Source organism: Pantoea sp. GbtcB22 (genome assembly GCF_019091025.1).
GTDB classification, from domain to species: domain Bacteria; phylum Pseudomonadota; class Gammaproteobacteria; order Enterobacterales; family Enterobacteriaceae; genus Pantoea; species Pantoea leporis.
This window is the reverse complement of record NZ_JAGXKB010000001.1, coordinates 1,418,485-1,533,258: the sequence shown is the minus strand read 5'-3', so window position 1 is coordinate 1,533,258 and position 114,774 is coordinate 1,418,485. Positions and strand designations below refer to the sequence as shown.

Annotated in this window: 105 protein-coding genes, 1 tRNA gene, 1 other RNA gene, 2 pseudogenes and 1 other annotated feature (1 of these 110 only partly in view); of the genes and pseudogenes, 46 read left to right on the top strand and 63 right to left on the bottom strand. The window is 54.6% G+C overall.

Features of this window, described 5'->3' with window-relative positions; genetic code table 11:
* Positions 1-123: 123 nt before the first annotated feature.
* The 4 genes from KVT28_RS07235 to xseB all read right to left on the bottom strand — a co-directional run bounded on the left by KVT28_RS07235 (position 124) and on the right by xseB (position 4,216).
* A complete protein-coding gene (locus KVT28_RS07235; RefSeq protein ID WP_217547393.1) occupies positions 124-1,098 on the bottom strand; it encodes an aldo/keto reductase in 975 nt (324 codons plus the stop codon).
* 91 nt (positions 1,099-1,189) lie between these two features.
* Positions 1,190-3,055 (bottom strand): 1-deoxy-D-xylulose-5-phosphate synthase, encoded by a 1,866-nt coding sequence (gene dxs / locus KVT28_RS07230; protein WP_101762438.1) that lies wholly within the window; start codon positions 3,053-3,055, stop codon positions 1,190-1,192.
* Positions 3,056-3,074: 19 nt separating this feature from the next.
* Positions 3,075-3,974, bottom strand: a complete 900-nt coding sequence (gene ispA, locus KVT28_RS07225) for a (2E,6E)-farnesyl diphosphate synthase (RefSeq protein ID WP_217547391.1) — start codon at positions 3,972-3,974, stop codon at positions 3,075-3,077.
* The gene (xseB, locus tag KVT28_RS07220; protein ID WP_217547389.1) at positions 3,974-4,216 is read right to left on the bottom strand and encodes an exodeoxyribonuclease VII small subunit; all 243 of its coding nucleotides are present in this window, start codon (positions 4,214-4,216) and stop codon (positions 3,974-3,976) included. Before xseB ends, ispA begins: the two co-directional genes overlap by 1 nt.
* A 237-nt stretch (positions 4,217-4,453) precedes the next feature.
* On the opposite strand from xseB, the gene thiI reads away from it, so the two are divergent.
* Complete coding sequence (gene thiI / locus KVT28_RS07215; protein WP_110867750.1) at positions 4,454-5,902, top strand: tRNA uracil 4-sulfurtransferase ThiI; 1,449 nt, start codon at positions 4,454-4,456, stop codon at positions 5,900-5,902.
* Positions 5,903-6,016: 114 nt separating this feature from the next.
* On the opposite strand, the gene yajL is transcribed toward thiI, so the two are convergent.
* Entirely contained in the window at positions 6,017-6,625 is a 609-nt protein-coding gene (gene yajL, locus KVT28_RS07210; protein WP_217547386.1) for a protein deglycase YajL, read from the bottom strand.
* Positions 6,579-7,499, bottom strand: coding sequence for a 2-dehydropantoate 2-reductase (panE, locus tag KVT28_RS07205; RefSeq protein WP_217547384.1), 921 nt, complete (start codon positions 7,497-7,499; stop codon positions 6,579-6,581). Before panE ends, yajL begins: the two co-directional genes overlap by 47 nt.
* Before the next feature lie 125 nt (positions 7,500-7,624).
* Between panE and KVT28_RS07200 the strand changes: the two genes are divergently transcribed.
* Complete coding sequence (locus KVT28_RS07200) at positions 7,625-8,116, top strand: YajQ family cyclic di-GMP-binding protein (protein ID WP_101762432.1); 492 nt, start codon at positions 7,625-7,627, stop codon at positions 8,114-8,116.
* Here KVT28_RS07200 and KVT28_RS07195 read toward each other — a convergent pair.
* The gene (locus KVT28_RS07195; protein ID WP_217547382.1) at positions 8,113-9,885 is read right to left on the bottom strand and encodes a sigma-54-dependent Fis family transcriptional regulator; all 1,773 of its coding nucleotides are present in this window, start codon (positions 9,883-9,885) and stop codon (positions 8,113-8,115) included. The genes KVT28_RS07200 and KVT28_RS07195 overlap by 4 nt on opposite strands.
* Before the next feature lie 275 nt (positions 9,886-10,160).
* On the opposite strand from KVT28_RS07195, the gene KVT28_RS07190 reads away from it, so the two are divergent.
* Positions 10,161-11,681 (top strand): aldehyde dehydrogenase family protein, encoded by a 1,521-nt coding sequence (locus KVT28_RS07190; RefSeq protein WP_192414023.1) that lies wholly within the window; start codon positions 10,161-10,163, stop codon positions 11,679-11,681.
* A gap of 36 nt (positions 11,682-11,717) precedes the next feature.
* Positions 11,718-12,752, top strand: a complete 1,035-nt coding sequence (gene adhP, locus KVT28_RS07185) for an alcohol dehydrogenase AdhP (RefSeq protein WP_217547567.1) — start codon at positions 11,718-11,720, stop codon at positions 12,750-12,752.
* Between the two features lie 33 nt (positions 12,753-12,785).
* On the opposite strand, the gene KVT28_RS07180 is transcribed toward adhP, so the two are convergent.
* The 8 genes from KVT28_RS07180 to KVT28_RS07145 form a co-directional block, all read right to left on the bottom strand.
* Positions 12,786-14,150, bottom strand: coding sequence for an MFS transporter (locus tag KVT28_RS07180; protein ID WP_192236709.1), 1,365 nt, complete (start codon positions 14,148-14,150; stop codon positions 12,786-12,788).
* Positions 14,151-14,280: 130 nt separating this feature from the next.
* Positions 14,281-15,168, bottom strand: coding sequence for a heme o synthase (cyoE, locus tag KVT28_RS07175; protein WP_008103945.1), 888 nt, complete (start codon positions 15,166-15,168; stop codon positions 14,281-14,283).
* Between the two features lie 11 nt (positions 15,169-15,179).
* Positions 15,180-15,509: a cytochrome o ubiquinol oxidase subunit IV gene (locus tag KVT28_RS07170; protein ID WP_007886986.1), complete on the bottom strand. Its 330-nt coding sequence runs from the start codon at positions 15,507-15,509 to the stop codon at positions 15,180-15,182.
* Positions 15,509-16,123 carry a cytochrome o ubiquinol oxidase subunit III gene (locus KVT28_RS07165; RefSeq protein WP_007886985.1) on the bottom strand — a complete coding sequence of 205 codons (615 nt, stop codon included), beginning with the start codon at positions 16,121-16,123 and terminating at the stop codon, positions 15,509-15,511. Before KVT28_RS07165 ends, KVT28_RS07170 begins: the two co-directional genes overlap by 1 nt.
* Positions 16,123-18,105, bottom strand: a complete 1,983-nt coding sequence (gene cyoB, locus KVT28_RS07160; RefSeq protein WP_101762427.1) for a cytochrome o ubiquinol oxidase subunit I — start codon at positions 18,103-18,105, stop codon at positions 16,123-16,125. The genes KVT28_RS07165 and cyoB overlap by 1 nt, the downstream gene beginning before the upstream one ends.
* Positions 18,106-18,109: 4 nt before the next feature.
* Positions 18,110-19,036, bottom strand: a complete 927-nt coding sequence (cyoA, locus tag KVT28_RS07155) for a cytochrome o ubiquinol oxidase subunit II (protein WP_101762426.1) — start codon at positions 19,034-19,036, stop codon at positions 18,110-18,112.
* A 434-nt stretch (positions 19,037-19,470) separates the two neighbouring features.
* The gene (gene ampG / locus KVT28_RS07150; RefSeq protein WP_217547381.1) at positions 19,471-20,958 is read right to left on the bottom strand and encodes a muropeptide MFS transporter AmpG; all 1,488 of its coding nucleotides are present in this window, start codon (positions 20,956-20,958) and stop codon (positions 19,471-19,473) included.
* 54 nt (positions 20,959-21,012) lie between these two features.
* Complete coding sequence (locus KVT28_RS07145) at positions 21,013-21,591, bottom strand: lipoprotein (protein WP_007886975.1); 579 nt, start codon at positions 21,589-21,591, stop codon at positions 21,013-21,015.
* Between the two features lie 267 nt (positions 21,592-21,858).
* Here KVT28_RS07145 and bolA point away from each other — a divergent pair, with 267 nt between their 5' ends.
* The 9 genes from bolA (at position 21,859) to KVT28_RS07100 (ending at position 32,249) form a co-directional block, all read left to right on the top strand.
* Positions 21,859-22,173 carry a transcriptional regulator BolA gene (gene bolA, locus KVT28_RS07140; protein ID WP_008103937.1) on the top strand — a complete coding sequence of 105 codons (315 nt, stop codon included), beginning with the start codon at positions 21,859-21,861 and terminating at the stop codon, positions 22,171-22,173.
* A 302-nt stretch (positions 22,174-22,475) separates the two neighbouring features.
* A complete protein-coding gene (gene tig / locus KVT28_RS07135) occupies positions 22,476-23,780 on the top strand; it encodes a trigger factor (RefSeq protein WP_008103935.1) in 1,305 nt (434 codons plus the stop codon).
* A 335-nt stretch (positions 23,781-24,115) separates the two neighbouring features.
* Positions 24,116-24,739, top strand: coding sequence for an ATP-dependent Clp endopeptidase proteolytic subunit ClpP (clpP, locus tag KVT28_RS07130; RefSeq protein ID WP_007886971.1), 624 nt, complete (start codon positions 24,116-24,118; stop codon positions 24,737-24,739).
* Between the two features lie 129 nt (positions 24,740-24,868).
* Complete coding sequence (gene clpX, locus KVT28_RS07125; protein ID WP_008103932.1) at positions 24,869-26,140, top strand: ATP-dependent protease ATP-binding subunit ClpX; 1,272 nt, start codon at positions 24,869-24,871, stop codon at positions 26,138-26,140.
* A gap of 188 nt (positions 26,141-26,328) precedes the next feature.
* The gene (gene lon, locus KVT28_RS07120) at positions 26,329-28,683 is read left to right on the top strand and encodes an endopeptidase La (RefSeq protein ID WP_101762422.1); all 2,355 of its coding nucleotides are present in this window, start codon (positions 26,329-26,331) and stop codon (positions 28,681-28,683) included.
* 213 nt (positions 28,684-28,896) lie between these two features.
* Complete coding sequence (gene hupB / locus KVT28_RS07115; RefSeq protein ID WP_036648244.1) at positions 28,897-29,169, top strand: nucleoid-associated protein HU-beta; 273 nt, start codon at positions 28,897-28,899, stop codon at positions 29,167-29,169.
* Between the two features lie 237 nt (positions 29,170-29,406).
* Complete coding sequence (gene ppiD / locus KVT28_RS07110) at positions 29,407-31,275, top strand: peptidylprolyl isomerase (protein WP_110867834.1); 1,869 nt, start codon at positions 29,407-29,409, stop codon at positions 31,273-31,275.
* A gap of 140 nt (positions 31,276-31,415) precedes the next feature.
* On the top strand, positions 31,416-31,739 hold the full coding sequence (locus KVT28_RS07105) for a ComEA family DNA-binding protein (RefSeq protein WP_101762421.1): 324 nt from the start codon (positions 31,416-31,418) through the stop codon (positions 31,737-31,739).
* A 102-nt stretch (positions 31,740-31,841) separates the two neighbouring features.
* Positions 31,842-32,249 (top strand): thioesterase family protein, encoded by a 408-nt coding sequence (locus tag KVT28_RS07100; RefSeq protein WP_137385275.1) that lies wholly within the window; start codon positions 31,842-31,844, stop codon positions 32,247-32,249.
* A 37-nt stretch (positions 32,250-32,286) separates the two neighbouring features.
* Here KVT28_RS07100 and queC read toward each other — a convergent pair whose 3' ends face one another.
* Positions 32,287-32,982, bottom strand: a complete 696-nt coding sequence (gene queC / locus KVT28_RS07095) for a 7-cyano-7-deazaguanine synthase QueC (RefSeq protein WP_101762419.1) — start codon at positions 32,980-32,982, stop codon at positions 32,287-32,289.
* Positions 32,983-33,008: 26 nt separating this feature from the next.
* On the bottom strand, positions 33,009-34,724 hold the full coding sequence (locus KVT28_RS07090; protein WP_217547379.1) for an SgrR family transcriptional regulator: 1,716 nt from the start codon (positions 34,722-34,724) through the stop codon (positions 33,009-33,011).
* Between the two features lie 93 nt (positions 34,725-34,817).
* On the opposite strand from KVT28_RS07090, the gene cof reads away from it, so the two are divergent.
* Positions 34,818-35,639, top strand: a complete 822-nt coding sequence (cof, locus tag KVT28_RS07085) for an HMP-PP phosphatase (protein ID WP_110867739.1) — start codon at positions 34,818-34,820, stop codon at positions 35,637-35,639.
* 34 nt (positions 35,640-35,673) lie between these two features.
* On the opposite strand, the gene KVT28_RS07080 is transcribed toward cof, so the two are convergent.
* On the bottom strand, positions 35,674-36,708 hold the full coding sequence (locus KVT28_RS07080; protein ID WP_217547376.1) for a PLP-dependent cysteine synthase family protein: 1,035 nt from the start codon (positions 36,706-36,708) through the stop codon (positions 35,674-35,676).
* Positions 36,709-36,823: 115 nt separating this feature from the next.
* Here KVT28_RS07080 and KVT28_RS07075 point away from each other — a divergent pair, with 115 nt between their 5' ends.
* The 5 genes from KVT28_RS07075 (at position 36,824) to amtB (ending at position 42,767) form a co-directional block, all read left to right on the top strand.
* Positions 36,824-37,285 (top strand): Lrp/AsnC family transcriptional regulator, encoded by a 462-nt coding sequence (locus tag KVT28_RS07075; protein ID WP_137385279.1) that lies wholly within the window; start codon positions 36,824-36,826, stop codon positions 37,283-37,285.
* A 23-nt stretch (positions 37,286-37,308) separates the two neighbouring features.
* Positions 37,309-39,078 carry a SmdA family multidrug ABC transporter permease/ATP-binding protein gene (locus KVT28_RS07070; protein WP_137385280.1) on the top strand — a complete coding sequence of 590 codons (1,770 nt, stop codon included), beginning with the start codon at positions 37,309-37,311 and terminating at the stop codon, positions 39,076-39,078.
* Positions 39,071-40,846 (top strand): SmdB family multidrug efflux ABC transporter permease/ATP-binding protein, encoded by a 1,776-nt coding sequence (locus tag KVT28_RS07065; protein ID WP_217547374.1) that lies wholly within the window; start codon positions 39,071-39,073, stop codon positions 40,844-40,846. Before KVT28_RS07070 ends, KVT28_RS07065 begins: the two co-directional genes overlap by 8 nt.
* A 259-nt stretch (positions 40,847-41,105) precedes the next feature.
* Positions 41,106-41,444: a P-II family nitrogen regulator gene (glnK, locus tag KVT28_RS07060; RefSeq protein WP_007886947.1), complete on the top strand. Its 339-nt coding sequence runs from the start codon at positions 41,106-41,108 to the stop codon at positions 41,442-41,444.
* Positions 41,445-41,477: 33 nt separating this feature from the next.
* Positions 41,478-42,767 (top strand): ammonium transporter AmtB, encoded by a 1,290-nt coding sequence (gene amtB, locus KVT28_RS07055; RefSeq protein WP_101762414.1) that lies wholly within the window; start codon positions 41,478-41,480, stop codon positions 42,765-42,767.
* Positions 42,768-42,841: 74 nt separating this feature from the next.
* Here the strand turns inward: amtB and tesB are convergent, their stop codons facing one another.
* The gene (gene tesB, locus KVT28_RS07050) at positions 42,842-43,705 is read right to left on the bottom strand and encodes an acyl-CoA thioesterase II (protein WP_101762413.1); all 864 of its coding nucleotides are present in this window, start codon (positions 43,703-43,705) and stop codon (positions 42,842-42,844) included.
* Positions 43,706-43,910: 205 nt separating this feature from the next.
* Here tesB and KVT28_RS07045 point away from each other — a divergent pair, with 205 nt between their 5' ends.
* Positions 43,911-44,468 (top strand): YbaY family lipoprotein, encoded by a 558-nt coding sequence (locus KVT28_RS07045; protein WP_110867736.1) that lies wholly within the window; start codon positions 43,911-43,913, stop codon positions 44,466-44,468.
* A gap of 173 nt (positions 44,469-44,641) precedes the next feature.
* On the opposite strand, the gene KVT28_RS07040 is transcribed toward KVT28_RS07045, so the two are convergent.
* Positions 44,642-44,953, bottom strand: coding sequence for an MGMT family protein (locus tag KVT28_RS07040; RefSeq protein WP_008103902.1), 312 nt, complete (start codon positions 44,951-44,953; stop codon positions 44,642-44,644).
* A gap of 177 nt (positions 44,954-45,130) precedes the next feature.
* On the opposite strand from KVT28_RS07040, the gene ffs reads away from it, so the two are divergent.
* An RNA gene (gene ffs / locus KVT28_RS07035) (signal recognition particle sRNA small type) lies at positions 45,131-45,227 on the top strand.
* A gap of 129 nt (positions 45,228-45,356) precedes the next feature.
* Here ffs and KVT28_RS07030 read toward each other — a convergent pair.
* From KVT28_RS07030 to KVT28_RS07020, 3 genes are all read right to left on the bottom strand, one after another.
* Positions 45,357-45,575 carry an HHA domain-containing protein gene (locus tag KVT28_RS07030; RefSeq protein ID WP_007886938.1) on the bottom strand — a complete coding sequence of 73 codons (219 nt, stop codon included), beginning with the start codon at positions 45,573-45,575 and terminating at the stop codon, positions 45,357-45,359.
* Positions 45,576-45,599: 24 nt separating this feature from the next.
* Entirely contained in the window at positions 45,600-45,977 is a 378-nt protein-coding gene (gene tomB, locus KVT28_RS07025; protein WP_007886936.1) for an Hha toxicity modulator TomB, read from the bottom strand.
* Positions 45,978-46,124: 147 nt separating this feature from the next.
* A complete protein-coding gene (locus KVT28_RS07020; RefSeq protein WP_101762410.1) occupies positions 46,125-46,478 on the bottom strand; it encodes a hypothetical protein in 354 nt (117 codons plus the stop codon).
* Positions 46,479-46,818: 340 nt separating this feature from the next.
* Here KVT28_RS07020 and KVT28_RS07015 point away from each other — a divergent pair, with 340 nt between their 5' ends.
* Genes KVT28_RS07015 through KVT28_RS07005 form a run of 3 tightly spaced genes read left to right on the top strand, consistent with a single transcriptional unit; the run spans position 46,819 to position 49,212 of the window.
* Complete coding sequence (locus tag KVT28_RS07015; RefSeq protein ID WP_101762409.1) at positions 46,819-47,475, top strand: metal ABC transporter ATP-binding protein; 657 nt, start codon at positions 46,819-46,821, stop codon at positions 47,473-47,475.
* Positions 47,472-48,311 (top strand): metal ABC transporter permease, encoded by an 840-nt coding sequence (locus KVT28_RS07010; RefSeq protein WP_101762408.1) that lies wholly within the window; start codon positions 47,472-47,474, stop codon positions 48,309-48,311. The genes KVT28_RS07015 and KVT28_RS07010 overlap by 4 nt, the downstream gene beginning before the upstream one ends.
* A gap of 22 nt (positions 48,312-48,333) precedes the next feature.
* Positions 48,334-49,212: a metal ABC transporter substrate-binding protein gene (locus KVT28_RS07005; protein WP_110867733.1), complete on the top strand. Its 879-nt coding sequence runs from the start codon at positions 48,334-48,336 to the stop codon at positions 49,210-49,212.
* A 44-nt stretch (positions 49,213-49,256) separates the two neighbouring features.
* Here the strand turns inward: KVT28_RS07005 and ykgO are convergent, their stop codons facing one another.
* The 4 genes from ykgO to KVT28_RS06985 form a co-directional block, all read right to left on the bottom strand.
* Complete coding sequence (ykgO, locus tag KVT28_RS07000; protein WP_137385285.1) at positions 49,257-49,397, bottom strand: type B 50S ribosomal protein L36; 141 nt, start codon at positions 49,395-49,397, stop codon at positions 49,257-49,259.
* A gap of 15 nt (positions 49,398-49,412) precedes the next feature.
* On the bottom strand, positions 49,413-49,670 hold the full coding sequence (locus tag KVT28_RS06995) for a type B 50S ribosomal protein L31 (RefSeq protein WP_101762406.1): 258 nt from the start codon (positions 49,668-49,670) through the stop codon (positions 49,413-49,415).
* A 149-nt stretch (positions 49,671-49,819) separates the two neighbouring features.
* On the bottom strand, positions 49,820-52,969 hold the full coding sequence (locus tag KVT28_RS06990; RefSeq protein WP_101762405.1) for a multidrug efflux RND transporter permease subunit AcrB: 3,150 nt from the start codon (positions 52,967-52,969) through the stop codon (positions 49,820-49,822).
* 16 nt (positions 52,970-52,985) lie between these two features.
* On the bottom strand, positions 52,986-54,176 hold the full coding sequence (locus tag KVT28_RS06985) for an efflux RND transporter periplasmic adaptor subunit (RefSeq protein WP_101762404.1): 1,191 nt from the start codon (positions 54,174-54,176) through the stop codon (positions 52,986-52,988).
* Between the two features lie 142 nt (positions 54,177-54,318).
* Between KVT28_RS06985 and acrR the strand changes: the two genes are divergently transcribed.
* Positions 54,319-54,957 carry a multidrug efflux transporter transcriptional repressor AcrR gene (gene acrR / locus KVT28_RS06980; protein ID WP_101762403.1) on the top strand — a complete coding sequence of 213 codons (639 nt, stop codon included), beginning with the start codon at positions 54,319-54,321 and terminating at the stop codon, positions 54,955-54,957.
* Here the strand turns inward: acrR and rsmS are convergent.
* From rsmS to priC, 3 genes are read right to left on the bottom strand one after another with little or no spacing between them, the layout of a single operon-like run.
* Complete coding sequence (rsmS, locus tag KVT28_RS06975) at positions 54,944-55,102, bottom strand: pleiotropic regulatory protein RsmS (protein WP_101762402.1); 159 nt, start codon at positions 55,100-55,102, stop codon at positions 54,944-54,946. The two genes, acrR and rsmS, sit on opposite strands and share 14 nt — an antisense overlap.
* Before the next feature lie 8 nt (positions 55,103-55,110).
* Complete coding sequence (locus tag KVT28_RS06970; protein WP_101762401.1) at positions 55,111-55,356, bottom strand: GlsB/YeaQ/YmgE family stress response membrane protein; 246 nt, start codon at positions 55,354-55,356, stop codon at positions 55,111-55,113.
* 52 nt (positions 55,357-55,408) lie between these two features.
* Complete coding sequence (priC, locus tag KVT28_RS06965) at positions 55,409-55,921, bottom strand: primosomal replication protein PriC (protein WP_101762400.1); 513 nt, start codon at positions 55,919-55,921, stop codon at positions 55,409-55,411.
* Positions 55,922-55,979: 58 nt separating this feature from the next.
* Here priC and KVT28_RS06960 point away from each other — a divergent pair, with 58 nt between their 5' ends.
* From KVT28_RS06960 to htpG, 6 genes are all read left to right on the top strand, one after another.
* A complete protein-coding gene (locus KVT28_RS06960; RefSeq protein ID WP_101762399.1) occupies positions 55,980-56,363 on the top strand; it encodes a DUF454 family protein in 384 nt (127 codons plus the stop codon).
* Between the two features lie 149 nt (positions 56,364-56,512).
* A complete protein-coding gene (gene apt / locus KVT28_RS06955) occupies positions 56,513-57,064 on the top strand; it encodes an adenine phosphoribosyltransferase (RefSeq protein WP_008103878.1) in 552 nt (183 codons plus the stop codon).
* Positions 57,065-57,215: 151 nt separating this feature from the next.
* The gene (gene dnaX, locus KVT28_RS06950; protein ID WP_217547371.1) at positions 57,216-59,195 is read left to right on the top strand and encodes a DNA polymerase III subunit gamma/tau; all 1,980 of its coding nucleotides are present in this window, start codon (positions 57,216-57,218) and stop codon (positions 59,193-59,195) included.
* Positions 58,537-58,598, top strand: a sequence feature (DnaX frameshifting element). Its footprint overlaps the gene before it by 62 nt.
* A 50-nt stretch (positions 59,196-59,245) precedes the next feature.
* Positions 59,246-59,575 carry a YbaB/EbfC family nucleoid-associated protein gene (locus KVT28_RS06945; RefSeq protein ID WP_008103874.1) on the top strand — a complete coding sequence of 110 codons (330 nt, stop codon included), beginning with the start codon at positions 59,246-59,248 and terminating at the stop codon, positions 59,573-59,575.
* A complete protein-coding gene (gene recR, locus KVT28_RS06940) occupies positions 59,575-60,180 on the top strand; it encodes a recombination mediator RecR (protein WP_008103873.1) in 606 nt (201 codons plus the stop codon). Before KVT28_RS06945 ends, recR begins: the two co-directional genes overlap by 1 nt.
* Positions 60,181-60,279: 99 nt before the next feature.
* Positions 60,280-62,154: a molecular chaperone HtpG gene (htpG, locus tag KVT28_RS06935; RefSeq protein ID WP_217547368.1), complete on the top strand. Its 1,875-nt coding sequence runs from the start codon at positions 60,280-60,282 to the stop codon at positions 62,152-62,154.
* Positions 62,155-62,207: 53 nt separating this feature from the next.
* Here the strand turns inward: htpG and KVT28_RS06930 are convergent, their stop codons facing one another.
* Positions 62,208-63,077 (bottom strand): LysR substrate-binding domain-containing protein, encoded by an 870-nt coding sequence (locus tag KVT28_RS06930; RefSeq protein WP_101762395.1) that lies wholly within the window; start codon positions 63,075-63,077, stop codon positions 62,208-62,210.
* 188 nt (positions 63,078-63,265) lie between these two features.
* On the opposite strand from KVT28_RS06930, the gene KVT28_RS06925 reads away from it, so the two are divergent.
* The 4 genes from KVT28_RS06925 to KVT28_RS06910 all read left to right on the top strand — a co-directional run bounded on the left by KVT28_RS06925 (position 63,266) and on the right by KVT28_RS06910 (position 67,333).
* Positions 63,266-64,096 carry a DUF6024 family protein gene (locus KVT28_RS06925; protein ID WP_217547366.1) on the top strand — a complete coding sequence of 277 codons (831 nt, stop codon included), beginning with the start codon at positions 63,266-63,268 and terminating at the stop codon, positions 64,094-64,096.
* Positions 64,097-64,247: 151 nt separating this feature from the next.
* Complete coding sequence (gene adk / locus KVT28_RS06920) at positions 64,248-64,892, top strand: adenylate kinase (protein ID WP_008103865.1); 645 nt, start codon at positions 64,248-64,250, stop codon at positions 64,890-64,892.
* A gap of 121 nt (positions 64,893-65,013) precedes the next feature.
* Complete coding sequence (hemH, locus tag KVT28_RS06915) at positions 65,014-65,973, top strand: ferrochelatase (protein ID WP_137385293.1); 960 nt, start codon at positions 65,014-65,016, stop codon at positions 65,971-65,973.
* Between the two features lie 58 nt (positions 65,974-66,031).
* On the top strand, positions 66,032-67,333 hold the full coding sequence (locus tag KVT28_RS06910; RefSeq protein ID WP_101762392.1) for an inosine/guanosine kinase: 1,302 nt from the start codon (positions 66,032-66,034) through the stop codon (positions 67,331-67,333).
* Between the two features lie 197 nt (positions 67,334-67,530).
* Here the strand turns inward: KVT28_RS06910 and ybaL are convergent, their stop codons facing one another.
* Complete coding sequence (ybaL, locus tag KVT28_RS06905) at positions 67,531-69,219, bottom strand: YbaL family putative K(+) efflux transporter (RefSeq protein ID WP_101762391.1); 1,689 nt, start codon at positions 69,217-69,219, stop codon at positions 67,531-67,533.
* A gap of 459 nt (positions 69,220-69,678) precedes the next feature.
* Here ybaL and ushA point away from each other — a divergent pair, with 459 nt between their 5' ends.
* Positions 69,679-71,430, top strand: a complete 1,752-nt coding sequence (gene ushA / locus KVT28_RS06900) for a bifunctional UDP-sugar hydrolase/5'-nucleotidase UshA (RefSeq protein ID WP_217547364.1) — start codon at positions 69,679-69,681, stop codon at positions 71,428-71,430.
* 50 nt (positions 71,431-71,480) lie between these two features.
* Here the strand turns inward: ushA and KVT28_RS06895 are convergent, their stop codons facing one another.
* A complete protein-coding gene (locus KVT28_RS06895; protein WP_101762389.1) occupies positions 71,481-71,912 on the bottom strand; it encodes a multidrug/biocide efflux PACE transporter in 432 nt (143 codons plus the stop codon).
* Positions 71,913-72,002: 90 nt separating this feature from the next.
* Here KVT28_RS06895 and KVT28_RS06890 point away from each other — a divergent pair, with 90 nt between their 5' ends.
* Entirely contained in the window at positions 72,003-72,872 is an 870-nt protein-coding gene (locus KVT28_RS06890) for a LysR family transcriptional regulator (protein WP_101762388.1), read from the top strand.
* Here KVT28_RS06890 and ybaK read toward each other — a convergent pair.
* From ybaK to copA, 3 genes are all read right to left on the bottom strand, one after another.
* Positions 72,869-73,348: a Cys-tRNA(Pro)/Cys-tRNA(Cys) deacylase YbaK gene (gene ybaK, locus KVT28_RS06885; RefSeq protein WP_101762387.1), complete on the bottom strand. Its 480-nt coding sequence runs from the start codon at positions 73,346-73,348 to the stop codon at positions 72,869-72,871. The two genes, KVT28_RS06890 and ybaK, sit on opposite strands and share 4 nt — an antisense overlap.
* A gap of 261 nt (positions 73,349-73,609) precedes the next feature.
* Positions 73,610-74,410, bottom strand: coding sequence for a TraB/GumN family protein (locus KVT28_RS06880; protein WP_101762386.1), 801 nt, complete (start codon positions 74,408-74,410; stop codon positions 73,610-73,612).
* Positions 74,411-74,478: 68 nt separating this feature from the next.
* On the bottom strand, positions 74,479-76,998 hold the full coding sequence (copA, locus tag KVT28_RS06875) for a copper-exporting P-type ATPase CopA (protein WP_217547361.1): 2,520 nt from the start codon (positions 76,996-76,998) through the stop codon (positions 74,479-74,481).
* A gap of 96 nt (positions 76,999-77,094) precedes the next feature.
* On the opposite strand from copA, the gene cueR reads away from it, so the two are divergent.
* Entirely contained in the window at positions 77,095-77,511 is a 417-nt protein-coding gene (gene cueR, locus KVT28_RS06870; protein WP_101762384.1) for a Cu(I)-responsive transcriptional regulator, read from the top strand.
* Here the strand turns inward: cueR and KVT28_RS06865 are convergent.
* The 5 genes from KVT28_RS06865 to tesA all read right to left on the bottom strand — a co-directional run bounded on the left by KVT28_RS06865 (position 77,487) and on the right by tesA (position 81,288).
* Positions 77,487-77,945, bottom strand: coding sequence for an NfeD family protein (locus KVT28_RS06865; RefSeq protein ID WP_101762557.1), 459 nt, complete (start codon positions 77,943-77,945; stop codon positions 77,487-77,489). The two genes, cueR and KVT28_RS06865, sit on opposite strands and share 25 nt — an antisense overlap.
* Entirely contained in the window at positions 77,945-78,859 is a 915-nt protein-coding gene (locus KVT28_RS06860) for an SPFH domain-containing protein (protein WP_101762383.1), read from the bottom strand. The genes KVT28_RS06865 and KVT28_RS06860 overlap by 1 nt, the downstream gene beginning before the upstream one ends.
* Positions 78,860-78,922: 63 nt before the next feature.
* Positions 78,923-79,777, bottom strand: coding sequence for a co-chaperone YbbN (locus KVT28_RS06855; protein ID WP_101762382.1), 855 nt, complete (start codon positions 79,775-79,777; stop codon positions 78,923-78,925).
* A 79-nt stretch (positions 79,778-79,856) separates the two neighbouring features.
* Positions 79,857-80,630, bottom strand: a complete 774-nt coding sequence (locus tag KVT28_RS06850; protein WP_217547359.1) for an SDR family oxidoreductase — start codon at positions 80,628-80,630, stop codon at positions 79,857-79,859.
* A gap of 31 nt (positions 80,631-80,661) precedes the next feature.
* Positions 80,662-81,288 (bottom strand): multifunctional acyl-CoA thioesterase I/protease I/lysophospholipase L1, encoded by a 627-nt coding sequence (gene tesA, locus KVT28_RS06845; protein WP_176971305.1) that lies wholly within the window; start codon positions 81,286-81,288, stop codon positions 80,662-80,664.
* Here tesA and ybbA point away from each other — a divergent pair.
* The 3 genes from ybbA (at position 81,256) to KVT28_RS06830 (ending at position 85,182) form a co-directional block, all read left to right on the top strand.
* Positions 81,256-81,942 (top strand): putative ABC transporter ATP-binding protein YbbA, encoded by a 687-nt coding sequence (gene ybbA / locus KVT28_RS06840; RefSeq protein ID WP_217547357.1) that lies wholly within the window; start codon positions 81,256-81,258, stop codon positions 81,940-81,942. The genes tesA and ybbA overlap by 33 nt on opposite strands.
* Positions 81,939-84,356 (top strand): putative ABC transporter permease subunit YbbP, encoded by a 2,418-nt coding sequence (ybbP, locus tag KVT28_RS06835; protein ID WP_217547355.1) that lies wholly within the window; start codon positions 81,939-81,941, stop codon positions 84,354-84,356. Before ybbA ends, ybbP begins: the two co-directional genes overlap by 4 nt.
* Before the next feature lie 82 nt (positions 84,357-84,438).
* On the top strand, positions 84,439-85,182 hold the full coding sequence (locus KVT28_RS06830; protein ID WP_101762377.1) for a class I SAM-dependent methyltransferase: 744 nt from the start codon (positions 84,439-84,441) through the stop codon (positions 85,180-85,182).
* Positions 85,183-85,351: 169 nt separating this feature from the next.
* On the opposite strand, the gene purK is transcribed toward KVT28_RS06830, so the two are convergent.
* The 4 genes from purK to ppiB form a co-directional block, all read right to left on the bottom strand.
* The gene (gene purK, locus KVT28_RS06825) at positions 85,352-86,416 is read right to left on the bottom strand and encodes a 5-(carboxyamino)imidazole ribonucleotide synthase (protein WP_217547353.1); all 1,065 of its coding nucleotides are present in this window, start codon (positions 86,414-86,416) and stop codon (positions 85,352-85,354) included.
* A complete protein-coding gene (gene purE / locus KVT28_RS06820; protein ID WP_101763309.1) occupies positions 86,413-86,922 on the bottom strand; it encodes a 5-(carboxyamino)imidazole ribonucleotide mutase in 510 nt (169 codons plus the stop codon). The genes purK and purE overlap by 4 nt, the downstream gene beginning before the upstream one ends.
* Positions 86,923-87,053: 131 nt before the next feature.
* On the bottom strand, positions 87,054-87,770 hold the full coding sequence (locus tag KVT28_RS06815) for a UDP-2,3-diacylglucosamine diphosphatase (RefSeq protein WP_217547350.1): 717 nt from the start codon (positions 87,768-87,770) through the stop codon (positions 87,054-87,056).
* Positions 87,770-88,264, bottom strand: a complete 495-nt coding sequence (ppiB, locus tag KVT28_RS06810) for a peptidylprolyl isomerase B (RefSeq protein ID WP_008103818.1) — start codon at positions 88,262-88,264, stop codon at positions 87,770-87,772. Before ppiB ends, KVT28_RS06815 begins: the two co-directional genes overlap by 1 nt.
* Positions 88,265-88,635: 371 nt before the next feature.
* Here ppiB and cysS point away from each other — a divergent pair, with 371 nt between their 5' ends.
* Positions 88,636-90,021 carry a cysteine--tRNA ligase gene (gene cysS / locus KVT28_RS06805; protein ID WP_217547348.1) on the top strand — a complete coding sequence of 462 codons (1,386 nt, stop codon included), beginning with the start codon at positions 88,636-88,638 and terminating at the stop codon, positions 90,019-90,021.
* Positions 90,022-90,054: 33 nt separating this feature from the next.
* The gene (locus KVT28_RS06800; RefSeq protein WP_217547345.1) at positions 90,055-91,161 is read left to right on the top strand and encodes an AAA family ATPase; all 1,107 of its coding nucleotides are present in this window, start codon (positions 90,055-90,057) and stop codon (positions 91,159-91,161) included.
* A 25-nt stretch (positions 91,162-91,186) separates the two neighbouring features.
* Here the strand turns inward: KVT28_RS06800 and ybcJ are convergent, their stop codons facing one another.
* Positions 91,187-91,399, bottom strand: a complete 213-nt coding sequence (ybcJ, locus tag KVT28_RS06795; RefSeq protein ID WP_007890771.1) for a ribosome-associated protein YbcJ — start codon at positions 91,397-91,399, stop codon at positions 91,187-91,189.
* Positions 91,399-92,265: a bifunctional methylenetetrahydrofolate dehydrogenase/methenyltetrahydrofolate cyclohydrolase FolD gene (folD, locus tag KVT28_RS06790; protein ID WP_036648219.1), complete on the bottom strand. Its 867-nt coding sequence runs from the start codon at positions 92,263-92,265 to the stop codon at positions 91,399-91,401. The genes ybcJ and folD overlap by 1 nt, the downstream gene beginning before the upstream one ends.
* 175 nt (positions 92,266-92,440) lie before the next feature.
* Between folD and KVT28_RS06785 the strand changes: the two genes are divergently transcribed.
* Both KVT28_RS06785 and KVT28_RS06780 read left to right on the top strand, forming a co-directional pair.
* A complete protein-coding gene (locus KVT28_RS06785; RefSeq protein ID WP_217547342.1) occupies positions 92,441-92,944 on the top strand; it encodes a DUF1198 family protein in 504 nt (167 codons plus the stop codon).
* A gap of 95 nt (positions 92,945-93,039) precedes the next feature.
* Positions 93,040-93,116: transfer RNA gene (locus KVT28_RS06780), tRNA-Arg, on the top strand.
* Between the two features lie 118 nt (positions 93,117-93,234).
* On the opposite strand, the gene KVT28_RS06775 is transcribed toward KVT28_RS06780, so the two are convergent.
* From KVT28_RS06775 to KVT28_RS06765, 3 genes are read right to left on the bottom strand one after another with little or no spacing between them, the layout of a single operon-like run.
* The gene (locus KVT28_RS06775; protein ID WP_217547340.1) at positions 93,235-96,450 is read right to left on the bottom strand and encodes a type I restriction endonuclease subunit R; all 3,216 of its coding nucleotides are present in this window, start codon (positions 96,448-96,450) and stop codon (positions 93,235-93,237) included.
* A 16-nt stretch (positions 96,451-96,466) separates the two neighbouring features.
* Positions 96,467-97,741, bottom strand: coding sequence for a restriction endonuclease subunit S (locus KVT28_RS06770; protein ID WP_217547337.1), 1,275 nt, complete (start codon positions 97,739-97,741; stop codon positions 96,467-96,469).
* A 1-nt stretch (position 97,742) separates the two neighbouring features.
* Positions 97,743-100,334, bottom strand: a complete 2,592-nt coding sequence (locus KVT28_RS06765) for a type I restriction-modification system subunit M (protein WP_217547335.1) — start codon at positions 100,332-100,334, stop codon at positions 97,743-97,745.
* A 202-nt stretch (positions 100,335-100,536) separates the two neighbouring features.
* Between KVT28_RS06765 and KVT28_RS06760 the strand changes: the two are divergent.
* Positions 100,537-100,626, top strand: a pseudogene (locus KVT28_RS06760) (transposase); the annotation flags it as partial.
* Positions 100,627-100,746: 120 nt separating this feature from the next.
* On the opposite strand, the pseudogene tssG reads toward KVT28_RS06760, so the two are convergent.
* The 13 genes and pseudogenes from tssG to KVT28_RS06695 form a co-directional block, all read right to left on the bottom strand.
* A pseudogene (gene tssG, locus KVT28_RS06755) lies at positions 100,747-101,640 on the bottom strand (type VI secretion system baseplate subunit TssG); the annotation flags it as partial.
* Positions 101,637-103,421 (bottom strand): type VI secretion system baseplate subunit TssF, encoded by a 1,785-nt coding sequence (gene tssF / locus KVT28_RS06750; protein ID WP_217547332.1) that lies wholly within the window; start codon positions 103,419-103,421, stop codon positions 101,637-101,639. The gene tssF and the pseudogene tssG, both read right to left, overlap by 4 nt.
* 7 nt (positions 103,422-103,428) lie before the next feature.
* Positions 103,429-103,830, bottom strand: coding sequence for a hypothetical protein (locus KVT28_RS06745; RefSeq protein WP_217547330.1), 402 nt, complete (start codon positions 103,828-103,830; stop codon positions 103,429-103,431).
* A complete protein-coding gene (locus KVT28_RS06740; RefSeq protein ID WP_217547327.1) occupies positions 103,815-105,134 on the bottom strand; it encodes a phosphatase PAP2/dual specificity phosphatase family protein in 1,320 nt (439 codons plus the stop codon). The genes KVT28_RS06745 and KVT28_RS06740 overlap by 16 nt, the downstream gene beginning before the upstream one ends.
* Before the next feature lies 1 nt (position 105,135).
* Positions 105,136-106,890 carry a bifunctional alpha/beta hydrolase/class I SAM-dependent methyltransferase gene (locus tag KVT28_RS06735; protein ID WP_217547325.1) on the bottom strand — a complete coding sequence of 585 codons (1,755 nt, stop codon included), beginning with the start codon at positions 106,888-106,890 and terminating at the stop codon, positions 105,136-105,138.
* Positions 106,887-107,519 carry a lysophospholipid acyltransferase family protein gene (locus KVT28_RS06730; RefSeq protein ID WP_217547323.1) on the bottom strand — a complete coding sequence of 211 codons (633 nt, stop codon included), beginning with the start codon at positions 107,517-107,519 and terminating at the stop codon, positions 106,887-106,889. Before KVT28_RS06730 ends, KVT28_RS06735 begins: the two co-directional genes overlap by 4 nt.
* Before the next feature lie 9 nt (positions 107,520-107,528).
* Complete coding sequence (locus KVT28_RS06725; protein ID WP_217547320.1) at positions 107,529-108,458, bottom strand: phosphatidate cytidylyltransferase; 930 nt, start codon at positions 108,456-108,458, stop codon at positions 107,529-107,531.
* Positions 108,451-109,053 carry a CDP-alcohol phosphatidyltransferase family protein gene (locus KVT28_RS06720; protein ID WP_217547318.1) on the bottom strand — a complete coding sequence of 201 codons (603 nt, stop codon included), beginning with the start codon at positions 109,051-109,053 and terminating at the stop codon, positions 108,451-108,453. The genes KVT28_RS06725 and KVT28_RS06720 overlap by 8 nt, the downstream gene beginning before the upstream one ends.
* Before the next feature lie 29 nt (positions 109,054-109,082).
* Positions 109,083-109,604 (bottom strand): type VI secretion system lipoprotein TssJ, encoded by a 522-nt coding sequence (tssJ, locus tag KVT28_RS06715; RefSeq protein WP_217547315.1) that lies wholly within the window; start codon positions 109,602-109,604, stop codon positions 109,083-109,085.
* Entirely contained in the window at positions 109,601-112,936 is a 3,336-nt protein-coding gene (locus KVT28_RS06710) for an ImcF-related family protein (protein WP_217547312.1), read from the bottom strand. Before KVT28_RS06710 ends, tssJ begins: the two co-directional genes overlap by 4 nt.
* Entirely contained in the window at positions 112,917-114,053 is a 1,137-nt protein-coding gene (locus KVT28_RS06705; protein ID WP_217547310.1) for a hypothetical protein, read from the bottom strand. The genes KVT28_RS06710 and KVT28_RS06705 overlap by 20 nt, the downstream gene beginning before the upstream one ends.
* The gene (locus KVT28_RS06700; RefSeq protein WP_217547308.1) at positions 114,050-114,313 is read right to left on the bottom strand and encodes a PAAR domain-containing protein; all 264 of its coding nucleotides are present in this window, start codon (positions 114,311-114,313) and stop codon (positions 114,050-114,052) included. The genes KVT28_RS06705 and KVT28_RS06700 overlap by 4 nt, the downstream gene beginning before the upstream one ends.
* On the bottom strand, positions 114,310-114,774 hold the 3' end of the coding sequence (locus tag KVT28_RS06695; RefSeq protein ID WP_217547306.1) for a DUF2235 domain-containing protein. 1,848 nt of this gene lie beyond the right edge of the window; only the last 465 of its 2,313 coding nucleotides appear in the window; the start codon falls outside the window, past its right edge — the gene reads right to left on this strand; it ends in the stop codon at positions 114,310-114,312. The genes KVT28_RS06700 and KVT28_RS06695 overlap by 4 nt, the downstream gene beginning before the upstream one ends.

Below are 114,774 nucleotides of genomic sequence, written 5' to 3'. Positions count from 1 at the left end.
AATTAGGTAGGGACTGCTCGTTCTGCTCCAACAAGTGAGAGAAGGAACGATTAGGTGGGTACTGCACGTTCTGCTCCCTCGCCCGCTTGCGGGAGAGGGCTGGGGTGAGGGGAATGGTCTACCTTACTCAAACCCTACCACCGGATGCGGTTGATATACCGTTTCCAGCTCGGCAATCTCATTCTCACTTAATTCAACATCCACCGCTTTCACCAGCTCGGCGAACTGTTGCTCGCGCGAAGCGCCAATGATCGGCGCGGTGACCGCCGGTTTATGTAATAGCCACGCCAGCGCCACCTGCGCGCGCGTCACGCCTTTATCGGCGGCTACATTAGCCAGACGCTCGGCAATTGCCGCATCGTTCTCTTCGGTGCCGGTATACAGCTTCTCCATCACATTATCCGATACCGAACGTGCGGTGGTTTCGCCCCATGGACGCGTGAGTTTACCGCGCGCCAGCGGGCTCCACGGCAGCACCGCGATCCCTTCGCGCTGACACAGCGGATGCATGTCATTCTCTTCCTCACGCTGAATCAGGTTGTACTGATCCTGCATGCTGACAAAGCGCGCCCAGTTATTTTGCTTTTGCAGTTCCAGCGCCTGAGCAAACTGCGATGCGTGCATTGATGATGCGCCGATGTAACGCGCCTTGCCGGATTTCACCACTTCATGCAGCGCTTCCAGCGTCTCTTCAATCGGCGTGGCGTAATCCCAGCGGTGAATCTGCAGCAGATCGACATATTCCATACCAAGGCGCGTCAGGCTGTCATCAATCGATTGCAGGATATTCTGACGCGACAAGCCTTGTGACAGATTACTCAGCGGGAAATAGACCTTGGTGGCGACCACAACCTGATCGCGGCGGGCAAAATCTTTCAGCGCCCGGCCCACGATCTCTTCGCTGCTGCCATCGGAATAGCTGTTAGCGGTATCGAAGAAGTTGATGCCGGCCTCCAGCGCCTGCTTGATCAACGGTCGGCTGCTCTCTTCAGGCAGCGTCCACGCGTGATTGCCGCGCGTGGGATCGCCGTAAGTCATGCAGCCTAAACAGAGACGTGAAACCTGTAAGTCGGTTTGGCATAGGGGAATAATTTTCATCTATTTGGGCTCCTGCTCTTATGCTTGAGGGAAATCGTTCCCTAAGCATAGCAGCAGGCTCGCTCACCGGGCGGTGAGCGAGTCGGGCAGATTACTGGGCGAGCCAGTCAGTGATTTGCTGCTGAATACCGGCGGCATCCAGCTGATAATCCTGACGTACTTCTTCCTGCGTACCTTGCGGGATGAACTCATCCGGCAGGCCGAGGTTGAGCACTGGCACGCGCAAGCGTTTTGCCATCACGTACTCGTTGACACCGCTGCCGGCGCCGCCTTTGATGGCGCCTTCTTCCAGCGTAACCAGCGAATCGTGGCTGGCCGCCAGCTCGGCAATCAGTGCTTCATCGAGTGGCTTCACAAAACGCATATCCACCAGCGTGGCATTCAGCGCTTCCGCAGCGGCAGCGGCTTCTGGCAGCAAAGTACCGAAGTTAAGGATCGCCAGCTTTTCGCCGCGACGCTTCACTATACCTTTGCCCAGCGGCAAGCTCGCCAGCGGTTCCAGCGTTGCGCCGGTGCCGGTACCGCGCGGGTAACGCACCGCACTTGGGCCATCCTGATAGTGATATCCGGTATAAAGCATCAGACGACATTCGTTTTCATCGCTTGGCGTCATGATCACCATCTCTGGCACGCAGCGTAAGAACGCGATATCAAATGCGCCCTGATGAGTTTGACCATCCGCGCCGACAATACCGCCGCGATCGATAGCAAACAGCACCGGCAATTTCTGGATGGCGACATCGTGGATCAGCTGATCGTAGGCGCGCTGCAGGAAGGTCGAGTAGATCGCCACAACCGGTTTGTAACCACCAATCGCCATACCCGCCGCGAACGTTACCGCGTGCTGCTCGGCAATCGCCACATCAAAATATTGCTGCGGATAGTCGCGTGAGTAACTCACCATGCCCGAACCTTCGCGCATCGCTGGCGTGACCGCCATCAGGCGCGGATCGTCAGCCGCCATTTCGCTCAGCCAGTTGCCGAAAATCTTCGAGTAGCTTGGCAAGCCCGGCACGCTTTTCGGCAGCGCCAGGCTGGCGGGATCGAACTTCGGTACCGCATGCCAGGTAATCGGATCTTCTTCCGCCGGGGCATAACCTTTGCCCTTTTTGGTCATGATGTGCAGGAACTGCGGACCTTTCAGATCGCGCATGTTCTTCAGCGTGCTCACCAGCGTCAGCACGTCGTGACCATCTACCGGGCCGATGTAGTTAAAGCCCAGCTCTTCAAACAGCGTACCCGGCACCACCATGCCTTTCAGGTGCTCTTCTGTGCGCTTCACCAGCTCTTTAATCGGCGGCAAACCGCCCAATACACGCTTGCCGCCTTCGCGCAGGCGTGAATAGGTTTTCCCGGAGAGAATCTGTGCCAGGCGATTGTTGAGTGCACCCACGTTCTCGGAGATCGACATCTCGTTGTCGTTGAGGATCACCAGCATATCCGGCTTGATGTCACCGGCGTGGTTCATGGCTTCAAACGCCATGCCAGCGGTTATCGCGCCATCGCCAATAATACAGGCGGTGCGGCGGCCTTTGCCTTCACGTTCGGCGGCAACAGCCATGCCGAGCCCGGCGCTGATCGAGGTGGAGGAGTGACCTACGCTCAGCACGTCGTACTCACTCTCACCGCGCCACGGGAACGGATGCAGGCCATTTTTCTGGCGGATGGTGCCGATACGATCGCGGCGTCCGGTCAGAATTTTGTGCGGATAGGCCTGATGTCCCACGTCCCACACCAGATGATCAAAGGGGGTGTTATAAACATAATGCAGCGCCACTGTTAGCTCGACGACGCCCAGACCCGATGCAAAGTGGCCGGAAGATCGGCTCACGCTATCCAGCAGATACTGACGCAGTTCGTCACACAGCTCCGGAAGTTTTTCTTTCGGTAATAAACGTAATTCCTGAACCGTGTTGGCTAACGCCAGTGTCGGGTATTTTGCAATATCAAAACTCATCAGAGACTCATTATGAAAGTTATTTATCGCGTTCAATTATGAAGCTTGCCAGCGCTTGTAAGGCGAGTGTGTTGTAAGACTGTGCCGCCAGAATATCGAGCGCGCCGAGCGCCTCTTGATAAAGATCCCAGGCTTTACTGCGGGCATTTTCCAGCCCCATCAATGAAGGATAGGTGCTTTTACCCAATGCCTGATCCGCGCCCTGTGTTTTTCCTAACACGGCGGTATCGCCGACCACATCGAGGATGTCATCCTGCACCTGAAACGCCAGTCCGATGGCATTGGCGTAGGTATCCAGTAGCGGCATCGCGGCGCGGCCACGATCGCCGGCGGCTAATGCGCCAAGACGTACCGCGGCGCGAATTAACGCGCCGGTTTTATGGCGGTGAATCTGTTCCAGCTGCGCCAGACCGATGCTTTTGCCTTCCGCTGCCAAATCCAGTGCCTGACCGCCGCACATGCCTGCCACGCCGCTGGCCTGCGCCAGTTCGGAAATCATCGCAATACGCGCGTCGGCGCTGACGCCAGGCATCGACTGGTCGGCCAGAATCGAAAAGGCCAAAGTTTGCAGAGCATCGCCGGCGAGAATCGCCGTGTCTTCACCATATTTAATATGGCAGGTTGGCTGCCCGCGGCGTAACGCATCGTCGTCCATCGCCGGCAGATCGTCATGAATCAGGGAATAAGCATGGATGCATTCCACGGCCGCAGCCGGCACATCGAGGCTGGCGGCATCGGCCTTCAGCATTTCGCCTGTTGCGTACACCAGAAAGGGACGCAGACGCTTACCGCCTAATAATGCCCCATACTCCATGGCATTCACCAGAGGAGAACTCTGAAAAGGAAGTGGATCTATTAAGCGCGTCAATGCCTGATTAACGCGTTGATGGTAAGCGCTCAGCAGTTTAGCAAAATCCATTACTCATTTTCCGGGGTAAAAGGGGCGAGGGCGGCATCTTTCTCATCGCTAAGCAGAATTTGCACACGCTGCTCTGCCTGCTGCAGGGTTTGCTGACCGGTACGTGCCAATTGTACGCCGCGTTCAAATTCGTTCAGCGCCTGCTCTAACGGCAGCTCGCCACTTTCCAGGCGGGTAACAATCTGTTCCAGCTGCTCTAATGCGCTTTCAAAACTGGCAGGCGCTTCGGCTTTTTTCGGCATAATCAGTGTCGACTCACAGGTTAGGAGATCATCTTGCAATCGGTCATGGTAGCTGACGAGGATTAATTAGCAAAATAATGAATGTGATGAAGGTTGCTTAAAGCAGTCACCCGGCAAAGGTGATATACTTTTGCGCCTCGGATGCGGGGGCTCCTGAATTAACCCGCAATTATATGATTTTAACAGTTAAGTGCCGATGCTTTTAGCACTTATTTGTCCAAACGAACCCCTGTCGCCATGAAGTTTATCGTCAAGCTGTTTCCAGAAATCACCATCAAAAGTCAGTCGGTACGTCTGCGCTTTATCAAAATTCTCTCCAGTAGCATTCGTAATATTCTGCGCACCGTGGATGAAGAGATTAAAGTCGTGCGCCATTGGGACCACATTGAAGTGCGTTCTAAGAATGAGTCGCTGCGCGAGACCCTTGTCACCGAACTGACGCGCATTCCGGGCATTCACCATGTGCTGGCGGTGGAAGATCGCGCCTACACCGATATGCACGACATCTTCGAGCAGACGCTGGTGCTGAACCGCGAGCGTCTGGAAGGCAAAAGCTTCTGCGTGCGCGTCAAGCGTCGCGGCAAGCACAGCTTCAGCTCGCAGGACGTGGAACGCTACGTTGGCGGCGGCCTTAACCAACACATCGCCAGCGCGCGCGTGCAGCTCAATCGTCCGGAAGAAACGGTGAATCTGGAGATCGACGACGATCGCCTGTTGCTGATCACCGCACGCTATGAAGGCTTAGGCGGATTCCCGATTGGTACCCAGGAAGATGTTCTGTCACTGATTTCCGGTGGTTTCGATTCTGGCGTCTCGAGCTACATGCTGATGCGTCGCGGCTGCCGCGTGCATTACTGCTTCTTCAACCTTGGCGGTGCGGCACACGAGATTGGCGTGCGCCAGGTTGCACACTACCTGTGGCAGCGCTTTGGTCGCTCACACCGCGTACGTTTCGTAGCGATCAACTTCGAGCCGGTAGTCGGTGAGATTCTGGAGAAAGTGGACGACGGCCAAATGGGCGTGGTGCTGAAGCGTATGATGGTGCGTGCGGCGTCAATGGTGGCGGAACGTTACGGCGTGCAGGCGCTGGTGACCGGCGAAGCGCTGGGCCAGGTTTCCAGCCAGACGCTGACCAACCTGCGTTTGATCGATAACGCCTCCGATACGCTGATTCTTCGTCCGCTGATCTCCCATGACAAAGAGCACATCATTGATGTGGCGCGTAAGATCGGCACCGAAGATTTTGCCCGCACCATGCCAGAATATTGCGGCGTGATTTCGAAAAGCCCAACCGTTAAAGCGGTGAAGGGCAAGATTGAAGCGGAAGAGCAAAACTTCGATTTCGAGATCCTTCATCGCGTGGTGCAGGAAGCCAGCAACGTCGATATCCGTGAAATCGCCGAGCAGACGGAGGAAGAAGTGGTGGAAGTTGAAACCGTTGACTCCTTCATCAGCAACGACGTGGTGCTGGATATCCGTTCGGCCGATGAGCAGGAGGCGAATCCGCTGATCGTCGAAGGCGTTGAAGTAAAAACTCTGGCGTTCTACAAACTCAGCACCCAGTTTGGCGACCTGGACCAGAGTAAAACCTGGCTGCTGTATTGCGATCGCGGTGTGATGAGTCGCTTGCAGGCGCTCTATCTGCATGAGCAGGGCTTCAAAAACGTGAAGGTTTATCGTCCATAAGCGATAAACCGTAGCGGCGCGATGAATCACGCGTATTTCATGCGGCATCAGCGTTGCAGTGAAATGCGCAATTAATTGCGCCGCTACAATCATGTGCAGCTTGTTGTAACAACGTTACCGCTCTTCAAACTCCTGATAATTATAAATCCCTGCTGCTAACACCAGCTGTGAAGCCACTTCACGCGCGGTCTCTTTATTCACCAGCAAATCAATCAGCTTCAACGCAAAATCCATTGCGGTGCCCGGTCCCTGGCTGGTCAGCAGATTAACGCGCGGATCCCACACCACGCGGCGCTCCATCCATTTGCTGTCGGGAATGGTGTCACGCAGGCCGGGAAAACCGGTCATATTGCCGACGGGAAACAGATTGTGCGCGACCAAAACCGTGCCCGGCGCGGCACAAATCGCCGCCACAATCTTGCTGGAGAGATGGAACTGGCGCACGGTTTCCACCAGCAGCGGGCTGTCGCGGAAGGTCTGCGCGCCTTTCAAACCGCCGGGCAGCACAATCGCGTCGTAGTCGTTATCCGCCACCTCTACCAAATGCGCATCCGCCAGCAGACGCACGCCGCGCGAACAGACGATCTCACGCGTGCCATCGCTCTCCACGCTGGCGGTGGTGACGCTTAATCCGCCGCGTACCAGCAAATCGATAGTGGTGACCGCTTCGGTCTCTTCACTTCCATGTGCCAGGCAAACCAGAACCGATGCGTTCGCGCTCATAGTGGGACTCCTTACGTTTAATCAGATCGTACAAACGGGTGTTTTCCGGCAGTGAAATGCCCTGCGCGCGGGCGCGACGCAACAGGTAGCCGGTGATGTAATCAATTTCGGTCAGACGCTGCGCACGCACATCCTGCAACATTGATGAGGTATTGGCGGCGGTGCTCTCGATCACGTCGTAAATGATGTCGCGCAGATTATCCACCGCCATGTGCTGGCCTTCGCGCTCCATCACCCAGGCGATCTCTTCGCACAGCAGCGCGACTTGTTCCGGCCAGGCGCGCAGCGCCCCGTTCTGGCAATCGTGCTCAACGGTCATCGGATTGATCACGCAGTTGATTGCCAGCTTGCGCCAGCTGGCGGCGGCGATGTTGTCATGCCAGGCCACATCCGGCAGCGCCTGATGCAGAATATCGGCGATATCGCTCAGTGCGGCGCTCTCACGATTAGCAGGGCCGATATGGGTGATGCCGTGCGCAATATGCTTAATCACCGTGCCGTCGCGCATTGCCGCGTGCGTGGTGATGCCGCGCAACAGCGGCTGACGCAAATCTTTCAGCTCTTCCAACGTTCCCATGCCGTTATGCAGCAGCAGAATTGGCGCGTGCGTCGGCAGCACGCTTTGCAGATTTTTCACCGCAGGTGAAACCTGGGGCGCTTTGAGCGTCACCAGTAACAGCTGGCTTTCGGCGAGGAACAGCGGATCATTGGCAATAAAGGTGTGATTGCTCACATGGCCTTGCGGATCGACTACGTTGGCTGAGCAATAGGGCTGCGGTACACGTAACCAGCCCTGCACCTCATGTCCCTGACGGGCGAGAGCGGCGAGCCAAATTTGACCTAAGGCGCCACACCCCAACACGGTAATTTTCATTTTGCCTCCCGTGGGCGGGTTCCTGTTTTCACGTTACGGGTAAGTATAGCTTTCCGCGTATCGTGTTTTATTAGCGCCACAAGACGCGTATTATGCATGTCACTTTAGTATCAGGAGAAGAAAAGATGCCATCTTTCGATATCGTTTCCGAAGTCGAATTGTCGGAAGTGCGAAATGCCGTGGAGAATGCGAACCGCGAGATCTCAACTCGTTTCGATTTCCGTAACGTGAGTGCAACCATTGAGCTCAACGAAAAGAATGAGACCATCAAACTCAGCAGCGAATCTGATTTCCAGGTCAAGCAGCTGGTGGATATTCTGCGCGAAAAGCTGCTGAAGCGTGGCATTGAAGGCGCAGCGATTGAAGTGCCAGAAGAGATCGTGCACAGCGGTAAAAGCTGGTCGGTGGAAGCCAAGCTGAAGAAAGGTATCGAAAGCGATATCGCGAAAAAGCTGGTGAAGCTGATTAAAGACAGCAAGCTGAAAGTGCAGACGCAGATTCAGGGTGAAGAACTGCGCGTAACCGGTAAGTCACGCGACGACCTGCAAGGTGCGATGGCGCTGGTGCGCGGTGGCAACCTCGGTCAGCCTTTCCAGTTCAAAAACTTCCGCGACTAATCGCGTTTGTCGCGCGCCGCACGACGATAAAGCGTGCTGCGCGCGACGCCTAAGGCTTCCGCCGTTTTACTGATATTACCATTGAAGCGCTGCAGCGTTTCGCTGATCAACCGCCTATCATGACTCTGCCGATCGGACTGTGGCTGCACCGCCGCACGCCGATACTCTGCCGGTAAATGGACCTCTGTCACTTCTTCACCTTCATCCGCCAGTGCCAACAGCACGCGTAACAAGCTGCGCAATTGCCGCACGTTACCCGGCCACGGCAGCTGCGCCAGAGCCGTCAACAGCGCAGGTGAGAGCTGAATATCGCGATCCGCGCCGCCCAGCTCCAGCCATAATCGACGGATAAAACCTTCCACATCCGGCCAGGCGCGGAGCGGCGGAATGGTCATCGAGAATTCCTGCAGGCGATAGAGCAAATCTTCGCGGAATTCGCCTTCGGCCACGCGCTGTGCCAAATCGCGGTGCGTGGCGCTGATCACCGCGAAATTCACCGGCCAGCTGCGGCTGGATCCGAGCGGCGCCACCTCTTTCTCCTGCAACACGCGTAGCAAGCGGGTTTGTAGTGCCAGCGGCATATCGCCAATTTCATCAAGGAACAGCACGCCGCCATCCGCTTCACGGATTTTGCCGATGTAACCATTCTTGCTCGCGCCGGTGAACGCGCCGGGTTGATAGCCAAACAGCTCAGATTCAATCAGCGCTTCGGGGATGGCCGCGCAGTTAATGGCAACGAATTTGCCTTCGCGCCAGCGGCTTTGCTGATGCAGTGCGCGGCTGACATACTCTTTGCCGCTGCCGGTTTCGCCGTGAATGCACAGTGAAACGCCGGCATTGAGCAGTCGCACCATCTTCTCGCCATTGCGCCCCAGTGAGAAAGGCAGCTCGCTGGCGGGTTCACTCGGCGTGGCAAAATGGCTGCGCTGCGGCGCTCGCAGGCGAAAATAGTAGCGCTGCGTGGCGTAATCGAGCGGAGCGGGAATGCTGTTGGCGTGCTGCTGCTGTTGCGGGAACAGTTGTTGAAAGGTCACGCTGCCGAGTTGCCCGACGCTCAGCGCCAGTTCGCGCATCGCCAGACGATTGGCGGCGGTCAGGACGTTATCCGAGAACACCAGCAGCAGTTCATCGCTGGTATCGATGCCCTGCGGCTGCAGATGCAGGCTCATCAACCATTGCTGCGGATGCAGGCTCTGCTTCACCCACAAATATTCGATCTGTTTCGCCGCCGCTTTCACCCAGCTAAAGGTCTGCGGATGCGGGAAGTGCGCCGGGCCGGAAATATCCAGCACGCCAGCAATCTGACCGTTGGGCATTTGCAGCGGCATCGCCGCACAGTACAAACCTTGATTGAGCGTCAGGAAGTGCTGATGACCTTGAATCTCGCAGCCATCATCAATCGCCAGCGCGGTGCCAATCGCATTGGTGCCACGCCCGCATTCACTCCATAAATTACCCGGCGCCAGCGCATAACGTTGGGCTTTTTCCAGCGAGGGCATATCGCCAAAGGTATTGAGCACCAAACCGGTGGCATCCGACAAAATCACCACCGATTGCTTCTCGGCCAGCTTCTGCGCCAGCTGTTTGATCACCGGCTGCGCGAATTGCTGCAGCCCGGCATTGCTGGCAAGCACATCGGCCAGTTCACCCTGACGAACACGCGGAAAATCATCGGCGGTGCGATCGAGACCATACAGCTGGCTACGGAACCAGGAGTCGCTTAATAGCGGATTGGCGTTAACGGCAGACGCGGATGGATGTCCCTGCATTGATGACCTCATGCCCAAGCGAAAGTGTTGCGACATTGTAGCGGGTCGGTTTCTGTACTGTTGCGATACGCAACACAGATGGTGAACTTTTCTGCACAACATAGCCAGGTCATGTTGTGCGGCGGCTCTTAACTTAATGATGATATTGGTTTTTTAATGAAATATCGTCTGATGAAAAAAGCTGGCACGCCCGCTGCAATAGCTCCTCTGACAGCACGTTTTCTGGAAGGCGACTGAGCCTTCAGAATATCTGACCCTACATAAAGGAGTTTGCGATGCGTTATGCACATCCCGGTACGCCCGGCGCTTTGGTTTCATTCCAGGCGATTTACGGCAACTACATTGCGGGCAAATTCGTCGAGCCGCTCAGCGGCCAATACTTCACTAACACCTCGCCAGTGAATGGCAGCGATATCGCGCAGTTCCCGCGTTCGGATGCGCGCGATATCGATTTAGCGTTGGATGCGGCGCATCAGGCGGCCGATGCCTGGGGAAAAACCAGCGTGCAGCATCGCGCCAACATCCTGTTGCAGGTGGCGGATCGCATTGAGGCCAATCTCGAAAAACTGGCGGTAGCGGAGAGCTGGGATAACGGTAAACCGATTCGCGAAACCCTGAACGCCGATCTTCCGCTGGCGGTGGATCACTTCCGTTACTTCGCCGGTTGCCTGCGTGCGCAAGAGGGCAGCACCGCGGAGATTGATGAAACCACCGTGGCATATCACTTTCATGAACCGCTCGGCGTGGTTGGGCAAATCATTCCGTGGAACTTCCCGCTGTTAATGGCGGCGTGGAAACTGGCGCCAGCGCTGGCGGCGGGCAACTGTGTCGTGCTGAAACCGGCGGAACAGACGCCGCTGGGCATTACGCTGCTGATGGAGATGATTGGCGATCTGTTCCCGGCTGGCGTGTTGAATGTGGTGCAGGGCTTTGGTCGTGAAGCGGGTGAAGCGCTGGCGACCAGCAAACGCATCGCCAAAATCGCTTTCACCGGTTCAACGCCGGTGGGGCGCCACATTATGGCCTGCGCTGCTGAAAACATCATTCCCTGCACCGTCGAGCTGGGCGGCAAGTCGCCGAATATCTACTTCGCTGATGTGATGGATGGTGAGGACGAGTTTATTGAGAAGGCGGTGGAAGGGTTAGTACTCGGTTTCTTCAATCAGGGTGAAGTCTGTACCTGTCCATCGCGCGCCTTGATTCATGAATCGATCTATCAACCCTTTATGGATCGCGTGATGGCCAAGGTGGCGAACATCCGTCGCGGCGATCCGCTCGATAGCGACACCATGATTGGTGCGCAGGCTTCACGCCAGCAATTCGATAAAATCCTGTCGTATATCAACATCGCACGCGACGAAGGCGGGCAGATTCTCACCGGTGGCGATCGCGCCAGCATGGCCACCGAGCTGAATGATGGATTCTACATTCAGCCGACCTTAATCAAAGGAACCAACCAGATGCGCTGTTTCCAGGAGGAGATTTTTGGGCCGGTGATTGGTGTTACCACCTTTAAGGATGAGGCAGAAGCGCTCGCCATCGCCAACGAAACCCAGTTCGGTCTTGGTGCGGGCGTGTGGACGCGCGATACCAATCTGGCTTATCGCATGGGACGCGGCATCAAAGCCGGGCGCGTCTGGACCAACTGTTATCACATCTATCCCGCTCACGCGGCATTCGGCGGTTACAAGCAGTCGGGTGTAGGCCGTGAGACGCACAAAATGGCGCTCAGCGCCTATCAACAAACCAAAAATCTGCTGGTTAGCTATGGCACCGCGCCTTTGGGCCTGTTCTAAGTCCGCATCCGTTCAAATGGAGAGTGAAAGATGAATATGCAAATCAAAACCACCATGAAAGCCGCTGTTGTGAAGGCTTTTGGTGAACCGTTAGTGATTGAGCAGGTGCCGGTGCCGCAGGTCGGGCCGGGGCAGATTTTAGTGAAAATTGCGGCTACCGGCGTGTGCCATACCGATCTTCACGCGGCCGAAGGCGACTGGCCGATTAAACCCATTCCGCCGTTTATTCCGGGCCACGAAGGTGTGGGCCAGGTTGTGGCGCTCGGCGAGGGCGTTAAGCACCTGAAAATGGGCGATCGCGTCGGTGTGCCATGGCTCTATTCGGCGTGCGGTCACTGCGAACACTGTCTCGATAGCTGGGAAACGCTGTGTCTGTCGCAGCAAAATGCCGGTTACTCAGTGAATGGCAGCTTCGCGGAATACTGCCTCGCCGATGCCAACTATGTCGGCATCATTCCGGATAACGTCGATTACAACGAAATCGCGCCAATCCTCTGTGCCGGCGTCACCGTGTATAAAGGGCTGAAAATGACCGACACCAAACCCGGCGATTGGGTGGTGATTTCCGGTATTGGCGGTTTAGGGCATATGGCGGTGCAGTACGCGGTTGCCATGGGTCTGAACGTGGCGGCGGTGGATATTGATGATGAGAAACTGGCGTTCGCTAAACGTCTCGGTGCCAGCGTGGTGGCGAATGCGAAAAATGTCGATCCGGCCAAGGTGTTCCAGGAGAGTTTTGGCGGTGCGCATGGCGTGCTGGTCACGGCGGTTTCACCAAAAGCGTTCGAACAGGCGATTGGTACGCTGCGTCGTGGCGGCACCATGGTGCTGAACGGATTGCCGCCGGGCAAATTCGATCTGTCGATTTTCGATATGGTGTTGGACGGCATTACGGTGCGCGGTTCCATCGTCGGGACGCGCAAAGATCTGCAGGAAGCGCTGGATTTCGCCGGTCGTCACAAGGTGAAAGCCACCGTAGCGGTAGAACCGCTGACTAACATCAACGATATCTTCGCGCGGATGCACGCTGGCAAGATTGAAGGGCGCATCGTGGTGGATATGTCGCTGTAACAAAAAGCCCGACGCGATGGTCGGGCTGGTCATTTAGCAGCTGGCGAGCAGCGCTTCGAGTTCGACGCGGCTCGTCACTTTACTGTCGATTTTGATGTAAGCACTTTTCTCTTCTGGCACGATAAACACCGACGCCACGCCGGGCTGCGCTTTCAAACGCTTCTCCAGATTCGGCACCGCCAGCACCGCATCGCTGAGCATAATGCGCAGGCTGCTGACGTAAGGCGGTTCCTGCATCGACATCGCCACAAACAGCCAGGCAGCCGCGACAATCGCACCGACCAGGAACACGGTTTGGGCATCAACATGACCATAGATCCATCCGCCCATGCTGCCGCCAATCGCCACACCAATGAACTGGCTGGTGGAGTAGATGCCCATCGCGGTGCCTTTGTAGCCCGGCGGCGACTCTTTGCTGATCAGTGATGGCAGAATCGCTTCCATCAGGTTGAAGGCGAGGAAGAACAGCTGCACGCCAATAACCAGCGTCCAGAAGTGGCCTGCCGCGCCCCACAATACGATTTCTGCAATGATGATGATCGCCACGCAGCCGACAAACACGCGCTTCATGCGGCGCTTCACTTCGGCATAGATAATGAAAGGCACCACGGCAACAAAGGCCACCAACATCGTCACCAGATAGACTTTCCAGTGCTCGGCCGCCGGTAAACCGGCTTGTTCAAACTGTCCCGGCAGCGCCACGAAGCTCGACATCAGCAGAATGTGCAGGCAGAGAATGCCGATATTCAGTTTTAACAGTTTTGGATTGGTCAATACCGCGCGGATACTGCCTTTCACCATCCCGGATTCGCGGTTCAATACGTGGTTTGGTGCGTTCGGCACCACTAATAAGGTGATGACGATGCCCAGCGTCGCGAGGATGGCGATCATCCAGAACAGCGCGTGCAAGCCGAGTGCGTGGGTGACAATCGGGCCAACTACCATCGCAATAGCAAAAGTGACGCCAAAGCTGATGCCGATAAACGCCATCGCCTTAGTGCGGTTTTGTTCACGGGTTAAATCTGACAGCAACGCCATTACCGCGGCGGCAATCGCGCCGGAGCCTTGTAACGCGCGGCCTAAAATCACGCCCCAAATGGTGTCGGAGGTGGCGGCGATAACGCTGCCGAAAACGAACAGCAGCAGCCCGCCAACGATCAGCGGCTTTCGGCCGACGCGATCGGAGAGCAGACCAAAAGGAATCTGGAAGATGGCTTGTGCCAAACCATAGATACCGATTGCGAACCCAATCAGTGTTTCACTGGCGCCCTGTAACGCCATGCCGTACGTGGTGAGTACCGGCAAGACCATAAACATTCCCAGCATGCGCAGGGAAAAAACGGTACCTAAACCCCATGTAGCACGAAGCTCTACTGGCGTCATTTTATTGTCGTTCATGTTTACCTCAAAATTATACTGCGCCCATTTTAGGCAGCAGGGCAGGGCGGGTAAAACATTTGTTCTTAAGCAGTGGTAACAAAAAGAAAGGGCGCGAAATTCGCGCCCTTTCTGGTTTTGCGGAGCTGAATTACCAGACGTAAGTCAGTAAATCCTTCGACGCTGGCGTCATGAAATCAACGGACATCATTACGCTCAGAGCGGTGATAGCGACAATCGAGAACACAAACAGTTTACGTGCCCAAACTTTATCGTTTGAGGTTTTGTAACCTGAAAGCGCCATGCCGAGCCACCACACGCTAACGGCCGCAGCCACCACCAGATATTTGTAGCCCGCGTAACCGCCAAGGGTCAGCATCAGTGTGGCAATCATGAACGCCAGGATATATAGCGTAATATGATTTTTTGCCACCGAAATGCCTTTCACCACTGGCAGAACCGGGATGTTGGCAGCCTGGTAATCTTTAAAGCGGAAGATGGCAATCGCATAGGAGTGCGGCATCTGCCACAGGCTAAAGATAGCCAGTAAAATCAACGCGCCAGCATCAAACTGGTTGGTCACTGCGCAGTAGCCAATCACCGGCGGCGCAGCGCCAGAGAGACTACCAATCAGCGTGCCGTAGACAGAGTTACGCTTCATATAGAGGCTATAAACGCCTACGTAAACCACGAAGCCCATCACCGCCAGCCACATGGCCAGCGGGTTAGCGCCGAAATACAGCAACGCAAAGCCAGCAATACCCAATGCGGTTGCATAAACCAGGCTTACTTTCGCCGAGATCAGGCCTTTGACCAGAACACGGTTCCGCGTTCTCTCCATTTTGATGTCGATATCGCGGTCAATCACGTTGTTGAAAACACAACCTGATGCGACAACCAGCGATACGCCAACCAGCGAGGCGAGAAACAGGGTGTAATCAATGCTGCCTTTCGAAGCCAGCAGGAATCCACCGATCACAGAAATTAAATTGCCGAAAATAATTCCTGGTTTTGTTACTTGCAGGTATTGCTTAATCATTACGCGACTCTTTAGTGGGCCATCATGTTGTAGTTGAGGTTCCACATAATCCACAGTGAGCCTACGACAACAATCAAGATGATGAGTGCTGAGAAGACAATGGCCACCATGTTCCAGCCACCTTCTGATTTGCTGTCTAAGTGCAGGAAGTAGACCAGGTGAACCAGCACCTGAACTACCGCACACACCAGAACCACACCCAGAATAGTGCCGTGTGAAGCGCCGCCATCCATGACCATCCAGAACGGAATACCGGTCAGGATGATAGAGAGGACGAAGCCGATCATGTAAGACTTCACGCTACCGTGAGAAGCGCCATGTTCGTTAACAGAATGACTCATTACATGGCTCCCATCAGGTAGACAACGGTGAATACGCAGATCCAAACCACATCCAGGAAGTGCCAGAACAAGCTCAGGCACATGATACGGGTGCGGTTGGTTGCAGTCAGACCACGTTTAGAAATCTGGAACATCATCACTGCCATCCAGATCAGGCCAGAGGTCACGTGCAGACCGTGCGTGCCGACCAGCGTAAAGAACGCTGACAGGAAGCCGCTGCGATCAGGACCGAAGCCTTCTTTGATCAGGTGATGGAATTCATAGATTTCCATGCCGATAAAGCCAGCACCGAACAGGAAGGTCAACGCTAACCAGCTGATGACCGAGCCCTTGTTCTGGTTGTTCATCGCAATCACTGCCATACCATAGGTAATGGAGCTGAGCAGCAGCAGCGCGGTTTCGACCAGAACGAACGGCAGTTCGAAGATGTCTTTACCTGCCGGGCCACCGGCAGTGTTATTGACCATAACTGCATAGGTCGCAAACAGGGTTGCGAAGATAATGCAGTCACTCATCAGGTAGATCCAGAAGCCAAAGACTTTATTGGCTCCTGCATCGTGATGCCCATGCTCCGCATGGGCGTCGTGGTGGTGTTTTGCAGTTTCAGTTGACATTATTTCAGACCTGCTTTGCTGATTTCGTCAAAGTGCTTCTTCTCGATCTGCTCGACTTCAGCAACCGGTACGTAGTAATCCACGTCTTCATCGAAGCTCTTCACAATCCAGGTGATGATGGTGCCCACGAAGGTGAGGCCAGCCAGCCACCAGATATGCCAGATCATGGCGAAACCGAATACAGTCATCAGAGCCGCGATAACAACAGCTGCGCCACTGTTTTTCGGCATATGAATTTCTTCATATTTTTCTGGCTGCTTGTACGCTTCGCCTTTCTCTTTCATTTCCCAGAACGCATCGCGCTCATGGATATGCGGGATAACAGCAAAGTTGTAGAACGGCGGCGGTGAAGAGGTTGCCCACTCCAGCGTACGTCCACCCCACGGGTCACCGGTCAGATCACGGTTCTGGTCGCGGTCACGCACAGAAACGTAGAACTGGGTAACCTGGCACAGGATACCGCAAGCGATCAGCGCCGCACCGCCTGCTGCAACCACCAGCAGTGAGTGGAACTGAGGATCGATATCCTGGCTGATACGACGCGTCATGCCCATGAAGCCCAGCGCATACAGCGGCATGAATGCCACGAAGAAGCCGATGATCCAGAACCAGAACGCGCGGATACCCCATTTTTCATTCAGCGTGAAGCCGAACGCTTTCGGGAACCAGTAGGTCACGCCAGCCATACAACCGAACACCACACCACCGATAATCACGTTATGGAAGTGCGCGATCAGGAACAGGCTGTTGTGCAGAATGAAGTCCGCACCTGGAACCGCCAGCAGAACACCTGTCATACCACCAATAGAGAAGGTAACCAGGAAGCCGATGGTCCACAGCATCGCTGAGTGGAACTCAACGCGACCCTGATACATGGTGAACAGCCAGTTGAAGATTTTCACGCCGGTCGGGATAGCGATGATCATCGTCATGATACCGAAGAAGGCGTTTACGTTCGCGCCCGCACCCATGGTGAAGAAGTGGTGCAGCCAAACAATGAACGACAGAACGGTAATCGCGATGGTCGCCCACACCAGAGAGGTGTAACCGAACAGACGCTTTTTAGAGAAGGTCGCCGTGACTTCAGCGAAGACACCAAACACCGGCAGAACCAGGATGTACACTTCCGGGTGACCCCAGACCCAAATCAGGTTGACGTACATCATCATGTTACCGCCCATTTCATTGGTGAAGAAATGGAAGCCAAGGTAACGGTCAAGCGTCAACAGTGCCAGCGTAACGGTCAGTACCGGGAACGCAGCGATGATCAGGACGTTAGTACACAGTGATGCCCAGGTGAATACCGGCATTTTGAACAGGTCCATGCCCGGCGCACGCATCTTCAGAATGGTAACGAAGAAGTTGATACCGGTCAGTGTCGTACCGATACCGGACAGCTGGAGACTCCAGATCCAGTAATCGACCCCGACGCCAGGACTGTACTCCGCACCCGAAAGCGGCGGATAAGCCAACCAGCCGGTCTGTGCGAACTCGCCCACACCCAGAGAGATGTTCACCAGGATCACACCGATCGCGGTAAACCAGAAGCTCAGGTTGTTCAGGAACGGGAAGGCAACGTCACGAGCACCGATTTGCAGCGGTACCGCGATGTTCATCAGACCTACCACGAACGGCATCGCCACGAAGAAGATCATGATCACGCCGTGAGCGGTGAAGATCTGGTCGTAGTGGTGCGGCGGTAGTATGCCGGCTTCCCCAGCGGAAGCCATCACTTGTTGGGTACGCATCATTACCGCATCGGCAAAGCCGCGCAGCAACATGACGAAAGCCATGATGATGTACATGATACCCAGTTTTTTGTGGTCAATGGAGGTGAACCATTCTGACCACAGGTACTGCCACTTACCAAAGTAGGTAATCGCAGCAACCAGCGCCAGACCACCTAAGATGATAGCGGCGACCGTAACCACGATAATGGGTTCGTGGTATGGCACTGCATCCAGTGTTAATTTTCCGAACATCGTATTATTCCTCGGCTCCCGCGGAAGCGGCGTGACTCATGTCCATGCCTTTATGTTCTGGCATGTCCATCTTCCCGTGGCTCATCATGAACTTATCAATCACTTGCTTGAACAGTTCTGGATTTGCCGTTGAGAAATATTCCACCGGGTGATTTTCGCTTGGCGTAGCCAGTTTCTCGAAATCATCCATGGTGTTCAGCGCGTTAGGTGCCGCTTTAACTTTGGCAACCCACTGCTGGAATTCCGCATCGTCTTTAGTTGCAATGGCTTTGAACTTCATGCCAGAGAAACCACGACCACTGAAGTTCGCAGAGATACCGTCAAATGTTCCTGGCTCGTTGGCGATCAGATGCAATTTGGTCTGCATACCGGCCATCGCATAAATCTGGCTGCCGAGAGTAGGAATAAAGAAGGAGTTCATCACGGAGTTGGAGGTGATCTTGAAGTTCACCGGAGTGTTTGCCGGGAAGGCAATCTGGTTGACGGTTGCAATACCCTGTTCCGGGTAAATGAACAGCCATTTCCAGTCCAGTGCCACTACGTCGATCTCAACCGGTTTAACGTCAGAAACCAGCGGTTTGCTCGGCTCCAGCGCGTGGGTTGATTTCCAGGTCAAAACGCCGAGGAAGATAATGATCAGGATCGGAATGGTCCAGACCACGGCTTCCACTTTGTTTGAGTGTGACCAGTTAGGGCTATAAGTTGCGTTAGTATTGGTTGCCCGATATTTCCAGGCAAAGAATACTGCCATGAAGACTGCCGGGATAACTACGATCATCATCAAGCCGAAAGCTGTCAGAATCAACGAACGTTGCTCCAGTGCAATCTGTCCTTTGGGATTTAACAACGCACTATCGCAGCCACTGAGTAATACAGCGCCTGCAATTAATGACAAAATCCCCAAACTTTTATTGTATTTACTGAGTCTCATTTAACGACCTCAATGACAAAGGGCTCTATTGTCGTTTAAGTGTGCGCGCATTTTACGGGAAGGTTTATGCAGTGTAAACCAGCTTAAGGATGTGTCAGAAGGCTGTTGACACCTTTTGCTAAGGGTGTCACAGATGTTACGCAGGGTGACAAATTATTAACTGCGACAAGCAGTTGGCATCAATATAACAAAAACCAATGGTAGAAACCGCAGAAAAATCAGGGAAAGTATAAACCGTACTCTTAATACTCATTTATTTAACATTTCTGCATCATTTCGGCGATGACTTTTATACAAAGTAATTGCGCACCGGATTTAAATATTCACTCGCAGTTGTTAATTTAATGTTTCTAATTCGCTTTAAAAAAAATGCTATTGGGAAAATGAGCAACTGATATTTTTACCCCATTATTTCGTTATGAAAATTGGCTTACTCAACCCAGATTTTCCCGCGCCGCTTTTTTTAATGCCAAACTATCCAAAATAACACCGAGTGCGACCGCCAACAGCGCAAATGCCATGCCGGCTTCAAACATTGGCGTAAGTAGCGCATCAATCTGCACAACGCCGCTGGCGTTAAGGGCTAAGGCCAGTAACCACAAGGCCAGTAAGCCGCAGCCGATGCTAAACAGACGCACCGTCCAGCGGTAACCTTGCGGCCACAAGCTGCGCATCACAAACTCTCCGCTTTGCTGCATGCTATGCAAAGTGCCGCGACACAGCCATAACAGCAGTAATCCCGGTACGCCAGCAAACACGGTGAAAGCATAGAAGGTGGGCCAGCCCCACATTTCGACCAGCCAACCGGCGGCGGGACCGACGTAAACGCGGCCCACGGCGGAGAGGGCAGAGAGCAGTGCGAACTGCGTCGCCGAGAAGGATTTGTTGCACAATGTCATCAGCAACGCGACAAAGGCCGCGGTGCCCATGCCGCCGCACAGGTTTTCAATGAAGACCGCGCTGGCCATGCTCCACAAGTGCGGTGGCGTTACCGCCAGCAACCAGTAAGCAAAATTCGACACCGCTTGCAGCACGCCAAAAATCATCAGGGCGCGGAACAAACTCAGGCGCTGCATCAGCACGCCGCCATACAGCGCACCAATAATGGTGGCCAACAAACCCAGCGTTTTGTTCACCAGACCGACATCGCCCGCGCTAAAGCCGACGCCGCGAATCAGGAAGGTGGTGGTGAGCGAGGCGGCAAATGCATCGCCAAGCTTGTAAAGGATAATTAGCGTGATCAGCAGCCAGGCATTGTTACGCTGGAAGAAGTCTTTCAGCGGGAATGTCACGGCCTGGCGTAGCGAGTGCGGTTCGCGCGCTGGCGCCACCGGTTCTTTCGCCAGCAACGTGGCGATCAGGCCCGGCACCATCAGCAACGCCATTAGCCAGTAAGTGGCTTGCCAGCCGAGGTAGCGATCCGCAATCCACAGCGCCAGTCCGCCTGAAATCAACATCGCCAGACGATAGCCCAGCACGGTGATTGCCGCGCCGCTGCCGCGCTCCTCCGGCGGCAGCACATCGGTTTTCCAGGCATCAAACACGATATCCTGTGAAGCCGAACAGAAGGCAACCAGCACCGCCAGCGCGGCCAGCAGCGTTAAGTCACGCGAAGGCTGCATAAAGCCCATCGCAATAATGCCGCCAATCAGCGCCAACTGCGTGACCAGCAGCCAGCCGCGACGGCGGCCAAGAAACGGTGGCGTATAGCGATCCATCATCGGCGACCACAGGAACTTAAACACGTAAGCCTGACCGACAAGGGAGAAGAAACCGATGGTTTTCAGGTCAACATTCTCTACCGTCATCCACGCTTGTAATGTTCCGGCGGTTAACGCCAGCGGTAAGCCTGAGGCAAAACCCAGCAGCAGCAATACCGCCGCATTACGTTGGGTAAAAATTCGCAGATAGTGAGATGTCATAGCCAACCTGAAATGAAGCCCGGCTGAGAGTCGCCGGGCAAAATACTGCGGAAATTAGCGGGCGTTCTGCTTAATGAAGTTGTGAACGCTGGTGTCCTGCGCCATATCAGCAATCACGTCACTCAGGGTTGAGTTAACCGCGTTGGTGATCTTCGCGTTGGTGGCGGTAAACGCGCCTTCTACGCTGTAAGTCTGGCGATAGTTTTTCACCTGCTTGTTACCGTTTTTCGCGGTGGCGATGATGGAGATATCCGCCTTGGTGGTAATGCTGTAGCGCACGTTGCCTTGGGTCACATCCGCATACAGACCATTCACCACGATCTGCAGATCAACGGCACCGCTTGGGCCGATCATGTAGCCGCGTGACGTCATCTGCTTCTCTAACACTTCCTGCAGCAGGAAACGCAGGTCGCGTGATGGTGTCAGCGTGATCAACTGACCATCGCGGTTTACTTTGGCCAGCGCCTGATCGGAACGTTGATCGGCACCGTTAACGCTGATGGTGACGCCCATCAGGCTTGGATCTTGCTGCGGTAATTGAATCTTCGGTTGAATATCCAATGTGGTGTTGTTGCTGGCACAGCCGGCCAAAATAAAAGCAGCCAGCAGAGGGAATAACAGTTTTTTCAACATACTCATTCTCGTTAGCATATGGGTTGGTTTGCAAAACTGCGGCCATCATAGCATTGCGCAGCGGTGAAAAAAGCCCCGGGCCAATGGAAATTGATTGTAAAGGCTTTTTTCGGACAGGATGAAACGCCAGCCAGTTGACCTGAGAGATAAGCAAGTTACTATGCGCAGCGCTGGCGGATTTATTTACGGCCAACCTGCGGAAGCGGTGAAAAACCTACTAATATTTAAACAGATGGGCACAGCGCTCGCCGGAAAGGAGTGTTAATCATGATTCGCGAACAAATAGAAGAAAAGTTGCGTAACGCTTTCGAGCCTGCACATCTTGAAGTGCATGATGAAAGCTACCGTCATAACGTGCCCGCCGGTTCTGAAAGTCACTTTAAAGTGGTGATTGTCAGCGATCGATTTACCGGTCAGCGCTTTCTGCAACGTCATCGCGCTATTTATGGCGAACTGGCAACCGAATTAGCGGGCAGCGTACACGCGCTGGCACTGCATACCTACACGCAAAAAGAGTGGGATGGATTACAGGATACGGTTTTGGCCTCGCCGAATTGTCGCGGCGCGGGAACGCTCGCCTGAATTCCCTTTTTACTCATCCTTAAAAACGGCCTGCGGGCCGTTTTCTTTTCATTTATTACACTCAAACGCGATCTACGGCGCAAAAAAGCAGCAAAACCGCTAAAAAGTGGTGAGTTTGCAGCCTCGACTCATTCCAGCGATGCCGCTATAATGCTGCGTCTATTTTTCCGGAATGTCTTCGGGACGCTTCTGGTGACAGGGATTTGGTTCTGCCTGCAGAGGCCGTCCCGGTTGTTGGATACGGCGCATTTTATGTGTGGTGTCTGAAGTTGACCGAGCACGTGATTTTTTGAGGTAACAAGATGACAGTTTCAGTAGAAACCACTCAGGGTCTGGGCCGTCGCATTTCGATTACTGTTGCAGCTGACAGCATCGAAAGCGCAGTAAAGAAAGAACTGGTGGAAGTGGCTAAGAAAGTCCGTATCGACGGTTTCCGTAAAGGCAAAGTGCCGGCACACATCATTTCTCAGCGCTACGGTGCTTCTGTTCGTCAGGACGTGCTGGGCGAGCTGATGACGCGCAACTTCGTTGACGCCATCATCAAAGAGAAAATCAATCCGGCTGGCGCACCAAACTATGTGCCGGGCGAATATAAAGAAGGCGAAGACTTCACCTACGCGGTTGAGTTCGAAGTGTATCCAGAAGTTGAGCTGAAAGGCCTTGATGCAATCGAAGTTGAGAAGCCAGTGGTAGAAGTGACTGACGCTGACGTTGATACCATGCTGGAAACCCTGCAGAAGCAGCAGGCGACCTGGAAAGAGAGCGATGCCGCAGCGACAGCTGAAGATCGCGCGACCATCGACTTCAGCGGTTCTGTTGACGGCGAAGAGTTTGAAGGCGGCAAAGCCTCTGACTTCGTGCTGGCAATGGGCCAGGGCCGTATGATCCCAGGCTTCGAAGAGGGCGTTGTTGGCCACAAAGCCGGCGAAACCTTCACTATCGACGTGAAATTCCCAGACGATTACCATGCAGAAAACCTGAAAGGGAAAGATGCGAAGTTCGAAATCGTGCTGAAGAAAGTTGAAACTCGCGAACTGCCAGAGCTGACTGAAGAGTTCATCAAGCGCTTTGGCGTGGAAGATGGTTCAGTTGCCGGTCTGCGTGCTGAAGTGCGTAAGAACATGGATCGCGAGCTGAAAGGTGCTATCCGTAACCGCGTCAAGACGCAGGCAATCGACGGTCTGGTTAACGCCAACGACATCGATGTTCCGGTTGCGCTGATCGACAGCGAAATTGACGTTCTGCGTCGTCAGGCTGCACAGCGTTTTGGTGGCAACGAGAAGCAAGCGCTGGAACTGCCACGCGAACTGTTCGAAGAGCAGGCTAAACGTCGCGTCGTTGTGGGTCTGCTGTTGGGCGAAGTGATTCGTATCAACGAACTGCAGGCTGACGAAGATCGCGTTAAAACGCTGATCGAAGAGATGGCTTCTGCGTACGAAGATCCGCAGGAAGTGATCGAGTTCTACAGCAAGAACAGCGAGCTGATGAACAACATGCGCAACGTGGCTCTGGAAGAGCAAGCGGTTGAAGCGGTACTGGCGAAAGCGAAAGTGACCGATAAAGCCACTAACTTCCAGGAACTGATGAACCAGACCTCTGCGGCCTGATTCACTCGTTAACCATTAGTGCTAAGCCCGTGACTGAAAAGTCGCGGGCTTTTTCGTTTCTGGCGCCAAATACACCGATTTGCCCTCTATTTGCTTAATTAATCGGCAAATTATCCGCTAAGCTCTTTTTCCGTGTTAGCGAATGGGCAAAAGGTTGTTATGCTTGAAACAACTGGGCAGCATCCCCAGATACAGGGAGAATGCATGAAAACAGTGAGACTGACTGATTAACCGTCTTGTTACTGCGGAGTGAGACTGCAGCGCATAGTTTTCCCGGCGCGCCTCACGTAAAATCGGTACAGAATGTTGCCAATGAAATTTATCAGGAGACGGTAATGTCATACAGTGGCGATCGTGAATTTACTGCACCGCACATGGCGCTGGTGCCAATGGTGGTCGAACAAACCTCGCGCGGCGAGCGTTCTTACGACATCTACTCTCGCCTGCTCAAAGAGCGTGTGATCTTCCTGACTGGTCAGGTTGAAGATCATATGGCTAACCTGATCGTGGCGCAGATGCTGTTTCTGGAAGCTGAGAATCCTGAAAAAGACATTTATCTCTACATTAACTCGCCAGGCGGCGTGATTACTGCTGGGATGTCGATTTATGACACAATGAAGTTTATCAAGCCGGATGTCAGCACCATCTGTATGGGGCAGGCTTGTTCAATGGGTGCGTTCCTGCTGACAGCAGGCACCAAAGGTAAACGCTTCTGCCTGCCTAATTCACGTGTGATGATTCATCAGCCGTTGGGCGGCTATCAGGGTCAGGCGACGGATATTGAAATCCATGCGCGCGAAATCCTGAAAGTGAAGCAGCGCATGAATGAGCTGATGGCTGAGCACACTGGCAAATCGCTGGAAGAGATTGAACGCGACACTGAGCGCGATCGTTTCCTCTCTGCGGGCGAAGCGGTTGAGTACGGTTTGGTTGACTCAATCCTGACGCATCGCCAATAAGACACATCTGTCTGCCCCTTACGCTATAGTTAACGGGTAGCAGGCAGATGGGTTGAATGCATATCGGCCGTTGATGTACGGCCAGCGCCGTACAACAAATTTGGTCTGAGAAAGAAAAGAGGTTAGCTGATGACAGATAAGCGCAAAGACGGTTCAGGTAAGTTGCTGTACTGCTCTTTCTGCGGCAAAAGCCAGCATGAAGTCCGTAAGCTAATTGCCGGGCCGTCAGTGTACATTTGCGATGAGTGCGTTGATCTTTGCAACGACATCATTCGCGAAGAGATTAAGGAAGTTGCGCCGCACCGCGAGCGTAGCTCACTGCCGACGCCGCATGAAATCCGCCATCACCTTGATGACTATGTTATTGGTCAGGAAAGGGCGAAGAAAGTGCTGGCAGTAGCGGTGTATAACCACTACAAACGCCTGCGCAATGGCGATACCAGCAACGGTATTGAACTGGGCAAAAGTAACATTTTGCTTATCGGTCCAACCGGTAGCGGTAAAACACTGTTGGCCGAAACGCTGGCGCGCTTGCTGGATGTGCCCTTCACGATGGCGGATGCCACCACGCTGACCGAAGCGGGTTATGTGGGTGAAGACGTTGAAAACATCATCCAGAAGCTGCTGCAGAAGTGTGATTACGACGTGCAGAAAGCGCAGCGCGGCATTGTCTACATCGATGAAATCGACAAGATTTCTCGTAAGTCTGACAACCCGTCGATCACCCGTGACGTCTCGGGCGAAGGCGTACAGCAAGCGCTGTTGAAACTGATTGAAGGCACCGTGGCTGCCGTACCGCCGCAGGGCGGACGTAAACATCCGCAGCAGGAGTTCTTGCAGGTTGATACCTCCAAGATTCTGTTTATCTGTGGTGGCGCATTCGCCGGTCTCGACAAGGTGATCTCCCAGCGTGTTGAAACCGGGTCCGGCATCGGCTTCGGTGCAACCGTGAAGGGCAAATCCCAGAAGGCGAGTGAAGGCGAATTGCTGTCTCAGGTTGAGCCAGAAGATTTGATCAAGTTTGGCCTGATTCCTGAGTTCATCGGTCGTTTGCCGGTTGTGGCAACGCTGAGCGAACTGAGTGAAGAAGCGCTGATTCAGATCCTGCGTGAGCCGAAGAATGCGCTGACCAAACAGTATCAGGCGCTGTTCAATCTGGAAGGCGTAGAACTGGAATTCCGCGACGAAGCCTTAACGGCAATCGCTAAAAAAGCGATGTCACGTAAAACCGGTGCGCGTGGTCTGCGTTCTATCGTTGAAGGTGCGTTACTTGAAACTATGTACGACCTGCCTTCGATGGATGACGTTGAAAAAGTGGTGATTGATGAATCAGTCATTGAAGGTCAATCCGAGCCGATGTTGATTTATGGAAAGCATGAAGCCCAGGCTTCTGGTGAATAAATAAACAATTGCACCACGTTGTTATCTTAAAAAAGGGGAAAAATCTTTCCCCTTTTGTTTTTCTCTCGCCAGTGACATTGAATGTCGTATAAGCATCCCCATATACTCAATATCCTGTGGGTTTAACTGCAAAACCTCTATTGCGCGGTACCCATCACCTGGCGGACATTAAACTAAGAGAGAGCTCTATGAATCCTGAGCGTTCTGAACGCATTGAAATCCCCGTGTTGCCGTTGCGCGACGTGGTGGTTTATCCGCACATGGTAATTCCGTTGTTTGTTGGCCGGGAAAAATCGATTCGGTGCCTCGAAGCCGCGATGGATCATGATAAAAAGATCATGCTGGTTGCACAGAAAGAGGCTTCAACGGATGAACCTGGCATTAACGATCTCTTCTCAGTAGGGACCGTCGCTTCTGTATTGCAGATGCTGAAACTTCCAGATGGCACGGTAAAAGTGCTGGTCGAAGGTTTACAGCGCGCGCACATCACCACGCTGGCTGATAATGGCGACCATTTTGTTGCCCAGGCCGAATACCTTGTCTCGCCAGAAATTGAAGAGCGCGAGCAGGAAGTGCTGGTGCGCACGGCCATCAACCAGTTTGAAGGCTACATCAAGCTCAATAAAAAAATCCCACCTGAGGTCTTAACCTCCCTCAACAGCATCGACGATGCGGCTCGTCTGGCCGATACCGTCGCAGCGCATATGCCGCTGAAACTGGCTGATAAACAGTCCGTGCTGGAGATGTCCGACGTCAATGAACGTCTGGAATATCTGATGGCGATGATGGAATCAGAAATCGATCTGCTGCAGGTTGAGAAGCGCATTCGCAACCGCGTTAAAAAGCAGATGGAAAAAAGCCAGCGTGAGTACTATCTGAATGAGCAAATGAAAGCCATTCAGAAAGAGCTGGGCGAAATGGATGATGCGCCGGATGAGTACGAGGCGCTGAAACGTAAGATTGAAGCGGCCAAAATGCCGACCGAAGCGCGTGAAAAAGCCGAAGCTGAGCTGCAGAAGCTGAAGATGATGTCGCCGATGTCTGCAGAAGCGACCGTGGTGCGTGGCTACATCGACTGGATGGTTCAGGTTCCGTGGGTGGCGCGCAGCAAGGTGAAAAAAGACCTGCGTAAAGCGCAGGAAACGCTGGATATCGACCATTACGGACTGGAGCGCGTCAAAGATCGCATCCTTGAGTATCTTGCGGTGCAAAGTCGCGTTAGCAAAATCAAAGGCCCAATTCTGTGCCTGGTTGGACCGCCGGGCGTGGGTAAAACCTCGCTGGGACAGTCGATTGCTAAGGCCACCGGACGTAAATACGTGCGTATGGCGCTGGGTGGCGTGCGTGATGAAGCGGAAATCCGCGGACATCGTCGTACCTACATCGGTTCTATGCCTGGCAAGCTGATCCAGAAAATGGCGAAAGTGGGCGTCAAAAACCCGCTGTTCCTGCTGGATGAGATCGACAAAATGTCTTCTGACATGCGTGGCGATCCGGCTTCAGCGCTGCTTGAGGTGCTGGATCCTGAGCAGAACATCGCGTTTAACGATCACTATCTGGAAGTGGATTACGATCTCTCTGACGTTATGTTCGTGGCGACCTCAAACTCCATGAACATCCCAGCACCGTTGCTTGACCGTATGGAAGTGATTCGTCTCTCCGGTTACACCGAAGATGAAAAGCTGAACATCGCGAAGCAACATTTGCTGCCGAAGCAGATTGAACGTAATGCGCTGAAAGAGAAAGAGATCACCGTCGACGATAGCGCGATTGTTGGCATCATCCGCTACTACACGCGTGAAGCGGGCGTGCGTAGTCTGGAGCGCGAACTCTCCAAGCTGTGCCGTAAAGCAGTGAAAGCGCTGCTGATGGATAAGTCGAAAAAGCACATCGTGATCAACGGCGATAATCTCAAGGATTTCTTGGGCGTGCAGCGCTTTGATTATGGTCGCGCAGAGAGCGAAAGCCGTGTAGGTCAGGTGACCGGTCTGGCGTGGACGGAAGTGGGCGGCGATCTGCTGACCATTGAAACCGCCTGCGTACCAGGTAAAGGCAAGCTGACGTACACCGGTTCGCTGGGCGAAGTGATGCAGGAATCGATTCAGGCCGCGCTGACTGTGGTGCGCGCGCGTGCAGAGAAACTGGGCATCAACGGTGATTTCTACGAGAAACGCGACATCCACGTGCACGTACCAGAAGGTGCGACGCCGAAAGATGGCCCGAGCGCCGGTATCGCTATGTGCACCGCGCTGGTGTCTTGCTTAACCGGTAACCCGGTGCGTTCTGATGTCGCAATGACCGGTGAAATCACCCTGCGTGGTCTGGTTCTGCCGATTGGTGGCCTGAAAGAGAAGTTGCTGGCGGCACACCGTGGCGGCATCAAAACCGTGCTGATCCCGGACGAAAACAAGCGCGATCTGGAGGATATTCCCCAGAACGTGATTGCCGATCTCGAGATTCATCCGGTGAAGCGTATTGAAGAAGTGCTGAACCTGGCACTGGAAAATGCGCCTTACGGCATGCAGGTTGCGACCGCAAAATAGTGATTAGCGGCATAAACCGCTAAAAAGCGAAGCTGGCAGGCAAAATGGTGCTTGCCAGCTTTTTTTTGTGCCGCTAACTTAGTGGGCTGCTGGATCAACGATTAAGATGAATACCGTTGTTTCAGCTCCACAGGCTTGATATAACTGGCTGCGCGTTCGCACCGGGCGGGAAGCACGGGTGCGATGTGAATAATAAAAGAGGGGATGAAGAGAGTGAATAAGTCACAGTTGATCGACAAAATTGCTGCAGATGCTGACATTTCTAAAGCGGCAGCGGGACGTGTTTTAGATGCATTCATGGACTCCGTTACCGAAGCTCTGAAGGGCGGTGATGAAGTAGCACTGGTTGGTTTCGGTACTTTCTCTGTACGTGAGCGTGCAGCTCGTACAGGCCGTAACCCACAAACGGGTAAAGAGCTCACCATTCCGGCTGGTAAAGTTCCGGGCTTCCGTGCTGGTAAAGCACTGAAAGATTCCGTCAATTAATGACCGCTGATACATCCATTGAAGCATTTTCTTCCGTGGATTGAGGACGCAAAAGCCGTTCTCATGTAACATACGGGCACATCATTTTTGATGTGCCTTTTTTATTCTTGATGCGCGGCGATAGCCTTTGGTTGTTGTCTCCGCATGGTTGCCAACTGCCAGCCTGAACAGCAGTTGCACGATGATGACATCGTGTTAGAGCTTTACATTCACACTACAGCGGAGTGTTGTCATACCATGATGGACAATTTACGCGCGGCGTCGAATCATGTCGTGCTCAAGATTATTCTGGGATTGATCATCCTGTCTTTCGTACTCACCGGGGTGGGCAACTACCTGATCGGTGGCGGCGGTGATTATGCTGCCAAAGTTAACGGCCACGAGATCAGCCGTGCAGAGCTGGAGCAGGGTTATAACAACGAGCGCAATCGTCAGCAGCAGATGCTGGGCGATCAGTTCTCGCAGTTAGCCAGCAACGAAGGCTACATGCAGCAGATGCGCCAGCAGGCGCTGTCGCAGTTGATCGATCAGGCGTTACTTGATCAGTACATCAAAGATCTGCACATCGGCATCAGCGATGATCAGGTGAAACAGGCGATCTTCAATCAGAAAGCTTTCCAGACCAACGGTAAATTCGACAACGCCAAATACAGCGGCCTGATCACCAGCATGGGCTTCACTGCCGATCAGTATGCCGAAGCGCTGCGCAAGCAGCTGGCGACGCAGCAGCTGATTAACGCAATTGCTAACACCGATTTCATGTTAAAAGGCGAAACCAGCAAACTGGTGGATCTGGTGTCTCAGCAGCGTGAAGTGCGTCAGGCGGTGATTGATGTCAACGCGCTGGCGGCTAAGCAGACGGTCAGCGACGACGAAGTCAGCCAATATTACCAGCAGCATCAGAATAGCTTCATGGCGCCTGAACAGTTCCGCGTGAGCTACATCAAAATGGATGCCGCTAGTATGCAGGAAACGGCCAGCGAAGCGGACATTCAGAGCTGGTACGATCAACATAAAGCGGATTATTCACAGCCACAGCGTAATCGCTACAGCGTGATCCAGACCAGGACGGAAGCTGACGCTAATGCCGTGGTTGACGCGCTGAAGAAAGGCGAAGATTTCGCTGCGCTGGCAAAAAGCAAATCCATCGACCCAATCTCAGCCCGCAAAGGCGGTGACATGGGTTGGCTTGAGCCGAGCACTACGCCAGACGAGCTGAAAAACGCCAATCTGACGCAGAAAGGTCAGCTTTCCGGCGCTATCAAATCGTCGGTTGGCTTCCTGGTCGTGCGTCTGGATGATATCCAGCCGGAGCAGGTTAAGCCGTTGGCCGATGTTCATGACATCGTTGCCGATAAAGTAAAACAAGAGAAAGCGGTTGATGCCTTCTACAAAATTCAGCAGAAAGTCAGCGAAGCAGCCAGCAACGACAACGAATCGTTGGCGGGCGCCGCGCAGGCTTCCGGCTTGAAAGTGGTAGAAACCAATTGGATCACCCGCGATAATCTGCCAGACGAGTTGAATTTCGATCAGGTTAAACAGGCGATCTTCAACGGTGGTCTGGTAGGCCAGAATGGTGCGCCGGGTAACAACTCCGACATCATCTCTGTGGATGGCGATCGTGCCTTTGTCCTGCGTATCAGCGAGCACAAACCGGAAGCGGTGAAGCCGCTGGATCAGGTAAAAGCACAGATCGTAGACTCGCTGAAGCATGATAAAGCGACGCAGCAGGCGAAAGCACAAGCAGATAAGCTGCTGGCCGATTTGAAAGCCGGTAAAGCGGATGCACTGAAGGCTGCAGGCCTGACGCTCAGCGCCAGCAAATCGTTCGATCGCAACGCGCAGGATCCTGTTGCTCAGTCGGCCTTCAATCTGCCACAACCTGCCGACAATAAACCGTCGTGGGGCGTGAGCGAAGATATGCAGGGCAATGTGGTGCTGATCGCGCTGGATAAAGTCAGCGCGGGCAACATGCCGCAGGCGCAGATCGATGAGATGGTAAAAGGCGTAACGCAGAATAACGCGCAAATCGCCTTTGAAGCGCTGCTGGAAAACCTGCGTAAAGAGGCGAAGATTAAGTACGGCGCCGCAGCACAAAACCAGTAAGCCTCACAAAAAAAGTTAAATCACTGCAATACCCGAAAGGCCGCTTATGCGGCCTTTTCCATTTCTGAAATTGCCCTTTTGAGCGTTGAATTGTGCTGTGACACCCTGCTGTTGCTGTCAAACACAAGGAGAAACACAGCATGGTTAAATCAACGTTTCAAGCCCTATGCATTACGCTGGCGCTGGGCGGCGCAGTTTATACCACCGGACTGGCGGCTGCCGAAAGTCCCAGTGAAACGCAGGCGACGCAAGTCTCCACGCCACAGGAAGGCCAGGTCAGCATCAATTCAGCCACCGCCGAACAACTGGCGGCTGGTATGAACGGTATCGGGCTGAAGAAGGCGCAGGCGATTGTCAGTTATCGCGAACAATACGGGCCCTTTACCGCCATTGAACAGCTCAAGGAGGTGCCGGGCATTGGTAGCGCCCTGATTGAGCGCAACAGCGCCCGGCTTAAACTGTGAAGCGTCTCGCGACTTTGAAGGATTGAAAAAGCCCGGATTCAGGCTGTGCTATGCTCAACAGGTCTTACCAGTTGTCATTCTCAGCCTGAACAAGGAGCAACAATGCAAACCACAATTAAAGTGCGCGGTTATCATCTGGATGTTTATCAGCACGTGAATAACGCGCGCTATCTGGAATTTCTGGAAGAGGCGCGCTGGCAGTGGCTTGAGGATGTCGATGCGTTTCATTGGCTGATGGAGCAGCAACTGGCGTTTGTGGTGGTGAATATCAACATCAACTATCGTCGTCCGGCGGTATTGGGCGACGTATTGAATATTGAAAGTGAAGTGTCACAGCTCAGCGGTAAAAGTGGCATCATTGCGCAGCGTGTCTTGCTGGCGAGTGATAATTCGGTTGTGGCCGATGCCGCGCTGACCTTTGTCTGTATCGATTTGCGTACGCAAAAAGCGGTGCCGATGGAAGGGGAGTTGCGCGAGCGTCTGGCGTCATTGATGGTCGAAAATGAATAACTGGCGCCGATGACGCCAGTTTACCCTGCGGCCTAAATCAGTTGAGGCCGCTTTTTTGTTTCATCGCTGCCATCACCGCCGGCGCGTTCGCCTGATAATCTGCCAGGCCACGGGCGCGTAAATGACAGGCCGCGCATTCGCCACAGCCATCACCTTTTACGCCGTTGTAGCAGGTAAGCGTTTCAGCGCGCACCAGCGGCAGTTGCTGCCAGTAATCGGCCAGCGCCCAGGTTTCCGCTTTATTTAGCCACATCAGCGGCGTCTCAAAGCGAATATTGCGCGCCATGCCGAGGCTGACGGCGTTATTCAGTGCTTTAACAAACTCATCACGGCAATCCGGGTAGCCGGAGAAATCGGTTTCGCACACGCCGGTGATCACCGCTTCGGCTTCGACCTGATAGGCATAAATCGATGCCAGCGTCAGGAACAGGATATTGCGGCCCGGTACAAAGGTACTCGGCAAACCGCTGGCATTGGGATCATAGGTCGGCACCGGAATGTTGTCGCGCGTCAGGCTGCTGACGGCTAACTCGTTGAGCAGCGTAACGTCCAGCACTTTGTGCGCGCGCGCGCCCAGCTTGTGCGACAGCTCAGCCGCAACCTCGATCTCTTCACGATGGCGTTGGCCGTAATCAAAAGTAACGCAATGCACTTCATCATAGTGTTGCAGCGCCTGAATTAAACAGGTGGTGGAGTCTTGTCCGCCACTGAATACCACAACGGCTCGTTTCATTTTTTCTTCCCCAAAAATCAGTGCGCTTATGGTACTGGCTCGGACGCAGGCTGAACAGCGCTAGCTGTGGTTGGCGGCGGAATCCAGGCGCGGGTGAAATCAAACCATCCCAAACTATTAAGCTGGATGCCCTCCACGCCGGGCGGCGCAAAAACCTGATAGCGATAGTTAAACAGCGGCAGTAAGTGGCCATCGCACATCAGCTGCTGAAACAGTTGCTGAGTCAATTCACTGCGCTGCAGTGCATCAGGTTGTTGGGCAATCGCGCTCAGTGGCGTTTGCAGAACCTGTTCGCGTAGCGGCTGCCAGACCGGATCGTTCTCCAGCCAGTTCACCAGCGTAAACAGTGGTGCATCGCCAATCAGTCGATCGCCCATCACCACATCGGCCTCACTGAGATCGCTATCGTCACGCCAGCTTTTTACGTCATGGAAGATGCAGGTGAGGGCGCAGCCGTGTTGCGCCAGCAGTGGAATTAACGCCTGTGCCATCACATGCAGTTCGACCGGCAAGTGGTAATGCAGCGTTAATGTGGGCGGCAGTGCAATCGTCTCTCTTTCGGCGCGCGGTACCGGCCAGCCAGGCAGCAGCTCATGGCTCGGTGTGATTAAACCCTCATCCAGCGGCAGTTGCTGAATCACACCGCTGCGCTGAATCAGGGCAATCAGCGATTGGGCCTGTTCGGCACTGAAGTTCGCCGAGATGCGTGGCGCCAGATAGCAAAATCCCAGGCTGATACTGCGATCAACCGGACGTAGCGAGCCGAGTTCGTCAGGATCGCCAATGGCGATTTGCACCGGATGGCTGCAGCTGGTGCCGAGATCACGATCAAACAGCTGTGGTGTGATCCAGTATTCCATCCGCTGGATCAGCGGGCGCTGCAAATGCCAGCGCGCATGGCTCTCCAGCCGCACCATCTCAGCGGTGAAATGCGTGAGTTTCCACGGCCCGCTACCGATATCGGTGAATTCAGGATGCGGTAACAGACAGAACTGATGCGCCAGCCGCTGCGGCAGCCAGTAATCGCTTTCACGCAGTTGAATATGTATCGCTAGCGGATGCGGCGCTTCAATCTGTTCAATCGCCGCCAGCAGCCGCGAACCGCGTGGCGAATGCCTGATCTGTTGCAGCTGCTCAACCAACTGTGCCGCCTGCACCGGTTCATCGTTGTGCCAGCTGAGCTGTGGGCGCAGCCAGAAATACCAGTCACGGCCGCTGGCATCATGCTGCCAATGGTGAGCGAGATCGCCTTCAACATCGTTATCGCGAAAGCGCGTTAACCCGGAGAAAACCTGGCGTGCCAGATGTTGCTCGGCGCGTCCGGTCAGCTGCAGCGGACGCAACGGCTCCATCGCGCGGTAGTAAGGAATGCGCAGCACCGGCGATTGCTTCTGCCACTGACCGCCCATCAGTGGTCGCAGCAATTTTACTAATCGCTCGGGATGCAGATCGAGCACCTGCAGCGCCTGTACCGCCTCGCCGGCGTCGAGTTGCTGCGTTAACAACTGCTGGCGCAGCTGTTCCGGCGACACCAGGAAAGTTAGCTCACCCTGTTTGCCACGCCCGGATTCACCGCGCCACTGCAGCCAGCCGGCATCCTGCCACTGACGCAGCAGCGTGCGCAGATGGCGCTCGCTGCAAAAGCAGTGTTGCGCCATCGCAGCGACGCTAAGGCGTTGCGTTTCGCCGTGGCTGAGTTGCCACAGGCGCTGAAATTGATTGACCCGATGAAGTTCACGCATAGCTAAACCCGGAACAGTTTTTAAAAAGTATTCACTATTAGTTCCGTAATTACCAGGCGATAGTAGCTGCCTCACACAGACAGGAGAATTCGCATGGCTCGCCTCGCGGCATTTGATATGGACGGCACGCTGTTGCTGCCTTCGCACCGGTTAGGTAATGAAACGCTGGCAAGCCTGCATGCGTTGCATCAACGCGGCGTCACGTTGGCGTTTGCCACCGGGCGCCATCTCATGGATATGCAGCGAGTACGCGAACAAATCACCTTGCCTGCGTGGCTGATTACCGGTAACGGCACGCGCATTCACGATCTTGAAGGCAACCAACTTTACGGCTGCGATTTATCGCCATCGGTGGCGGAAGAGGTGATTCATACGCATTGGCAAACGCCGGCCTCGATTCATGTTTTCAACGATGAGGGCTGGTTTACCGATAAGCCGCTGCTCGGCGCGCTGGAAGCGCATGCGATGAGTGGCTTCCATTATCAGCTGCGCGATTTGCGTCAGATGTCGGCGCATGAAGTCACGAAAATCTGTTTTATTGCGCCACATGAAATGTTGCAGGCGTTAAAAAGCGAATTGCAGGCCGCGTTGGGCGAGCGGGCCAACATTTGCTTCTCTGCGTGGGATTGTCTGGAGGTGTTGCCGGTCGATTGCCATAAAGGCGCGGCATTGGGACGTTTGTGCCAGCATCTTTCGCTGTCGCTGGCGGATTGTATGGCGTTTGGCGATGCCATGAACGATCGCGAAATGCTGGAACGTGTTGGCAGCGGTTTCATTATGGGCAACGCCATGCATCAACTGAAAGCGTCGTTGCCCCATTTACCGATTATCGGACATTGCGAGACACAGGCGGTATCTCACTACCTTAATCACTGGATGACCACACCACACCTCGATTATTCCCCCGAATGCTGAGGCTTGCAGTGAACCGGACAGGACGTCCGGTTTTTTATTGCAGCTCACGCACCCACGGCGCAATGTCGCCGATATTCTGCTCTACCCACTGCGCATTGTAATAGGTGTCGGGATAGCGCTCACCGCTGTCACACAGCAACGTCACTAAAGAACCCTGCTCGCCGTTTTCCCGCATGCGTTTTGCCACCTGCATCATGCCCCAGAAGTTGGTGCCGGTTGAAGCGCCAGGGCGACGTCCCAGCACCTTTTCCAGCTGCAGCATCGCAGCGATAGTCGCGCCATCCGGCACTTTCATCATCTCGTCAATCACGTCGGGTAAAAACGACGGTTCCACGCGCGGACGACCAATGCCTTCAATCAGGCTACCGCGTTCGCTGCGCAGCGTTTTGTCGCGGCTCTGCCAGTAATCAAAGAACACTGAATGCTGCGGATCGACCACCAGCAGGCGCGTGTCATGGCCCTGATAGCGGATATAGCGGCCCAGCGTTGCCGAGGTGCCGCCGGTACCGGCGCTCATGATCACCGTATGCGGCACCGGGAAGGGTTCGTGTGACATCTGGCGGAAAATGCTTTCGGCGATGTTGTTGTTGCCGCGCCAGTCAGTGGCACGTTCTGCGTAGGTGAACTGGTCCATAAAGTGGCCGTTGAGTTCACGTGCTAAACGCTCGGATTCGCTGTACAGCTGGCAGGGATCGGCGACGAAATGGCACTCGCCACCGTAAAAACCAATCATCTCGATTTTGCGTTTCGCGGTGCTGGCGGGCATCACAGCGATAAAGGGCAAACCGAGCAAACGCGCGAAGTAAGCTTCCGATACTGCAGTACTGCCGGATGAGGCTTCAATGATCGGCGTATTTTCGTGGATCCAGCCATTCGCCAGGCCATAGAGAAACAGGGAACGCGCCAAACGATGTTTTAAGCTGCCGCTGGGATGCGTGCTTTCATCCTTGAGATAGAAGTGAATGCCGGGATAATCATCCAGCTTAAAGCGGATCAGATGCGTATCCGCAGAGCGCTGAAAATCGGCGTTAATTTCATTGATGGCGTGGCGAACCCAGGGCGTTTGCATGTGGCATTTCCGTAATCATTATTGCGCACAGTGTAAGGCACTGGCAGGAAAAAGAGGTTGCTTTAATCACGGTATAATGGTGCGCTTAGAGAAAATTTTTCTCCGGGAGTGGCAAATGTTAGATAAAACTGACCGCGCTTTGCTGGCAATGCTGCAGCAGGATTGCACATTGTCGCTGCAGACGTTGGCCGATGCGGTGAACCTCACAACCACGCCGTGCTGGAAACGCCTGAAAAAACTGGAAGATGATGGCATTATTCGTGCGCGTGTGGCGCTGGTGGACGGCGAAAAAATCGGTCTGTCACTTACCGCTTTTATGTTTGTCAAAACTCAGCAGCACAGCAGCGAGTGGTTTAAGCAATTTGTCGCCGTGGTGCAGCAAATGCCGGAAGTGATGGCGTTTTACCGCATGGCGGGCGAGTACGATTATTTGCTGCGCATTCAGGTCGCGGACATGAAGAGTTACGACAGCTTTTATAAGCGCCTGGTGAACGGCGTACCGGGACTGATAGATGTGACCTCCAGTTTTGCCATGGAAGAGATTAAGTACACCACCGCCTTGCCGGTAGCGCCCTAACGGGCACAGAAAGAGACACGCTTGTGCAATTATTCAGCCAGTTAAGTTGGTATTTCCTGCGCGAGTGGCGGCGATATCTGGGCGCCGTCAGCTTGCTGATCGTTATTGCCTTACTGCAATTGCTGCCACCGCACGTGGTTGGAGTGATTGTCGACGGCGTCACCCAGCATAATTTAAGCGCCGGGCAGATCTTTATGTGGATCGGCGTGATGCTGGTGACGGCGGTGATCGTCTATCTGCTGCGCTACGTCTGGCGCGTGCTACTGTTTGGCGCATCCTATCAATTAGCCGTTGAGCTACGTGAAGATTTTTATCGCCAGCTCAGCCGCCAGCATCCGGCATTTTATCTGCGCCATCGCACTGGCGATCTGATCGCCCGCGCCACCAATGATGTGGATCGCGTGGTGTTTGCCGCCGGTGAAGGCGTGCTGACGCTGGTGGATTCGCTGGTGATGGGATTGGTGGTGCTGATTGTGATGAGTACCCAAATTAGCTGGCAACTGACGTTACTGGCGCTGATCCCGATGCCAATTATGGCTTTCGCCATCCAGAAAGACGGTGCCCGCTTGCATCAACGTTTCAAAGTGGCGCAGGCGGCGTTTTCAAGCCTGAACGATCAAACCCAGGAAAGCCTGACCAGCATTCGTATGATCAAAGCATTTGGCCTCGAAGATCATCAGTCGCAGCAGTTTGCCGGCATTGCTGCTGATACCGGCAAGAAAAACCTGCATGTGGCGCGCGTGGATGCGCGATTCGATCCGATCATTTATATCGCCGTCGGCTTCTCTAACCTGCTGGCAATTGCCGGTGGCGGCTGGATGGTGTGGAACGGCAGTTTGACGCTTGGACAGCTCACCAGCTTTGTGATGTACCTCGGCCTGATGATTTGGCCCATGCTGGCGCTGGCGTGGATGATCAACATCGTTGAGCGCGGCAGTGCGGCGTGGAGCCGTATCCGTTCATTGCTGGCGGAAGCGCCAGCGGTTGAAGATGGTCAGAAGGTGTTACCGCCTGAGCCTGGCATCCTGCAGGTTGCCATTCGTGAGTTCCGCTATCCGGCCAGCTCTGGCCCGGTGCTAAGCCATCTTAATTTCCAGTTAAAACCGGGCCAAATGCTGGGATTATGTGGGCCAACCGGCTGCGGCAAGAGCACGCTCCTAAGCTTGATTCAGCGCCACTTCGACATCGATCAAGGCGATATTCGCTACCATAATACGCCGCTGCCGCAGTTGCGGCTCGATAGCTGGCGCAGCCGGCTGGCGGTCGTCAGCCAGACGCCTTTCCTGTTCTCCGATACCATTGCCGCCAATCTGGCGCTGGGTCGCCCGAATGCGACGCAGCAAGAGCTGGAGCGTGTGGCAACCATGGCCTGCGTGCACGATGATATTCTGCGCCTGCCACAAGGTTATGAGACCGAAGTGGGCGAACGCGGCGTGATGTTATCGGGCGGACAGAAGCAGCGCATCGCGATTGCACGCGCGCTGCTGCTGAATGCCGAAATCCTGATTCTGGATGATGCGCTGTCGGCGGTTGATGGCCGCACTGAACATGACATCCTGCATAACCTGCGTCAGTGGGGCAAAGGGCGCACCTTGATTATCAGCGCGCATCGTCTGTCGGCGCTCACTGAAGCGAGTGAAATTCTGGTGCTGCAGCAGGGTGCCGTGGCGCAGCGTGGCGATCATGAAACTCTGGCGGGCAAAGAGGGGTGGTATCGCGATATGTACCGTTATCAGCAGCTGGAAGCCGCACTGGATGACGATGAAGTGGCAGAAGGAGCTAGCCGTGGCTAAATCACAACGTTTATGGCCGACGCTGAAACGACTGCTGGCGTATGGCAAACCGTGGCGTAAATCGCTGTGGCTGGCGGTCGGCATGCTGTGGATTGCGGCGGCAGCCGAAGTCACCGGACCGGTGCTGGTAAGCTACTTCATCGATAATCTGGTGGCGAAACATCAGATGCCGTGGGGCATCGTCGCGGGCCTGCTGGTTGGCTTTGTCCTGCTGCAATTGCTGGCCGCCGGTTTGCACTATTTTCAGGCGTTGCTGTTTAACCGCGCGGCGATTGGCGTGGTGCAGCAATTGCGCGTGGACGTGATGAACGCGGCGTTGCGCCAGCCGCTCAGCGCCTTCGATACGCAGCCGGTCGGCCAAATCATCTCGCGCGTCACCAACGACACCGAAGTGATCAAAGATCTCTACGTTACCGTGGTGGCCACAGTGTTGCGCGCCGCCGCGTTGATTGGCGCGATGCTGGTGGCGATGTTCTCCCTCGACTGGCGCATGGCGTTGGTAGCGATCGTGATTTTCCCGCTGGTGCTGGCGGTGATGATGATTTATCAGCGCTTTAGCACGCCGATTGCGCGTCGCGTGCGCAGCTATCTGGCGGACATCAACAACGGCTTCAATGAAGTGATCAACGGCATGAGCGTGATCCAGCAGTTCCGCCAGCAGGCGCGCTTTGGTGAACGCATGGGCGAAGCCAGCCGTTCACACTATCTGGCACGTATGGAAACGCTGCGGCTGGATGGCTTTTTGTTGCGCCCGTTGTTGAGTCTGTTTTCGGCCATGATTCTGTGCGGTTTGCTGATGCTGTTCAGCTTCGCCACGCCGGGCGTGTTTGAAGTCGGTGTGCTGTATGCCTTTATTACCTATCTTGGCCGCCTCAATGAACCGCTGATTGAACTCACCACGCAGCAGTCGATGCTGCAACAGGCGGTGGTGTCCGGCGAGCGTATCTTTGAACTGATGGATGCGGAACAGCAAGGTTACGGCAGCGATATTCAGCCGCTGGCCTCCGGCAGCATCTCGCTGCGGGATGTGAGCTTTGCCTATCGCGATAATCGCGATGTGCTCAGCAACATCAATCTCGAAGTGCCGGCGCGTCATTTTGTTGCGTTGGTGGGGCACACCGGCAGCGGGAAAAGCACGCTGGCGAATCTGCTGATGGGCTATTACCCGGTGACACGCGGCAGTATCGAACTGGATGGCCGCCCGCTGCCGCAGCTGTCGCACGCCGCTTTACGTCAAAGCGTTGCGATGGTGCAACAGGATCCGGTAGTGCTGGCGGATTCGCTGCTGGCCAACGTGCGTTTGGGGCGCGATATCCCGGAAGATCAGGTGTGGCAGGCGCTGGAGACAGTGCAGCTGGCACCGCTGGCGCGCAGCATGGCGGACGGCATCCACACGCGTTTAGGCGAGCAGGGCAATAATCTGTCGGTTGGGCAGAAACAGCTGCTGGCGCTGGCGCGCGTGCTGGTGTCATTGCCGCAAATCCTGATCCTCGACGAAGCCACGGCCAATATCGATTCCGGCACGGAACAGGCGATTCAGCAGGCGTTACGTGCACTACGCCAGCACAGCACGCTGGTGGTGATTGCGCATCGCCTTTCCACCATTACCGAAGCCGATCAGATTTTAGTGCTGCATCGCGGTCAGGTGGTTGAACGCGGTACGCATGCTGAGCTGCTGGCCGAGCAGGGCCGTTACTGGCAGATGTATCAGCTGCAGCAGGCCGGCGATGAACTCGCGGCGGGCATCCCCGTACAAGCCGAAGGGTGAATTGCACCTTTTTTGCACAGTTTTATCGGAATATTCTGTATTGATGCACTTCTTTGAGGCTTGAAGCACCAAAGAAGTGCAATATTGCAACACCTTTCCTCTTCTTACCCCGCAATTTGCGCTGTGCTTCACATAACGAAGCGTGATGCAGCGCGCCTATGCTACTGACATTCCCCTTTTTTTATTTATGGCACAGCCTTTGCTTGTATCCCTACGTGTCCGCAAAGACTCACTCAATTTCTTATCCGGAGGGGAACGTATGAAGCTGGTTACCGTGGTAATCAAACCATTTAAGCTGGAGGACGTGCGTGAAGCCTTATCCTCTATTGGCATTCAGGGACTGACAGTTACCGAGGTTAAAGGTTTCGGTCGCCAGAAAGGTCACGCAGAGCTTTATCGCGGTGCCGAGTACAGCGTTAACTTCCTGCCAAAAGTAAAAATTGATATCGCTATTGCGGACGACCAGCTTGATGAAGTGGTCGATGTCATCAGCAAAGCCGCGTATACCGGCAAAATTGGCGACGGCAAGATTTTCGTCGCAGAACTGCAGCGCGTCATTCGTATTCGTACCGGCGAGACCGACGAAGCAGCACTGTAACTGGGGCTCTGAATTGTGATGGGATGGAAAGAAATGAATAAACTGATAACGAAGTTGGGCCTCACCAGCCTTGCGCTGTTACCTTCTCTGGCGATGGCGGCCGCCCCTGCAGTAGCGGATAAAGCCGATAACGCCTTTATGATGATCTGTACCGCCTTGGTACTGTTTATGTCGATTCCCGGCATTGCGCTGTTCTACGGCGGTTTGATTCGCGGCAAGAACGTGCTGTCGATGCTGACGCAGGTTGCGGTGACCTTCTCACTGGTTTGCGTGCTGTGGGTGATTTACGGCTACTCACTGGCGTTCAGTGAAGGCAACGCCTTCTTCGGTAGCTTCCAGTGGGCGATGCTGAAAAATATTGAGCTGAAAGCGCTGATGGGCAGCTTCTATCAGTACATTCACATCGCGTTCCAGGCTTCCTTCGCCTGTATCACCGTCGGCCTGATCGTTGGTGCGCTGGCTGAACGTATTCGCTTCTCTGCGGTATTGATCTTCGTGGTGGTATGGCTGACGCTGGCTTATCTGCCAATCGCACACATGGTATGGGCTGGTGGCTTGCTGGCGCAAGACGGCGCGCTCGACTTCGCGGGCGGTACCGTGGTTCACATCAACGCAGCGGTTGCTGGCCTGGTGGGGGCTTACCTGGTGGGCAAACGTGCTGGTTTCGGCAAAGAAGCCTTCAAACCACACAACCTGCCGATGGTATTCCTCGGTACCGCGATTCTGTATGTGGGCTGGTTCGGTTTCAACGCTGGTTCTGCTTCCTCAGCTAACGAAATCGCTGCGCTGGCGTTCCTGAATACCGTGGTGGCTACAGCGGGTGCGGTGCTGTCGTGGGTGTTTGGCGAGTGGGCGGTACGCGGTAAACCTTCTCTGCTTGGCGCCTGCTCGGGCTTCATCGCCGGTCTGGTGGCGATTACCCCTGCTTGTGGTTATGTGGGTGTCGGCGGCGCGCTGATTATCGGTCTGGCGGGTGGTTTAGCCGGTCTGTGGGGCGTAACAACCCTGAAGAAATGGCTGCGCGTTGATGACCCATGTGATGTGTTCGGTGTGCACGGCGTGTGTGGCATCCTCGGTTGTATCCTGACCGGCGTGTTCGCATCCTCTTCACTGGGCGGCGTAGGCTACGCAGAAGGCGTGACCATGGGCCATCAGGTTTGGATTCAGCTGTTCAGCGTAGGTGTGACCATCGTCTGGACTGCGGTGGTGGCCTTCATCGGCTTCAAACTGGCGGATATGATTGTTGGCCTGCGTGTTCCGGAAGATCAGGAACGTGAAGGTCTGGATGTAAACAGCCACGGCGAGAACGCTTACAACCAGTAACCGCCGGCGGGCTAAAGAAGAGCAGTGCGCTAAAATTATAAAAAAACAGAGGGGCGATTTTATCGCCCCTTTTTTTATGCGTCGCGTTGGCGCATCACGCCTTCCTGCACCGTGGTCGCCACCAGTCGGCCATCCTGGGTATAAAACTCACCCCGCACAAAACCGCGCGCGCCCGAGGCGGAAGTGCTCACCACGCTGTACAGCAGCCATTCAGACAAGTCGAACGGACGATGGAACCACATTGAGTGATCGATGGTTGCAACCTGCATATCGGCTTCGAGGAAGCCTTTACCGTGCGGCTGCAGCGCCACCGGCAGGAAGTTGAGATCCGAGGCATAGCCCAGCAGGTATTGATGGATACGACGATCGGCCGGTAACTCGCCGTTGGCACGAATCCACACCTGACGCAGCGGCTCATCGACGTGGCCTTTCAGCGGGTTATGAATTTGCACCGGACGAATATCCAGCGGACGCTCGGCGAGGAATTTTTCTTTCAGCTTGAGTGGCAGATGCGCGGCCAGCTTCTTCGCCAAATCCTGTTCCGATGGTAGATTATCCGGGCCCGGCACCTGCGGCATTTCATTCTGATGCTCGAAGCCGCTTTCAGGTGCCTGGAACGAAGCCGTCATGTAGAAGATCGGCTGACCATTCTGTACCGCGCTAACGCGGCGTGCGCTGAAGCTTTTGCCGTCACGCAGCGTTTCGACATCATAAATGATGGCTTTTTGGCTATCGCCCGGACGTAGAAAGTAGCTGTGGAAGGAGTGAATGATGCGCTCTTCCGGCACCGTTTGTTTCGCGGCATACAGCGCCTGGCCGACTACCTGGCCACCAAACACCTGGCGCAAGCCCAGATCTTCGCTCTGACCACGAAACAGGCCTTCTTCCAGTTTTTCCAGATTTAATAAATTAAGCAGGTTGTGCAGTGCCTGGCTCATAGCGGATTCCTCAGCGTGACTTATCGCGTCAGTGTGAAAGATCCGACCAGTTTCCGTCAATGATTTTGCCGCGATTTCAGCGGGCTGGCGGAGGGTTTAGGCGCAATGCCGATATTTGTGCCAGAATTAAGGTCATTCGGCGGCTGAAAAGCTAAGCAATAAATTTACCGCCGACAATCATAGTGTTCATAAGGAGACGACATCGATGAAACTCTGGCAAGTTATTAGCGGTATGACCCTGGCTGCGGCGATTACCGGTTGTGCGGACCACAGCAAGCCGGTAGCCACACCCACACTCGGCTCAGCGGTAGCGGGGCAGCAGGCCGCGATTGCGCAGCCTAATGTCAGTGGTTCGGTGTATATCCGCCAGCGCATTGCGCTGCCGCCGGATTCTGTGCTGACCGTTACGCTATCAGATGCATCGCTGGCCGACGCGCCTTCAAAAGTGCTGTCGCAGCGCGTGGTGCGTACTGAAGGGAAACAGTCGCCGTTCCAGTTTGTCTTGCCGTTTAACCCGGCTGACATCCAGCCGAACGCGCGCATTCTGTTGAGTGCGGCGATTTCGATTGATGGCAAGCTGGCGTTTATCACCGATACGGTGAAACCGGTGATTAATCAGGGCGGCACAAAAGCCGAACTGCTGTTGGTGCCAGTGACCAACGTCGCGATGCAAACCCAGCCGGGAGCAGCAACAACAGTGCCTTCGACTTCACCTACGCAGGTGACGCCATCTGCTTCGGTGCCGGCACCGACAAGTCTGTAATTTCGATTGATGGGACGGGAGAGCGCCGGAAAGCATCGTTGTTCCGTAAAGTCGCTGTCTCGTCCCTGAACGCTCGTCACACGCCATCCATGGTGTGTGACGCTTTACTCCACAACGATGCCTTCCAGCGTACGACGGATTGGCTTCGGGCTTGTGCGCGACATAACGCACCGCTAAATTTCCCACCGATATTTCTCTAACTCGATCTCCCCAGCGTCGCTAACTTCAATCCCTTCCGCTTCCAGCGCATCGCGCTGACGAAACAAGTCGTCACCCTGCAGTGAAATGCGGCCATGACGATTGATAACGCGAAACCAGGGTAATTTACTGCCTTCCGGCAAACGGCGTAATACGCCACCCACCTGGCGTGCCGCGCGCGGCGAACCCGCTAATTGCGCAACATCCCCGTAAGTAGTGACCTTTCCTGGCGGAATGGCCGCGATGATCTGCCAGACGCGCTCAGAAAAATTGTTTTGGTCGCTCATATGCGCACCTATTTTTATCTGGAAAGGGCAAACTTTAGCATGCAGAAGGGTAGACATCAGCGCATTGATGTGTGCTTGTGCAAGAAACCAACGGTTGTCGGGCCTGCGCTTGCAATTGCCGGGGGCATACTTGATAATGCCTGCGCTCTCGAAATGAGGGCTTGTCAATGGGGGCCCTGTTGGTTCTCCCGCAATGCTAACTTGTGAACTCGGTCAGATCCGGAAGGAAGCAGCCGCAGCAGGCGACGCGTGTGCCGGGATGTAGCTGGCAGGGCCCCCACCAATTTGTACCCGCCTCATACTCCACAGAATTTTACGCACAGAGAAATCTGGCAATCCTTTGCCGGTGATTCAATCCTTGATCAAAACGATGATGGTGCAGATCGGCTGTTAGGGGAAAAACTTAGCGGACGAACTTCCAGACAGAAACCGGTACTTTATCGTAAAGCTTATTCATTGTCAGTTCAGCCAGACGATGATCGGCTGCCGAATAGAATACCGCGAGTTCATTATCAGGTAATTCATACTTGTTTTTTTCGATAACCCGTTCAAGGGTATCGATTGAGCGACAGCGGCGCAGTCGCATCAAATAATCTGTTTTAGTTAAGGCTTGGTTGCTCATAAATAAACCGGTCTCAGTCTGGTGCTAAAAGGAATGGCTAGGTTGTTGGAGATAAGCGCACTCTTCGGCAAACAGATTAAATAAGCGTTTTGCTGAACGCTGCCACCGTTGTAGATCCTGAGTATTGATTCCATAGCTGCTGAACAGCATAAAGGTATCGTCAAGATATTCATCGATTTGCGTAATCAGGGCTTCATCTTCAACGTGCTTAATTTTGTAATTCATCGTGAAAGAAGCGATATGCTCAATCAAATCGTTGAGCTGTAAATTGCTTTCCGAAGTAGGATCATTAACCCAACCATGATGGCTGTCAGTCAATGTCGCCATACTTTCGTCGAACAGGTTCTCACACAGGTATTTAAGCTGGGCAATATCATGCCGTTTCGGTGAGTATTCGTCCATCTTTTTCCCCTCCATAGCTAGCACAGTTACCGCAGCGCGGCGAGATTAAGAAAAGCTACCAGGAAGTGATATCGAATAAAATTGAATTCAGCGACTCCTTAAATGTAATCCACAATCATTAGCTTTGCTCACCTCAATTACCAAATATTACAATTCATCGGCGGGAGAGGGGCGCTCATTGTCAATCACGTCAAACACCAGCGCGCCGGGCTTTACCTGAAACAACACTTCTTCACGACGCGTAAACGTTTCATTTAAATCCAGGCAAGGATTAAATAAATTCCAGCTGAAATCGTAAAGCATTTTAAATCGATTATTGTCGGTTGGTTGAATAGAAATAATCTGGAAGCTATCGGGAACTAATTGCGCGTTTTGAGAATACCACTGTAAATCACCGGCTAATGCCTCGGCTATTTTGAGAATATTCCCCTGGATAATTCTGACCAACTTTTCGCAATCGTCCTCATCCACAGCAATATCACAATGAATAATAGACGGCATTTTGTATCCAGTAAAAGAATGATGTTTCTATCATTGTGCTTATTGAGTGACATTGCAAGTCGCTAATAAACAGAAAGAGTAATCGTTGTGATGGGTTTCATAACACATTCATGGCGAAACGGCGAATTAACGCGGCTATCTTCATAATCGATCAACTTTTGAAACACTTTTGCTTAGGCGCAATTGAGGATGAGTCGGGTATGATAATTGTTATGTTATAACATTGTTGGTTGTTGAGTATGAATCACAGCGGTTTACTTCTTTCCCTTGGCGGCCGTTTGCTGGTTGCGCTGATGCTGATTGCCTTGCTAGCGCTGGCCTTATATTGGGGCATGCAGAAATGATGCATTTCAACCGCTTACAAGCCGGTTATCAAGGCCGTGCGGTGACGCCGGTCGTTAACGGTGAGCTGGCAACAGGCAGCATGACGGCGCTGATTGGCGCTAACGGCACCGGCAAATCGACATTATTAAAAACCATTGCCGGCTTACTACCGCCAATTTCCGGCAACTGCGAATTGCACATCCCACGCAAAGCGCTGGGCTGGTTACCGCAACGCAGTGAACTTGAAACCCGCTTTCCTCTTACTGCCTATGAACTGGTGGCGATGGGCTGCTGGCCACGCTGCGGCTGGTTTGGTGGTATCAATCGCGCCTTGCGCCTGGAAATCGATGCCGCGCTGGATGCGGTACAAATGCGTGAGTTCGCCGATGCGCAGCCATCGACGTTATCTGGCGGGCAACTGCAGCGCGTGCTGTTCGCGCGCTTAATGCTGCAGCGCAGCCAGCTGTGGCTGCTGGATGAACCCTTCAACGGCATTGATAGCCAAACCGTCACCTTGCTGATGTCGATCCTCGAACAGCAGCAGCAGGCGGGCACCACGTTATTAGTCGTGCTACACGATCGTCCGCTGGTGGCGCGCTATTTTCAGGATGTGCTATCGCTCGATGACGCTGATGCCGCACAAACTCCAACGTTGCATAGGGTGGCGTCGTGACATTACTCCAACCCTTTATCGAATTTGGTTTTATGCGCCGTGCGCTGGTGGCCTGCGTTGCATTAGCGATCAGCGCCACGCCGCTGGGCGTTTTCCTTTCCCTGCGCCGCATGAGTCTGGTCGGCGATGCGTTATCGCATGCTGTGTTACCCGGCGCGGCGATTGGTTATCTGGTGTCGGGATTATCGCTGGTGGCGATGGGTATCGGCGGCCTAATTGCCGGATTGGCGGTGGCGTTGCTCTCGGGAGCGGTCAGCCGTTATACGCATCTCAAAGAGGATGCCAGTTTTTCCGGCTTTTACCTCGGCTCTCTCGCACTCGGCGTCACACTGGTGTCGCTGCGCGGCTCCAGCGTCGATCTGCTGCACGTGTTATTTGGATCGCTGCTGGCGGTGGATAACGCGGCGATTCTGCTGGTTGGCGGCATTGCGGCTACGACCTTGCTGCTGCTGGCGGTGATCTTCCGTCCGCTGGTGATCGATGCCTTCGATCCCGATTTCCTGCGCGCTCAGGGCAAATGGAGCGCACCGCTGGTGCACGGTCTGTTTCTGATGCTGGTGGTGCTCAATCTGGTGGCAGGCTTTCAGGTGCTGGGCACGCTGATGTCGGTGGGATTGATGATGCTGCCGGCCACCAGCGCACGCTTCTGGAGCCGCCATCTGGCTTACATGCTCGGCATCGCCATGCTGCTGGCGATCGTCTCAGCATTTATCGGCCTGATTCTTTCGTGGCATTTCTCGCTGCCGGCTGGACCGGCGGTGGTGCTCAGTGCTGCGGTGCTGTTTCTGCTTTCTGTTTTGACAGGACCATGTGGCGGCCTGTTGCGCCGTCGATAACCAAACCAATAAGGGGATAGAAATGAAAAAGTTACCGCTGAGTCTGGCGATTGGCGCCATGCTGGCAAGCCCGCTGTCGCTGGCGAAAAGCGTTGATGTTGTGGCGAGCTTTACCGTGCTGGCGGATATCGTTAAACAGGTTGGTGGCGATCACGTTAACGTGAAATCGCTGGTCGGGCCGAATGGCGATCCGCACACCTTCGAACCGACGCCGCAGGATAGCCAGGCGCTGTCGAAGGCGGATGTGGTATTCGTGAGCGGTTTGGGCATGGAAGGCTGGATGGATCGCCTGATCAGCGCGTCAGGCTATAAAGGCACCATCGTAGTGGCATCGAACGGTGTCAACACGCGCAAGATGGAAGAGGACGGCAAAAGCGTCACCGATCCGCACGCGTGGAACAGCATGCAAAACGGTGTGATCTACGCCACTAATGTGATGAATGCGCTGATCAAAGCCGATCCAGAAGATGCGGCGGATATTCGTAAAAGCGGTGAAAGTTACATTCAGCAGCTGCAGAAGCTGGATAGCTGGGCGAAAAATGCCTTTGCCGAAGTGCCGAAGAGCAAGCGTAAAGTGCTGACCAGCCATGATGCCTTTGGCTACTTTGGCCAACGCTATGGCGTCAGTTTCCTGGCGCCGGTGGGTTTCTCTACCGAAGCGGAAGCCAGCGCCAGCGACGTGGCCTCGATCATCCAACAACTGAAGGCCGAGCACATCAAAACCTACTTCATGGAGAATCAAACCGATCCGCGACTGGTAAAACAGATTGCCAGCGAAACCGGCGCGCAGCCGGGCGGGGAACTTTATCCTGAGGCGCTGTCGGAAGCGAATGGCCCAGCAGCGACCTATGTCGCCGCGTTCAAACACAATGTTGACGCCATTTTGCATAGCATGAAGTAAAAAAAAGGCCGGGGAGCATCCCGGCCAACTATCACGACACTTTCCTACCTTTTTTTCTTTCTTCCCTGAACCGCCTTAAAGCGCGGGTTAGTTTTGCAAATCACATAGATGCGACCATTACGACGCACGACTTTGCAATCCTTATGGCGCGTCTTTGCAGAGCGCAATGAACTCAATACCTGCATCTGTTCTCTCCAGCGTTACTTGTTGCGCGACAGGAAGCTGCCGAAACGCTGGTTGAAGCGCGCGGTGCTGCCTTCTTTAGCAAAGTCTTTCTGCTTGCCGGTGTAGAACACGTGGGATTTTGACGAGACATCCAGCGTGACATATGGCAGCACTTCACCTTCATACTCAATGGTGCGCTCGGTTTTGATGGTGGAGCCGACTTTAAAGTATTCGTTGGCCGAGGTGTCGTGGAACACCACTGGGCGATAAAGAGGATGGATATTCGGTTTCATAGTAACCTCGCTATGTAATGTTATACTATAACAATAGTATGAGCCCGAACATGGCTGATTGCAACCGTGAAAAACGCAGGGATTTTGGTGGGGCAGGGGAACAGCAATAAAAAAGGCCGCATCAGCGGCCTTTTAGGGAAGAGTAAAACTTAGTGTTTGTGCTCAACCGGATGACCGTGTTCCAGGTCACCTTTGTTCTTACTGAAGCGGCGACGTACCACCACGAAGAACACCGGAACGAAGAAGATAGCCAGCGCGGTCGCTGTTACCATCCCGCCCATTACGCCGGTACCTACCGCATTTTGTGCGCCAGAACCCGCACCGGTGCTGATCGCCAGCGGCATTACGCCGAGGATAAAGGCGAGTGAGGTCATCAGAATCGGACGCAGACGCATACGGGATGCTTCCAGCGTGGATTCCACCAACCCTTTACCTTCCTTCTCCATCAAATCCTTGGCGAATTCGACAATCAGGATGGCGTTCTTCGCCGACAATCCTATGGTAGTCAACAAGCCCACCACAAAGTAGACGTCGTTACTTAAGCCGCGCAGCGTGGTGAAGATCAGTGCGCCGACAACACCCAGCGGTACCACCAACATGACCGAGAACGGAATCGACCAGCTCTCATACAGCGCGGCCAGACACAGGAACACCACAATCAGTGAGATAGCATACAGCGCCGGAGCCTGGTTACCTGACAAGCGTTCCTGATAGGACATGCCGGTCCAGTCGTAACCAATACCCGCCGGCAGTTTTCCTGCCAACTCTTCCATCAGGTTCATGGCATCACCGGAGCTCTTGCCTGGCGCAGCCTGGCCCAGAATCTCCATCGATGGCAAGCCGTTGTAACGTTCCAGACGCGGTGAACCGTACTGCCACTTCGCCGAAGAGAAGGCGGAGAACGGTACCATGGTGCCGCCGCTGTTGCGCACGTACCATTTACTGATATCGTCCGGCAACATACGTGAATCGGCCTTGCCCATAACGTACACCTTCTTCACGCGACCGCGGTCGATGAAGTCGTTGACGTAAGAACCGCCCCATGCTGAAGCCAGCGTGGTATTGATGTCGGACAGCGACACACCCAGCGCCTGCGCTTTCTCCTGATCGATGATCAGTTTGTACTGCGGCGTATCTTCCATGCCGTTTGGACGCACACCCACCAGCGTATCCGAATGCTGGGCGATCATGCCAAACAGCTGGTTACGCGCGGCGGTCAGCTTCTCGTGACCCAGGTTGCCCTGATCGGTCAGCATGAAGTCGAAGCCGGTGGCGTTACCCAGTTCGATAATCGCTGGCAGGTTGAACGGGAACACCATCGCATCTTTGATTTGACCGAGCGCCTGCATGGCACGACCGGCAATCGCAGGCACTTTCAGGTTGGCATCGCCACGCTCATCCCACGGCTTAAGGCTGACGAACGCAATACCGGTGTTCTGTCCACGACCGGCGAAGCCGAAGCCGTTAACGGTAAACACGGAGTTAACGCTGTCTTTCTCTTTGGTCAGGAAGTAATCCGTCACCTGATCCAATACTTTCTGGGTACGTTCCTGGGTAGCACCGGCTGGCAATTGCGCCTGCGCCAGTAACAAACCCTGATCCTCTTCCGGCAGGAATGAGGTAGGCAGTTTCAGGAACAGGTACGCCATGCCGACCACGATCACCAGATAAATCAGCAGGTAACGGCCGGTGCTGCGAATGATATGACCAACACTGTCAACGTAGTGGTTGGTGCTCTTATCAAACAGGCGGTTAAACCAGCCGAAGAAACCGGTGGTTTTGCCGTGAGCGCCTTTCTCCACCGGCTTCAGCATGGTGGCACAAAGCGCAGGCGTCAGGATCAACGCCACCAGCACCGACAGCGCCATTGCCGAAACGATGGTGATGGAGAACTGGCGATAAATGACGCCGGTTGAACCACCGAAGAACGCCATTGGAATAAATACCGCTGACAGCACCAAGGCAATACCGACCAATGCGCCCTGAATCTGCTCCATCGAACGTTTGGTCGCTTCTTTCGGCGGTAAGCCTTCTTCCGCCATTACACGTTCGACGTTCTCTACCACCACGATGGCGTCATCCACCAGCAGGCCGATGGCGAGCACCATCCCGAACATCGTCAGGGTGTTTATCGAGTAGCCAAAGGCACTGATGATCGCAAAGGTTCCGAGCAACACAACAGGAACGGCGATGGTTGGAATCAGCGTCGCACGGAAGTTTTGCAGGAACAGATACATCACCAGGAACACCAGCACGATTGCTTCGAACAGCGTTTTCACCACTTCGAAAATCGAAATTTTCACGAACGGTGTGGTGTCGTACGGATAAACCGTTTTCATGCCTGCCGGGAAGAACGGCTCCAGTTTCGCCAGTTCAGCTTTCACCGCATCGGCGGTGTCCAGTGCATTAGCGCCGGTGGCCAGTTTGATACCGATACCGGAAGCCGGTTTGCCGTTATAACGCGCGATGATCTCGTAGTTTTCACCACCGAGTTCAATCTTCGCCACGTCACGCAGACGTACCTGCGAACCATCCTGATTCACCTTCAGCAGAATATTGCCGAACTCATCTGTCGATGTCAGACGGGTTTGCGCAATGATCGAGGCATTCAGCTGTTGGCCCGGTACAGGTGGCGTACCGCCCAACTGACCCGCGGCGATCTGGGTGTTCTGGACTTTCAGCGCGTTGATCACATCCACTGGTGTCAGTGAATAGTTGTTCAGCTTGTGTGGGTCCAGCCAGATGCGCATCGCATACTGCGCACCAAACACTTGGGTATCACCGACACCCGGCATACGGCTGACCGGATCTTTGATGTTTGAAGCAACATAGTCAGAAATATCATTCTGCGTCATGGTGCCGTCATCACTGACAAAACCCGCCACCATCAGGAAGCTGCTAGAGGATTTCTTAACCTGAATACCCTGTTGCTGTACTTCCTGTGGCAGTAACGGCGTGGCCAGCTGCAGTTTGTTCTGCACCTGAACCTGCGCGATATCGGCATCAGTACCGGATTGGAAGGTCAGCGTCAGCGTCAATGTACCCGACGAGTCACTGCTCGAGGACATATACATCAGTCCATCGATACCGTTCATGTTTTGCTCGATGACCTGCGTCACCGAATCTTGCAGCGTTTTCGCATCAGCACCCGGATAGGTGGCCTGGATTTCAACCGCCGGCGGTGCAACATTGGGATATTGCTCAATCGGCAGGCTGATAATCGATAGCACACCGGCCAACATGATGATGATGGCGAGCACCCACGCAAAAATGGGGCGATCAATAAAGAACTTAGCCATGTATCAGTGGCTCCTGTTATGACGATGATTTAGCAGACGGTGATTCTGGTGCAGCTTTGGCATCATCGGAGACTTCTTTTGGCGTCACCTGCGCACCCGGTTTGGCACGCTGGATACCGGTGGTGATCACCCGATCGCCTTCTTTTAGACCTTCCGTCACCAGCCATTTGTCGCCAAATGCCTGATTAGCGGTGATGTTACGGGATTCCACTTTATTATCTGCGCCAACCACCATTGCGGTTGCCTGACCGGTTGGGGTGCGTGTTACGCCCTGTTGCGGCACCAGCAGTGCGGTGGGATTGGTGCCCTCATCCAGACGCGCACGAACAAACATGCCTGGCAGCAGGCGATTGTCCGGGTTCGGGAAGATGGCGCGCAGCGTGATCGAGCCGGTGGTTTCATCCACGCTCACATCAGAGAATTCCAATGTGCCTGTCTGCGGGTATGCGTTACCGTTTTGCATCAGCAGGGTGACGTTGGCCTTACCGTCGTTCTGTTTCAGCTGACCGGATTCCAGCTCTGCGCGCAGACGCAGGAAATCATCACTGGATTGGGTCACATCGACATACATAGGATCGAGCTGTTGCACGGTCGCCAGGGCAGTGGTTTGCCCGTTGGAAACCAGCGCACCTTCGGTTACCGACGATTTACCAATACGGCCGCTGATAGGTGACGTCACTTTGGTATACGCCAGATTGATGCGCGCAGTTTCGACGTTGGCACGCGCAGCCTGGGCGGCTGCAGCAGTCTGAGCTGCGGTGCCTGCGGCGGTGTCATAGTCCTGCTGACTGATGTACTTAGTACCCAGCAGCGGCTTATAGCGAGTAATGGTTAACTGCGCAACACGCGCATTGGCTTCAGCCTGGGCGAGATCCGCTTTAGCGCTGTCGTAGGCCGCCTGATAGGTGGCGGGATCAATCTGATACAGCGACTGACCGGCTTTTACATCACTACCTTCAACAAAATTACGCTTGAGGATAATTCCTGACACCTGAGGGCGAACTTCCGCAACGCGGAAAGCCGAGGTACGGCCCGGCAGCTCGGTGGTAATTTTCAAGGGTTCGTTTTTTAACGTTACAACACCCACTTCTGGGGGCTGCTGCTGGGCGGCTTGCTGGGATTTATTATCATCACATCCTGTTAACACAAAGCTGCCTGATAGCATCAGGACGGCCGCCAGAGGCGCTAATCCTCTGTTTTTATTCATAAATAAACCTCTAGTGTCCGATATCAAATGATCAATGGATCACAAACCGATAAACCCATTGCTGCGTTAAAACACGGGTCATGCTATGGTACATACATTCACAAATGTATGTAAACTTACAAGTTTGTAAAAAAAGCCCAGCATGGCACGAAAAACCAAAGCGCAAGCTCTTGAAACACGGCATCAAATTCTTGACGCCGCATTAGCACACTTTTCCGAACATGGTGTGGCCGCCACGTCTCTGGCGGATATCGCAACAGCGGCCGGCGTCACGCGCGGGGCTATCTACTGGCACTTCAAAAATAAAGCCGATCTCTTACAGGAAATCTGGCTGCGTTGTGACGCTGGGCTGGACGATGTGGAACTTGAGTATCAGACAAAATACCCGGGCGATCCACTTTCTGTTGTTCGTTCTATGTTGATCTATATCCTTGACGCCACAGCAAAGGATCCGCAAAGACGCGCATTAATGGAGATTATCTTTCACAAATGTGAGTTTGTTGGCGAAATGTCGACGTTACAGGATATGCAGCAGAGCTTACTGCAAGCGTGTTACGATCGAATTGAAACTGTACTACGTCTTTGTATTGATGCCAGCCAATTGCCTGAGAACCTGAATACGCGTCAGGCGGCGCTACTGATGCGCGGCTATATTAATGGCATGATGGAAAGCTGGCTGTTCAACCCGCAAAGTTTTGATTTGGCAGCCGATGCGCCTCAGCTGGTGGATGCGTTTCTTGATATGTTGCGCCTAAGTCCAACGCTGCTTAGTCGGCCTTGATTTCCGCCGCTTGTTTCTGCTCATAATCCCGCTGAACAATCGCCAACGCAGCCAGCACGGTGGCGGTAGGGACATTATTCTCTTCAAGCAGTTGAATCAGATCGACGGCAAGTTTGATGTCGTCGGGTGCGCTGTCCAGTGACATTTTTTCTCCTAAATACGTAATTTCGCCGCGACCAGCAGCATTAATAGTGCGCCCAGCAGTGCGCTGGCGAAACCGGCTGGATGCAGGGCGGCCAGATCGCCGGTGGTGAAGTAGGTGGCGATATAGCCGCCAATCAGCGCGCCAATCACCGCCAGCACCAACGTCGGCACAAATCCTCCCGGACGACCGGGAAAAATCACCCGTTTGAGCCAGCCTGCCGCTAAACCGATCACAATCCATAATACCAGCGTCATGATTTTACTCCTTTTTCTCACCGCAATGAGTATAGAGGAAAAAGCGCCGCGTTCAGCGCGGCATAGGCGGCAACTCCAGTTTGTAGATAGCGGCGCGGCAGCGTGCCAAACGTTCTTGCAGCTGATCGACTTCACGAATTAACTGCTGCTGAACGCTCAGCGTTTCAGCGCGCGCCAGATGCTGCTCGCGCTGCGCAATCATCGCCAGTAAGCGTTTTTCGTAGCCTTGATACTCTTCACGCTTGGCCTGGCGTGCATCGACACGTGGCCGCTCGCGCTTGACGCGCAGCTGCTGGCTCTGGCATTCGCGCTGTAATGCGGCAATTTGATCCAGCACTTTCTCCGCCAGCCATTGACGGCGCGCCACATCAGTGTCAGCAGCGGTTAACTGCGTCACATTGCCTTCCAGTTCGCGCAGATAATCCGCCAGACGCGTGCCGCTGGTGCGAAACAGGTGAGAATCAAAACGGGGCTGACGACAGGCACCATCCGGCTGCTGCGCAATCTGCTGGCGCAGTAACTCTAACATGGCATGGAGACGTTGCTGGGCGGGCGGTTGGGGCATCACTCTGTTTCCGACTGTGTTAACGTAACGCTGTTTTTGACTTATTCAGGCATCAGGCATGCAGCGCATTTTACTACTGAGCCTTGGCTGGCTGGCGATTGTGCTAGGTACGCTGGGCATTGTATTACCTTTATTACCGACGACGCCATTTGTGTTGCTGGCGGCCTGGTGTTTTGCCCGCTCGTCGCCGCGTTTCCATCATTGGTTGCTATGGAAGTCGCCGTTTGGTCGCTTTATTCGCCACTGGCAGCAGCATCGTGCCATGCCGCCCGGCGCCAAAGGGCGCGCCATGTTGCTGATTGTGATTACCTTTTCGGTGTCCCTTTATTTAGTAAACCTGCTGTGGGTGCGCATCCTGTTAGGCGCGATGCTGTGCCTGCTGCTGCTTTTTATGTGGCGCATTCCGGTTGTAACCGAGGATGCCAACCCGCCACAACAGTAGCGTGAGGGTTGCATTTAGCCGGGTATTTGCATAGATTTGGGCATCTTCGTGCGTGGCTTCCCTTATAAACGACTTCGCTTAACCCGGTTTCCGGGGTTTGGCGCTAGAGAAGCTGCGCGTATTAGATATTTTCTCCAGGCGTAACATTTATGACCGCAACTGCGCAGCAGCTTGAACTCATCAAAAACAGCATTAAAAGCATTCCTGACTATCCGAAGCCGGGCATTCTGTTCCGTGACGTGACCAGTCTGATGGAAGATCCGCAGGCGTATGCCGCGTCGATCGCCATTCTGGTGGAGCGTTATCGTAACAAAGGCATCACCAAGGTGGTGGGAACGGAAGCGCGTGGCTTCCTGTTTGGCGCACCGGTGGCGCTGGGTTTGGGCGTGGGTTTTGTGCCGGTGCGTAAGCCGGGCAAACTGCCGCGTGAAACTTTCAGCGAAAGCTACGAGCTGGAGTACGGCACCGATGCGCTGGAACTGCACAAAGATGCCATCAAACCAGGCGATGTGGTGCTGGTGGTGGACGATCTGCTGGCGACTGGCGGCACGCTGGAAGCAACGGTGAAGCTGATCCGCCGCGCCGGTGGAGAAGTGAAAGACGCCGCATTCGTGATTAATCTGTTTGACCTGACCGGTGAAGCCCGCCTGACTGCCATGGGCGTCGAGTGCTTCAGCCTGGTGAATTTCCCCGGCCACTAAGGCCTGCGCGCTCCGCTGCACGGCGGGGCGCCACCTCTGCAAAGTTAGTGGTTGCTGATCCGCTGGTGGCTGTTAAACTACTGCCAAAATAAACAGGGTTTGCGAAGCTGCATTTTCTCCCTTCTCCCTAAATTCCAGTGATTGAATCCACATGAGCTATCAGGTACTTGCGCGAAAATGGCGTCCCCAGGCCTTCGCTGACGTAGTCGGTCAGGAACATGTGCTGACTGCGCTGGCCAACGGGTTGTCACTGGGACGAATCCATCATGCTTATCTCTTTTCTGGCACACGCGGCGTCGGGAAAACCTCGATCGCCCGTCTGCTGGCGAAGGGGCTTAACTGTGAAACCGGCATCACGTCAACGCCGTGCGGGCAATGCGATAACTGCCGCGAAATCGAGCAGGGCCGTTTTGTCGATCTGATTGAGATCGATGCCGCGTCACGCACCAAAGTTGAAGATACGCGCGATCTGCTCGATAACGTGCAGTACGCGCCGGCGCGCGGTCGCTTCAAGGTCTATCTGATCGATGAAGTGCACATGCTGTCGCGCCACAGCTTCAACGCGCTGCTGAAAACGCTGGAAGAGCCGCCATCGCACGTGAAATTTCTGCTGGCGACCACCGATCCGCAGAAGCTGCCGGTGACGATTCTGTCCCGTTGCCTGCAATTCCATCTCAAAGCGCTCGACGTGGAGCAAATCCAGCAGCAGCTGGCGCATGTGTTGCAGCAGGAGCAGATTGCAGCCGAACCGCGTGCGCTGCATCTACTGGCGCGCGCCGCTGACGGCAGCATGCGCGATGCGCTGAGCCTGACCGACCAGGCGATTGCCATGGGGCAGGGCAGCGTAACGCGTGACACCGTGGCACAAATGCTCGGCACGCTCGACGATGAACAGCCGCTGGCGCTGATTGAAGCGCTGGTGGATGGCCAGGGCGAACAGGTGATGGCGCTGCTGAATCAGGCCGCGTCGCGTGGGGTTGAGTGGGAAGCGCTGCTGGTCGAGATGCTGCGTTTACTGCACCGCATTGCGATGGTGCAGCTGCTGCCAGGCTCGCTCAGCGAGGACGATCTCAGCCAAGCCGATCGCCTGCGCGAGTTAGCGCGCGTGCTGCCACCGGCTGACGTGCAGCTCTATTACCAAACGTTGTTGATGGGACGTAAAGATCTGCCGCTGGCACCGGATCGGCGCTTAGGCGTAGAGATGGCGCTGCTGCGGGCGCTGGCGTTCCATCCGCAGGCAACGATTGCGGAGCCGGTGGCGCGTCCCACCTTGACGCCACAAGCTGCTCCGCAGGTTGCTGCGCCACAAGCCGCAGCGAAAGCCGCGCCCGCACCGGCTGCGCAGCCGCAGATGGCACCGCCGAACCCTGACGCGCCGCCGGTGTCGGATGATTATCCAGACATGCAGCCCGCGCCCGATCCGTTACCTGACTCCACCAGCCAGTTGTTACAGGCGCGAACGCAGTTGCTGCGTCAGGGAGCCGGCAAAGCAAAAAAGAGTGAGCCGGCAGCGCGTTCCGCGCGGCCGGCGAATCCGGCGCTGGAACGTCTCGCTAGCGTCACTGAACGTGTGCAACAACGTGCGTCCGAACCCACGGTAAAAGCCCCGGCCAAACCGGAAGCCTATCGCTGGAAAACGCAGCTGCCGGTGGAGGTTAAAGCGGAGCCGGTGGCGACGCCAAAAGCCTTGCGTTCGGCACTGGAGCATGAGAAAACCCCTGAGCTGGCGCTGCGTCTGGCGGAAGAAGCCCAGCAGCGCGATGCGTGGGCTGCTGAAATCGCCGCGCTGACGCTGCCAAAACTGGTGCAGCAAGTGGCGCTCAATGCGTGGAAAGAGGTGGGCGAAGCCGGCGTTACGCTGCATCTGCGCAGCAGTCAGCGCCATCTGAATTCAGCTTCTGCCAGGCAGGCGCTGGCGGAAGCGCTGAGTCAGTCTGCCGGTCAGCCGGTTGAATTGACGATTATTGAAGACGATAATCCTACGGTATTGACGCCACTGGAGTGGCGCCAGGCCATTTATGAAGAGAAGCTGTCGCAGGCGCGACAGTCGATCGAAAGCGATACCCATATTCAGACATTGCGTCGATTCTTCGATGCCGATTTGGATGAAGAGAGTATTCGACCGGTGTGAACATGCTGCCGCGCGTCAACTGCGCGCAGCCCCAGCAGAGAGAGAAAACTATGTTTGGTAAAGGCGGATTGGGCAACCTGATGAAACAGGCCCAGCAGATGCAAGACAAAATGGCCAAAGTGCAGGAAGAGATCGCCGCGATCGAAGTGACCGGTGAATCAGGCGCTGGCTTGGTTAAAGTAACCATCAACGGTGCGCACAACTGCCGTCGTGTTGAAGTCGATCCTAGCTTGCTGGAAGATGACAAAGACATGCTGGAAGATCTGATCGCCGCGGCCTTCAACGATGCGGCACGCCGTATTGACGAAACGCAGAAAGAGAAGATGGCTGCGGTCTCTTCAGGTATGCAGCTGCCGCCTGGCTTCAAGATGCCGTTCTGATGCAAACCAGTCCACTGCTTGAATCTTTGATGGAGTCGTTGCGCTGCCTGCCGGGCGTTGGCCCGAAGTCGGCGCAGCGCATGGCTTTTCAGCTGTTGCAGCGCGATCGTAGCGGTGGCATGCGTCTGGCGCAGGCATTGACCCGCGCCATGTCGGAAATCGGTCACTGCGCCGATTGCCGTACCTTCACCGAACAGGAAATCTGCACCATCTGCGCCAATCCGCGTCGTCAGCAAAACGGCCAGATTTGTGTGGTGGAGAGCCCGGCAGATATCCACGCCATTGAGCAGACCGGCCAGTTTGGCGGCCGCTACTTTGTGCTGATGGGGCACTTGTCACCGCTGGATGGCATTGGTCCACAGGATATCGGCCTGGATCGGCTGGAGCAGCGTCTCGAGCGCGAAACCTTAACCGAAGTGATCCTCGCCACCAATCCCACGGTGGAAGGGGAAGCCACGGCCAACTACATCGCCGAGTTGTGCGGACAATATGGCGTTGATGCCAGCCGCATTGCACACGGTGTGCCGGTCGGTGGTGAGCTGGAAATGGTCGATGGCACCACGCTGTCGCACTCGCTCGCCGGACGCCACAAGATTAATTTCTAATCACTTGCCGATGTCTTCACAGACATCGGCTTGAAATCCTCTCCTTCATCCCCATTTCTCTCTCAACGTATCATCAACCCCGATTCAGTTGAGGTAGCAATGACCATGAAAGGACAAGAGACGCGTGGCTTCCAGTCAGAGGTAAAACAACTTCTGCACCTGATGATCCATTCACTCTATTCAAATAAAGAGATTTTCCTGCGCGAGCTGATTTCCAACGCTTCAGATGCCGCCGACAAACTGCGCTTCCGCGCGCTGTCGACGCCCGATCTGTATGAAGGCGACGGCGACCTGCGCGTACGTATCTCGGTCAATCCGGAAAATCGCACGCTGACGCTCAGCGATAACGGCATCGGTATGCGCCGTGATGAGGTGATTGAGAACCTCGGCACCATCGCTAAATCCGGCACCAAATCCTTCCTCGAATCCATGGGCTCCGACCAGGCGAAAGACAGCCAGCTGATCGGCCAGTTTGGCGTGGGCTTCTACTCTGCGTTCATTGTGGCGGATAAAGTCACCGTGCGCACCCGCGCCGCCGGCGCTAAAGCCGATGAAGCGGTGTTCTGGGAATCTGCTGGCGAAGGGGAATATACGCTGGCAGAGATTGAGAAAGCCGATCGCGGTACCGAAATCACGCTGCACTTCCGTGAAGGCGAAGATGATTTCCTCGATGCGTGGCGCGTACGTAACGTGATCAGCAAATACTCCGATCACATCGCGCTGCCGGTTGAGATTGAAAGCAAAGACGAAGAGAGCGACACCACCACCTGGGAAAAGATCAACAAAGCCCAGGCGCTGTGGACGCGCAACAAGTCTGAGATCAGCGACGACGAGTACAACGAGTTCTACAAACACATCGCCCACGATTTCAGCGATCCGGCGATCTGGAGCCATAACCGCGTGGAAGGTAAGCAGGAATACACCAGCCTGCTGTATATCCCGGCGCGTGCGCCGTTCGACATGTGGAACCGCGACAGCAAGCACGGCCTGAAACTCTACGTACAGCGCGTGTTCATCATGGACGATGCCGAGCAGTTCATGCCGAACTACCTGCGCTTCGTGCGTGGTTTGATAGATTCCAACGATCTGCCGCTGAACGTATCGCGTGAAATCCTGCAGGACAGCCGTGTGACCCAGAGCCTGCGTGGCGCGCTGACCAAGCGTAGCCTGCAGATGCTGGAGAAGCTGGCGAAAGACGACGCGGAAAAATATCAGCAGTTCTGGAAAGAGTTCGGTCTGGTACTGAAAGAAGGTCCAGCCGAAGACAACGCTAACCAGCAACAGATTGCCAAACTGCTGCGTTTCGCCACCAGCCAGAGCGAAAGCGCAGAGCAGACCGTTTCGCTCGACGATTACGTGACGCGCATGGTGGAAGGTCAGGACAAGATTTACTACATCACCGCCGACAGCTATGCCGCCGCGAAGAGCAGCCCGCATCTGGAACTGTTCCGCAAAAAAGGCATCGAGGTGCTGCTGCTCTCCGATCGTATCGACGAATGGATGATGAGCTACCTCACCGAGTTCGACGGCAAAACCTTCCAGTCAGTCAGCAAAGCGGATGATTCGCTGAGCAAACTGGCCGATGAAGAGACCGAAGAGCAGAAAGAAGCGGAGAAGGCGCTGGAGCCGTTTGTTGATCGCGTGAAAACGCTGCTGGGCGAGCGTGTGAAAGAGGTGCGTCTGACGCATCGTCTCACCGACACGCCAGCGATCGTCACCACCGATGCTAACGAAATGACCACGCAGATGGCGAAGCTGTTTGCCGCGGCCGGTCAGGACGTGCCGGACGTGAAGTACATTTTCGAGATCAATCCGGATCATACGCTGGTGAAACGCGTGGCCGATACCCAGGACGAGACGCGCTTTGCCGAGTGGGTTGAGCTGCTGCTGGATCAGGCGCTGCTCGCCGAGCGCGGTACGCTTGACGATCCAAACCAGTTTATCCGTCGCATGAACCAGTTGCTGACGGCGTAATCGCACCAAACCCGAAAGGTCGCCATTCATGGCGACCTTTTTTATATCTGCTGTTAAATCTGCGCCTGATCCCGCAACCAATCGCGAAACAACGTAATCTCCGCATCGTGCTGACGCGAAGTCTTGGTCATCATCAACGTGGCGCGATCGACGCGCACAAAGCCCAGCGGTGCGATCAAGGTGCCGTCACTCAACTCCTGACGCACCAGCAAGCGTGGCGCCATAATCACGCCCAATCCGTTTCTCGCCGCCTGAATGGCTAACGTCAAATTATCGAAATGCTTGCCGATCCAGTAATTGCCGCGTACGCCGCTGGTTTTCGCCCATTCGGCCCACGCATGCAGCCGCGTATCGGCGTGCAGCAGCGGCAGTGAGGCGAGATCCTGCTCGCTTTGAAAGCGGGCGGCAAACTGCGGGGCGCACAGCGGGCCGATGTAATCATCGCTGATCAAAGTGGCATCAATATCGTCATCCGGCGACTGCTCGGCGCTGAGAATCAGCACATCGGTATGCTCGCTGCGCAGCTGGTCAATCTCTACCAGCGGCTGAAACTGCACTTCAATATCGGGATAGCGCTGATAGAAGCTGGCGATGCGCGGAATCAGCCATTGCGAGAGAAAGCTGGGCGCGCAGGAGACGCTGATATGATGGCGCATGCCGGTACGGATGCTTTCGCAGGTGGTGGAGAGCTCGCTAAAGGCTTTCTGACAACTCACCAGCAAACGTTCACCGTGTGAGGTTAATTTGACGCGTCCATTGGTACGCACAAACAGCGGCTTCCCCATCCAGCTCTCCAGCTGTCGAACCTGATGGCTAATGGCGCTATGGGTGACATGCAGACGTTCGGCCGCTACGCTAAAACTGCTGAACAGTGCCGCCTGGTGGAAATAGTGCAGTGCACGTAACGATGGAAGCACGGTCATACTCGTCCCCTGTGTAAAAACCTAACAGGGATTGTCAGTTTATATCATTTTAATGTCCAGCCGCATTGGCCTAACCTTTCCACCAGATTCTGGCAGGTTGACGGCTACGGCTCTCTGTGTTTTACGCCGACTATCACCGCAGGTTTCACCTCCCACACACAGCATAATAACCAGAGACATACCACGCGATGGCTCCACAACTTGCTTCTGCCAGGGCGGCGGCGGCGCGCGATAAGCTTCGCGGCTCGCTTTCCCGCTATTACCGGCTTGAAAATTTCGATCTCTTTTTCGCTCCCTCTTTGCATATCTCGCGAGTGCTGCTTTCCCAGCTGTTTCTCCGTCAGGAGCAATCACGTAATCACACGCGCTATGCCTCGCACTATCCGGTTAGTGAACTGAGCGTGCTGCCTACCTTGCCAATGACGGCGGGCAACATTGCGCTGGTGGATCATGTTGATATGCAGCAAGGTCGCGTGCGTGCGTTGAGCGAATGTCAAAGCCACGGCGTCACCGATGCATCGGAGTCGTTTGCCACGCAGCTACACAAACGGCTGGTGAGCGATGCGCGACTGTTTGTCGCCCGCCTTGATCGCCATTCGGCGTTATGCGGCGATCTGGTGTTAATCGCATTGCGCACCGCCGATTTCAGCACATTGGTGCGCAGTGAGCTGCGGCTGTTTGAGCAAGGATTAGCGCTCGGTGGCGCGCCAGAACAGGCGCTGGCAATGATGAAGGACAGCGAATGGCGTCCGTACAATATTGCGATGGTGGAAAAAATCGCGCTCGACTCGCCATTCATCCTGCACTCCATTCAGCAACCGGGATTACCCTTTGCGCTTTTTCCGCTGCCGAACGGCCTCAATGCCAGTGAATTGCCGCAGGATATTCAGGTGCTGCCCGAACAGGCGCAATTACGCTTGTGCGCCGACGTGCGCGGCGGGGTCAACAAACAGCTGAACGTCACACCCGCACTGAAAAAACGCCTCAAAGACGTGCTCATGCTTAGCCGTGATTCCTAAAAACGGGCACTCTGCTGGTATTTGCTGACAAAGCAGGTCAAAGTAGACCTTTCGTGGCGAACGCGCCCGTTTCCTTGTGGTGCGCGGGCCATAATGATATGTTCTTCGCCTTCTCAGATTGAACAATGCGATTCGCAAGGGGAATTACGCAATGCGTATTATTCTGCTCGGAGCTCCGGGCGCAGGTAAAGGCACTCAGGCTCAATTCATCATGGAGAAATACGGTATTCCGCAAATCTCCACCGGTGACATGTTACGTGCGGCAGTCAAAGCAGGTACGGAACTGGGCCAACAGGCAAAAGCGATCATGGATGCCGGTAAACTGGTGACTGACGAGCTGGTGATTGCGCTGGTTAAAGAGCGTATCGCGCAGGAAGACTGCAAAAACGGTTTCCTGCTCGATGGCTTCCCACGCACTATCCCGCAGGCTGACGCGATGAAAGAAGCGGGCATCAAGGTTGACTACGTGCTGGAGTTCGCTGTACCGGACGAGCTGATTGTGGATCGTATTGTTGGCCGCCGCGTACACACGCCATCGGGCCGCGTTTATCACGTCACTTACAATCCACCGAAAGTGGAAGGTAAAGATGACCTGACCGGCGAAGAGCTGACCACGCGTAAAGATGACCAGGAAGAGACCGTGCGTAAGCGTCTGGTGGAATACCATCAACTGACTGCACCGCTGATTGCCTACTACGGCAAAGAAGCGCAAGACGGCAACACCGAATATCACAAAATCGACGGCACACGTCCTGTCGCCGAAGTGAGCACGCAATTGGCCACGATTCTCGGTTAATGCGTTGAGGGGCCGGTTGTCCGGCCCTTTTGCAGCAATTGCTTTCCCCTCCTTTAATTTCCGCTACAATTTCCCCCTGATTTTGCATTCGACCCATTCGTTTCGACATCAAGGAAATACCATGAGGCAAGAAAAGCCCGGGGTTTTGCTGGTTAACTTAGGCACACCAGACGCACCCACAACACCTGCGGTTAAACGCTATCTGAAACAATTCCTCGGCGATCCACGAGTGGTTGATACACCGCGCTTACTGTGGTGGCCGATTCTCAATTTCATCATCGTGCCTTTTCGCTCGCCACGCGTATCGAAACTGTATGCTTCCGTATGGATGGATGAAGGTTCACCGCTGATGGTGTTCAGCAAGCGTCAGCGTGACGCATTGGCGCAGCGCCTCGATATGCCGGTTGAACTGGGCATGAGCTACGGCCAGCCAAGCCTCGACAGCGCACTGAAACGCTTGCTGGATCAGGGCGTGACCAAACTCATCGTGCTGCCGCTCTATCCGCAGTTCTCCTGCTCGACGGTTGCCGCGGTTTGGGATGGCTTAGCCACCAGCTTTAAACCGCTGCGCTCGCTGCCGGAAGTGGCGTTTATCCGTGATTACGCGGAGCATCCGGCTTACATCGCCGCGCTGAAAGCCTCGGTTGAGCGCTCGTTTGCGCTGCATGGCGAACCGGATCTGCTGGTGCTGTCCTATCACGGCATTCCGCAGCGTTTCGCCAATGAAGGCGATGATTATCCGCTGCGTTGCAAAGACACCACCGATGCGCTGGCCGCGGCGTTGGGCATTGCGCCACACAAAATCATGATGACCTTCCAGTCGCGCTTTGGTCGCGAGCCGTGGCTGACGCCGTACACCGATGAAACCATGAAAAGTTTGCCGGCCAAAGGCATCAAGCATGTGCAGGTGATGAGTCCGGGCTTTGCGGCGGATTGCCTTGAAACGCTGGAGGAGATCAGCGGTGAGAACTGCGAGATCTTCCTGCATGCCGGCGGCGAAAAGTTCGAGTACATTCCTGCGCTCAACGCCGATGCGGAGCACATTGAAATGATGGTGCAGCTGGTCAACGCGCGCCGTTAAGGGTGTGGCAGAGAGTGTGATATCATTCTCTGCCTGATTTTCCCTGACGGCACTCTCGATGAAATTTCCCGGCAAACGCAAATCCAAACACTATTTCCCCGTCAACGCGCGCGATCCGCTGCTGCAAGCCACGCAGCAAGAGCAGGAAGAGGGCAGTTGGGTGGTGGGTATCGACCAGACGCTGGTGGATATTGAAGCCAAAGTCGATGACGACTTTCTGCAGCGTTACGGTTTAAGCGCCGGTCACTCGCTGGTGATCGACGATGCTACCGCCGAGGCGCTCTATAACGAACTGATGCGCGAAGCGCTCATCAGCCATCAATTTGCCGGTGGCACCATCGGAAACACCCTGCATAACTACTCGGTGCTGGCGGATGACCGCTCGGTGCTGCTCGGTGTGATGTGCAATAACATTCAGATCGGCGGCTACGCCTATCGCTACCTGTGCAACACCTCCAGCCGCATGGATCTGAACTTCCTGCAGGGCGTTGATGGCGCGATTGGCCGCTGCTTTACGCTGATTGGCGAGCAGGGTGAGCGTACCTTTGCCATCAGTCCCGGCTTGATGAACCAGCTGCAGGCCAATAGCATTCCGGAAGAGGTTATTGCGGGCGCGTCGGCGCTGGTGCTGACTTCCTATCTGGTGCGCTGCCAGCCGGGCGAACCGATGCCGGAAGCCACTTTACGCGCCATCGACTACGCCAAAAAACACAACGTGCCGGTGGTATTGACGCTCGGCACCAAATACGTGATTCAGGATAATCCGCAGTTCTGGCGAGATTTCCTGCGCGATCACGTCTCAATTGTGGCGATGAACGAAGAAGAAGCCTTTGCGCTGACCGGCGAGCAGGATCCGCTACTGGCGTCGAATATGGCGCTGGATTGGGTGGATTTGGTGCTGTGTACCGCTGGGCCAACCGGGTTGTACATGGCCGGTTTCACTGAAGAAGAGTACAAGCGCAAAACCAACCATCCGCTGCTGCCGGGCGCGCTGGCTGAGTTCAACCAATATGAATTTAGCCGCGCGATGCGCCACAAGGATTGCGATCAGCCGCTGCGCATCTTCTCGCATATCGCGCCATATATGGGCGGCCCAGAGAAGATCATGAACACCAATGGCGCGGGCGATGGTGCGCTGGCGGCACTGCTGCATGACATCACCGCTAACAACTTCCATCGCCAAAAAGTGCCGAACTCCAGCAAACACGGCCGCGCCTACCTGACCTATTCGTCGCTGGCACAGGTGTGTAAATACGCGAACCGGGTAAGTTATCAGGTGCTGAACCAGCATTCACCGCGCCTGACGCGCGGCCTGCCGGAGCGGGAAGACAGCTTAGAAGAGTCGTATTGGGACAGATAAAACGCAAGGTCGCCGTTCATGGCGTAATGCTCGTCAGTTAAGGCATGAAAACCCTTAATTACCGAGAGCACACATTGTAGCGGCGCAATTTATTGCGCGATAAATCGCGCCGCTACGGAATGTGCGGTGATTTGATAAGGTGCTTAACTGATCGGCATTACGCCGTTAATGGCGACCTTGCCAAAGACCACACTCACTTAAATTGGGCACTCACGTACAATCGGGTTCTGCGCAATCTCCTCTTCCAGCACATGCAGCATGCTGTTGGCAATCTCACGCTCGCCCATCACTACGCGATTCGCGCCGCGCTCCATTATGTAGGTCACTTCATCGTCATAATGCGCACGGGCAATTATCTCAATGTCCGGACGCTTCTCGCGCGCTGCCGTCACGACTTCACCGGCTTCGTAGCCATTCGGAATGGTCAGCAGCAGCCAGCGGGCACAGTCGAGGCGCGCCAGTTCCATGGTATCCACGCGTGCCGCATTGCCCAGCACCGCTTTGATCCCTTGCTCGCGCAGCGCTTCAACGCGCGGACGGGAGTTCTCCACCACCACCAGTGGCACATCCGCTTCCATCAGCTTTTGCCCCAGCAGGCTGCCGACGCGGCCATAACCTACTAAAACCGCGTGATTGCAGATATCCACCGGAATCTGCTTCTCTTCTTCGATCGCTTCTTCCAGCGTCTGTTCTTCGATGGTCTCGGTTTTGTCGAGGTAGCGTTCCAGCACGCTAAACAGAATCGGGTTAAGCATGATGGAGAGAATCGCCGCCGCCAGCACCAGATTGCGGCCTTCCTCGCTCAGCATGCCGAGCGAGATGCCGAGGCCGGCGAGAATAAAGGCGAATTCACCAATCTGCGCCAGGCTCACCGAAATGGTCATCGCGGTGCGACGTGAATGACCCAGCAGCGTTACCAGCAGCCAGGCGGCAATGGATTTGCCCAGCACGATAATCGCCAGCGCGCCAAGCACCGCCAGCGGTTGCTCAATCAGGATCATCGGGTCAAACAGCATGCCGACGGACACAAAGAACAGGACGGCGAACGCATCCCGCAGCGGCAAGGTATCGTGCGCCGCGCGGTGGCTGAGTTCAGATTCGTTCAGCACCATGCCGGCAAAGAAGGCGCCGAGGGCGAAGGAGACATCAAAGAATTCGACGGCGCCAAAGGCGATACCGAGCGCCAGCGCTAACACCGCAAGGGTAAACAGCTCACGCGAGCCGGTCGCGGCACTTTTTGCCAGAATCCACGGCACTACGCGACGGCCTACCACCATCATCAGCACCATAAAGGCGACGACTTTACCGATGGTCAGCAGCAGATCCCACAACAGCAGCGTTGGGCTGGCGTTGCCCTGTTCCAGCATGCCGGCGATGGCTGGCAGCAGCACCAGCGTCAGCACCATCACCAAATCTTCCACGATCAACCAGCCAATGGCGATTTGCCCGCGCTGGCTATCAATCAGCTGACGCTCTTCCAGCGCGCGCAGCAGCACCACGGTGCTGGCGGTGGAAAGACACAACCCAAATACCAGGCCGGTCATCCACGACCAGCCCATTGTCCATGAAAGTCCCATTCCCAGCAGCGTCGCCACGGCGATTTGCGCGATGGCGCCAGGAATGGCGATGGACTTTACCGACATCAAATCCTTCAGCGAGAAGTGCAAACCGACGCCGAACATCAGCAGAATAACGCCGAGTTCAGCCAGTTCAGGGGCAAGGTTGGTATCCGCGACAAAGCCTGGCGTGAAGGGGCCGGCCAGGACGCCAGCCAGAAGATAACCGACTAACGGTGAGATGCGCAGGCGGTTTGCCAGCATACCAAGGAGAAATGCGAGGACCAGTCCCCCGACAATGGTAGTGATCAACGGTGTGGTGTGATGCATGCCTGTCTCCTTGTGTGCAAATGTATCCGCTTGTAACAACCTAGTGTAATGCACAATCACTCACCGCGTTTAAACATTTGAGCGGTTAAAGCCCACTAAATTGAAAAAATGAGACTAAAACGCAGCTGAAGCTCCATTTTCGTCAGTTATCTCATTATATCGGCTGGAAATACGCAGAATGAAGGGTGGCGCGGAAAAAATAGTTGCAGGGGGAAATTGGCTTCGCAGCAGGGGTTGTTACGGTTAAAGCGGTCCTAAGTCGATAAAGTCACCGCCAGGTGTAGAATTGGGTTGTCATTGCCAGCTAGAAGCGAATTTAAAAATGCTGGTCGTCACGCTGTGCCATGATGCAATGCGTGTTTCATCTTGAGTTAGCCAGCCATCTGTGCGACACAGAAGGGCGATAACGCACATTAAGTCCACCGCTAAGTGGAAAAACGCAGAATAAGGAGATCGACTTTGTTTTTATCACCGCGAAAAGGGCGCTGGCTGGCGCTGACAGTGTTACTGCTGCCGATGCTGGCGCAGGCGTGGCAAACGGATCGCAGTTATCGTTTCAGCATTCTGCACACCAACGATCATCACGGTCGTTACTGGCCGAACGCACAAGGCGAATATGGCCTTGCGGCACAGAAAACGCTGATGGATCAACAGCGCTACGATGTGCAGGCCAAAGGTGGCGGCGCGCTGATCCTGTCGGCGGGCGATGTGAACACCGGCGTGCCAGAGTCAGACATGCTGGATGCTGAACCCGACATTCGCGGCATGAACCTGGTGGGCTATGACGCCATGGCGCTGGGCAACCACGAATTCGACAAACCGCTTAGCGTGCTGCAACAGCAGCAGAAGTGGGCCAAATTTCCGTTCCTTTCGGCCAACATCTATCAAAAAGGCACCGACACGCGCTTATTTAAGCCGTGGGCAACCTTTAACCGCATGGGGCTGAAGATTGCGGTGATCGGCCTGACCACCACCGACACGCTGCGCATCGCCAATCCGGAAAACATTGCGACGATTGATATTCGCGATCCGGTGAAAGAGACCGAAAAAGCGGTGGCGGAACTACGCGCCAGCGAAAAGCCTGATGTCATCATCGCCCTGACACACATGGGCCACTACGACGACGGTCAGCACGGCAGCAATGCGCCGGGTGACGTGGAGCTGGCGCGCAGCCTGCCACCGGGCACCATCAACGTGATCATTGGCGGCCATTCACAGGATGCGGTGTGCATGGAGAAAGAGAACGTCAGCGTAAAAGATTATCAGCCAGGCCAGCCCTGCCAGCCGGATCGGCAAAACGACGTGTGGATCATGCAGGCAAAAGAGTGGGGCAAATTTGTTGGGCGCGGCGACTTCACCTTCCGCAATGGCGAGCTGACGCTGGAGAATTACCAGCTGATCCCGGTCAACCTCAAGCATAAAGTAAAGAATCTTGATGGCAGCGAATCCTGGCTTACCTGGCAGGAAGAGATCCCGAAAAACAGCGCGATGATGAAGCTGTTAACGCCGTATCAACTGCGTGCTGGCAAGAAACTGGATGTCAACGTCGGCAGCAGCGACGGCGTGTTTGTCGGTGAGCGCGACAAGGTACGCTTTGAGCAGACCAATCTTGGGCAGCTAATTTTGCGCGCCCAAATGGCGGCGACCAAAGCGGACTTTGCGGTGATGAGCGGCGGTGGCATTCGCACTTCGCTGGCGCAGGGTAATCTCAGCTGGCGCGATTTGTTGCAGGTGCAGCCGTTTGGCAATCAGGTGGTGTCGGTGACGCTGAAGGGTAATGAAGTGCTAAATTATCTGGCGACGGTTGCCAATATTAAAGTGGATTCCGGCGGCTTCGCGCAGTTCAGCAACATCAGCCTGGTGGCGGATGGTAAAGGCGTCAGCGACGTGAAGATTAATGGCGAACCGCTGCAAAAGGATAAAACCTACCGCATGGCGACTAACAGCTTTAACGCCAGCGGCGGCGACGGTTATCCGAACATTGAAACCCATGCTGGCTTCAGCAACAGCGGGCAGCGCGATGCGGATGTGCTGCGTGATTATGTCAGCCAGCATTCACCGCTGAAGGTAGCGGATTATCAACCTGGCGGGATTGTGCATCTGACAGCAGCGCAAATTGAAGAGCGCAACAAAGCGCTAGAGAAGCAACGCAAACCAAGCTACCCGCAAATGATTCTGGCGTGGATCTGGCCGCGCGCCGCACAACATTGAACTCTGCGCTCGTAGGTCGCCATTTATGGCGACCTCTTTTCAAATGCACATCACGCCTGACACGATTTCTGCGTCACCCAACGGTGGCGCATCTTATCCCACATCCAGTTGTAAACCATGGTATAGGGCAGGAAGAACAGGAAGAACGCCACTTCCAGCACAAAGGCTTCCAGCAGCGAAATATTCAGCATCCAGGCGGCAATCGGCAAGCCAATCAGGATAAAACCGCCTTCAAAGCCTAGCGCATGCATGGCGCGTAAACCGAATCCGCGTTTCACCTGCGGCGGCCAGATGCGATCAAAGCCGGTGTTATAGATCATGTTCCACAGCATGGCGACGGTCGACAGCATAATCGCCAGCGCGCCCATCTGAAACAGCGGTTTCTCCATGATCCAGGCAGCCAGCGGCGCAACAGTGATAAGTGCTAACCCTTCAAAGCCTGCGGCATGACAAAAACGTTCTTTCAGCGAACGGGTACGCATATAAACCTCCTTATTGGTGATAACCCCTATTTTCGCACTGGGTGATGCTAAGATAAAATGATCACCTATCGATAAAAGCGATGGTTCAACATGAAATATTCCCCGGAATCCCTTGAGGCGTTTGTGCAAACCGTGGCCAGCGGATCCTTTTCGGCGGCGGCGCGCGCGTTGTCTAAAAGCCAGTCCACCATCAGTAACGCGATCGCTAATCTGGAAGACGATTTGGGTTTCACGCTGTTTGATCGCAGCGGACGTAACCCGGTATTGACCGAGCATGGCCAGCGCGCGTTTGCGCAAGTGCAGCAGATTCTGGCCGCCAGCCAGCGGCTGGATGAGCTGGCAGTGCGCTTGTCGCAGGGCGTAGAACCGCGCCTTAGCCTGGCGATCTCCGATTTTTGGCAAGCGGATCACCATGAAAATCTGCTTAACCGGTTTGAGGTGCGTTATCCAGATATCGATTTTGAATGCATGATCGCCGAGGATGCTGATGCATTAGATTTGATACAAGCCGGGCGCGTGCACCTTGGCGTGGTGCGGGCGCAGCCACAATTGCCGCCGGATTTGGCGGTGGCACGCTTGCAAGTGGGGGCGCAGATGGCGATCTACCTTCATCAGGATCATGCGCTGTCGCAGGCTCAGCAGGTGAGTGAAGGGCAGTTAGGTGAGTTGCGGCATCTGCGGCTCAATACCTGGGTACAAAATCGCGATCCCTTGCCCGCCGGACGCGTGTGGTCGGCGCCATCTTATTTATTGCTGTTAGAGATGGCAGAGCAGGGTTTTGGCTGGAGTATATTACCGCGCTGGCTGGTGGAGCAGTTTGGTCATCAGGTGTTGAAGGAGTTGCCGGTGCCGGGCTGGCCGCAGCATATCGCGGTTGATGTGGTGTGGTCGCGGCGTAATCCGCCGGGACCGGCCGGACGCTGGATGATCGATCAACTCTGCGCCCAGCAGCCCGACTAATCGCGCCGTGCGACGTCGGCCAGCGGCGCATCCAGCAGGCGAGACAAATCTTGCGCGGCCAGCTCGATATCCAGCCCGCGTTTGCCGCCGGAGATAAAGATGGTGGCAAACTCCGCTGCCTGCTGATCGATCACCGTTGGCAGACGTTTTTTCTGTCCCAGCGGGCTAATGCCGCCTACCAGATAACCGGTCACGCGCTGTGCCAGCTGCGGATCGGCCATATCCGCTTTCTTGGCGCCCAGCGCTTTGGCGACCTTTTTTAGATCCAATTGGGTTGAGACCGGCGTCACCGCAACCGCCAGCGCTTTAGCATCGCCGTTGAGCGATACCAGCAAGGTTTTGAACACCTGGCGGGCATCCAGATTAAGCTTACGCACCGCTTCGTCGCCAAAATTGGTTTCGTGGCTATCGTGGTCGTAGGGATGCAGGGTAAAGGTGACTTTTTGTTTTTCCAGAAGTTTTACCGCGGGCGTCATGATCGGTCCTTGTTAGGAAAATTCTTATTTCAGTTTTGATGGAAAAACAGTGGCGAAATTCTGAACTTTGCGCGAGAATTGGCCCGCGCCAGCAAGAGATTGTTGGTGATAACCAAAATCATAAACAAATTCCTCTTTGACGGGCCAATAGTATTATTGGCCTTCTTTTTTTCTGCCAAACGCACAGTTAATAAAACGCACAAGCCCGTAGCGGCGCGTTTTATCGCGCAATAACTTGCGCCGCTAAGAAATGTGCATAAATCAGCTCTTCAGCAGTCCCGGCAAATTATCATCGCCATACAGATGCAGTGCGCCCACCGCCACCACATAACGCCCTTTCGGTAACGCCAGCAGCAGCTCGCGCCAGTGCTGGTTGCGGTTGCGCATCAGCGTGTCGTTCAGCTCGCTGCTAAAGGTGGTCGGCAGCGCCACCGGTTGCTGGGTGGGCGGCGCATCCAGCCACCAGCTGATCATGGTTTGCAGCAGGCGCGCGTTGGTGTGCCAGTGTTCCAGCGTATCCAGCAACAGCGGCAAACCATCCTGCGGCAGCGATTTCAGCAGGGCGATCTGCGTTTCCGGACCTTCCAGCTCGATAATGCGTTTGTTGGCCGCTTTGGCCGCCTGCAACAGCTGATAATCGATACCAAACTGCGGACGCAATCCCAGCCGCTGCGCCTGTTGCGCCTGCAACATCAGCGCGATCTGCCAGAACGGCAGCGTATCGAACAGGCTCAGTGACAGCGAAAGCTCCTCGCACAAGGCCTGCAAGCGCTGCAGCACGTCGTCGTCGAGTCGCATTGCCAGCGGCGGATGTTCATCATCATTGCTGAACGGCGATTCGCCTTGAGTGATATCGGCTTCGACAATCAGCGCGTCGGCTTTATGCAGCTGGCGCAATAGCCCGGCAGGCAGCGGCTGCATATCGCGCGTGCCCATGTGAATGCTGCCCGCCAAATGCAAACGACGATCGCCCAGCTGAATATCCATGGCCGGCCAGCTGTAACTGGCCGGAAAAAGGGTCGCGATCCGTTGTTGGATGCTGTGCCACAGACCGTGTCTCATTCCCTGTCCTTTTTAAGGCAAAAAACCATGCTAGCGATTTCATCTCATGAAAAACAGGGCTGGAATGGCTATTGCCGTTGCGCGGGCTTGAAGCGCAACAAACGGTTAGCGTTGCTCACCACGGTAATGGATGACAGCGCCATCGCCGCGCCCGCGACAATCGGGCTCAGCAGCATGCCAGTAAACGGATAGAGCACGCCGGCCGCAATGGGAATCCCGAGGCTGTTGTAGATAAAGGCGCCCAACAGATTTTGCCGCATATTGCGCAGCGTAGCGCTGGAGATCGACAGCGCATCGGCGACGCAGTGCAGATCGTTGCGCATCAGCGTCATGGCGGCGGTTTCTACCGCCACATCGCTGCCGCCGCCCATTGCAATGCCGACATCCGCCTGCGCCAGCGCGGGCGCATCATTAATGCCGTCGCCGACCATCACCACTTTGCGGCCTTGCTGCTGTAACTGAGTAATCGCCTGCGCTTTGCCATCCGGCAACACGCCGGCAATCACTTCATCAATACCCGCTTCGGCGGCAATGGCCTGCGCGGTTTTCTGGTGATCGCCGGTCAGCATAATCAGGCGATAACCTTGCTGATGCAGACGCTGCAGCGCCGCTTTACTCTCGGGACGCAAGCTGTCACGCAGCGCGATCAATCCCAGCAGCTGCTGATTGTCGGCCAGCAGCACCGGCGTTGCGCCTTGTGCGGCGAAGCGCGCGATATCGTCCTGCGCGGCGCGGTAATCAACCTGCTGCTCATCTAGCAGCGCCTGATTCCCCAGCAGCAGCGTTCTGTCGGCAACTGTAGCGCTGATGCCTTTGCCGCGTATTGTACGAAATTGCTTAACCGCTTCGTTACTCACCGCAGGCGCAGCCTCAAGAATCGCTTTGGCGAGCGGATGGCTGGAGCCTTGCTCCATCTGCGCCGCCGCGCTGAGCACCTGCTCGCGATTCCACTCGCCATACAGCACCACATCGCTGACCTGCGGCGTGCCGCGCGTCAGGGTGCCGGTTTTATCAAATACAATGGTATCGACTTCGCTGGCTCGCTGCAGCGCATCGGCGTCACGTACCAGCACGCCCAGCTCTGCGGCACGCCCGACGCCCGCAATCACTGACATCGGCGTGGCTAAACCCAAAGCGCAAGGGCAGGCGATGATCAGCACCGTGGTGACAATCACCAGCGTGTAAGCCAGTTGCGGCTGCGGACCCGCCAGATACCAAATAACCCCGCTCAGCAGCGCAATCGCCACCACCACCGGCACAAATACGGCGGAGATGCGATCCGCCAGTCGGCCAATATCCGGTTTGCTGCTTTGCGCCTGACGCACCAGATTGATAATGCGCGCCAACGTGGTGTGGCTGCCGATGGCGCGCGCCACAAAGTGCAGCGTGCCGTCTTGTACCAGCGTACCGGCAAAGATTTTATCTCCCGGCTGTTTGGCCTGCGGCACTGCTTCACCGGTCAGCATCGCTTCATCCAGCCAGGCTTCACCGCTGGCGACCTCACCGTCCACCGGTACGCGATCGCCAGTGACCAGCTTCAGCGTCATGCCGGACTGAACCTCGCTGAGCGGCAACAGCGTTTCACCCTGATCGCTGATGACCCGCGCCTGCGCCGGGGTTAAATCCAGTAATCGTTCCAGCGCCTGCGAGGCGCGCTGGCGTGCGCGCTGCTCCAGCGCGTGGCCGAGATTGATCAGGCCAACGATCATCACGCTGGCTTCAAAATAGAGATGACGCGCCTGATGCGGGAAGAATTCGGGCCAAAGGGCGACGCTCATCGAATAGAGCCACGCCGCGCCGGTTCCCAGCGCCACCAGCGTGTCCATGGTGGCTGTGCCGTGACGCAAACTGCGCCACGCGCTGCGATAGAAGTGGCCGCCGGCCATCACCATCACCAGCAAGGTAATCACGCCGAGCGTGCGCCACAGCGTTTGGTTATCTGCGCTCAGCATCATGTTGTCGCCGAGCATGCCCCAAACCATCATCGGCACGCCGAGCAGCAACGCCAGCGCCGATTGCCAGCTAAAACGGCGCATGGCGTGCTGCGCGCTAACCTGCTGGCGTTCGCGGCGGGTTTGTTCATCCTCGATCACTTCGGCGGAATAACCAGCCTGATCGACCGCGCTCACCAGCGCTTCGGCGCTTGCATCACCCATGATCAGCGCGCTGCGCTCACCGAGATTGACGCGAGCCTGGCTGACGCCCGGCACTTTTTGCAGCGCCTGTTCCACGCGGCTTACGCAGCTGGCGCAGCTCATGCCGCCAATCAGTAAATGATGCACAGGAAGCTCAGCTTCAGTGGATTGTGCCGGTTGCGACTCCGTTGTCAGCGCCTCCGGCGGCGGCTCTGTAGCTGTCAACGGATCAGGCTTTGGGCTGGCTGCGCCGTCTTTCAGCACCGCGTGATAACCGGCTTGTTCAACCGTAGCGATCAGATCGCTGGCGCTCGCCGCACCGGTCACGCGCGCTTCTTGCTGCGTGACGTCCGCCTGTTCAACATCGCTGCGCTGCTCCAGCGCTTCTTTGACGCGTTTTACACAGTGGCCACAGGACAAGCCGTCCAGCGCCAGCAGTTGGGTATGTGACATGGTGTACTCCTCAGGCTAATGATTTTGACTGCATGCAAAATTTGCATTAGAACTACAGCCTAAACCTTCCCCTGAATGGAAGGTCAAGGGGGAAAGATGAACATCAGCGATGTGGCAAAAAAAACCGGACTCACCAGCAAAGCGATTCGCTTCTACGAAGAGAAGGGCGTGGTGACACCGCCGTCGCGCGGTGACAATGGCTATCGCCATTACGCGGCGCATCATATTGATGAGCTGAATCTGCTGCGCCAGGCGCGTCAGGTGGGTTTTACGCTGGAAGAGTGCCGTGAACTGGTGACGCTGTTCAACGATCCCGCGCGCCACAGCGCCGATGTTAAAGCGCGCACTTTGCAGAAAGCCGACGAGATTGCTGCGCACATCGAAGAGTTACATGCGATGCGCGCGCGCTTGCTGGAACTGGCGGAGGCTTGCCCCGGCGATGACAGCGCAGAGTGCCCGATCATCAATCATCTGGCCGGTTGCTGCCATCACGCCGATGGAAAGCGCGGCTGAATCATCAGCGTAATGCCGACCACGCCAGTGACAATCACCGGCGTGCCCGCCGGCAGGTCGCTGTCCGCCTGCACGCGCCAGCTGCTGTCACCAATGCGTACGTGTCCAAGGCCGTTTTTCAGCGCATTATCCAGCGTCAGCTGCATGCCCATTAACTGGTTACCGCGTTGGTTAAGCGTGTTAGCGACCTGCGACGATTCGCGATAGCGCATCCAGCGATGCCAGAAGAACGCGCTGAACAACGTCATCACCGCAAACACAATGCCCTGACTGGTCCATGAGATGGGAAACAGCCACTCAATCAGCGCCACCGCGACGGCGGCTAAGCCACTCCACAGCAGATAACCGCTGGTGCCGAGCATTTCGGCGGCCAACAGCAGGCCGCCCAGCGTCAGCCAGAACCAGTGTGGATGCGCAATCAGTTCCATCAGGATCATGGTCTGCGCTCCGTCCGGTTCTCCTTCAGCAGTTCACTGATACCGGCAATTGAACCGAGCAGGCTGCTGGCGTCCAGCGGCATCATCACCACTTTGCTGTTGTTGGCTTCGCCGATTTTTTGCAGCGCGTCGGTGTATTTCTGCGCCACAAAGTAGTTCACCGCCTGAATATCACCGGCGGCTATCGCCTCGGAGACCATGCGCGTCGCCGTGGCTTCCGCTTCCGCCTGACGCTCGCGCGCTTCAGCTTGCAGGAAGGCCGAGGTGCGTTCGCCTTCTGCTTTGAGGATTTGCGACTGCTTGTCCCCTTCGGCGCGCAAAATCGCCGCCTGACGTACGCCTTCGGCGGCAAGGATATCGGCGCGTTTGGTACGTTCCGCCTTCATCTGCGCGTTCATCGCGGCAATCAATTCCTGCGGCGGGCGCACGTCACGAATTTCGATACGGGTAATTTTCACGCCCCACGGATTGGTGGCTTCATCAACGATATGCAGCAGACGCGTGTTAATGTTGTCGCGCTGCGACAGCATCTCATCCAGCTCCATGCTGCCGAGCACGGTGCGGATATTGGTCATGGTCAGATTCAGGATCGAGAGTTCAAGATTGCTGACTTCGTAGGCGGCGCGCGCCGGATCGACAACCTGAATAAAGCACACCGCATCAATGGTGACGTTGGCGTTGTCTTTAGAGATGATTTCCTGGGAAGGGATATCGAGCACCTGTTCCATCATATTGATTTTGCGACCAATACGATCCATGAACGGCACAAGCAAATTGAGGCCGGGCGCCAGGGTTTTGGTGTAGCGGCCAAAGCGCTCTACCGTCCACTGGTAACCTTGTGGAACAATTTTTACACCGGCCCACACGGTAACGAGTGCGAGCACAATGATGACGGGAATGACCGTTAACATATAACCTCCTGGCTGTCAGATTGTCGGGCCGAGTCGTTCGGCCCGTTTAACGCGCGGTACCGATCAGTACAGCAGCGAGTAAAGCTGGCGGCGATAGCGCGTGGCGAGGGTGTCGCCGGTGCCGAGTGCGGCCAAAATTTCCTGGAACATTTTACGCACCTGGCCGTCACCGACGCTGAGATCGCTTTTCAGGAAGCTGAATAACAACTCCAGCGCTTCCTCGTTGCGGCCAACCTGATGCAGCTGTAACGACAGTTTAGCAGCCAGTTCGGCATTGGTCGGATCGCTGGCTAACTGCTCCTGCAACAGCTGAATTTCTGGCGTATCGGCGGCCTGCTTTAACAGGTCGATTTGCGAAATCAGGCTCTGATAGCGCGTGTCCTGATCCTGCAGCGGCACCGCATCCAGCACGGTTTCTGCCTCGTCGCTGCGGTTCAGGGTGATCAACACTTCTGCCAGCAGGAAGCCAATTTCGCTGTTTTTGTTGCTCAGCTGCCAGGCGTCTTTCAGCAGCGGCAGCGCTTCCAGCGGTTTGCCTTCGTGCATCAATTGCATCGCCTGCTGCGCTTTAACTTCTTCTTCACGCGGCAACACTTTTTGCAGCAGAGCGCGAATTGCCTCTTCCGGCTGCGGTCCCTGGAAGCCGTCAACCGGCTGACCGTTCTGGAACAGATAAACGGTTGGGATCGAGCGCAGGCCAAACTGCGATGCCACCATCTGCTCTTTATCGCAATCCAGCTTCGCCAAAATAAACTGACCCGCATACTCCTGCGCCAGGCGATCCAGCACCGGCGTCAGTTCCAGACAGTGCTGACTGCGTTCGGACCAGAAATAGAACAGCACCGGCAGCTGCATCGACTGTTCTAAGGTCTGCTGCAGGTTGGATTCGTTGATGTCGATAATCAAAGCGTGTGACATGAATACGTCTCTTGTCAGAAAGTGTGTTGAGGATATGGGGGCAAGCTGCCCCGGTTCAAGTTTGATTCTGCGTTGCAGCTTAGTTGCTGCGCAAAATGCGATCCAGTATCCAACCTGGCAGCAGGCGTTTCAGCAGGCTCATCGCCCAGGCCACCAGCGTTACCGGATAGCGCAGGCGCGGATGTTTGCTCTCTAACGCGTGGCGCAGCTTCGGCAAAATCGCTTCCGGCGGCAGCGTGAAACGCGCGGCGATGCCCGGATTTTGTACCGGTTTATCCTGCTGGCCCTGATGCACGTTATCGGTGAAACGCGTGCTTATCGGGCCCGGTTCAATCAGGCTAACGCGCACGCCAGAGTCGCGCACTTCAAGACGCAGCGCATCGCTCCAGGCTTCCAGCGCCCATTTGCTGGCGGCATAGGCGCCGCGCCCCGGCGTCGAGATCAGTCCCAGTACCGAACTGGTATTGACGATGCGTCCGTTGCCGCTGGCTTGCAGCGCGGGCAGCAGGCGCATGGTCAGTTGATGAGTGCCAAACAGATTGGTGGAAAATTGCTTCTCTAATTGCTGACGCGAAACGCTGCTGAGCGGCCCATATTGACCAAAACCGCCGTTGTTAAACAGCGCGTGCAGGCGATGATCGGTGAGTTCCAGCACGCGATCGGCTGCGGCATCGACGCTGGCAGCATCATCCAAATCCAGCTGCACGCCAGTAAATCCCAATGCTTCCATGCGCGCCACATCGTCGGCGCGGCGACAGGCGGCCAGCACGCGATAGCCGCGCGATAAAAGGTCATATGCGGCGACCAAACCAATGCCGCTCGAGCAGCCGGTGATGAGAATTGTTTTTTGCATTTCTTTACCCGTTAAAAATCACACGCCTGCATTAATCATGCTTTACTAGCGGAGCCAGTTCGGTCGCCATCAGGTTGGCGATAAACGGCTGAGCATCCGGATTGGGGTGAATTCCATCCTGCTGCATCCACTCCGGCTTCAGGTAGACCTGCTCCATAAAGAAGGGCACCAGAGGAATGTCGTACTGCTGTGCCAGGCGCGGATAGATCGCGCTAAACGCTTCCGTATAACGACGTCCATAATTAGCCGGCAGACGAATCTGCATCAGCAGCGGCTGCGCTTTCGCGGCTTTCACTTCGTCGATCACTTTGGTCAGATCCGCGGCGATATTCTGCGGCGGGAAACCACGCAGGCCATCGTTACCGCCCAATTCGATTAACACCCAGCGGGGTTGATGCTGTTTTAATAGGCCCGGTAAACGCGCCAGCCCTTGTCCTGCGGTATCTCCGCTGATGCTGGCGTTGACCACTTTGGGCTGCTGTTGCCACTCTTTATTCAGCAGGCTGGGCCAGGCCGCCGTGGCCGACATGCGATACCCGGCGCTCAGGCTGTCGCCCAATACCAGCAAGGTATCGGCGGCGGCGAGTCGGGACACCAGCAGAAGCAATAACAACAGGAAGGGATAATGCCAGCGGAAAACATTGTTGCAGTTCATCATCTTACTAAGTCCGTCGGTCAGGGAGAGCATCAGCTGACCATCCTTACCGGAGTTGAGCTGGTTGTCAAACCAGCTGAGACCCTCGCCCTGATTGGCGAGTCCGGCTCGGGCAAATCCACGCTGCTGGGCATTCTGGCCGGACTGGACGACGGCAGCAGCGGCGAAGTGCATCTGCTTGGCCAGCCGCTGCACAGCATGAATGAAGAGCAGCGTGCGGCGCTGCGTGCGCGCGAAGTGGGCTTTGTGTTTCAATCCTTTATGCTGGTGCCGACGCTGAATGCGCTGGAAAACGTGCAGCTGCCGGCGCTGCTGCGTGGCGACAGCGATCGCGAAAGTCGCCGCCAGGCGGTGGAACTGCTGACGGTGCTGGGTCTGAAAGATCGTCTGCACCATTTGCCGGCGCAACTTTCGGGCGGGGAGCAGCAGCGTGTGGCGCTGGCGCGTGCCTTTAGCGGCCGTCCCGGTTTGCTGTTTGCCGATGAACCCACCGGCAACCTCGACCGTAAAACCGGCGATCGTATCGCCGATCTGCTGTTCTCCCTCAACCGCGATTTTGCCACCACGCTGATTCTGGTGACGCACGATGAACAACTGGCGGCGCGCTGCGACCGTCGCTTACGGCTGCGCGACGGCAAGTTGTGGGAGGAGTCATGATTTGGCGCTGGTTCTGGCGCGAGTGGCGTTCGCCCTCGCTGCTGATTGTCTGGCTGGCGCTCACTTTAGCCGTGGCCTGCGTGCTGGCGCTGGGTTCGATCAGCGATCGCATGGAGAAAGGCTTAAGCCAGCAGAGCCGCGACTTTATGGCGGGCGATCGCACGCTGCGCACCACCGCGCCCGCGCCGGAAGCGTGGCTTAACAAAGCGCGTGACGAAGGGCTGTCGGTCAGCAGCCAGCTGCACTTTATGACCATGACCTTCGCGCAAGAGACGCCACAGCTGGCGGACGTGAAGGCGGTGGACAATGCCTATCCGATGTTCGGCACGCTGCAAACCGACCCGCCGGGCTTACGTCCACAAGCGGGCACAGTGTTGGCCGCGCCGCGTTTGCTGGCGCTGCTGAATCTGAAAGTGGGCGATAGCGTGGATGTCGGCGACACCACGCTGCGCATTGCCGGGGAAGTGATTCAGGAGCCGGATGGCGGCTTTAATCCGTTCCAGACCGCGCCGCGTCTGCTGATGAATCTGGTCGACGTAGAGAAAACCGGTGCGGTGCAGCCGGGCAGTCGTCTGAGCTGGCGCTATAAATTCTCCGGCGATCCGGCACCGCTGGCGCGCTATGACAGCTGGATCGCGCCGCAGCTAAAAGCCGATCAGCGCTGGATCAGCGTGGATAATTCGGAAGATGCGCTGGGCCGCTCGATGCAGCGTGCGCAGCAGTTTTTACTGCTTTCAGCCTTGCTGACGCTGATGCTGGCGATTGCTGCGGTGGCGGTGGCGATGAGTCATTACTGCCGCAGCCGCTACGATTTGGTGGCGGTACTGAAAACGCTGGGCGCAACGCGCAAGGCGCTGCAGCGGCTGATCATCGGTCAATGGTTGGCGGTGCTGCTGCTGGCGGCGATTGTCGGGAGCGCCTTAGGGCAGGGCATTGAAGTGATTCTGCTGCTGATGCTGAAACCGGTGCTGCCGGGCGCGCTGCCTGCGGCGAGTTTCTGGCCGTGGCTGTGGGCGATCGGCGCGATGTTTGTGATTTCGCTGCTGGTGGGTTTGCGTCCGTATCGTTTGCTGATGGCGACGCAACCGCTGCGCGTACTGCGGCGGGATGCGGTGGCGAACGTCTGGCCGCTGCGATTCTATCTGCCGGCAATGGCGCTGGTGGTGATTGGCTTGCTGGCGCTGCTAATGGGCGGCAGCAAAATGCTGTGGGCGCTGCTGGCGGGCGTGGTGATGCTGGCGCTGCTGCTGGCGTTACTCGGCTGGGGCACCTTGCTGCTGCTGCGTCGGCTGGTGGTGCGCAATCTGGCGCTGCGCCTGGCGATCAACCGTCTGCTGCGTCAACCGGCGATGACACTCAGCCAGCTGGCGGCGTTTTCGCTGTCATTTATGCTGCTGGCGCTGCTGCTGGTGATGCGCGGCGATCTGCTGGATCGCTGGCAACAGCAACTGCCGCCGGACAGTCCGAACTATTTCCTGCTGAACATCACCAAAGAGCAGGTGCCGCAGGTACGCGACTTCCTGGCTGGGCATCAGCTTAATCCGGAGACCTTCTACCCGATTGTGCGTGCACGTCTCACCGAGCTAAACGGCAAAGAGGCTGATCCGCAGCTGGATAACGCGCTGAATCGCGAACTCAATCTGACGTGGCAAGCGGAGCGTCCGGATCACAATCCGCTGATTTCCGGTAACTGGCCGCCGCAGCCCGGTGAAGTGTCGATGGAGGTGGAGCTGGCGGATCGTCTGGGCGTGAAGCTCGGCGATAGCTTAACCTTCAGCGGCGATACTCAGCAGTTCAGCGCCAAAATCACCAGCTTGCGCAAGGTGGATTGGGAGAGTCTGCGGCCGAACTTCTTCTTTATCTTCCCGCCGGGCGCGCTCGATCAACAGCCACAAACCTGGCTGACCAGCTTCCGCATGGAGAGCAATCCGGCGCTGCTGGCGCAGCTAAATCGTTCATTCCCGACGCTGAGCCTGCTGGATATCGGCAGCATGATGCGCCAGATCGGTCAGGTGCTGACGCAGGTGAGCCAGGCGCTGGAAGTGATGGTGGTGCTGGTAACGGTGTGCGGCGTGCTGCTGTTGCTGGCGCAGATCCAGGTTGGCATGCGTCAGCGTCGGCAGGAGTTGGTGGTCTATCGCACGTTGGGTGCCAGCAAGCGCCTGCTGCGCGGCACCTTATGGTGTGAGTTTGCGCTGCTTGGCGTGGTATCGGGGATTGCGGCGGCGCTGGGCGCGGAAGCGGCGCTGTGGGGCTTGCAGCGCAAGATCTTCGATTTCCCGTGGCAGCCAGACTGGACGCTATGGATTGCCTTGCCGATCGGCGGCGCGCTGCTGCTCTCGCTGTGCGGTGCCTGGTTGGGTATTCGACTATTAAAACAGAAGGCGCTGTTCAGAAGCTTCAGTGCCGGATAAGCAAAACGATTTGTCTTAAATTTAAGTTCTGGTCTGCGTGAGTCGACTCATGAAAGCAGACCAGACTTATTTAAGGCTAAACATGTCATCTCCACTTATCGTCAAATCCGTTGTTGAAATCGGCTGCTGTAAAGTCTGCCAGGGCGAGGCCACGCTGTATGGTGTGACCGATTTCAATACCATCTGTCATTCGGAAAATGCCAGTCGTTACACTTATCCGCTCACCGGCGTGGCGATTTATTATCATCAATGCCAGACCTGTGGTTTGGTGTATACCCACGCATGCGATGACTGGACGCCAGCGGATTATGCACAGCATATGTATAACGAGGCTTACGGGCAGTTTGATCCTAACTATGAGATCAATCGACCAATGAGAAATCGCGATCTGATTTTGACGTTATTCAAAAAATATCACGGCAAAAAAATGCTGGATTACGGTGGCGGCACCGGCACGCTGGCGCGCTTAATGCAGGAAGTGGGCATTGATATGGTGGCGTGGGATCCGTTTGTGCCCGGCGATTATCCAGAACTGAATTCTTATGAATTTATGACCAGTTTTGAGGTGTTTGAGCATACGCCGGATCCGCATAAAACGCTGGCAGAAGTGTCAGGTTTTTTGAAAAAAGGCGGGGTGTTTTTCTTCAGCACCGCGACCACTGACGAAGTGAGTCATTTGGGGATGACTGACTGGTATATTGCGCCGCGCACCGGTCATATTACGATTCATTCGGAAGCGTCGCTGAATGCATTGTTCAGTGCGCATGGGTTCCAGATTACGCATCTGAATCGCTGGAGCCATGTGGCGATGAAGATGGTGGGATAAAGGGAGTTCTGAGCGGGCTGATGCCCTCACCCCGGCCCTCTCCCACAGGGAGAGGGAGACAACATGTTAGCTCGATTGGTTCCCTTTCCCAGTGGGAGAGGGAGATGTTGGCGCGATCGGTTCCCTCTCCCGGTGGGAGAGGGCTAGGGTGAGGGGAAAAACAGCTGAACTACAGCTTTTCAACTGCCCACGCAATCCCGCTTGCATACGCTTCCGGCAGCAGCGGCACCAGCGCATTCAAGGCTGACGCCAGACGCGCGTGATCGCTATCGGTGAGATTAAGATGCCCAACCTTGCGGCCTTCACGCACCTCTTTGTCATACCAATGCAGATGCACCAGCGGCTGCTGCAGCCACGCCAGATTCATCTCAGTACCAATCAGATTCACCATCACCGACGGCGCAAACACCACCGGCTTTGGCAGCGCCAGGCCCAAAACCGCACGCAGATGCAGTTCGAACTGGCTGATTGACGCGCCATTCTGCGTCCAGTGGCCGCTGTTGTGCACGCGCGGTGCTAACTCGTTGATCAGCAAACCTTCTGGCGTAATGAAACACTCCATCGCCATCACACCAACATACTTCAGCTCATGCATGATGGCGCTGAGCATCGCTTCTGCCTGCTGTTGCTGTGCGGCATCGGCCCGCGGGAACGCCACGCTGGTGCGCAGAATGCCGTCCTGATGCAGGTTATGCGTTAACGGATAAAACACCGTGCTGCCATCGTGTCCGCGCGCACCGACCAGCGACACTTCGCCGCTGAAATTAATGCCCTGCTCAACGATGCATTCGCCGTAGCACTCATCCGGCAGCGCGTCGGTTTCATTGGCGCGCAAACGCCACTGACCGCGGCCGTCATAGCCGCCGGTACGACGCTTTACAATCGCCAGTTCGCCAAGCGAGTTGAACACATTTGGCCACTCGGCTTTATCGGCCAGCAGCTGCCACGGCGCGGTGGCGAGGTTCAGCTGATCCAGCAGCTGTTTTTGCGTCAGGCGATCGGCCAGACGCGGGAAAATATCGCGATTCACAAAGGCCGGATGGCTCGCCAGTTCGCGGGTTAACGCGGTTTCCGGCCAGCGCTCGATCTCAGCGGTGATCACGCTTTCGACGATCGGCAGCGCAGAAGGTTCCGCATCCAGGCCCACCGGATACACCGCGATACCCAGCGGTTCACCCGCCTGGCGCAGCATGCGGCCTAACTGACCATTTCCTAATACGCAAACCGGCTTCATACGTCCTCCCGCGGATCCGGGTTGTTCAGCACTTCATCAGTTTGCGTTTGACGCCAGTGGGCGATGCGCGTTGACAGCGCGCTGTCGTGGATCGCCAGAATCTGTGCCGCCAGCAGGGCGGCGTTGGCAGCACCGGCTTTACCAATTGCCAGCGTACCCACAGGAATGCCGCGGGGCATCTGCACGATGGAGTAGAGGCTATCGACGCCGCTCAGCGCCGCACTTTGCACGGGCACGCCCAGCACCGGCACCAGCGTTTTCGCGGCCAGCATGCCCGGCAAATGGGCAGCACCGCCGGCACCGGCGATGATCACCTGAAAACCGTTGTCGGCGGCGGTTTCCGCGAAGCTAAACAGTTTGTCGGGCGTACGGTGAGCTGAGACCACTTCAACGTGGAAGGGAACATCCAGGCTGTTAAGAATTTCCTCGGCGAACTGCATGGTAGCCCAGTCACTTTTGGAACCCATGACAATGGCGATACGGGCCGGGGCGGCGTTGGATGACATGCGGTCAACTCCTGTGAATATGCAAACGAACCTGGCCGGGCGGGCAGGCGAAGAAAGGCACAGAGAATAGCATGAGATGGCAGCAAGGAAAACGGTTGCGTAGGCGGAAAACGGGCATTGATGCCCGGATTTCAGAAGGGGAATTCGATCAGGCTTACGCCGTTGGCATCAAGCTGAATCATCGATCCGTTCTTATGCCAGGCACCCAGCACCGCGCGCTGGGCGTTTTCGCCGTGTAGCGGGAAGGCGTGAATGGCGGGACGATGCGTGTGGCCGTGAATCAGAATCGGCACCTCTTGGCGCGTCATCGCGGCTTCCACCGCGGACTGATTGACGTCCATGATGCTGACCGATTTATGCTGATTCGCCTGCTTGCTGCCATTGCGCATGCGCGCGGCAATGCGCATGCGCAGACGCAGCGGCAACGTGAGGAACAGACGCTGCAACCAGCGCTGATGCATTTTGGCGCGGAAACGCTGATAGCCTTCGTCGTCGGTACACAAGGTGTCGCCGTGCATGATCAACACACGATGTCCGTAGCGATCGAGCACCTTCTCTTCCGGCAGCAGCGTCATGCCGCTGGCACGCGCAAAACGCTGGCCGAGCAGGAAGTCGCGATTGCCGTGAATAAAGAACTTCGGCACCGGCAGCGCCTTGAGCGCCGCAGCGATTTGCTGATGCAGCGGATTAGGATCGTCGTCGCCGATCCAGGCTTCAAACAGATCGCCGAGGATGTAAAGCGCATCGCACGTGCGCGCTTCACCCTGCAAAAAATGCAGAAAACCGGCAGTAATTGCCGGTTCTTCATGACACAGATGCAGATCTGCGATAAACAGCGTGCGCGACATTACTCGCTAACAGTCACTTTCTGGATGACAACATCTTCAACCGGAACGTCCTGATGCATGCCGCTGCGGCCGGTTTTCACCGCTTTGATTTTCTCAACCACGTCCATGCCTTCAACCACTTCAGCGAACACGCAGTAACCCCAGCCTTGCAGGCTTTCGTCACGGAAGTTCAGGAAGTCGTTGTCTGCCACGTTGATAAAGAACTGGGCTGTTGCAGAGTGTGGCGCCTGAGTACGCGCCATCGCCAGGGTGCCTTTGGTGTTTTTCAGGCCGTTGTTCGCTTCGTTGCGGATGTCTGCTTTGGTATCTTTCTGCTTCATGCCAGGCTCAAAACCGCCGCCCTGAATCATGAAACCGTTGATTACGCGATGGAAGATAGTGTTATCGTAAAAACCTTCCGCGCAGTATTCCAGGAAGTTCTTCACGGTAGCCGGCGCTTTGTCATCGAAAGTTTTGATTACGATATCGCCATGGTTCGTTTGGAAAGTGACCATTATTTTCTTCCTGTCAAGGTTGTCGTCAGTATCAACTGCCACGCCTGTAAGCCGGCGGGGCATTTTTGTAGACGCTTCTTATATCACAATTTCCAATAACGCGTCAGTAACCGGACGGCAGTTGGCAACCGAGCGATGCACAAGTCAGAAAAATACGGCACAATAACCGGCTTGATGTTTGTCAGTTAAGAGATGAAAACCGTTCTCATAGCGCGCACATTCCGTAGCGGCGCAATTTATTGCGCGATAAATCGCGCCGCTACGGAATGTGCAGTCACGGATTACAGTGGTTAACTGGTTGGCTTGACGCAATAAACAGCAAGATTTTTGATAGTTCTATTCCCGCACACGTAAATAAACGGAACCGTTCAATGCTAAAGATTTATAACACCCTGAGTCGACAGAAAGAGGAATTCAAACCCATCCATGCCGGTCAAGTCGGTATGTACGTGTGTGGTATCACGGTTTACGACCTCTGTCATATCGGCCATGGGCGTACATTTGTGGCATTCGACGTGGTGGCGCGTTATCTGCGTTACGTGGGCTATCAGCTGAAGTATGTGCGTAACATCACCGATATCGATGACAAAATCATCAAACGTGCCAATCAAAACGAGGAAAGCATCGAAACGCTGACCAACCGCATGATCGCTGAAATGCATAAAGATTTTGTGGCGCTCGGCATTCTGCCGCCGGATCTGGAGCCGCGCGCCACCCGCCACATCGACGAGATTATCGAGCTGGTCGGCAGGTTGATTGAGCGTAAGCACGCGTACGTGGCGGACAACGGCGACGTGATGTTCGATGTGATGAGCGACAAAGATTACGGCGTGCTGTCGCGTCAGGATCTGGAGCAGCTGCAGGCCGGCGCGCGCGTCGAAGTGGCGGATGTGAAGCGCAATCCGATGGACTTCGTGCTGTGGAAGATGTCTAAAGCCGACGAACCGGCGTGGAACTCGCCGTGGGGCAACGGCCGTCCAGGCTGGCACATCGAATGTTCGGCGATGAACTGCAAACAGCTTGGCACCCATTTCGACATTCACGGCGGCGGTTCGGACCTGATGTTCCCGCACCACGAAAACGAAGTGGCGCAATCCACCTGTGCGCACGATGGTCCGTATGTGAATTACTGGATGCACTCCGGCATGGTGATGGTTGATCGCGAGAAGATGTCGAAATCGCTGGATAACTTCTTCACCGTGCGCGATGTGTTGCAGCACTACGATGCCGAAACCGTGCGTTACTTCCTGATGTCGGGACACTATCGCAGCCAGCTCAACTACGGCGAAGATAACCTCAATCAGGCGCGTGCGGCGCTCGAGCGCTTGTACACCGCGCTGCGTCATACCGATGCCAGCGCCACGGCGGCGGGTGGCGAAGAGTTCGAAGCGCGTTTCCGTACCGCGATGGATGACGACTTCAACACGCCGGAAGCCTATTCGGTGCTGTTCGATATGGCGCGTGAAGTGAATCGTCTGAAGACCGAAGACAAAGCCTCCGCTGATGCGCTGGCAGCGAAACTGCGCCAGATCGCTAACGTGCTCGGCATTTTGCAGCAGGATCCCGAGCAGTTCCTGCAGAGCGGTGCGCAAGTGAATGACGATGAAGTGGCGGAAATCGAGCATTGGGTGAAAGCCCGTTCCGACGCGCGTGCAGCCAAAGATTGGGCGCAGGCGGATGTGGCGCGCGATAAGCTCAATGAGTTGGGCGTGATCGTTGAGGATGGGCCGCAAGGTTCCAGCTGGCGACGCAAATAACCGGAGAGGGCGAGAAATCGCCCTTTTTTATTGATGGCGATTGAACAGATTCATATTCACGGCTTCCGATCGGTGCGCGACCTGACGCTACCGCTGCAACAGCTCAACGTGGTGAGCGGCCCGAACGGCTGCGGTAAATCTAACCTGTATAAAGCGGTGCGATTGCTGCACGAAGCGGCGAGCGGACGTTTAGCGCTGGCGCTGGCGGAAGAGGGCGGCATCCAGAAAGCGATGTGGGCGGGCGGATTACGGCGCGGCGATCGTCGCCACGATCCCAAACGTCTGGCGCTCGCGGTGGTGATGGATGATATGGATTATCAGCTTGATATCGGTTTTCCTGAGCCGTTAGCCACCAGCATGTTTAACCTCGATCCGCTGGTGAAAGAGGAGCGTATATGGATGAGCGGCCAGCGTCGGCGTCCTTCCTCCTGCATCCTGCAGCGGCAAAATCAAACCGCTTTCCTGCACAACGTTGAGGGCGAACGCGTTGCTTATCCTGCGGTGCTGCATCCGGAAGAGTCGCTGTTTGGGCAGCTTGGCGAGCCGCACCTTTATCCCGAGCTTTCGCAGGTACGTGAAAGGTTACGCCAGTGGCGTTTCTATCATGAGTTTGCGGTGTGGCCCGGTTCGCCGATTCGTGCGCCGCAGATTGGTGTACGCGCGCCGATACTGAGCCACGATGGCAGCAATTTGGCCGCAGCCTGGGCCACGATTGTTGAACGCGGTCATTCCGAATTACTGCTCGAGGTGATGGCCGAAGCCTTCCCGGACACGGAATTTCACGTTGACGTGCAGAACGGGCGTTTTCAGATGCTGATGTCACGGCGGGGGATTTTGCGTCCGCTGGAGAGCGCCGAGTTCTCGGATGGCACGCTGCGCTTTCTCTGCTTAGTGGTGGCGCTGCTCAGCCCGCGTCCGCCGGCGTTTATGGCGCTAAATGAACCGGAAAACAGTTTGCATGAAGACTTGTTGCCTGCATTAGCGCGACTGATCGCCGAAGCCAGCCAGTTTAGCCAACTGTGGATCACCAGCCATTCACCGAAACTGGCGACGCTGATTGCGCAGCATACGGCGGTGAATCATATCGCGCTGGAGCAAATTGAAGGGGAAACTCGGGTAGTGGGGGAAGAGCGAATTTAGGCGTCCCGATTGGGACGCCTAAAGGTCAGGCAACAACCGTAATCTTAAAGCCCGCAAACTCGACCTTCTGGCCTTCAACAATCTTGCAGCGCTTACGCGTTTCAACTGCGCCATCGACGCGCACTTCGCCTTCCGCAATCACCGCTTTCGCCTGCGCACCGCTTTGCACCCAACCTTCGAGTTTCAGCAGGTCGCACAAATCTACGTGGGCATGTTTACCGAGAGAAAAACTGGCCATTATGCCTCCTCAATGTCGTGAAATTCTTCACACGCCGTCAGCGTGTTTTGGATCAGTGTAGCAACCGTCATTGGACCGACGCCGCCTGGAACGGGCGTAATGTACGAGGCGCGCTCAGCAGCCGCTTCGAACTCCACATCACCCACCACTTTACCGCTGTCGAGACGGTTGATACCCACATCAATCACCACCGCGCCCGGCTTGATCCAGTCGCCCGGAATAAAGCCCGGCTTGCCGACAGCTACCACCAGCAGATCGGCGTGCTCAACGTGATGACGCAGATCTTTGGTGAAACGGTGCGTAACGGTGGTGGTACAACCGGCGAGCAGCAGCTCCATGCTCATCGGACGGCCAACGATATTCGATGCGCCAACCACCACGGCGTTCAGGCCGTAAGTATCGATATTGTAGCGCTCCAGCAAAGTAACGATGCCGCGCGGCGTACACGGGCGCAGCTTCGGCGCGCGCTGGCACAGACGACCGACGTTGTACGGATGGAAGCCATCCACATCTTTGTCCGGCACGATGCGCTCCAGCACTTTGACGTTATCGATGCCGGCTGGCAGCGGCAGCTGCACCAGAATGCCGTCGATGTCGTTATCGTTGTTGAGCGTATCAATCAGCTCCAGCAGCTCGGCTTCGCTGGTGGTGGCGGGTAGATCGTATGAGCGGGAGATGAAGCCCACTTCATCACAAGCACGACGTTTGCTGGCGACATAGATCTGCGAAGCTGGGTTTTCACCCACCAGCACAACTGCCAAACCGGGCGCACGTTTACCGGCTGCCAGACGCTGCTGTACTTTTTCAGCAACCTCAAGGCGCACCTGCTGCGCAATCGTTTTACCGTCAATAATTTTTGCTGCCATCAGAGAGGAAATCCATCTGTAGAGGGTTAGATCGGGGATGGCGCCTATTCTGTCAGAAGCGCGTGCGGCTGTCAGGTAGAGATTCGCCATCAACGCCGCTTTCCCGATTTTTCGCCGTGGCGTCCGCCCGCGTTAGCGCTTATGATGCCGGGCAGTGAATGAGATGGATGACGTGATGATTTGGTTAATTCTCGCCACGCTGGCGGTGGTGTTCGTGGTAGGTTTTCAGCTGCTGACGGCCAGCTCGCGCCATGCGGTGCAGGCGCTCAATAAACGGTTGCAACTGCCGCCGGTGCATATCGAATCGATGTTGTCGCTGATGGGCAAAGAGGCGGCAAAAGAGTTTACCGACTACATCGCGGGCGATAACGACACGCATCTGCACAATGGCGCGGCGGTGCTGCTGATTTGGCAGGTGCTGATTGTCGATGGCAGCGACGAGAATAAGCAGCGCTGGCATGGCATTCTGAGCCGGGCTGGGTTTTCTGCGCTGATATCGAGGCAACAGCTGTTGCTGGCGTTGGGGTTCTTGCGCCAGCTGGAACCGGACAGCCAGGAATTGCATGCGCTGCGCGACCAGTACAATGCGCACTTTACGCAGCAAGGGATTGAGCTGGAAGGCGAAACCGAGCAGGGCGGGAATCTGGTGTCGATGAGCGAGTGGCGCAAGCGGCATTAAGGGGTTTTGGTTAATCTGGCAGCACTCCGCTTATGTTCAAGGGCAAAAACGTTGACGCGCGAGCCGCTGGACGTATAATCCGACCCCATCACTATGCGCCCTTAGCTCAGCTGGATAGAGCACCGGCCTTCTAAGCCGTAGGTCACAGGTTCGAATCCTGTAGGGCGTACCATTTTCAAGTCAACACACTTCTACTGAACTCGCTTTATTTCTAATACTTTCTGATTTTCGATGATCTATTGTAGCTAGATTGAAGAACCCTAATCAAAAATTAGAGTTCTTATGCATGACTATTCCGCTAAGCCATCTATTTTTCCAACTACTTCGTCAATAAAGTCATCCGTTTTAGCACAAATAAATTTCTTTAAAAATTGTTCAATGCGCATATTTAACTTGAATAAAGGTAGTTTGACACCGTCCTGCTTTTCAAAATAGAGCTTGGCTTTTTCTTTATTTACCGTTTCTTTTAGTGCATCGAAACGGCCAAAGTTATTTAAGTTTTTATCATTAACGTTATCAGCCATTAATGTTACGAGCTGTCCTTTATCTAAACCAAGTGCATTGACAACAGCATTCAACTGCGCATTTTCAGCATTATCTTTGTAGGTGTTTATATAGTCCCTAAAAGTATAGCCTTCAATTAGCTGCGCATCGCCGCGCTGCAAATCGTGTAAGAAAAGCTTGGCATACTTTTGCTCGCTTTGAGTTAACGACGCAAACGATTTGTGCAGTTCATTTAAAGTGGTTTCAATGCTTGCAGGATCGTGGTGTTTGTTAAGCTCTTTTAGATACTTATCGAAACGACTATTCATGTAGTCGGCATCGATTTTACCCGTATCTATTTCAGTCAAATAACCACTAATATCAAAAGGTATATCGCCATCCCCCGCGCCATCGCGATCACCTTTGCCTACCAACTCTTTATAGCGCAGGACCAAGCTAAGGTAAGTTTGTTCATCTATGGCCAGCGTTACCTCATGTTCAACATCATTTTCAGTAAAGGAATAGACAGACTGCTCCCAATGCAAGCCTTGTACTTTGGCGGCTTCAAGATGCTGGTTAAAAGCGTTAAATAATTTGGTGAACTGGGCACAGGATTCTATATCCTCTGGCAGTTTTTCAAAATTATCAATACCTGCGTTCGTAAACAGCTCGGTAATGTTAGCCATTAATTCATTAATGGATTCTAGATTACTTTCTAATCTATCAACAAATAAGCCGATAGGCCTATCGCCGGAATAGAGTTTTACCGCATCCTTAATGTGCTGTTCCATGGTATGTGGATAGCGATAATAACGGATAACGCCGTGGGGTTTGTCCGGGCCAAATAATCGATTTGTGCGTGAGAAGGCTTGAATAATATTTTGGTATTTAATCACTTTGTCTAAATATAAGGTGTTGAGCCATTTAGAGTCAAAGCCAGTGAGCATTTGATCCACCACGATCAATAAATCTAATTGCTTTGAAGGCTCGGTGTGAATACGTTCGTAGGGCTTTTTATGTGCAAGACGTGCCGCTAAATCTTTTTTAAACGCCGCATGGCGGGAAAAATCAAAATCCTGACCGTAACGCGCGTTATAGTCACCCATAATTTCGTCCAGACCATCGCCTTTAAAGGTGGGGCCACGGTCGCTACTGCCGTCGTTATCAATGTTCGGGTCAAATAGGGCCGATACTTTAAGTTCAGGTTTAGCGGATTTTAAATGACGGTAATAGTCAATGGCTTCGGCAATGCTGTTAGTGGCCAAAATGGCGTGGAATTTATTGCCTTGGCTGAGCACATCCCATTTATGCAGAATATCTTCAACCACTTTGGCTTGGTGAGTTTCGCTTAAATATTGGCTTTTAGGTACATAGTTTTCAATGCCTTTGTGGTACTTGCCTGTGGCGTCTTTATGGCCAGCCATCGGCACGTTATTTATAAAGTGGTTAAACTTTTTCTTTTTGGCTGGGTTATCCATAGCCTCCATCACCGAGCCGGCTTTGGCTTGCTCTAACGCCACTGCTTGTCTTAGATCACTGTCTCTAAAGGTGGGTACTTTGTAAGGGTCGAAACCCAGCACGTTGCCATCGCGTATACCATCGGCAATGCTATAGCGGTGTAGCTCGTTGCCAAATACGGTACTGGTGGTATTGCCATTTTTTTCGTTTTCTTCTTGAATTGGTGTCCCAGTAAAGCCAAAAAACAAGGCGCGCGGAAAGGTACGTTTAATAATAATCAGCATGTCGCCAAAGGTAGAACGGTGCGCCTCATCGACAATAAACACCAAACGCTTAGCGCGAATTTTTTCTATATCCGCAGAGTTGGTGGCCGTGCCTTCATCGTCTACCGCCTCAAAAATATTACTCATTTTTTGAATTGAGCTAACAATTAATGTATCGGCAGGGGCGATGCTTTTTAATTTGGTGATGAGTACGTGAGTATTTTCGGTGGCTTGAACGTCTTCGCCATCGCCAGCAAAATTGCGGTATTCCGCGAGCGACTGGGTGCCCAGTTCAATCCTGTCCATTAAAAAAATCACTTTATCGGCATCTTTGGATTGTGCAATTAATTGTGCAGATTTAAAGCTGGTCATGGTTTTACCCGAACCTGTGGTATGCCATACATACCCCCCTAGGCGATCGGGATTATTGGCCGCGCTGCCTAGTTGCTGCCAGTTGGTTTTGGCCACTTTGTCAGATATCGCATTGGCGGCGTAATACTGATAACTGCGCATTACCTTCAGCACGCCGTCGGTATCGTCGGCGACGGTATAAAAGCCAATCAACTGGTGCGCCATGGGAATAGAAAGTAAGGTAGAGGCGATGTCTTTCCAGTGGTTCATGGGTTCATTATTAAAATCGGCCCAGTTAAACTGATAGTCGAGGTTAAACTTGCCGTCTAACCCTGGATTGGCAAAGTATTTTGTCTCATTTGGTTCCATTGCCACAAAGACCTGGATAAGCGAAAGCAAGCCGCTAAAGACACCCTCTTTGCTGTATTTTTCAATTTGGTTCACTGCCTGGCTAACTGGAATACCACTACGCTTTAGCTCTACATGAATCACCGGCATACCGTTGATTAGTAATAGCACATCCCCGCGTCTGTCGTTGCGCAAAGGGCTGCCACGTTCAAATTTTGGTTGCTGCACAATTTGGTAACGGCTTTGGCCTGCGGCGATTTCCTGGCGATCATATATTTTTAAGCTGACTTCTTTGCCCATATGCAAGTTATCGGCTGAGTTATCGCGCTTAATTGCCACTGTTTTGCCGTTTATTAAACCGTTGAGCTTGAGCGGGGTTTTTAGTTCTTTAATTTGCTCAATAATTTGCTGCATTTCAGTTTCGGTAAGCGGGACATCGTTTAAGCGATCCCGCTGGCGATTATTTTCAAATAAAATGTTCGCCCAGTTTTGCAGTAAATCGGCTTCGGTTTTGTTTTTGAGTATCTCCGACTCCCAACCTTTGTTGGTGAGTACCTCAATAAAGGCCTGCTCAAAATGCGCTTCGGTTTTAAAGGTGGTCATCTGTTGCAGCTCCTCTCTAAACGAACATTTTTCTTAAGCAGGCTTGCTTGATGTTATTAAGTTTAGTGATTTGTTGTTGATGTTGATTGATTAAGATGTCGAGTTTTTGAAAATAGTTGGCGATTTGGGTTTGTTCTTCATGGGAGCATGTATTTATCGGTGTTGCTTTCGCTTGTTCGATTGTGTAATGCGCGATCGTTCCTGTATGGGAAATACTATTAATGTATTTTTTGAAAGTTGCGCTAAAGAAAAATGTATATAGGAAATACCCATTGAATTTATTATTATTCTTTAGCCAAAGTAAATCAGCATCCTTAAAATATAATGGATTATTATTCTGGACAAGATAAGGGATGCCAATGGATCCGCCTCCAGTTATAAGAAGATCATCATTTGTTACCTTGCCAATTTTCTCAGATAGTTTGTAGTAAATATCGTGAGAAATAAATATTTTAGTGTTTTCCTGTCCTTTGTAAATAGATACAACATCGCTTGTTCTAAAAAATGGTACACCTGATTCAGTCCACTGATCTTTATGAACTCGAGCGGCAGACCTGATATCTATTAAGTCACCTAGGCTATTTTTAATCCAATTTCCACTAAACCCTTTAAAGCGGATTTCTGGAATGGTTTCGCCTTGTTTGGGAAACATTTTTTCCAGCATGGCTTTTTTAATGTTGCTGAGCTTGTCATGCTTTTGTTGGTGTTTATTTATCAGCTCGTCTAGCTTTTGGAAGTAGTTGCCGATGGTAATTTGCTCTTTTTTTTCGAAAGGTATGGTAACAATAAACTTTAAAATACTTGCTTTTGTTAACTGTGGCTGAGCGCTGCCAAAACTAATCGTCTCTATCTTTTTTTTTCCTTCAGGAGATTTCAAGTACTGAGAGATAATGCTTGGAACTATATTGTCTTTGACGCGTAAAATCAGCATGCCTGAATTTATTCTTGCAAAAGGGATTGCTTTACTAATATTTTTGTTGTACCAAGCGATATGGCCAATTGAACCTCTAGAGGTCAAGATAATATCGTTAATAATTAATTTTCCGCTACCTAGACTCTCTGATTTATCTTTAGTTATATATTGCCTAGTATCAAATCTGAATCCGCTCTTCGTAACATTGGATGCACTTAAAAATAAAGTGTGTCCTTGTGCTTTAAGCTCTTCTCCATTTGGGTAGTTAAGGCCTCGATCTCCATCCAATACATCAGAAATCTCCTCTAAAGGAAAAGATTTCCAGGCATCACTAAACCCCTTAAATCGAATCTCCGGCATCTTATTATCAACACTCATTTTATTCACCCTTCAATAAGTTAGTGAGTTCGGCCAAGCCCTGCATATCAAATTCATTCCCAGTGAGTTCACCCATCATCTCCGCCAGTTCTTGCTCGGTAGTTTTAATGTCATGGGCCACCTGCGAATAGGTGACGGCGTATTTATCAGCAAGGGCTTGCACTTGGCTAGTGAGTTGGCTAATCACGGCGTTTGGCATGGTGGCGAGTTCGGTGCTTAATGGCGCAATCCATTTAAGGTGCAGCAGGTTGTTCACCTGTTCAACGGTTAAGGTCTCTATGGTTGTTTTGGTTTTTGAGTGCAGTGCAGCGGCTGCATCTTTGACCGTCTTTTTAAGGTTTTTTTCTTCATCAATTAATTTGTTCACGAAAATGATTTTGGCTTCAAAGCTTTCTTCTGCGAAATTAACTTTCTTATCTTTTTGTTCTTTCAAGAAGGCCTTGGCCGCTTTGCCTACTTCAGCATTGGCAAAACCGTCTTTACTTTCTTTGACAATATCTTGTTCTTTTTCTTCTTCAGTTAGAGACTCTAAAATTTCTTCCAGCATGCTGGCAATTTCTGCCAGGCGTGTTTCTTTATCTGCCAAAGCCTGTACGTCGTTACTTAAATATGTTTGTTGCACTAAATCAAAGGGCAATATGTGGCCTTTCCAGCCGTCTTGCACTTCGGTGTCTTTGCCGTCTTTCTTTTTGATGACTATGTTAGGGTCAACTTGTTTCGTAGTAGCAAAGCCTTCGGTCTGCATCATCTCTAAATCGGCGCTGATGATTTGCCATTGGTTGTTCAGAAATTGGAAAGCCTGGTATTTGTCGATTAAGGCAATCGGGGCTAAGCGAGTAAATAGCTCGGTACTTAATACCGACTCTTGTTGGTTACGCTTTACGCTGTGCCAGTTTTGTATTAACTGGGTGTTTAGGTAGTCATCAAAGCCATTAAAGGCTTGATTGTAGGCGCTGACAAACGCTAACACTTGCGGGTGGCCACTAATGCAGGCGTTGACGTCTTGTTTGGCAATGGCCAGCTCACTATAAGCGGCGGATTTTGGCGAAAACAGAGTATTGTGCAATTGCGGGAAAGCTTGCCAAAAACTGTTTAGCTCGGCAATTTCGCTGTTGGGAATGCCGCCGAGCATGGTGGCGTGTAAATCCCAGCTTTGTGTCGCCGCAGATGAATCCACATAGCGCGGTATATTCAGATTGTAACCGTTGTCGCACAGGGTTTGTTTGCTTACCAGTTGGGAGAATTTGTCGATACTTTCTCGATTAATCACTGCATCTGTAATTCGCTTGATATCACTGGCTTGCAGTTTGTTGTTTTTGCCTTCTTTCAAAAAGTGTTTGGAGGCATCGATCACTAGCACATCGGTATTTAAGCGTTTTTGCTTGAGTACTAAAATCACCGTGGGAATACCGGTGCCAAAAAAGATATTAGCCGGTAAACCGATAACAGTATCAATATGATTTTGTTCAATCAGTTGCTTGCGGATTTGACCTTCTTCACCGCCACGGAATAAAACACCGTGAGGCAATACAATCGCCATAACACCATCAGGTTTTAGGTGATAGAGGTCATGCAGCAAAAATGCAAAATCGGCTTTGGTTTTAGGTGCCAGGCCAAAACGTGAATAGCGTGGATCGCTGTCTTTAAAGCTTGGGTCCCAGTTTTGTGAGTAAGGCGGATTAGATACGACTGCATCGACGTGCACGGCGTAATATGAGCCTTGTGGATCGTTTTCGTCAAAATATGGCCAATCTTCTTCAAGGGTGTCGCCATTACGGGTTTTAATATTACTGGCTTTGATACCACGCATGATGAGGTTCATACGGGTTAGGTTGTAGGTATTAGCTTTTAACTCTTGCGCGTAATAGGTGATGCGGTCTTTGTTTTTAGCATATTTCTCGAATGCCCCACCGATATTGATCAGTAACGAACCGGACCCGGAAGTTGGGTCGTAAATTTTGATAGCATCTTTATGTTTTAATTCATGAGCGATGATGTTCGACATCAATACTGAGACTTCATGAGGTGTGTAAAACTCACCGGCTTTTTTACCGGCATTGGCGGCAAACTTTTCAATTAGGTATTCGTAGATGTAGCCCAGTACGTCATACCCTTGATTGCCATTCATGGGGATGCTTTTGATCAGGTGCAGTAAATCGCTAATGGCTTTAGTGCGTTTGCCTGCACTTTCACCCAGTTTGCTTAGACCTGTTTCTAAGGTAGTGAAAATGCCTTCAAACAGTTTTTTATCATTTGGCGAAATTAAACGGCTAAAGGCCGAGAGTGCATCTCGTACGTTAGATTCGTCAAAATCAGATTTTGGATCTATCCATGTAGAAAACAAGTTTTCGTAGGCTATGAAATAGCCCAAATTGCTTTGCACATATTCAACGGTGTCGGCGTGTTCTTCATTGTGTGTTTTGATGTCTTCGGGCGTCATACCTTCTTTGGATACAAACTGCACCAGCTGGTCGCTTAGATACTTGTAGAAGATAAAGCCGAGTATGTAATCTTTGTATTCGTTAGCTTCAATTTTAGATCGCATCTGGTTAGCCGATTCCCAGATTTTTGCCGCAAGCTGCTGTTTGTTCACTATAAATCCTGTTAAAACGATTTTTTCGGAAAGGGATCTTTTAGAGGGAGGATTGTACGTTTGAAGAGACCTTCTTGCCAGCGGCAAGGCTTGATCAGTCTGTGACAGTGTGTAGTTTATAGTGACCCTGATCCGAAATCCTGATCCATTCAGAAACAGAATTCCAGCATGATATTGACTCCCCTGAGCGGAGGTTGTGCCGATGAAAAAGTCACGATTCACCGAAGAGCAGATTGTCTTTGCCCTGAAGCAGGCTGAGCTGGGTAAGCCCGTGCCGGAAGTCTGCCGCAATCTGGACATTTTCCTCTCGCAGCTTTCCCACTTTGATGCGCACCGTTTCCGGCATCGCACTCCGATTATCCTTCCTCAACCCCAGCATCATGTTGTATCCATTAAATAACCCGGCATCGCCCAGCCGCGGCACTGGCAGCAATCGGGTGGGAATCGTCAGCCAAAACCGCAAATCATAGTCACAGCTCAAATAGATACGCAGTAGCGCCATCACGTCCTGCCGGATTTGCCCGTCAGGCATCCAGCCTTTCGCTTCATCAGGATCGTCTGTTGAAAGCTCAACCCGTGAGCAGTAATCAGCCACGCGGGTTTCATCACCCAGGATCGGATTCTGATCGAGCGTCATGCCGCCGTTCAGTGAGAGGCGGGCGCGTTTTGCCACCGGCATCGTCACTGGATGGTGCGCGAACACCTCAACTTTGGTATTCGGTGCCTGGCTGTTGATCACCGCTGCAATACCTTCAGCAGTGTGCGTGGTATGCAGCAACGGTTTCAGTATCGCCAGCAGGTGTGATGACGGCTGGTCGCCGCTGTGGGCAATGCCGGTTAACGCCATCAGGCTTTGCGAAACCGTATCGGTACCGCACGGCTCAAAGGTGGCCGGATAGCTGTACTTGCGCCAGATGCGGTAAAACTGCGTCATCAGTCGATGATTGAAGATATCCAGAAACGCCGCCATCGCATCAGCTCCGTCACGTCCCTGGTTGATGTCATCAATGATGCTGGTGGGCAGCGGCGAATCCACACCGTACAAGCCGAAGAAGTTGGTTCGGACCGTTGGCGGCGCATCTGGGTTATCGGCGTCAATTTCCGTGCGTTTCAACTCCCCGGCGGGAAAGCCCAGATGCGGGTTAGGGCGAAAGCGCACCGGATCACTCTCTGGCGTGCGGCCCATGCCAAGACGGCTGCCGGTCGTCTGCTCCAGCAGCTGGCAGAAGCGGTAAAAGTTGTACCGCGCGGTCTGATCATTGCCGCTATCGTCCAGCCAGAACGGTTTTTTGTTTTCGTCGCTCACATCAGCACCCTATCAATGCGTCGCTCCGGCCAGGCCCATTCGGTGCCCGACGCGGTCAGCAGCACCGTCAGTTGGGTAAAGCGCACCACGCTGGCGTACTGCGTCAGGAACTGCTCCAGCAACTCGCAGAACAGACGGGCATCGCCGGTGCCGCTGAACTGGGTTTCATCGAGCGCCACGCGAATATGCACCCCGTGCCAGTGATACGAGGCGTTAAAGTCCTGACGCCAACTCACGTGGCGAATACCGCTGATGCGACGGCGGTTATGATCGTCATTGCTCCAGTCAAACAGCGCCAGCACGGCGCGGAGGCTTGCAGCGTCATTAATCATCTGGCTCAGCGCGCGCGGATGCAGCAGCGACATCACATGCCACTGAAACAATTGCGTGGTTGGCGGGTAATAAGGCATAGAAGGGGGATGACGCGTTGTGCACTGCAACGTCAGGTTGCCGGTGACCACGCTTCCATCAAATACGGCTTTCTCCAGCGCCATGCGCGGATAGTTACCATTGGTGCAAGTGATGTTCATAAACAGCGTGGCATCATCCTCGCCTCGATCGGTCTCGCTTTCATCGCCACCCAACATCAGCAGGGTTTCATAAAGACCGCTGACACCGCGCCAGATGCGCGTATGGAAATATCGCTCCGGCCACGACTCTTTGCGCTGCAACATGCCGCCTTTTTGCCGGAAGTGCCGATACGGCACATAACGCCGCTTATCCAGTGTTTCGCTGGCGGCCACTTCATCAACACTGTAAATCTCAGTGTGCTGATCGCGCAGGCGGTGCGGACGCAGACGATAATCGAGCACCGCAGGCTTCACCTTCAGCGGCTCGGCGTTCAGAGTGAACAGGTTAATTACCGGCACGCAGTGAATGCGCAGCGCGTCTGCCGGCAGCGAAATATCATGCGGAAGCGGCTGACTGAGGTGAATATCGAGAATCACCTCGCGGCAGCTTTCGTCGAAAGGCAGCGTGTTGAGCCCCGATAGAGTAAAGAAGGCGTAGCGAGCCGGAAAGCTGAAATATTCCAGCAGCGGGCGCACTTCACCACAGAGTGCAGGACTGTCGCTTTCCGGCCAGACCGGATGCCAGTCTTGTTGCCAGCGGGCGCGGATGCCACCATTAAATGGCTGCGGATCGTGGTTATCACTCTGCGGCAGGCGAAAAGTGATGTTGCGCAGATGACAGGTCAGCGCATGGTATAGCAGCGACTGCACTGGGCGATCTCCGTTGATATAAAGCGGAATATCACTGAGATCGACCTGGCTCGTATCGGCCTGAGGGCTGAGTGTAAACCGCAGGGAGATCATCTGGTGTCCATCGGGATGGAAGGGCGTCGTTATCTCGCCCAGCGTCAGCGGATGCAATTTCAACGCATCGGTCGTGCGATAAGGGCAGCACAGGCCAGTGATATCCATCGGTCGGGTCAGCAGCGTTGTACCTTCCGGCAGCACCGCATCACGTACCTGAGCGACGCTATCGGGCGTAAGTTCCACCACAGACATTGATGGCAGCGTGCGGTTCACCACGGGCAGCAGATGCCCGAGCAGCGGCTCCGTCAGCTCCGGAATATCGTCATCAATCTTACGACGCATCTGCGCCATCATCAGCGAGAAGCCCTGAAACAGCTGCTCGACCGAGTCGTCCATCTTCAGAGATTTGCCGTCTACGCCCAGTCGCCGTCCCGCCTCCGGATGCTGCTCCGCAAACTCCTGCGCAGCAGCTTTCAGATAACGCATTTCGCTGTCGAAATATTTCAGAAAATCATGGTCGTTCATGGTTCACCTACTCACCCAGCGTGAGTGCCAGATAACTCACTGAGCAGAGTGAAACCAACCACAGCACCAGCAGTGAGATCATTGCCCGGTAAAACATGACTCTTGTTCCGTGCAGGCGATCAGCCAGAGAACGCGGGCGGGCAAATTTTTTCGGCCATAGCTGCGCCATGACCCGGTCAAACTCAGCAAGGTCGTCTTCGTTGTTGAGCAATGTGAAGAGCCGTTCATCGAGCCATAAACGCCAGCAGTAGTAGTGTGTGATGAAGAACAACACCATTAACGGCAGGCTCAGCGCGAAGTAGAAAAGGCTGAGTATCAGCGCCAACGGCGGCAGTGTCAGCGCGGCAAAGTAGCGCCAGCTTGCCAGATGAATTTGCACAATTCGGTTGGTCATCATGATGTCTGACATAGCTGTTCCTTGCTGAAGGCTTCGAGGATTGCAATGTGTGCAGGGGTGAGAACAATCTGCGGGCGTCGGGACTTAATGAGTTCAACGGCCTGAACGACAGAGGCTGCATGTCCTTCCGCCAGCAGCCACGCCGCAATCACTATGGCACTGCGCGATAAACCCAGCGCGCAGCAAACCAACACCTTGTCATTTTCCTGGTGCAGTTGCTGAAGCTGTCTTACCGCAGTCTGCAAATGCGCAATGTCGGGCACCAGCAGATCCATGAGTGGATAGGCCTGCCATCGCTGTGCGCTCCGGTTGCCTTTGTGTAATTCTGCGGTCAGATCAAAAACGGCAAAATCCTGCTGCGCTTTGCCCGGGAACCTGCCCAGCGCTACGCCAGCGACAATCTCATTACTTTGCGCGCTATGCCGGGAAAACCAGCGGCGGGAAATCCTCACGCCTGTCAGATAGGGTAAAAGCAGCAGGCGTGCGGAGAGGGATAAGTTGCCGCAAGTGTTTTTCTGGAACACCGTCACGCCCAAGCCGGCATAGCCCGCAGCCACCGCCAGCAGCGCTATGGCAGGCCACAACAGCAAATGACCACAGGGAATCGCTATCCCCGCCAGTAAAAACAGCATTCCACCCAGGCCGTATTTGCTTGCGAGACGTCGCGCGTGCCAAGTGGGCCGCTGCCAGCGCCATTCTCCTCTAATTGGAATCAGGTAGCTGATGATGACCGCGACCACAATCCCGCTAATGACATCGATAACATGGTGCTGCCAGGTGGTCAGAACCGAGACAGCAATCAGCAGGAACCAACTGGCCGCAACGATTCTCGCATTGCGATTCAGATGCTGGCGAAAGCGCAGCCAGAGCAGCCAGGTCAGAATAATGTGCAACGAAGGGGCCTGGTTATAGGGTAAATCAAACTGTTCAAGCTGGTGGAACAACCAGCCGAAGACACCCTGGGTTTCCGGGCGCGTGAAGGTAAACTTCAGCGGGAAAAGTAAAAACGCTGCACACGCCACCAGCGATGCTGCAAGCAGGCGATAGCCGTGACGCATCAACTCCTGTCTTGATGTGCAGATGAACAGTGAAATACCGTAAAGCAGGTCGATGCTCCAGTAAGGCACGATGGTCCAGGGAACAAATGGAATCGAACGTTCCCAGGCAAACACCAGGCTTTCCACATCATCGCGGGTCGCGGTGTAGGTATTCACCTGCCCGTAGCTGAGAAAAAACAGGGGCCCCAGCAACATCAGCCAGCAAAGCCCCTGTTTCCAGGGGCGAAAAGGGCGTTGTGTCAGCAACGATTCAGTCATGCTATTTTCTTACCGCCAGCGACACGGTAAAGATGCCAAACTCATCGATCAGCTGGTGGCATTTCTCAAATCCAGCTTCTTCGACCAGCGTATCCATCTCTTTCTGGCTGCGTACGCGCATCAACCAGGGAATACCGTTCTGGTGGCTGGTTAAGGTCCATGCGATGGTTTTCAACTGCGGATGCCACGGTTGCCCGGTATAAACCAGCACGCCGCCCGGCGGAATGGCGGCTGCCAACCCGGCCAACGAAGTTTTGATTAATTGGTTGCTCGGGAACAGTTCATACAGGCCGGAGACAATCCCCAGCGTCGGCGCAGGCGCGAGTGTGGCGAGCGAGTCATAATCGAAGGCATTGCCTTTTTTGAACTGCGCGAGATGGCCTAATTGACGCGCTTCAATCATCGCCTGGCCTTTTTCCACATTCAGATCGCTGTAATCTCGCAACAAGATGCTTTCAATTCCCGGCTGTTTCTCCAGCGCATCGAGAACGTAGCGGCCATGTCCGGCGGCAATATCGACCACGCGAACCGGCAAATTGTGCTCTTGCAGTTTTGCTACAGCCTGCGCAATCACCTGCTGGATATTCTCTTTACGCATGCGAATGCCGCGCCAGCCAATGCTGTTGAGGTACTGCCTGTCGATGATACGGCCAATAATGCCGGTGCCTTCAGCCGTGTTGCGGTAGACATAATCCAGTGTACTGCCAGAGTCAAAGCCGGTTTCATATCCCAGGCGCATGCCTTTTGACAGCCGACCAATGGTTTTCATGCCAAAACTTAATGAAGCGTAGGACATGCCTTGTAGTGAGCAGCGCTTAGGTGGTGCCTGCAGCTCACGGTACGCATCAGCGCCCGGACTCCACTGATCTTCATGGCTGTAATCGAAGGTGTAAGGTGCCGCGTGGTAAAGCTGTTCAATAAACGGCTTCATTTTATCGAAGGCAAGCTGGCGATCCTTCTCTCCCAGCGTATCGTGATAAAAACCGGGCAGAATATGCTGCTCTTTAATGACGCTACGCAGCCCCTGATAGAATTTTTTCTGCGGTCTGGTGTGCACCACAAAATCATCGCCGGATATCAGCAGCTGTGTTGGCACGGTGATGGCGGCAGAGTCAGCAACAATACGCTCCGCCGTTTTATACAGATCCAGCAGAATATTCACGGCAATCTGACGGGTGATGAATTTATCCTGCTCAAAGCTGCGAATGCGCTCGGGGTCGTGGCTGAGAAATTTCCCTTTGACGTAAGAGTTCACGTAAAACAGACCGCGAATACGTTGCAGCATAGCCAATCCCGTGCGTGCGAAAGGCACATACAGCTTCACCTTGAACGCTGGAGAGGCCAGCACCATACCGCGAATTTTAGGCGCGTAATCATGCACCCAGGTAGCGACCAGCACCGCACCGACGCTTTGCGCAATCACAACAATATCTTCAATGCTCACCCTGGCTTGTTCAGCGACAAAGCGAACAAATTCATCGACGTCCTGCACTGAGCGAGCCAGGCTTGGGCTGTAACCTCGTTCTCCCGGCGAATGTCCGTGTCCACGCGCATCCCAGGCGTAAAAATGGGCATCCGGCATCAGTAACTCATCGACAACATGCTGCAAACGCCCGGAGTGCTCATGCCCGCGATGAAATAGCACAATCACTTTTTTGCTCTGCGCATCCTGCGCGGGCCAGTGGCGAAAATAGAGAGATTCACCGTCGCTGGTTGAAAAAGATCCTTCCTGAAATAAACGTGCTTCCTGGCTCATGATGATTTCCTTATGATTTGCTGTTGTAATTCGACAAAACGATTTAATAACGCGCTTTTAAATTCGGCCTTGTTGTCCTGATAACGCAGCGGATCGTCGATATAAATATCGATAAAGAACGGCACCGGTATTTTCTGACCTTTACCCATTGAGCGATCCAGCCCGTGCATATAGACCGGAATGATGGGCACATCCGGGCACTGCTGGCTGAGATGCCACAGGCCAGATTTAATTTCTGACAGTTTCCCCGGCTCGCCGCGTGTGCCTTCCGGGAAAATAATCACAATTTTCTTTTCCGCCAGCGCATCGACGCAGGCCTGCAATGGATTAGCCTGATGCGCCCCGCGATACACCGGGATGATGCCAATCACCTTGAGCGCAAACCAACCCACCACTCTGTTTTTCAAGAAGTAATCAGCCGCAGCCACCGGCTGTACGTCCACTAACGTCGAGAGGGGGAACAAGGTGAACAGCGTCAGCACATCAAGATGGCTATTGTGGTTCGCCACAATGATCGCCGGGCCTGTTTTCGGTAGTTTCTTGCGGTTGGCAACGGCGACACCCAGCCAGATCCACACCACCGGATAAGCGATGCACAGGGTAAAGAGCCAGCGCAGCATGCGGTTCATGTGCGCCTCCTACACGTAGAAGTAGTAATAGAAGTGGAAGAACAGCGGCGCAGTGTAGATGAGTGAATCGAGTCGATCCAAAATGCCACCGTGTCCGGGCAGCAATTTGCCGGAATCCTTCACACCAAAATCGCGCTTGATCGCCGACATCACAACATCGCCGCAAAAGCCGCTTGCACCAATAATCAACCCAGCACCCAGCGAGTGGAGAAAGCTCATCGGTGTCAGCAGTGGACCAAGAATCACGGCCAGCAACATGGTGGTAAAGATGCCACCCAGCAAACCGGCCAGCGTCTTATTCGGGCTGACGTTGGGCGTCACGCGAATCCTGCCCAGCGATTTTCCCCACAGATATTGGGCAATATCATTCAACTCAGTCAGCGCAACGAGGAAGAACACCAGCAGCGCACCGGCGCTGGCGTCGGCACCGGGTAAAGTCATCAGGTAGGCAACGTGGCTCAGAGCGAACACGGTGGTCATCATGCCCCAGTGCATTACCGACGCAGAGTGCAGAAAACCTTTGGTATCACCGGCAATCACCATGCGAGCGGGCAGGAATAGGAAGACATAAACCGGGATAAAAATGATGAACATGCCGTACCAGGCCATGCCGGTCCAGAGATATTGCACCGGGATAGCGGCATACATCCACAGCAGCGGCATACTGTCAGAACGCCGCGTGGGTGCTAGCGTCAGATACTCTTTTAACGACAGAAAGCTGATAAAGCCGAAAAAGGTTAGCGCCAGCCACTTCGGCGACAGCATTGCTAACGAGAACAGGCAGATAATCACCCACCAGCTATTAACGCGCTGCTGCAATTCCAGCCAGTTGCGTTGTGGGCGGCACTTTCTCAGCACAAAAATAATCAGCGTCGCCAGCATGAGAACGCCGAAGATACCGCCCAGGCAGTAATAAAGCACTTGACTGGAATCAGCCATTTTTCGCCTCCATCGCATTGCGGCAGCGATTCAGGCAGGTCCAGCACAGCAACAGGGTGGCAAGGACAAACACTGCGTTAGCGTAGCCGATAGACTGCGGCCACAGCGCAATCACCAGGCCAAGAGCACCAAAGATAAATGCGCGGTCACTTTTGCCTAACGGGCCACGGTAGCTACGGATGCCGTTCAGCGTCTGGCACATCACACCGCAAAATTCGCTCAGCCAGGAAAGCAGCACGACCAGCACAACCCACCAGGCAGAGATGCCAGTAACAAAAGCAAAAGCGAGGTAGAGTGCCGCGTCGGAGATGATGTCACCCACCTCATTGAGGATTGCCCCGAGGGTGGATTGCTGATGGAATTCCCGGGCTAACATGCCATCAATGGCGTTTAACGCCATGCGGAAAAACAGGAAAACGGGCAGGGTGATAAAAAAGCGTGGTTCGGGGAAACGCATCAACAATGCGCCCAGTACTACAGAGGTGAGCATGGCAAACAAGGTTACCTGGTTCGCGTTGATACCCTGTGCATGTACCCTGACGACCAGCGGTCTTAATAAATGCTGAAACTTCGGTTTTATATCGTATAGCGTCACTTTGTGGCTCCTGCCGTTAAATTGAATAGTTACTTCAATAATTCCAAATTCAGGGTGTTATCCCTTACTTCAATCGTGCGTGGTGAATCCGCATCAAGCTCCTCACGGCTCAGCACCCGTTTCCATGTACCGCGCTCCCGGTCCGGTTGGCGGAACAAGCCCACGACTGCGACAAACTGCGCCTGCTTCTCCATTGGCATATCGAGGCTGACGCTTTGTCCCGGCATGACGCTGAGTTGCCGCTGCGCCACCAGGCTCTCTTTCAGCACCCAATCCGGCTGTGCCAACAGGCTGCTGTATTCGGCGTTATCGAAACGTTGACGCGTGCTGAGCTGCAAAATATTCAGGCGCAGAGGCATCGACTGCTGGGCGTCGTCCTGATTAATCGCCATGCGTGCAGTGAAGGTCAGGTGCAGGGTGTTGACCTGGCGATAAAACACGGCATCAGCAATGCTTGCTGTTCCCTGTTTGGTTTTTTGCCACGCTCCACAACTGCCCAGCAACGTTGCCGCGAGGATAATCAGCAATACATGGGCGAAACGAACCCTCATTGTTCGCCTCCCTGATACGCATCTTCATTCTGCGTAGCGGAAATAAATATCCGCGCAGGCATGCGGAAGCCGCGCAACTTGAGTAGCGCTAGCGGGCCACTGCCGAGTTCCGTTCGAATCTGATAGTTGAGTGCCAGCCCGTCTGGCGTCGGCCAGGCAACACGATAGATGTTGTTCCCCAGATTGGTGATGCGGGCTTTATCCAGCAGGCGGATCAGGCCCCAGCTTCCAGGGTGATCGGCATAAATGCGGGTTCCGGTATGAGTGCTGCGCCAGGTCAGCGTGGTTTGCGGTTGCCAGCGGTTGTCAGGCCAGTTCAGCGTTTGCCAACTCTCTTCCTGGTTAAAATATTGCAGCTTCTGGCGATCCACCGTCAGCTCCGATTCCACCACGTCGCGAGAAGGTTTTGCCATCATCTGAAAGTGCAGCTCTACATCTCCCCGGACAAATGCGGTGTTCGCGATGTGCGTCAGTTTATTCAGCGCATTCAGAAAAGCAGGATCAAACGTCAGTCCCTGGCTGTTCATGGCATCCGGCACCCAGCGATCGCCTTCGAGCCGCAACAGGCCAGCGAGGCGACTGTTAACGAACTGCGCGATACGTCCGGTGTCGGTACGCATAAACTGCGCCAAATGCGGTAAAGAGACGTCGCTTTGTCGGTTAGCAAACGGATAGCGGTCGGCAAACGATTGATCCCACGGGGTTACAATATCGTTCTGCCACTGGCTGTTAATGCTTTCAGCAGTGGGGCTAAGCACTTGCTCCCACGCCTGCACCATCGGCTCGACAAATATCGCCTGACCAAACCCGCTCCACTCCTGTCCGAGGCTGGCAGCAATCAGACTGCCGTAATCGCGGGTGTCAGTGAGATCAACGGCTTTGCCCTGAAACACCGTCAATGCTAACGACTGCATCATGGCCTGTGGATCCGGCGCGTTGGTGACCTGCTGCAGCCGCAGACGAACGCGGGTGATACGCGTCAGGAAGGTTGGCAGGCTGAGGCTATCTTTAGCCGCTGCGCCGGTATCGGTCAGCGCCAGCAAGGGTCCAAAAGAGTCATCCATTGGGCCACGTGCACCTTGTGGTCTGGCGATGGCCTGGGTTTTGTCACTGCTGAGCAAATTCTTTGCAGAGCTCACCAGCGAATCGGTAAGATTACCGCCAGTTTGCCCCGTCCGGCCTTGCACATTCAGCGTGTTCATCAGTGCAATCAGAGGTGACTGGCGTATGTCGGCCAGCAGGGTTAACTGTTCAATCGATTCTGACAGGCTCTCCGCCCGCTGCCATTGCAGGCTGTTGAGGAATTTCAGCCAGGCTCCGGCGTAATCGGAGAAATAACGATCTGTCAGCCGCGCTTGCAACGTATCCGCAGAGACATCAATATTGCTGGCCGTTTTGTTATCGCTCAGCACCCAGTCAATTTCATCGCGACGCACTTTCGCCGCTTGCTCAATCGCAGGCTCTACTGCCTCTTCCCACGCTTTACGGGTAAAGACGCCGGGCACGGTTTCATCGGTATTGAATAACCTGCTGCTGTCGGTGCCGCTGACCATCTCACTGAGCGTCATATCAGCATAATCACGGGACACCTGCTCGATGAGTTGCTGATAGCGCGAGGTCTCCGCATTGCTGGCACCAATCTGACGCAGCAGCGCTGAGCGCATACTGCTGACCAGTCGCATATCCGGTTGTAACTGCCACTCTGGGTGCGCAGGCAGATTCGTCATCATAAAGGCCAGCATAGCGCCACCATTGTTGCGCCAGCTTGCGTCCTGAATGCCATCACGCCGTTGCCAGACCTTCATTACCGTGGCGCTGAAAAACGCCGGATCGGATTGTTCGGGATGTGCCAGCATCAGGTACGCCTTCAGCAGGTCATACATGCTTTTGGCCTCATCGGCCCGCAGCGGGCTATCGGGCGGCAGGTTACGCCAGCCGCTCATCAGCGTAGCCAGGCGCTTGACGGAGGCATCACGCAGCAGCGGCATGGCCGCCTGCTGCCATTGTTGCCACAGCGAATTTAACAGTGCGTCATTCTGGCTGAGGCCAAAACGCAGATACCAGGGCGCACCATATTGCTGACGATGCTGCAGACGCTCGATCTCTTTCTGCAACTCGTGCAAGGCTGAAAGTTGCTGCTGCAGCGGCTGACGGGAATCTGTTGCGGCGGCGGCAAGCAGCTGATCTGCCTGTATAAGACGCATATTGGCAATCCAGGAAAACACCAGGCATGCCATCCACATCACCAGCAGGCAGGAGCAGAGCGTCAGCACCGTTTTCCGCCATGAGGCACCGTTAGATACCGGCCTGCGCCAGCGTAGCGCCAGTAAATCCCGCCAGGCTTTTCCCGGCTGCCAGGCATTTCGCAATGAAGCGCTTCCGGTGGTCTCCGGCTGGCTGAGCACGACTCCCGCCAGCGGCAGTGCTCTTGCACCTGTGGAGAGCTGCAACAAGGTTCGGGTCAGGCGATCCGCGCCACCGCTGCGCAGCACGTGTGCCAGTTCCAGTAAAAAACTGTGCTGGCGATTACGCTCAATTTGCTGCATGCCGCGCTCAACCAACTGGTGCTGAAGATCATCCAGTGACTGACGGTAGTCGTCCGCACTATCACCTTGTGCAATGGTGAATCCGATCCCCTGCGCGGGGGCGCTATGCAGAGAGGGCGCGTGAATCTCCCACAGCCACAGCGGGATATCCTGGCCCAACAGGTTGTAGCGCTTCTGCATCTGGCGAGCCGTGGTATCCAGCACATCTTGGGTCATTTCCGCTTCTGCGTTCACTACCCACACCACTGCATCGGCCAGCTGGCGGCGAATTTTGCGTAACGCTCGCAGCTGCGCGGGTAGCGGATCTTCCTGCGGACTGCCGTGCCATAGCAGCAAGGTATGATGCCCCTCAAGCCAGTGTTGAGTTGTCAGGCCGGGAATACTCCGTTCAACCAGATGCTCATCGCCTACCACCAGCAGAATGCGTACCCGGCTGCGCCAGCGCCACCGATACTGGTAGCGCATCTGGGTAATGATCTCCTGCACCCACTGATTCTTGGCAGGGTGCTGTTTCTGCGAATCAGTTGCGCCTGTTGCTTCACGCGCGTTGAGTCGCACCAGCCCGCGCCAGGCGAGAATAAACAGTGGACAGAACCACACCAGCGCCAGCCAGACCATCAATGACCAGAAAGCAATCTGGCGCGGCAGAGCTTCCGGCAGATCAACGCTGCTGCCTGCGAAGTAATAGAGCCCTGCGCCAGTCAGCACCAGCAGGGTGACAGCAAGCAAGTATCCTGAAACCAGCCAGAACAGCGAGTGCCGGGGATTAGTGCGGGAGGTTTCCACGGGGAATACAAACTCCTGTAATGTATTGAGATTCCATTTCTGCGGCGATCCAGCCGCAGGACTGGCCGTTGAGCGCCGAGAGCAGCGCCAGCGACCGTAACGTAAACGGTGTGATTTGCCCGGCATGGCCGATCCACGGGGCAAGTACGTGATCCAGCGCGGACCAGCCGCCCTCCAGCAACGCTTCCATGGCGGGGGCATCTGCCGCGATCACCGTATTCGGCGTATCACTTAATCCGGCATAACGGGAAAGCTGTGCGACGGTCAGAGTGGCCGTTTCACCCAACGCCGGTTGCCAGCGCTCCGAGCGATGCATCAGCGCAGTCCCCTGCGCCGAGCAGAGCCAGGCAAAGGCCGCTTCCCCGGCAACCGGGGTGCAATCAGCCAATCCTTCGCCACTTCCGGCACACAGCAGCAAAATCGGAGCAGTAGTGGCGAAGAGATCGATAACGGTATCTGCGCCATCAATCGCAATGAGTCGAAGGGTTTCCTCTGGCAACGTCATGCCCGCTGCCAGTAGCGTTTCGCGAAAGGCGAGCAGACTTTGGTCATCACCCAGCCAACAGAGATGGGTGATTGGGCGTGCATTACCTGACTGAGCAAAATGCGTCACCAGGCGATTGGCGAGATAAGCCGCCAGCATGACAGGACGACTGCGGGCGCTGTTAAGCACCCGTGGGCAACGCAACGTAGCATAACCTTGCGCAGTGATGCCCGGTTGTGGGGCGTCTGCTGAGTGTGACAACAGCGCCAGATGTTCGGATGCGTCTTCTCCGGCTGGCGTCACCAGCAACACGGCTTCAACTGGCAAGGCCTGGCTGCGCTTTCGCCACCAGGCATCCAGCGCCAGTGAGGTTTCTGCATAGTGCGTGCGGCGGTTATCGGTAGATTGCAGCCAGACCAGCAAGCGCAGCGTCACCGCCAGCAACCAGCACAGCAGCGGCAAGACCAGCGCGCAGAACCAGAAAAGCGGCGAACGGGTCGGTTTTCCCTCCGGCCACAACAGAATGGTGCTCATCGCTGATATAAACAGCAGCACGGGCAACGCCACCCACCAGCGCCGCCAGCGGACCGGATAAATGGTGGCGTAATCGGCATAAACCGGCGGTTGGTTCATCCGCAGACATCCATGTCCGGCAGGGAACTGACCAGCGTGCAACCACAGGCGCATTTATGCCCATCGAGCGCCACCGCTTTACCGTTTACGGTGCTGTTGGTTGCTCCCTGAATAATGGCGGTCATGCCGTGCTCGTTGCATTTCGCTTTGTCATTGACGCAGGCCACCGGCTTGCCAAACGCGTTAAAACTGCCGCTGAGCACTTCACCACCGTGAGGTTTGAGCGTATCGCCAACGCGCACCAGTTTTTTAAGCGTCATACCACTCGCGCTCCCGATGATTTCAGCATATCGACGGCAGAGGTCATCATGGCCTGGTGCTGTTCGCTCACCACACTGGTGCGAGCCAGGGCAACTGCGGTGCCTGGTCGAGTGGTTGCCTCTGGTGGAGTGAGTGTTTGAACGGCACCGGTCGCCATATCTTTCACATTATAAGTCACATTGTTATAAGCGGTTTTTGGCTCGATAAAATAGATGACGTTATTGGAGGTTGGCGCGGCGTTGATAACTTTGCCTTCGACGGAAATCAGGCGAAGGTTTTTATTGGTCTGGTTGCCGCAGTAAATCATGCGATAGCGGAAATAACCGCCCCAGGGTTCACGTCCCCCCAATGCACTTTGCATAAACCAGGCGCGGGAATCGTGAATTTGTTCATCAAAGAGGGCCAGCAGTTCAGCACGCGGTTGAGTACGAATGCCGGTGCCCAGCTTGTCGATAAACAG

Bases quoted from the DNA above. Each gene is read 5' to 3' on its own strand.
- KVT28_RS07020 (WP_101762410.1), bottom strand. From the start codon at position 46,478: ATGCCGTCTATTATTCATTGTGATATTGCTGTGGATGAGGACGATTGC.
- KVT28_RS06910 (WP_101762392.1), top strand. From the start codon at position 66,032: ATGAAATTTCCCGGCAAACGCAAATCCAAACACTATTTCCCCGTCAAC.
- KVT28_RS07195 (WP_217547382.1), bottom strand. From the start codon at position 9,885: ATGCAGGGACATCCATCCGCGTCTGCCGTTAACGCCAATCCGCTATTA.
- KVT28_RS06785 (WP_217547342.1), top strand. From the start codon at position 92,441: ATGATTTGGTTAATTCTCGCCACGCTGGCGGTGGTGTTCGTGGTAGGT.
- KVT28_RS07080 (WP_217547376.1), bottom strand. From the start codon at position 36,708: ATGCAAACGCCCTGGGTTCGCCACGCCATCAATGAAATTAACGCCGAT.
- hemH (WP_137385293.1), top strand. From the start codon at position 65,014: ATGAGGCAAGAAAAGCCCGGGGTTTTGCTGGTTAACTTAGGCACACCA.
- KVT28_RS06735 (WP_217547325.1), bottom strand. From the start codon at position 106,890: ATGAGCCAGGAAGCACGTTTATTTCAGGAAGGATCTTTTTCAACCAGC.
- ybcJ (WP_007890771.1), bottom strand. From the start codon at position 91,399: ATGGCCAGTTTTTCTCTCGGTAAACATGCCCACGTAGATTTGTGCGAC.
- cyoA (WP_101762426.1), bottom strand. From the start codon at position 19,036: ATGAGACTCAGTAAATACAATAAAAGTTTGGGGATTTTGTCATTAATT.
- KVT28_RS07190 (WP_192414023.1), top strand. From the start codon at position 10,161: ATGCGTTATGCACATCCCGGTACGCCCGGCGCTTTGGTTTCATTCCAG.
- tesB (WP_101762413.1), bottom strand. From the start codon at position 43,705: ATGAGCCAGGCACTGCACAACCTGCTTAATTTATTAAATCTGGAAAAA.
- KVT28_RS06740 (WP_217547327.1), bottom strand. From the start codon at position 105,134: ATGACTGAATCGTTGCTGACACAACGCCCTTTTCGCCCCTGGAAACAG.
- cof (WP_110867739.1), top strand. From the start codon at position 34,818: ATGGCTCGCCTCGCGGCATTTGATATGGACGGCACGCTGTTGCTGCCT.
- KVT28_RS07165 (WP_007886985.1), bottom strand. From the start codon at position 16,123: ATGTCAACTGAAACTGCAAAACACCACCACGACGCCCATGCGGAGCAT.
- ybaK (WP_101762387.1), bottom strand. From the start codon at position 73,348: ATGACGCCCGCGGTAAAACTTCTGGAAAAACAAAAAGTCACCTTTACC.
- KVT28_RS07030 (WP_007886938.1), bottom strand. From the start codon at position 45,575: ATGAGCAACCAAGCCTTAACTAAAACAGATTATTTGATGCGACTGCGC.
- KVT28_RS07100 (WP_137385275.1), top strand. From the start codon at position 31,842: ATGCAAACCACAATTAAAGTGCGCGGTTATCATCTGGATGTTTATCAG.
- yajL (WP_217547386.1), bottom strand. From the start codon at position 6,625: ATGAGCGCGAACGCATCGGTTCTGGTTTGCCTGGCACATGGAAGTGAA.
- KVT28_RS06855 (WP_101762382.1), bottom strand. From the start codon at position 79,777: ATGTCACACGCTTTGATTATCGACATCAACGAATCCAACCTGCAGCAG.
- KVT28_RS06890 (WP_101762388.1), top strand. From the start codon at position 72,003: ATGAAATATTCCCCGGAATCCCTTGAGGCGTTTGTGCAAACCGTGGCC.
- priC (WP_101762400.1), bottom strand. From the start codon at position 55,921: ATGCCCCAACCGCCCGCCCAGCAACGTCTCCATGCCATGTTAGAGTTA.
- KVT28_RS06995 (WP_101762406.1), bottom strand. From the start codon at position 49,670: ATGAAACCGAATATCCATCCTCTTTATCGCCCAGTGGTGTTCCACGAC.
- clpP (WP_007886971.1), top strand. From the start codon at position 24,116: ATGTCATACAGTGGCGATCGTGAATTTACTGCACCGCACATGGCGCTG.
- ampG (WP_217547381.1), bottom strand. From the start codon at position 20,958: ATGACATCTCACTATCTGCGAATTTTTACCCAACGTAATGCGGCGGTA.
- KVT28_RS07105 (WP_101762421.1), top strand. From the start codon at position 31,416: ATGGTTAAATCAACGTTTCAAGCCCTATGCATTACGCTGGCGCTGGGC.
- purK (WP_217547353.1), bottom strand. From the start codon at position 86,416: ATGAAGCCGGTTTGCGTATTAGGAAATGGTCAGTTAGGCCGCATGCTG.
- acrR (WP_101762403.1), top strand. From the start codon at position 54,319: ATGGCACGAAAAACCAAAGCGCAAGCTCTTGAAACACGGCATCAAATT.
- KVT28_RS06960 (WP_101762399.1), top strand. From the start codon at position 55,980: ATGCAGCGCATTTTACTACTGAGCCTTGGCTGGCTGGCGATTGTGCTA.
- xseB (WP_217547389.1), bottom strand. From the start codon at position 4,216: ATGCCGAAAAAAGCCGAAGCGCCTGCCAGTTTTGAAAGCGCATTAGAG.
- purE (WP_101763309.1), bottom strand. From the start codon at position 86,922: ATGTCATCCAACGCCGCCCCGGCCCGTATCGCCATTGTCATGGGTTCC.
- adhP (WP_217547567.1), top strand. From the start codon at position 11,718: ATGCAAATCAAAACCACCATGAAAGCCGCTGTTGTGAAGGCTTTTGGT.
- clpX (WP_008103932.1), top strand. From the start codon at position 24,869: ATGACAGATAAGCGCAAAGACGGTTCAGGTAAGTTGCTGTACTGCTCT.
- bolA (WP_008103937.1), top strand. From the start codon at position 21,859: ATGATTCGCGAACAAATAGAAGAAAAGTTGCGTAACGCTTTCGAGCCT.
- KVT28_RS06830 (WP_101762377.1), top strand. From the start codon at position 84,439: ATGTCATCTCCACTTATCGTCAAATCCGTTGTTGAAATCGGCTGCTGT.
- rsmS (WP_101762402.1), bottom strand. From the start codon at position 55,102: ATGTCACTGGACAGCGCACCCGACGACATCAAACTTGCCGTCGATCTG.
- KVT28_RS07235 (WP_217547393.1), bottom strand. From the start codon at position 1,098: ATGAAAATTATTCCCCTATGCCAAACCGACTTACAGGTTTCACGTCTC.
- glnK (WP_007886947.1), top strand. From the start codon at position 41,106: ATGAAGCTGGTTACCGTGGTAATCAAACCATTTAAGCTGGAGGACGTG.
- cueR (WP_101762384.1), top strand. From the start codon at position 77,095: ATGAACATCAGCGATGTGGCAAAAAAAACCGGACTCACCAGCAAAGCG.
- ykgO (WP_137385285.1), bottom strand. From the start codon at position 49,397: ATGCAGGTATTGAGTTCATTGCGCTCTGCAAAGACGCGCCATAAGGAT.
- KVT28_RS06770 (WP_217547337.1), bottom strand. From the start codon at position 97,741: ATGAGTGTTGATAATAAGATGCCGGAGATTCGATTTAAGGGGTTTAGT.
- KVT28_RS06895 (WP_101762389.1), bottom strand. From the start codon at position 71,912: ATGCGTACCCGTTCGCTGAAAGAACGTTTTTGTCATGCCGCAGGCTTT.
- KVT28_RS06970 (WP_101762401.1), bottom strand. From the start codon at position 55,356: ATGACGCTGGTATTATGGATTGTGATCGGTTTAGCGGCAGGCTGGCTC.
- adk (WP_008103865.1), top strand. From the start codon at position 64,248: ATGCGTATTATTCTGCTCGGAGCTCCGGGCGCAGGTAAAGGCACTCAG.
- KVT28_RS07005 (WP_110867733.1), top strand. From the start codon at position 48,334: ATGAAAAAGTTACCGCTGAGTCTGGCGATTGGCGCCATGCTGGCAAGC.
- apt (WP_008103878.1), top strand. From the start codon at position 56,513: ATGACCGCAACTGCGCAGCAGCTTGAACTCATCAAAAACAGCATTAAA.
- KVT28_RS07015 (WP_101762409.1), top strand. From the start codon at position 46,819: ATGATGCATTTCAACCGCTTACAAGCCGGTTATCAAGGCCGTGCGGTG.
- ispA (WP_217547391.1), bottom strand. From the start codon at position 3,974: ATGGATTTTGCTAAACTGCTGAGCGCTTACCATCAACGCGTTAATCAG.
- folD (WP_036648219.1), bottom strand. From the start codon at position 92,265: ATGGCAGCAAAAATTATTGACGGTAAAACGATTGCGCAGCAGGTGCGC.
- tomB (WP_007886936.1), bottom strand. From the start codon at position 45,977: ATGGACGAATACTCACCGAAACGGCATGATATTGCCCAGCTTAAATAC.
- KVT28_RS06705 (WP_217547310.1), bottom strand. From the start codon at position 114,053: ATGAACCAACCGCCGGTTTATGCCGATTACGCCACCATTTATCCGGTC.
- ybbA (WP_217547357.1), top strand. From the start codon at position 81,256: ATGCCAGCGGAAAACATTGTTGCAGTTCATCATCTTACTAAGTCCGTC.
- cysS (WP_217547348.1), top strand. From the start codon at position 88,636: ATGCTAAAGATTTATAACACCCTGAGTCGACAGAAAGAGGAATTCAAA.
- KVT28_RS06880 (WP_101762386.1), bottom strand. From the start codon at position 74,410: ATGAGACACGGTCTGTGGCACAGCATCCAACAACGGATCGCGACCCTT.
- panE (WP_217547384.1), bottom strand. From the start codon at position 7,499: ATGAAAATTACCGTGTTGGGGTGTGGCGCCTTAGGTCAAATTTGGCTC.
- KVT28_RS06815 (WP_217547350.1), bottom strand. From the start codon at position 87,770: ATGTCGCGCACGCTGTTTATCGCAGATCTGCATCTGTGTCATGAAGAA.
- amtB (WP_101762414.1), top strand. From the start codon at position 41,478: ATGAATAAACTGATAACGAAGTTGGGCCTCACCAGCCTTGCGCTGTTA.
- KVT28_RS06925 (WP_217547366.1), top strand. From the start codon at position 63,266: ATGGCTCCACAACTTGCTTCTGCCAGGGCGGCGGCGGCGCGCGATAAG.
- KVT28_RS07145 (WP_007886975.1), bottom strand. From the start codon at position 21,591: ATGTTGAAAAAACTGTTATTCCCTCTGCTGGCTGCTTTTATTTTGGCC.
- recR (WP_008103873.1), top strand. From the start codon at position 59,575: ATGCAAACCAGTCCACTGCTTGAATCTTTGATGGAGTCGTTGCGCTGC.
- tig (WP_008103935.1), top strand. From the start codon at position 22,476: ATGACAGTTTCAGTAGAAACCACTCAGGGTCTGGGCCGTCGCATTTCG.
- ybbP (WP_217547355.1), top strand. From the start codon at position 81,939: ATGATTTGGCGCTGGTTCTGGCGCGAGTGGCGTTCGCCCTCGCTGCTG.
- KVT28_RS07040 (WP_008103902.1), bottom strand. From the start codon at position 44,953: ATGAGCGACCAAAACAATTTTTCTGAGCGCGTCTGGCAGATCATCGCG.
- cyoE (WP_008103945.1), bottom strand. From the start codon at position 15,168: ATGATTAAGCAATACCTGCAAGTAACAAAACCAGGAATTATTTTCGGC.
- copA (WP_217547361.1), bottom strand. From the start codon at position 76,998: ATGTCACATACCCAACTGCTGGCGCTGGACGGCTTGTCCTGTGGCCAC.
- ybaL (WP_101762391.1), bottom strand. From the start codon at position 69,219: ATGCATCACACCACACCGTTGATCACTACCATTGTCGGGGGACTGGTC.
- KVT28_RS06860 (WP_101762383.1), bottom strand. From the start codon at position 78,859: ATGTTAACGGTCATTCCCGTCATCATTGTGCTCGCACTCGTTACCGTG.
- ppiD (WP_110867834.1), top strand. From the start codon at position 29,407: ATGATGGACAATTTACGCGCGGCGTCGAATCATGTCGTGCTCAAGATT.
- dxs (WP_101762438.1), bottom strand. From the start codon at position 3,055: ATGAGTTTTGATATTGCAAAATACCCGACACTGGCGTTAGCCAACACG.
- dnaX (WP_217547371.1), top strand. From the start codon at position 57,216: ATGAGCTATCAGGTACTTGCGCGAAAATGGCGTCCCCAGGCCTTCGCT.
- ppiB (WP_008103818.1), bottom strand. From the start codon at position 88,264: ATGGTCACTTTCCAAACGAACCATGGCGATATCGTAATCAAAACTTTC.
- KVT28_RS07200 (WP_101762432.1), top strand. From the start codon at position 7,625: ATGCCATCTTTCGATATCGTTTCCGAAGTCGAATTGTCGGAAGTGCGA.
- KVT28_RS07075 (WP_137385279.1), top strand. From the start codon at position 36,824: ATGTTAGATAAAACTGACCGCGCTTTGCTGGCAATGCTGCAGCAGGAT.
- KVT28_RS06725 (WP_217547320.1), bottom strand. From the start codon at position 108,458: ATGGCTGATTCCAGTCAAGTGCTTTATTACTGCCTGGGCGGTATCTTC.
- KVT28_RS06930 (WP_101762395.1), bottom strand. From the start codon at position 63,077: ATGACCGTGCTTCCATCGTTACGTGCACTGCACTATTTCCACCAGGCG.
- KVT28_RS07090 (WP_217547379.1), bottom strand. From the start codon at position 34,724: ATGCGTGAACTTCATCGGGTCAATCAATTTCAGCGCCTGTGGCAACTC.
- KVT28_RS06775 (WP_217547340.1), bottom strand. From the start codon at position 96,450: ATGACCACCTTTAAAACCGAAGCGCATTTTGAGCAGGCCTTTATTGAG.
- lon (WP_101762422.1), top strand. From the start codon at position 26,329: ATGAATCCTGAGCGTTCTGAACGCATTGAAATCCCCGTGTTGCCGTTG.
- tssJ (WP_217547315.1), bottom strand. From the start codon at position 109,604: ATGAGGGTTCGTTTCGCCCATGTATTGCTGATTATCCTCGCGGCAACG.
- KVT28_RS07170 (WP_007886986.1), bottom strand. From the start codon at position 15,509: ATGAGTCATTCTGTTAACGAACATGGCGCTTCTCACGGTAGCGTGAAG.
- KVT28_RS06800 (WP_217547345.1), top strand. From the start codon at position 90,055: ATGGCGATTGAACAGATTCATATTCACGGCTTCCGATCGGTGCGCGAC.
- tssF (WP_217547332.1), bottom strand. From the start codon at position 103,421: ATGAACGACCATGATTTTCTGAAATATTTCGACAGCGAAATGCGTTAT.
- KVT28_RS06745 (WP_217547330.1), bottom strand. From the start codon at position 103,830: ATGTCAGACATCATGATGACCAACCGAATTGTGCAAATTCATCTGGCA.
- KVT28_RS06990 (WP_101762405.1), bottom strand. From the start codon at position 52,969: ATGGCTAAGTTCTTTATTGATCGCCCCATTTTTGCGTGGGTGCTCGCC.
- tesA (WP_176971305.1), bottom strand. From the start codon at position 81,288: ATGATGAACTGCAACAATGTTTTCCGCTGGCATTATCCCTTCCTGTTG.
- KVT28_RS07045 (WP_110867736.1), top strand. From the start codon at position 43,911: ATGAAACTCTGGCAAGTTATTAGCGGTATGACCCTGGCTGCGGCGATT.
- htpG (WP_217547368.1), top strand. From the start codon at position 60,280: ATGACCATGAAAGGACAAGAGACGCGTGGCTTCCAGTCAGAGGTAAAA.
- KVT28_RS06945 (WP_008103874.1), top strand. From the start codon at position 59,246: ATGTTTGGTAAAGGCGGATTGGGCAACCTGATGAAACAGGCCCAGCAG.
- KVT28_RS06985 (WP_101762404.1), bottom strand. From the start codon at position 54,176: ATGAATAAAAACAGAGGATTAGCGCCTCTGGCGGCCGTCCTGATGCTA.
- KVT28_RS06850 (WP_217547359.1), bottom strand. From the start codon at position 80,630: ATGCAAAAAACAATTCTCATCACCGGCTGCTCGAGCGGCATTGGTTTG.
- queC (WP_101762419.1), bottom strand. From the start codon at position 32,982: ATGAAACGAGCCGTTGTGGTATTCAGTGGCGGACAAGACTCCACCACC.
- thiI (WP_110867750.1), top strand. From the start codon at position 4,454: ATGAAGTTTATCGTCAAGCTGTTTCCAGAAATCACCATCAAAAGTCAG.
- KVT28_RS06730 (WP_217547323.1), bottom strand. From the start codon at position 107,519: ATGAACCGCATGCTGCGCTGGCTCTTTACCCTGTGCATCGCTTATCCG.
- KVT28_RS06700 (WP_217547308.1), bottom strand. From the start codon at position 114,313: ATGACGCTTAAAAAACTGGTGCGCGTTGGCGATACGCTCAAACCTCAC.
- cyoB (WP_101762427.1), bottom strand. From the start codon at position 18,105: ATGTTCGGAAAATTAACACTGGATGCAGTGCCATACCACGAACCCATT.
- KVT28_RS07180 (WP_192236709.1), bottom strand. From the start codon at position 14,150: ATGAACGACAATAAAATGACGCCAGTAGAGCTTCGTGCTACATGGGGT.